At 69.2% G+C, this 109,778-nt stretch carries 105 protein-coding genes and 1 pseudogene; 42 read left to right on the forward strand and 64 right to left on the reverse strand.

All coding sequences use genetic code 11. From position 1 onward, the window contains the following. On the reverse strand, window positions 1–1,006 hold a 1,006-nt coding region (locus tag CQ034_RS14955), incomplete at its 3' end, for a LacI family DNA-binding transcriptional regulator (protein WP_105711664.1). A 57-nt stretch (window positions 1,007–1,063) separates the two neighbouring features. Between CQ034_RS14955 and CQ034_RS14960 the strand changes: the two genes are divergently transcribed. Further along, on the forward strand, window positions 1,064–1,909 hold the full coding sequence (locus tag CQ034_RS14960) for an NAD(P)-dependent oxidoreductase (RefSeq protein WP_105711665.1): 846 nt from the start codon (window positions 1,064–1,066) through the stop codon (window positions 1,907–1,909). 48 nt (window positions 1,910–1,957) lie between these two features. Here the strand turns inward: CQ034_RS14960 and CQ034_RS14965 are convergent, their stop codons facing one another. Further along, entirely contained in the window at window positions 1,958–2,986 is a 1,029-nt protein-coding gene (locus CQ034_RS14965; RefSeq protein ID WP_105711666.1) for a LacI family DNA-binding transcriptional regulator, read from the reverse strand. A 172-nt stretch (window positions 2,987–3,158) separates the two neighbouring features. Here CQ034_RS14965 and CQ034_RS14970 point away from each other — a divergent pair, with 172 nt between their 5' ends. The 4 genes from CQ034_RS14970 (at window position 3,159) to CQ034_RS14985 (ending at window position 8,204) form a co-directional block, all read left to right on the forward strand. Next, on the forward strand, window positions 3,159–4,457 hold the full coding sequence (locus tag CQ034_RS14970; protein ID WP_105711667.1) for a sugar ABC transporter substrate-binding protein: 1,299 nt from the start codon (window positions 3,159–3,161) through the stop codon (window positions 4,455–4,457). A gap of 80 nt (window positions 4,458–4,537) precedes the next feature. Then, a complete protein-coding gene (locus tag CQ034_RS14975; RefSeq protein WP_029264422.1) occupies window positions 4,538–5,443 on the forward strand; it encodes a carbohydrate ABC transporter permease in 906 nt (301 codons plus the stop codon). 5 nt (window positions 5,444–5,448) lie between these two features. Continuing rightward, window positions 5,449–6,339, forward strand: a complete 891-nt coding sequence (locus tag CQ034_RS14980; RefSeq protein ID WP_105711668.1) for a carbohydrate ABC transporter permease — start codon at window positions 5,449–5,451, stop codon at window positions 6,337–6,339. Next, entirely contained in the window at window positions 6,336–8,204 is a 1,869-nt protein-coding gene (locus tag CQ034_RS14985; RefSeq protein ID WP_219860800.1) for a beta-L-arabinofuranosidase domain-containing protein, read from the forward strand. The genes CQ034_RS14980 and CQ034_RS14985 overlap by 4 nt, the downstream gene beginning before the upstream one ends. Before the next feature lie 9 nt (window positions 8,205–8,213). On the opposite strand, the gene CQ034_RS14990 is transcribed toward CQ034_RS14985, so the two are convergent. From CQ034_RS14990 to CQ034_RS15020, 7 genes are all read right to left on the reverse strand, one after another. Next, window positions 8,214–9,251, reverse strand: a complete 1,038-nt coding sequence (locus CQ034_RS14990) for an ABC transporter permease (protein ID WP_105711670.1) — start codon at window positions 9,249–9,251, stop codon at window positions 8,214–8,216. Beyond that, a complete protein-coding gene (locus tag CQ034_RS14995) occupies window positions 9,248–10,321 on the reverse strand; it encodes an ABC transporter permease (protein WP_105711671.1) in 1,074 nt (357 codons plus the stop codon). Before CQ034_RS14995 ends, CQ034_RS14990 begins: the two co-directional genes overlap by 4 nt. Beyond that, window positions 10,318–11,925 carry a sugar ABC transporter ATP-binding protein gene (locus CQ034_RS15000; protein WP_105711672.1) on the reverse strand — a complete coding sequence of 536 codons (1,608 nt, stop codon included), beginning with the start codon at window positions 11,923–11,925 and terminating at the stop codon, window positions 10,318–10,320. Before CQ034_RS15000 ends, CQ034_RS14995 begins: the two co-directional genes overlap by 4 nt. 81 nt (window positions 11,926–12,006) lie before the next feature. Further along, complete coding sequence (locus CQ034_RS15005) at window positions 12,007–13,011, reverse strand: substrate-binding domain-containing protein (protein WP_105711673.1); 1,005 nt, start codon at window positions 13,009–13,011, stop codon at window positions 12,007–12,009. Window positions 13,012–13,190: 179 nt separating this feature from the next. Next, window positions 13,191–14,738, reverse strand: a complete 1,548-nt coding sequence (locus tag CQ034_RS15010; protein WP_105711674.1) for a sugar ABC transporter ATP-binding protein — start codon at window positions 14,736–14,738, stop codon at window positions 13,191–13,193. Continuing rightward, complete coding sequence (locus tag CQ034_RS15015) at window positions 14,735–15,754, reverse strand: LacI family DNA-binding transcriptional regulator (RefSeq protein WP_105711675.1); 1,020 nt, start codon at window positions 15,752–15,754, stop codon at window positions 14,735–14,737. The genes CQ034_RS15010 and CQ034_RS15015 overlap by 4 nt, the downstream gene beginning before the upstream one ends. Window positions 15,755–15,821: 67 nt before the next feature. Beyond that, window positions 15,822–17,081 (reverse strand): D-arabinono-1,4-lactone oxidase, encoded by a 1,260-nt coding sequence (locus CQ034_RS15020; RefSeq protein ID WP_105711676.1) that lies wholly within the window; start codon window positions 17,079–17,081, stop codon window positions 15,822–15,824. Between the two features lie 78 nt (window positions 17,082–17,159). Between CQ034_RS15020 and CQ034_RS15025 the strand changes: the two genes are divergently transcribed. The 5 genes from CQ034_RS15025 to CQ034_RS15045 all read left to right on the forward strand — a co-directional run bounded on the left by CQ034_RS15025 (window position 17,160) and on the right by CQ034_RS15045 (window position 23,084). Continuing rightward, the gene (locus CQ034_RS15025; protein WP_105711677.1) at window positions 17,160–18,206 is read left to right on the forward strand and encodes a LacI family DNA-binding transcriptional regulator; all 1,047 of its coding nucleotides are present in this window, start codon (window positions 17,160–17,162) and stop codon (window positions 18,204–18,206) included. A 95-nt stretch (window positions 18,207–18,301) separates the two neighbouring features. Further along, window positions 18,302–19,639, forward strand: coding sequence for a substrate-binding domain-containing protein (locus CQ034_RS15030; RefSeq protein ID WP_105711678.1), 1,338 nt, complete (start codon window positions 18,302–18,304; stop codon window positions 19,637–19,639). Continuing rightward, window positions 19,636–20,583, forward strand: a complete 948-nt coding sequence (locus CQ034_RS15035) for a carbohydrate ABC transporter permease (RefSeq protein ID WP_029264409.1) — start codon at window positions 19,636–19,638, stop codon at window positions 20,581–20,583. The genes CQ034_RS15030 and CQ034_RS15035 overlap by 4 nt, the downstream gene beginning before the upstream one ends. Further along, window positions 20,583–21,509: a carbohydrate ABC transporter permease gene (locus tag CQ034_RS15040; RefSeq protein ID WP_105711679.1), complete on the forward strand. Its 927-nt coding sequence runs from the start codon at window positions 20,583–20,585 to the stop codon at window positions 21,507–21,509. Before CQ034_RS15035 ends, CQ034_RS15040 begins: the two co-directional genes overlap by 1 nt. Before the next feature lie 39 nt (window positions 21,510–21,548). Next, complete coding sequence (locus CQ034_RS15045) at window positions 21,549–23,084, forward strand: alpha-N-arabinofuranosidase (RefSeq protein ID WP_105711680.1); 1,536 nt, start codon at window positions 21,549–21,551, stop codon at window positions 23,082–23,084. 36 nt (window positions 23,085–23,120) lie between these two features. Here the strand turns inward: CQ034_RS15045 and CQ034_RS15050 are convergent, their stop codons facing one another. Both CQ034_RS15050 and CQ034_RS15055 read right to left on the reverse strand, forming a co-directional pair. Next, a complete protein-coding gene (locus CQ034_RS15050) occupies window positions 23,121–24,125 on the reverse strand; it encodes a serine hydrolase (RefSeq protein ID WP_105711681.1) in 1,005 nt (334 codons plus the stop codon). A 46-nt stretch (window positions 24,126–24,171) separates the two neighbouring features. Beyond that, the gene (locus CQ034_RS15055; protein WP_105711682.1) at window positions 24,172–25,176 is read right to left on the reverse strand and encodes a LacI family DNA-binding transcriptional regulator; all 1,005 of its coding nucleotides are present in this window, start codon (window positions 25,174–25,176) and stop codon (window positions 24,172–24,174) included. Window positions 25,177–25,340: 164 nt separating this feature from the next. Between CQ034_RS15055 and CQ034_RS15060 the strand changes: the two genes are divergently transcribed. The 4 genes from CQ034_RS15060 to CQ034_RS15075 all read left to right on the forward strand — a co-directional run bounded on the left by CQ034_RS15060 (window position 25,341) and on the right by CQ034_RS15075 (window position 30,790). Beyond that, on the forward strand, window positions 25,341–26,636 hold the full coding sequence (locus tag CQ034_RS15060) for an extracellular solute-binding protein (RefSeq protein ID WP_105711683.1): 1,296 nt from the start codon (window positions 25,341–25,343) through the stop codon (window positions 26,634–26,636). After that, complete coding sequence (locus tag CQ034_RS15065) at window positions 26,617–27,555, forward strand: carbohydrate ABC transporter permease (protein WP_051662406.1); 939 nt, start codon at window positions 26,617–26,619, stop codon at window positions 27,553–27,555. The genes CQ034_RS15060 and CQ034_RS15065 overlap by 20 nt, the downstream gene beginning before the upstream one ends. After that, complete coding sequence (locus CQ034_RS15070) at window positions 27,552–28,442, forward strand: carbohydrate ABC transporter permease (protein WP_029264402.1); 891 nt, start codon at window positions 27,552–27,554, stop codon at window positions 28,440–28,442. Before CQ034_RS15065 ends, CQ034_RS15070 begins: the two co-directional genes overlap by 4 nt. Window positions 28,443–28,537: 95 nt before the next feature. Beyond that, on the forward strand, window positions 28,538–30,790 hold the full coding sequence (locus tag CQ034_RS15075) for a beta-glucosidase (protein WP_181156340.1): 2,253 nt from the start codon (window positions 28,538–28,540) through the stop codon (window positions 30,788–30,790). Window positions 30,791–30,796: 6 nt separating this feature from the next. Here the strand turns inward: CQ034_RS15075 and CQ034_RS15080 are convergent, their stop codons facing one another. The 3 genes from CQ034_RS15080 to CQ034_RS15090 form a co-directional block, all read right to left on the reverse strand. Beyond that, the gene (locus CQ034_RS15080; protein WP_029264400.1) at window positions 30,797–31,423 is read right to left on the reverse strand and encodes a DUF1684 domain-containing protein; all 627 of its coding nucleotides are present in this window, start codon (window positions 31,421–31,423) and stop codon (window positions 30,797–30,799) included. Window positions 31,424–31,432: 9 nt separating this feature from the next. After that, window positions 31,433–32,275, reverse strand: a complete 843-nt coding sequence (locus CQ034_RS15085; protein WP_105711685.1) for a hypothetical protein — start codon at window positions 32,273–32,275, stop codon at window positions 31,433–31,435. An 86-nt stretch (window positions 32,276–32,361) separates the two neighbouring features. Beyond that, the gene (locus tag CQ034_RS15090; protein ID WP_105711686.1) at window positions 32,362–33,012 is read right to left on the reverse strand and encodes an MIP/aquaporin family protein; all 651 of its coding nucleotides are present in this window, start codon (window positions 33,010–33,012) and stop codon (window positions 32,362–32,364) included. Window positions 33,013–33,274: 262 nt separating this feature from the next. On the opposite strand from CQ034_RS15090, the gene CQ034_RS15095 reads away from it, so the two are divergent. Both CQ034_RS15095 and CQ034_RS15100 read left to right on the forward strand, forming a co-directional pair. After that, window positions 33,275–34,666: an APC family permease gene (locus CQ034_RS15095; RefSeq protein WP_258134229.1), complete on the forward strand. Its 1,392-nt coding sequence runs from the start codon at window positions 33,275–33,277 to the stop codon at window positions 34,664–34,666. Next, a complete protein-coding gene (locus CQ034_RS15100; RefSeq protein WP_105711687.1) occupies window positions 34,653–34,859 on the forward strand; it encodes a multidrug transporter in 207 nt (68 codons plus the stop codon). Before CQ034_RS15095 ends, CQ034_RS15100 begins: the two co-directional genes overlap by 14 nt. A gap of 8 nt (window positions 34,860–34,867) precedes the next feature. On the opposite strand, the gene CQ034_RS15105 is transcribed toward CQ034_RS15100, so the two are convergent. The 3 genes from CQ034_RS15105 to CQ034_RS15115 all read right to left on the reverse strand — a co-directional run bounded on the left by CQ034_RS15105 (window position 34,868) and on the right by CQ034_RS15115 (window position 37,850). Beyond that, complete coding sequence (locus CQ034_RS15105) at window positions 34,868–35,446, reverse strand: isochorismatase family protein (protein WP_105711688.1); 579 nt, start codon at window positions 35,444–35,446, stop codon at window positions 34,868–34,870. Window positions 35,447–35,520: 74 nt separating this feature from the next. After that, window positions 35,521–36,537 carry a magnesium/cobalt transporter CorA gene (gene corA / locus CQ034_RS15110; protein ID WP_105711740.1) on the reverse strand — a complete coding sequence of 339 codons (1,017 nt, stop codon included), beginning with the start codon at window positions 36,535–36,537 and terminating at the stop codon, window positions 35,521–35,523. A 38-nt stretch (window positions 36,538–36,575) separates the two neighbouring features. Beyond that, window positions 36,576–37,850, reverse strand: coding sequence for a serine hydrolase (locus CQ034_RS15115; protein ID WP_105711689.1), 1,275 nt, complete (start codon window positions 37,848–37,850; stop codon window positions 36,576–36,578). 96 nt (window positions 37,851–37,946) lie between these two features. Here CQ034_RS15115 and CQ034_RS15120 point away from each other — a divergent pair, with 96 nt between their 5' ends. Then, window positions 37,947–38,258: a DUF2470 domain-containing protein gene (locus CQ034_RS15120; RefSeq protein WP_105711690.1), complete on the forward strand. Its 312-nt coding sequence runs from the start codon at window positions 37,947–37,949 to the stop codon at window positions 38,256–38,258. An 81-nt stretch (window positions 38,259–38,339) separates the two neighbouring features. Next, the gene (locus tag CQ034_RS15125) at window positions 38,340–38,987 is read left to right on the forward strand and encodes a heme oxygenase (biliverdin-producing) (RefSeq protein WP_029264391.1); all 648 of its coding nucleotides are present in this window, start codon (window positions 38,340–38,342) and stop codon (window positions 38,985–38,987) included. A 10-nt stretch (window positions 38,988–38,997) separates the two neighbouring features. Here the strand turns inward: CQ034_RS15125 and CQ034_RS15130 are convergent, their stop codons facing one another. Further along, window positions 38,998–40,383 (reverse strand): ATP-dependent RecD-like DNA helicase, encoded by a 1,386-nt coding sequence (locus CQ034_RS15130; RefSeq protein ID WP_181156341.1) that lies wholly within the window; start codon window positions 40,381–40,383, stop codon window positions 38,998–39,000. Between the two features lie 114 nt (window positions 40,384–40,497). Here CQ034_RS15130 and CQ034_RS15135 point away from each other — a divergent pair, with 114 nt between their 5' ends. Then, window positions 40,498–41,568 (forward strand): hypothetical protein, encoded by a 1,071-nt coding sequence (locus tag CQ034_RS15135; protein WP_105711692.1) that lies wholly within the window; start codon window positions 40,498–40,500, stop codon window positions 41,566–41,568. A gap of 9 nt (window positions 41,569–41,577) precedes the next feature. Here the strand turns inward: CQ034_RS15135 and CQ034_RS15140 are convergent, their stop codons facing one another. The 12 genes from CQ034_RS15140 to CQ034_RS15195 form a co-directional block, all read right to left on the reverse strand. Continuing rightward, window positions 41,578–42,480, reverse strand: a complete 903-nt coding sequence (locus CQ034_RS15140; protein ID WP_105711693.1) for a LysR family transcriptional regulator — start codon at window positions 42,478–42,480, stop codon at window positions 41,578–41,580. A gap of 24 nt (window positions 42,481–42,504) precedes the next feature. Continuing rightward, window positions 42,505–43,398 carry a carbohydrate ABC transporter permease gene (locus tag CQ034_RS15145; RefSeq protein WP_105711694.1) on the reverse strand — a complete coding sequence of 298 codons (894 nt, stop codon included), beginning with the start codon at window positions 43,396–43,398 and terminating at the stop codon, window positions 42,505–42,507. Further along, window positions 43,398–44,318, reverse strand: a complete 921-nt coding sequence (locus CQ034_RS15150; protein WP_374956820.1) for a carbohydrate ABC transporter permease — start codon at window positions 44,316–44,318, stop codon at window positions 43,398–43,400. The genes CQ034_RS15145 and CQ034_RS15150 overlap by 1 nt, the downstream gene beginning before the upstream one ends. 96 nt (window positions 44,319–44,414) lie before the next feature. Then, entirely contained in the window at window positions 44,415–47,402 is a 2,988-nt protein-coding gene (locus CQ034_RS15155; RefSeq protein WP_105711696.1) for a glycoside hydrolase family 2 TIM barrel-domain containing protein, read from the reverse strand. Beyond that, window positions 47,399–48,676, reverse strand: coding sequence for an enolase C-terminal domain-like protein (locus CQ034_RS15160; RefSeq protein WP_105711697.1), 1,278 nt, complete (start codon window positions 48,674–48,676; stop codon window positions 47,399–47,401). Before CQ034_RS15160 ends, CQ034_RS15155 begins: the two co-directional genes overlap by 4 nt. After that, on the reverse strand, window positions 48,673–50,217 hold the full coding sequence (locus CQ034_RS15165; RefSeq protein WP_258134230.1) for an alpha-N-arabinofuranosidase: 1,545 nt from the start codon (window positions 50,215–50,217) through the stop codon (window positions 48,673–48,675). The genes CQ034_RS15160 and CQ034_RS15165 overlap by 4 nt, the downstream gene beginning before the upstream one ends. Window positions 50,218–50,282: 65 nt before the next feature. Next, window positions 50,283–51,635, reverse strand: a complete 1,353-nt coding sequence (locus CQ034_RS15170; RefSeq protein ID WP_105711698.1) for an ABC transporter substrate-binding protein — start codon at window positions 51,633–51,635, stop codon at window positions 50,283–50,285. A gap of 53 nt (window positions 51,636–51,688) precedes the next feature. Further along, a complete protein-coding gene (locus CQ034_RS15175) occupies window positions 51,689–53,194 on the reverse strand; it encodes an aldehyde dehydrogenase (NADP(+)) (RefSeq protein WP_105711699.1) in 1,506 nt (501 codons plus the stop codon). Continuing rightward, the gene (gene kdgD / locus CQ034_RS15180; protein WP_105711700.1) at window positions 53,191–54,108 is read right to left on the reverse strand and encodes a 5-dehydro-4-deoxyglucarate dehydratase; all 918 of its coding nucleotides are present in this window, start codon (window positions 54,106–54,108) and stop codon (window positions 53,191–53,193) included. Before kdgD ends, CQ034_RS15175 begins: the two co-directional genes overlap by 4 nt. Before the next feature lie 107 nt (window positions 54,109–54,215). Beyond that, a complete protein-coding gene (locus CQ034_RS15185) occupies window positions 54,216–56,225 on the reverse strand; it encodes a cytochrome c oxidase assembly protein (protein ID WP_219860801.1) in 2,010 nt (669 codons plus the stop codon). 87 nt (window positions 56,226–56,312) lie between these two features. Continuing rightward, a complete protein-coding gene (locus tag CQ034_RS15190; RefSeq protein ID WP_017203554.1) occupies window positions 56,313–56,600 on the reverse strand; it encodes an HU family DNA-binding protein in 288 nt (95 codons plus the stop codon). A gap of 182 nt (window positions 56,601–56,782) precedes the next feature. Then, window positions 56,783–57,364 carry a TetR/AcrR family transcriptional regulator gene (locus CQ034_RS15195; protein ID WP_029264387.1) on the reverse strand — a complete coding sequence of 194 codons (582 nt, stop codon included), beginning with the start codon at window positions 57,362–57,364 and terminating at the stop codon, window positions 56,783–56,785. A 147-nt stretch (window positions 57,365–57,511) separates the two neighbouring features. On the opposite strand from CQ034_RS15195, the gene CQ034_RS15200 reads away from it, so the two are divergent. Further along, entirely contained in the window at window positions 57,512–58,339 is an 828-nt protein-coding gene (locus CQ034_RS15200) for an alpha/beta hydrolase (protein ID WP_105711701.1), read from the forward strand. Window positions 58,340–58,468: 129 nt separating this feature from the next. Here CQ034_RS15200 and CQ034_RS15205 read toward each other — a convergent pair whose 3' ends face one another. The 16 genes from CQ034_RS15205 to CQ034_RS15280 form a co-directional block, all read right to left on the reverse strand. Continuing rightward, window positions 58,469–59,062: an endonuclease domain-containing protein gene (locus CQ034_RS15205; protein WP_258134231.1), complete on the reverse strand. Its 594-nt coding sequence runs from the start codon at window positions 59,060–59,062 to the stop codon at window positions 58,469–58,471. A 488-nt stretch (window positions 59,063–59,550) separates the two neighbouring features. After that, window positions 59,551–59,856, reverse strand: a complete 306-nt coding sequence (gene rpsN / locus CQ034_RS15210) for a 30S ribosomal protein S14 (RefSeq protein ID WP_017829734.1) — start codon at window positions 59,854–59,856, stop codon at window positions 59,551–59,553. 3 nt (window positions 59,857–59,859) lie between these two features. Beyond that, window positions 59,860–60,030: a 50S ribosomal protein L33 gene (gene rpmG / locus CQ034_RS15215; RefSeq protein ID WP_017203558.1), complete on the reverse strand. Its 171-nt coding sequence runs from the start codon at window positions 60,028–60,030 to the stop codon at window positions 59,860–59,862. Beyond that, a complete protein-coding gene (rpmB, locus tag CQ034_RS15220) occupies window positions 60,030–60,266 on the reverse strand; it encodes a 50S ribosomal protein L28 (protein WP_017203559.1) in 237 nt (78 codons plus the stop codon). Before rpmB ends, rpmG begins: the two co-directional genes overlap by 1 nt. A 139-nt stretch (window positions 60,267–60,405) precedes the next feature. Beyond that, window positions 60,406–61,137 (reverse strand): DNA-3-methyladenine glycosylase, encoded by a 732-nt coding sequence (locus tag CQ034_RS15225; RefSeq protein ID WP_105711703.1) that lies wholly within the window; start codon window positions 61,135–61,137, stop codon window positions 60,406–60,408. Between the two features lies 1 nt (window position 61,138). Then, the gene (locus CQ034_RS15230; protein WP_258134232.1) at window positions 61,139–63,022 is read right to left on the reverse strand and encodes a hypothetical protein; all 1,884 of its coding nucleotides are present in this window, start codon (window positions 63,020–63,022) and stop codon (window positions 61,139–61,141) included. Further along, entirely contained in the window at window positions 63,012–63,824 is an 813-nt protein-coding gene (locus CQ034_RS15235) for a TIGR03943 family putative permease subunit (protein WP_081859923.1), read from the reverse strand. Before CQ034_RS15235 ends, CQ034_RS15230 begins: the two co-directional genes overlap by 11 nt. Continuing rightward, the gene (locus CQ034_RS15240; RefSeq protein WP_105711704.1) at window positions 63,817–64,857 is read right to left on the reverse strand and encodes a permease; all 1,041 of its coding nucleotides are present in this window, start codon (window positions 64,855–64,857) and stop codon (window positions 63,817–63,819) included. Before CQ034_RS15240 ends, CQ034_RS15235 begins: the two co-directional genes overlap by 8 nt. Then, the gene (locus CQ034_RS15245; protein WP_029264380.1) at window positions 64,854–65,270 is read right to left on the reverse strand and encodes a Fur family transcriptional regulator; all 417 of its coding nucleotides are present in this window, start codon (window positions 65,268–65,270) and stop codon (window positions 64,854–64,856) included. Before CQ034_RS15245 ends, CQ034_RS15240 begins: the two co-directional genes overlap by 4 nt. A 60-nt stretch (window positions 65,271–65,330) precedes the next feature. Next, window positions 65,331–66,191, reverse strand: coding sequence for a metal ABC transporter permease (locus CQ034_RS15250; RefSeq protein WP_029264379.1), 861 nt, complete (start codon window positions 66,189–66,191; stop codon window positions 65,331–65,333). Then, a complete protein-coding gene (locus CQ034_RS15255; RefSeq protein ID WP_105711705.1) occupies window positions 66,188–67,009 on the reverse strand; it encodes a metal ABC transporter ATP-binding protein in 822 nt (273 codons plus the stop codon). Before CQ034_RS15255 ends, CQ034_RS15250 begins: the two co-directional genes overlap by 4 nt. Then, window positions 67,006–68,004 carry a metal ABC transporter solute-binding protein, Zn/Mn family gene (locus CQ034_RS15260; protein WP_105711706.1) on the reverse strand — a complete coding sequence of 333 codons (999 nt, stop codon included), beginning with the start codon at window positions 68,002–68,004 and terminating at the stop codon, window positions 67,006–67,008. Before CQ034_RS15260 ends, CQ034_RS15255 begins: the two co-directional genes overlap by 4 nt. Window positions 68,005–68,080: 76 nt before the next feature. Then, on the reverse strand, window positions 68,081–69,433 hold the full coding sequence (locus tag CQ034_RS15265; protein ID WP_105711707.1) for a dihydrolipoamide acetyltransferase family protein: 1,353 nt from the start codon (window positions 69,431–69,433) through the stop codon (window positions 68,081–68,083). A 27-nt stretch (window positions 69,434–69,460) separates the two neighbouring features. Further along, window positions 69,461–70,441, reverse strand: a complete 981-nt coding sequence (locus CQ034_RS15270) for an alpha-ketoacid dehydrogenase subunit beta (RefSeq protein WP_105711708.1) — start codon at window positions 70,439–70,441, stop codon at window positions 69,461–69,463. Then, window positions 70,438–71,565 carry a thiamine pyrophosphate-dependent dehydrogenase E1 component subunit alpha gene (locus tag CQ034_RS15275; protein ID WP_105711709.1) on the reverse strand — a complete coding sequence of 376 codons (1,128 nt, stop codon included), beginning with the start codon at window positions 71,563–71,565 and terminating at the stop codon, window positions 70,438–70,440. Before CQ034_RS15275 ends, CQ034_RS15270 begins: the two co-directional genes overlap by 4 nt. A gap of 105 nt (window positions 71,566–71,670) precedes the next feature. Further along, window positions 71,671–72,738: a histidinol-phosphate transaminase gene (locus CQ034_RS15280; RefSeq protein WP_105711710.1), complete on the reverse strand. Its 1,068-nt coding sequence runs from the start codon at window positions 72,736–72,738 to the stop codon at window positions 71,671–71,673. 87 nt (window positions 72,739–72,825) lie between these two features. On the opposite strand from CQ034_RS15280, the gene CQ034_RS15285 reads away from it, so the two are divergent. The 3 genes from CQ034_RS15285 to CQ034_RS15295 are packed head-to-tail and all read left to right on the forward strand — an operon-like array spanning window position 72,826 to window position 73,851. After that, window positions 72,826–73,032 carry a ribbon-helix-helix protein, CopG family gene (locus CQ034_RS15285; protein WP_105711711.1) on the forward strand — a complete coding sequence of 69 codons (207 nt, stop codon included), beginning with the start codon at window positions 72,826–72,828 and terminating at the stop codon, window positions 73,030–73,032. Beyond that, window positions 73,029–73,412 carry a type II toxin-antitoxin system death-on-curing family toxin gene (locus tag CQ034_RS15290; protein WP_105711712.1) on the forward strand — a complete coding sequence of 128 codons (384 nt, stop codon included), beginning with the start codon at window positions 73,029–73,031 and terminating at the stop codon, window positions 73,410–73,412. The genes CQ034_RS15285 and CQ034_RS15290 overlap by 4 nt, the downstream gene beginning before the upstream one ends. A gap of 34 nt (window positions 73,413–73,446) precedes the next feature. Beyond that, entirely contained in the window at window positions 73,447–73,851 is a 405-nt protein-coding gene (locus CQ034_RS15295) for a phage holin family protein (protein ID WP_029264370.1), read from the forward strand. A gap of 171 nt (window positions 73,852–74,022) precedes the next feature. Here CQ034_RS15295 and CQ034_RS15300 read toward each other — a convergent pair whose 3' ends face one another. Then, window positions 74,023–75,309, reverse strand: a complete 1,287-nt coding sequence (locus tag CQ034_RS15300) for a hypothetical protein (RefSeq protein WP_105711713.1) — start codon at window positions 75,307–75,309, stop codon at window positions 74,023–74,025. Then, window positions 75,306–75,569 carry a hypothetical protein gene (locus tag CQ034_RS15305; RefSeq protein ID WP_105711714.1) on the reverse strand — a complete coding sequence of 88 codons (264 nt, stop codon included), beginning with the start codon at window positions 75,567–75,569 and terminating at the stop codon, window positions 75,306–75,308. The genes CQ034_RS15300 and CQ034_RS15305 overlap by 4 nt, the downstream gene beginning before the upstream one ends. A 148-nt stretch (window positions 75,570–75,717) precedes the next feature. On the opposite strand from CQ034_RS15305, the gene CQ034_RS15310 reads away from it, so the two are divergent. Next, window positions 75,718–76,257 (forward strand): low molecular weight protein-tyrosine-phosphatase, encoded by a 540-nt coding sequence (locus CQ034_RS15310; protein ID WP_029264367.1) that lies wholly within the window; start codon window positions 75,718–75,720, stop codon window positions 76,255–76,257. Then, window positions 76,254–77,636: an adenylosuccinate lyase gene (purB, locus tag CQ034_RS15315; RefSeq protein ID WP_051662409.1), complete on the forward strand. Its 1,383-nt coding sequence runs from the start codon at window positions 76,254–76,256 to the stop codon at window positions 77,634–77,636. The genes CQ034_RS15310 and purB overlap by 4 nt, the downstream gene beginning before the upstream one ends. A gap of 168 nt (window positions 77,637–77,804) precedes the next feature. Here purB and CQ034_RS15320 read toward each other — a convergent pair whose 3' ends face one another. The 3 genes from CQ034_RS15320 to CQ034_RS15330 form a co-directional block, all read right to left on the reverse strand. Continuing rightward, window positions 77,805–79,238, reverse strand: a complete 1,434-nt coding sequence (locus CQ034_RS15320; RefSeq protein ID WP_105711715.1) for an MDR family MFS transporter — start codon at window positions 79,236–79,238, stop codon at window positions 77,805–77,807. Between the two features lie 70 nt (window positions 79,239–79,308). After that, window positions 79,309–79,662, reverse strand: coding sequence for a hypothetical protein (locus CQ034_RS15325; RefSeq protein WP_029264364.1), 354 nt, complete (start codon window positions 79,660–79,662; stop codon window positions 79,309–79,311). After that, complete coding sequence (locus CQ034_RS15330; protein ID WP_105711716.1) at window positions 79,659–80,309, reverse strand: acyl-CoA synthetase; 651 nt, start codon at window positions 80,307–80,309, stop codon at window positions 79,659–79,661. The genes CQ034_RS15325 and CQ034_RS15330 overlap by 4 nt, the downstream gene beginning before the upstream one ends. Before the next feature lie 307 nt (window positions 80,310–80,616). On the opposite strand from CQ034_RS15330, the gene CQ034_RS15335 reads away from it, so the two are divergent. Beyond that, window positions 80,617–81,540 carry a hypothetical protein gene (locus tag CQ034_RS15335; RefSeq protein ID WP_105711717.1) on the forward strand — a complete coding sequence of 308 codons (924 nt, stop codon included), beginning with the start codon at window positions 80,617–80,619 and terminating at the stop codon, window positions 81,538–81,540. On the opposite strand, the gene CQ034_RS15340 is transcribed toward CQ034_RS15335, so the two are convergent. Then, the gene (locus tag CQ034_RS15340; RefSeq protein WP_105711718.1) at window positions 81,528–82,367 is read right to left on the reverse strand and encodes a sulfurtransferase; all 840 of its coding nucleotides are present in this window, start codon (window positions 82,365–82,367) and stop codon (window positions 81,528–81,530) included. The two genes, CQ034_RS15335 and CQ034_RS15340, sit on opposite strands and share 13 nt — an antisense overlap. Before the next feature lie 106 nt (window positions 82,368–82,473). Here CQ034_RS15340 and CQ034_RS15345 point away from each other — a divergent pair, with 106 nt between their 5' ends. Continuing rightward, complete coding sequence (locus tag CQ034_RS15345; protein ID WP_258134233.1) at window positions 82,474–83,400, forward strand: DMT family transporter; 927 nt, start codon at window positions 82,474–82,476, stop codon at window positions 83,398–83,400. On the opposite strand, the gene CQ034_RS15350 is transcribed toward CQ034_RS15345, so the two are convergent. Beyond that, a complete protein-coding gene (locus tag CQ034_RS15350) occupies window positions 83,390–84,409 on the reverse strand; it encodes a zinc-dependent alcohol dehydrogenase family protein (RefSeq protein WP_105711720.1) in 1,020 nt (339 codons plus the stop codon). The genes CQ034_RS15345 and CQ034_RS15350 overlap by 11 nt on opposite strands. Before the next feature lie 128 nt (window positions 84,410–84,537). On the opposite strand from CQ034_RS15350, the gene ribA reads away from it, so the two are divergent. The 3 genes from ribA to CQ034_RS15365 all read left to right on the forward strand — a co-directional run bounded on the left by ribA (window position 84,538) and on the right by CQ034_RS15365 (window position 86,157). Further along, window positions 84,538–85,197, forward strand: a complete 660-nt coding sequence (gene ribA / locus CQ034_RS15355) for a GTP cyclohydrolase II (RefSeq protein WP_105711721.1) — start codon at window positions 84,538–84,540, stop codon at window positions 85,195–85,197. A gap of 28 nt (window positions 85,198–85,225) precedes the next feature. Further along, window positions 85,226–85,699, forward strand: a complete 474-nt coding sequence (locus CQ034_RS15360) for a MarR family winged helix-turn-helix transcriptional regulator (RefSeq protein WP_105711722.1) — start codon at window positions 85,226–85,228, stop codon at window positions 85,697–85,699. A 104-nt stretch (window positions 85,700–85,803) separates the two neighbouring features. Further along, entirely contained in the window at window positions 85,804–86,157 is a 354-nt protein-coding gene (locus CQ034_RS15365) for a helix-turn-helix domain-containing protein (protein ID WP_105711723.1), read from the forward strand. Between the two features lies 1 nt (window position 86,158). Here CQ034_RS15365 and CQ034_RS15370 read toward each other — a convergent pair whose 3' ends face one another. The 4 genes from CQ034_RS15370 to CQ034_RS15385 all read right to left on the reverse strand — a co-directional run bounded on the left by CQ034_RS15370 (window position 86,159) and on the right by CQ034_RS15385 (window position 89,512). Continuing rightward, window positions 86,159–86,752 carry a ClpP family protease gene (locus tag CQ034_RS15370; protein WP_105711724.1) on the reverse strand — a complete coding sequence of 198 codons (594 nt, stop codon included), beginning with the start codon at window positions 86,750–86,752 and terminating at the stop codon, window positions 86,159–86,161. Beyond that, on the reverse strand, window positions 86,749–87,366 hold the full coding sequence (locus CQ034_RS15375) for a ClpP family protease (RefSeq protein ID WP_181156337.1): 618 nt from the start codon (window positions 87,364–87,366) through the stop codon (window positions 86,749–86,751). The genes CQ034_RS15370 and CQ034_RS15375 overlap by 4 nt, the downstream gene beginning before the upstream one ends. A gap of 87 nt (window positions 87,367–87,453) precedes the next feature. Next, on the reverse strand, window positions 87,454–88,161 hold the full coding sequence (locus CQ034_RS15380) for a response regulator transcription factor (protein ID WP_105711725.1): 708 nt from the start codon (window positions 88,159–88,161) through the stop codon (window positions 87,454–87,456). Between the two features lie 70 nt (window positions 88,162–88,231). Continuing rightward, on the reverse strand, window positions 88,232–89,512 hold the full coding sequence (locus tag CQ034_RS15385; protein ID WP_105711726.1) for a M23 family metallopeptidase: 1,281 nt from the start codon (window positions 89,510–89,512) through the stop codon (window positions 88,232–88,234). 206 nt (window positions 89,513–89,718) lie between these two features. On the opposite strand from CQ034_RS15385, the gene CQ034_RS15390 reads away from it, so the two are divergent. Next, window positions 89,719–90,204 (forward strand): acyl-CoA thioesterase, encoded by a 486-nt coding sequence (locus CQ034_RS15390; protein ID WP_105711745.1) that lies wholly within the window; start codon window positions 89,719–89,721, stop codon window positions 90,202–90,204. On the opposite strand, the gene CQ034_RS15395 is transcribed toward CQ034_RS15390, so the two are convergent. Next, the gene (locus CQ034_RS15395) at window positions 90,138–91,379 is read right to left on the reverse strand and encodes a PLP-dependent aspartate aminotransferase family protein (protein ID WP_258134234.1); all 1,242 of its coding nucleotides are present in this window, start codon (window positions 91,377–91,379) and stop codon (window positions 90,138–90,140) included. The two genes, CQ034_RS15390 and CQ034_RS15395, sit on opposite strands and share 67 nt — an antisense overlap. Before the next feature lie 112 nt (window positions 91,380–91,491). Between CQ034_RS15395 and CQ034_RS15400 the strand changes: the two genes are divergently transcribed. Then, window positions 91,492–91,959, forward strand: coding sequence for an Lrp/AsnC family transcriptional regulator (locus tag CQ034_RS15400; protein WP_181156339.1), 468 nt, complete (start codon window positions 91,492–91,494; stop codon window positions 91,957–91,959). Between the two features lie 64 nt (window positions 91,960–92,023). Continuing rightward, entirely contained in the window at window positions 92,024–93,733 is a 1,710-nt protein-coding gene (locus CQ034_RS15405) for an AMP-binding protein (RefSeq protein ID WP_105711727.1), read from the forward strand. A gap of 4 nt (window positions 93,734–93,737) precedes the next feature. Here the strand turns inward: CQ034_RS15405 and CQ034_RS15410 are convergent, their stop codons facing one another. Together CQ034_RS15410 and CQ034_RS15415 are read right to left on the reverse strand one after the other, a co-directional pair. Next, entirely contained in the window at window positions 93,738–94,154 is a 417-nt protein-coding gene (locus tag CQ034_RS15410) for a hypothetical protein (protein ID WP_146114858.1), read from the reverse strand. A gap of 137 nt (window positions 94,155–94,291) precedes the next feature. Then, window positions 94,292–95,764, reverse strand: a complete 1,473-nt coding sequence (locus tag CQ034_RS15415) for an MATE family efflux transporter (RefSeq protein ID WP_105711729.1) — start codon at window positions 95,762–95,764, stop codon at window positions 94,292–94,294. Between the two features lie 155 nt (window positions 95,765–95,919). On the opposite strand from CQ034_RS15415, the gene cycA reads away from it, so the two are divergent. Continuing rightward, window positions 95,920–97,395, forward strand: coding sequence for a D-serine/D-alanine/glycine transporter (gene cycA, locus CQ034_RS15420; protein WP_105711730.1), 1,476 nt, complete (start codon window positions 95,920–95,922; stop codon window positions 97,393–97,395). Window positions 97,396–97,411: 16 nt separating this feature from the next. On the opposite strand, the pseudogene CQ034_RS15425 reads toward cycA, so the two are convergent. From CQ034_RS15425 to CQ034_RS15440, 4 genes and pseudogenes are all read right to left on the reverse strand, one after another. Next, window positions 97,412–97,603, reverse strand: a pseudogene (locus tag CQ034_RS15425) (DUF2871 family protein); the annotation flags it as partial. Between the two features lie 441 nt (window positions 97,604–98,044). Then, window positions 98,045–98,668, reverse strand: a complete 624-nt coding sequence (locus CQ034_RS15430; RefSeq protein WP_105711731.1) for a response regulator transcription factor — start codon at window positions 98,666–98,668, stop codon at window positions 98,045–98,047. Then, window positions 98,665–99,975 (reverse strand): histidine kinase, encoded by a 1,311-nt coding sequence (locus CQ034_RS15435; RefSeq protein WP_105711732.1) that lies wholly within the window; start codon window positions 99,973–99,975, stop codon window positions 98,665–98,667. The genes CQ034_RS15430 and CQ034_RS15435 overlap by 4 nt, the downstream gene beginning before the upstream one ends. Continuing rightward, window positions 99,941–102,073 carry an MMPL family transporter gene (locus tag CQ034_RS15440; RefSeq protein ID WP_105711733.1) on the reverse strand — a complete coding sequence of 711 codons (2,133 nt, stop codon included), beginning with the start codon at window positions 102,071–102,073 and terminating at the stop codon, window positions 99,941–99,943. Before CQ034_RS15440 ends, CQ034_RS15435 begins: the two co-directional genes overlap by 35 nt. A 200-nt stretch (window positions 102,074–102,273) precedes the next feature. Between CQ034_RS15440 and CQ034_RS15445 the strand changes: the two genes are divergently transcribed. The 8 genes from CQ034_RS15445 to CQ034_RS15480 all read left to right on the forward strand — a co-directional run bounded on the left by CQ034_RS15445 (window position 102,274) and on the right by CQ034_RS15480 (window position 109,761). Further along, window positions 102,274–103,260, forward strand: a complete 987-nt coding sequence (locus CQ034_RS15445; protein ID WP_105711734.1) for an aldo/keto reductase — start codon at window positions 102,274–102,276, stop codon at window positions 103,258–103,260. A gap of 30 nt (window positions 103,261–103,290) precedes the next feature. Then, entirely contained in the window at window positions 103,291–103,944 is a 654-nt protein-coding gene (locus tag CQ034_RS15450) for a YigZ family protein (protein WP_105711735.1), read from the forward strand. A 78-nt stretch (window positions 103,945–104,022) separates the two neighbouring features. Next, window positions 104,023–104,943 (forward strand): J domain-containing protein, encoded by a 921-nt coding sequence (locus tag CQ034_RS15455; RefSeq protein WP_105711736.1) that lies wholly within the window; start codon window positions 104,023–104,025, stop codon window positions 104,941–104,943. A gap of 147 nt (window positions 104,944–105,090) precedes the next feature. Beyond that, entirely contained in the window at window positions 105,091–105,747 is a 657-nt protein-coding gene (locus tag CQ034_RS15460; protein WP_258134235.1) for a histidine phosphatase family protein, read from the forward strand. 44 nt (window positions 105,748–105,791) lie between these two features. Next, a complete protein-coding gene (locus CQ034_RS15465) occupies window positions 105,792–106,757 on the forward strand; it encodes a squalene cyclase (RefSeq protein WP_105711737.1) in 966 nt (321 codons plus the stop codon). Window positions 106,758–106,835: 78 nt separating this feature from the next. Next, window positions 106,836–107,258, forward strand: a complete 423-nt coding sequence (locus CQ034_RS15470) for a Fur family transcriptional regulator (RefSeq protein WP_029264333.1) — start codon at window positions 106,836–106,838, stop codon at window positions 107,256–107,258. Between the two features lie 66 nt (window positions 107,259–107,324). Further along, window positions 107,325–108,794, forward strand: a complete 1,470-nt coding sequence (locus tag CQ034_RS15475) for a catalase (protein ID WP_105711738.1) — start codon at window positions 107,325–107,327, stop codon at window positions 108,792–108,794. A gap of 166 nt (window positions 108,795–108,960) precedes the next feature. Then, the gene (locus CQ034_RS15480; protein WP_105711739.1) at window positions 108,961–109,761 is read left to right on the forward strand and encodes an alpha/beta fold hydrolase; all 801 of its coding nucleotides are present in this window, start codon (window positions 108,961–108,963) and stop codon (window positions 109,759–109,761) included. Window positions 109,762–109,778 lie beyond the last annotated feature (17 nt).

Raw genomic sequence — 109,778 nt, forward strand, 5'->3', positions numbered from 1 at the left:
GGGGCGGGGCGACGGAGGCGCGGGAGACCAGCACCGGCGCCACGGGGGCGAGAGCGGATGCCGCGGTCGCGGTTCCGCCGATCGCGGCGGCGACGGCCCGACGCGCGAGCTCCTCGAAGTCCTGCCGCACGGTGGTGAGCGGCGGCCAGTAGTACGCGGCATCCGGCGCATCGTCGAACCCGACCACGCTGACGTCGCCCGGAACCGTGAGCCCCGCCTCGTGCAGGGCGCTCAGCAGCCCGAGCGCCATCTGATCGTTCGCCGCGAACACCGCCGTGACCCCAGAGTCGCGAACCGCCTCGACCGCCGCGTACCCCGATCCGGCCGACCAGTCCCCCGCGATCACCGGCCCCGGCGTCAACCCGCGAGCGGCGAGCTCCGCGGCGAAACCCTCGGCGCGCGACTCCGCCTCGAGCCAGTCCGCAGGTCCCGCGAGATGCGCGATGCGGGTGTGTCCGGCATCGGCGAGCGCGGCGACCGCCAACCGTGCACCCGCCGCCTGATCCACCGAGAGTCCCGTCGTACCGAGGCCGGCGGAGTGCAGTGTCACGACCGGCACGTCGATGCGCAGCGCGGCGAGCGCCTCCAGCGTCTGGGCGTGGGGGGCGACGACGACGATCCCCTCCACCCCCTGCACGACGAGGTGGTCGACCGCCGCGACGACGGCTCCGACATCCGCCGCATCCGCGAAGGCCGCGCTCACCCAGTACCCGGCTTCGCGGGCCGAAGCCTCCAGCGCGGCGAGGCTGCGCGAGGGCCCGTACTGCAGCGCATCCGAGGCCAGAACCCCCAGGGTCCGCGAGCGCCGGGTGCCCAGCGCCCGGGCGGCGTTGTTCATGCGGTAGCCGAGCTCCGCCATCGCGGCGACCACGCGCTCCTTGGTGTCGGTGGCGACGTCGGGGTGGTCGTTCAGCACCCGCGACACGGTCTGCCGGGACACGCCTGCGCGGGCGGCGACGTCGCGGACGCCGATGGATCGGCTGCGGCCGCTGCTCGTGTCACTCACGCCGACGAGTGTACGACGCCCGGTCCACTCGGCCCGCCGCCGTGGCACTCTGGTGACATGCGCATCGCTCTCACCGGCTCCTCCGGCAAGCTCGGCCGCGTCGTCGCCCGCGAACTCCGCGCGAACGGCTACGACGTCATCGGCATGGACCTCACCGGCACCCGCGGCCCCGACTTCGTGCAGGTCGACCTGACCGACTACGGCCAGGTCGTCGACGCGTTCACGGCGGTCGGCGACAGGCACGACGGCATCGACGCGGTGGTGCACCTCGGGGCGATCCCGGCCCCCGGCATCCGCACCGACGTCGCGACCTTCCACAACAACATGCCGGCCACGTTCAACGTGTTCTGGGCCGCCGTGCGCCTCGGCATCCGACGCATCGTGTACGCCTCGAGCGAGACGGTGCTCGGGCTGCCGTTCGACGTGCCGCCGCCCTACGTGCCGGTCGACGAGGACTATCCCGCGCGCCCCGAATCCGTGTACTCGCTCGTGAAGACGCTCGAGGAGCAGCTCGCGACCGAGCTCGTGCGCTGGCACCCCGACCTGTCGATCACGGCCCTGCGGTTCTCGAACGTGATGGTCCCCGAGGACTACGCCGAGTTCCCCTCGTTCGACGCCGACGCCCTGCAGCGCAAGTGGAACCTGTGGGGCTACATCGACGCCCGCGACGGCGCCCAGGCGGTGCAGCGGGCGCTGGAGGTCGCAGCCCCCGGATTCGATCGGTTCATCATCGCGGCGGCCGACACCGTGATGTCGCGGCCCAACGACGAACTGCTCGCCGAAGTGTTCCCCGACGTGCCGAAGCGCCGCGAGTTCGGCCCGAACGAGACGCTGCTGTCGATCGACCGGGCGCGCCGCGTGCTCGGCTACGACCCGCAGCACTCCTGGCGCGACCACGTGTGACGCCGGCAGCGTCGGAGACGCCGAGCCTGCCGAAGGATCTCGAACGGGTCAGCGCCGGGCGATGGTCGACCCGCGGATCACCAGGCGCACGGGCAGATGGTGCGAGCCCTCACCGATGTCGACGCCGTCGATCGCGTCGAACACGCGCTGCGCCGCCTGACGCCCGAGCTGCTGCAGGTTCGCGTCGATGCTCGTCAGTTCCGGGCGGGCGTTGGTCGCCAGCACCTCCCAGTTGTCGTAGCCGATGACGGCGAGATCATCGGGCACCGAGCGCCCGAGATCCCGCGCCGAGTCGAGTACACCGCGCGCGATCTGGTCGGACCCGCAGAACACCGCATCGATGTCCGGGTGCCGCTGCAGCAGCAGCGCTCCGGCATCCCGACCCCAGTGCTCGGTCCATTCCGAGAGCATCGGATCGCCGACGAACTCAAGTCCGGCTTCGGCGAGCGCCGACCGGGCACCGGCGAGACGATCCTGCGCCGCGGCGTAGGAGGGCTCACCTGAGATGTGCGCGATGCGTCGGCGCCCGCACGAGAGCAGATGCTCGATCGCGAGGCGCCCTCCCGCATAGTTGTCGGGAGTGAGGGACAGGTCACGCGGATCGTCGGACGGCGCGTACGCGTACACGACCGGAACCGGGATGTCCTGCCCGAGCGAGGGACGCGGGTCGGTCTGCCGTCCGACGACGATGATGCCGTCGACGCGTCGGCTCAACAGCTCTTTCAGGTGATGCTGCTCGCGGATCGCGTCGCCGCGGGCGTCGCAGAGGAACACGTTGATGCGCCCCGCACCGAAGGCGTCTTCCGCCCCCATGAGGATCGGGATCATGAAGCGGCCTTCTAGGTCGCTGGTGAGCAGTCCCACCGTGCCGGTGCGTCCGGCGAGGAGCCCTCGGGCCATCGCATTCGGGGTGAACGCGAGCTCTGCGGCGGCGGCCACGACCCGGGCCTTGGTGGCCACTGCGACATCACCGCGGTCGTTGAGCGCCTTCGATGCCGTGGCGATCGAGACGCCGGCATGCCGTGCCACGTCGCTGAGCGTCGCCGCCTTGCCCGCCATGTCGCCACTGCTGACCATCTCGCCCCCTGAACGTTTCTGAAAGGTTATCGGAGCGATGCTTGACCGCCGCGCTTCATTCACGATATACCTTTCGAAAGCGGTTTCGGAGTTTTCGAAATTGCACCTCAGCTCGACACTGCCGTCGCTCGCCGACCGCATCCACTCACCGAAGAGTCCTGGAGGCAATCCCATGCACACCACCCGACGCCGTGCGTTCCGCCGCACGGCCACCATCCTCGCCGTCACCGGCCTGCTCGCCGTCCCACTGGCGGGCTGCGCAGCCGGCGACGACACCGCCGGCCCGACCGAGGAGATCCCCGCGGGAGGCGTCGACGACGGGTCGACGCTGACGCTCTGGACCCGCGCTCCCATCGAACGCCAGGCCAAACTGCTCGTCGATGCGTACAACGACTCGCACGAGAACCAGGTCGAGCTCACGGTCGTCCCCAACGACGACTACGTCGCCAAGGTCGGCGCCGCCGCCGGGTCCGGCGGACTCCCCGATCTCTTCGCGGCCGACATCGTCTACGTGCCCAACTGGGCGCAACAGGGCCTCTTCGCCGACCTCTCGACCCAGATCGACGGCCTCGACTTCAAGGACGAGATCAACCAGGGCCACCTCGACGCCGGCACCGTCGACGACAAGGAGTACGTGCTGCCGTTCGCGCTCGACCTCTCGATGCTGTTCTGGAACAAGGAGCTGTTCGCCGAGGCCGGCCTCGACCCCGAGAAGGCGCCGGCGACGCTCGAAGAGTTCTCCGAGGCCGCGCAGGCGGTGCAGGCTCTGAACAAGCCCGACACCTACGGCACCGCCACGGGCCTGAACTGCGGCGGCTGCCTGGTCTTCACCTGGTTCCCCTCGGTCTGGGCCTCCGGCGAAGAGGTCATGAGCGACGACGGCACCGAATCGCTGCTGAACGGCGACTCGGCTCAGGCTGTGTACGACACCTGGGCCGAGTTGGAAGAGGCGGGCGCGGTGCTTCCGAGCTCCACCGACGAGACCGGCCCGACCTGGACCGCGGCCTTCAGCGAGGGCAAGGTCGGCGTGATGCCGTTCCCGGCGACGCTCCTCCCCTCGCTGGAGTTCGACGCGGGCGTGGCCGGCATCCCGGGTGTCGACGGCGGCGTCTCGACGTTCGTCGGCGGCGACGGCATCGGCATCTCGAAGGACTCGAAGCAGTCCGCGCAGGCCTGGAACTTCCTCGACTGGATGATGTCCGAGGAGGCACAGGTCGAGGTGCTCGCCAAGGACGGCAACGCGGTCTCACGCGGCGACCTCGCCGACAACGAGTACGCGGCGGCCGACCCCCGCCTGGTCACGATCAACGAGGTCGCGGCGCAGGGCAGCACACCCGTGGCTCTGAACTTCCAGCAGGCGTTCAACGCGCCGGGCAGCCCGTGGCTCACGCTCGTGCGAAACCGGGTGCTGAACGGCGAGGACTCCGTCGACGCCGACAACGACGAGATCACCGCCATCCTCGGGCAGTGATCCTCCCGGCGGGCGGTGCCATGACGCGCCGCCCGCCGCTCCCCTCGACAAAGCGACAGCCTCCGACGAAAGAGAACCCGATGACCTCGACCGCACCCCCGCTGCGCCGCCGACGCGCGCGCACCGGATTCGGCGGCCCCGTGCAGGGGTGGCTGTACGCCGCCCCCACCGCGATCTTCGTGGCGCTGCTGTTCGTGGTCCCGCTGATCCTCGTGCTGCAGATGTCGGCATCCGACTGGCCGCTGCTCAGCGGGAACCAGGGGTTGAACTTTCCCGAGAACTACGTGGATGCCGTCAATCACCGTCTCTTCTGGGACAGCATCCGCTTCACCCTGCTGTACACGGTCATCACCACCGTGCTCCTGATCGGCCTGGGTCTCGGGCTCGCGCTGCTCGTGCAGGAGTCGACCCGCTGGAAGGGCCTCCTGCGCACGGCGTTCCTGATTCCGAGCGCCCTGGGCCTGGCATCCGCCTCGCTGCTCTTCTACGTGCTGTACTCCCCCATCGCCGGGCCCTTCGCCGGACTCATGAAGTCGTGGGGCATCACCTTCCTCGGCACCCCCGACGGCGCACTGTGGTCGACGATCTTCCTCATCGTGTGGCGCTTCGCCGGCTTCTACATGCTGCTGATGCTCGTGGGACTGCAGGGCATCCCCGACGACATCTACGAAGCCGCGCGCATCGACGGCTCGAGCCGCTGGCAAACCTTCCGCTACATCACGGTCCCCCTGCTGAAGCCGACGTTCGCGCTCACGACCGTGATGTGCGTGACCGGGTCGCTGCTCGCGTTCGAGCAGTTCTACATCCTCACCAAGGGCGGCCCCGACAACAGCACGATGACGGTCGTGCAGCTGATCTACAACGTGGCCTTCCAGGGGCAGAACAGCCTCGGCATCGCCGGCGCCCTCTCGGTGATCGTGCTCCTCGCGCTCATCGTCATCAACGTCTTCCAGTTGCGCGCCTTCCGGCGTCCGGATGAGAGCTGACCCGCATGTCTCAGACACTGACCCGCAGCATCGTCGCGCCGGGACACCAGCCCACCCCTCCGCGTTACCGCTCGAAGGCGGCTCGTATCGTCTACGGCATCCCGTACTGGGTGTTCACGACCGCCCTCGCGGTGATCTTCCTCTACCCGCTCATCTGGACCGGCGTCTCGTCGGTCAGCCCGATGGCGGGCACGAGCCAGACCGACGGCTGGGGGTTCGGCAACTATGCCGCCCTCGGCGAGTACCAGGCGGGCATCTGGGTCTACCTCGGCAACTCGCTGTTCGTCTCCGTGCTCACGGTCGCCCTGACCCTGTTCATCTCGCTGCTCGGCGGCTACGCCTTCGCCCGGTTCTCGTTCCCGGGTAAGAACGCGCTGTTCCTGCTGACCCTCGCGATCCTGATGGTGCCGTACGCGACCCTGCTCATCCCGCTGTACGTGATCCTCAACGCGGTCGGCCTGCAGAACTCGCTGGTGGGCGTCGCACTCGTGATCACCATGTTCCAGCTGCCGTTCTCGATGTTCATGATGCGCATCTCTTTCGAATCGATCCCGCGCGAGATGGACGAGGCGGCGATGGTCGACGGATGCTCCAGCTGGGGCGCCCTGTGGCGGGTGCTGCTCCCGGCGGTCAAGCCCGGACTCGTCACCGTCGGGCTGTTCGCGTTCCTCACGGCATGGAACGACTTCATGGCGCCGCTGATCCTCATCAACGACTCGAACCGCATGACACTGCCGCTCGCGGTCGCGAACCTCCGCGGGCAGGTGCAGGGTGTCGTCGACTACGGCGCCACCGAGGCGGGAGTCGTCGTGCTGGCGCTCCCCTGCATCGTGCTGTTCCTGATCCTCCAACGACACTACGTGCGCGGCTTCATGTCCGGCGCCTTCAAGGGATGACGATGTTCGACACCACTGCACCGGCTGCTCCGGTGGTTCCCACGCGCGGGCGCCTGCGCCCCCTCGGCCTCGACGACGTGCGCATCACGGGCGGATTCTGGGGCGAACGCCAGGCCGTCAACGGCACTGCGACCCTCGACCACATCGAATCGCGCCTGGAGTCGGAGGGCTGGCTGCCCAACTTCGATCTCGCCGCCGCGGGCACACTGCCCGAGGGGCGCCGCGGGCGGGAGTTCGCGGATTCCGAGATCTACAAGTACCTCGAGGCCCTCGCCTGGGAGATCGGACGGACGGATGCCGCGACCGATGCCCCGCTCGAGCAGCGTTTCCGCGCCGTGGTCTCGCGGGTGGCTGCCGCGCAGGAGACCGACGGCTATCTGAACACGCAGTTCGGGCGCCCGGGGCAGGGCGAGCGCTGGTCGGATCTGGAGTGGGGCCACGAGCTGTACTGCCTCGGACACCTCTTCCAGGCGGCGGTCGCCCGGCACCGCACCCGGCCGGATGCCGACGACGGACTCGTCGCGGTCGCCCGACGCGCGGCCGAGCTCGTCTGCGGCGAGTTCGGCGCCGACGGCCGCGACGCGATCTGCGGTCACGCCGAGGTCGAGGTCGGACTCGCCGAGCTGGGACGGGCGCTCGGGGAACAGCGCTTCATCGACCAAGCGGCCCTGTTCGTCGAACGGCACGGCCGCGGTTCGCTCGCCGAGATCGAATGGGGCCAGGAGTACTTCCAGGACGACGTGCCGGTGCGGGCGGCTGATGCCCTGCGCGGGCATGCCGTGCGCGCGAACTACCTGGCCTCCGGTGCCACCGACGTCGCGATCGAGCGCTCCGACGACGGGCTGCTCGACGCGTTGCGCGGGCAGTGGGACCGCACGGTCGAGCGCCGCACCTACGTGACCGGCGGCCAGGGCTCGCACCACCAGGACGAGGCGTTCGGCGCCGACTGGGAGCTGCCTTCGGATCGCGCGTACTCCGAGACCTGCGCCGGAGTCGGGTCGATCATGTTCTCGTGGCGGCTGCTGCTCGCGACCGGCGACGCCCGGCACGCCGACCTCATCGAGCGGACCCTCTTCAACGTCGTCGCGACGTCTCCCGCGCCGGACGGTCGGGCGTTCTACTACGCGAACACCCTGCACCAGCGGGTTCCGGGGGCACCGGCCGACCCGGAGGGAACGTCGAAGCGCGCCTCCTCGTCGTTGCGCGCGCCGTGGTTCGAGGTCTCCTGCTGCCCGCCCAACGTGGCGCGCACCTTCGCGAGCCTCGCGGCCTATGTCGCGACGGCCGACGACGAGGGCGTGCAGCTGCATCAGTACGCGCCGGCATCCGTACGCACCACGCTGCCCGACGGACGCGTGATCGCGCTCGACATCGCGACCGGATACCCGGCCGACGGCGGCATCCGCGTGACGATCGCGGACGACGCCGAGTTCACGCTCACCCTGCGGGTGCCGGCGTGGGCAGAGGGCGCGACGGTGCGGGTCGACGCCGACGACGAGAGCGCGCAGCATCCGGCTGCACCCGGCGTGGTCGAGGTGCGCCGCGCCTTCCGCGCCGGTGATGTCGTCGAGCTGACGCTGCCTCTCATGGCGCGCACGACGAGCCCCGATCCTCGCGTCGACGCCGTGCGCGGCTCGGTCGTGGTCGAGCGCGGCCCCGAGGTGCTGGCTCTGGAGTCTCTCGACTTCGGCGCCGATGTGGTCGACGCGGTGGTCGCCGGCGAGCCCGTCGAGTCCGGAGGTCAGGTGCGGATGCCGTTGCGGAACCGCGCCTCCGGCGAGGTCGCGGAGGCCCTGCTCGTCCCGTATCACGACTGGGCGCAGCGCGGTCCGTCCACGATGCGGGTCTGGATCCCGACGGCCTGACCCCCGGGACTACTCCCGCTTCCGAGTGACCGCGCGCTGCAGCAGCACGAAGACCAACAGGATGCCGCCGGTGATGATGGTCGTCATCTCCGGCGGGATGCCGCCGTCACGGGTGATCAGCACGTTCATCAGGCCGAGAACCAGCGCACCGATGACCGACCCGAGCACGTAGCCGTAGGCGCCGGTGAGCACCGTGCCGCCGATCACGGCCGCAGCGATCGCGTCGAGCTCCCACCCGATGCCGGTGATGTTCTGCGCCGTGCCGAGTCGTGCTGTGTAGAGCACGGCGGCGAGTCCGGCGAGCGAACCGCTGATCACGTAGACCAGCACCTTGGTCCGATGCACCGGCAGCCCCATCAGGAGCGCCGAGCTCTCGGACCCGCCGATCGCGTACACCGTGCGGCCGGTGCGGGTGCGGTGCAGGACGAAGAAGGCCACTGCGACGACGATCACCGCGATCACCACGGCCGGCGTGATGACGAGGTCGTTCACCTTGGGTCCGTCGACGATCTTGAGCTGCACGCCGATCCACCGGATCGGAGAGTCCTCGCCGAGGCGCTCCGGCTTGGTGCTCAGCAGCGAGGCGAGCCCGCGCCCGAGGAACATCATGGCCAGCGTCGCGATGAACGGCTGCACGTTGAAGTATCGGATCAGGACGCCGGACACCACGCCGAATGCCGCGCCGATCCCGATCATGGCGACGATCACGGCGAGCGCGTTCCAGCCCGCGTTCGAGAGCATCACCCCGGCCACCGAGGACAGCGCGATGATCGACCCGACCGACAGGTCGATGCCACCGGTGAGGATGACGAAGGTCAGTGCGACCGCCAACACGATCAGGTGCGCGTTGTTGATGAGCAGGTTCGAGAGCGTGTTCGCCTGCACGATGCGCCCGTAGGCGATCTCGCCGAACACGACCATGCCGACGAAGATGACCACCGAGGCGATGGTGGGGAGCACCGAGGGGTTCGCGGTGATCACGCGTCGGATCCGGTCGAGGAGCGTCTCGGTCTCGTTCAGGGCGGGAGCCGCCGTCGCCACGCTCATGCGGACACCTCCTCTTTCTGTGCGGCCGGTTCGACCGGTGCGGAGCGGCGCCTTCTGCGGAACCAGCTGCGCACGCGTTCGGACTGGAGCAGGCACAGCGCGACGATCACGATGGCCTTGAATGCCGGCGTCGCCGACGACGAGATGCCGAGGTAGAGGACGGTCTTATCGAGCGTCGCGATCAACAGCGCTCCGACGAAGGCGCCGCTCAGCGAGAACTTGCCCCCGGCGAGCGATGCCCCGCCGATGACGACGGCGAGGATGGCATCGAGCTCCAGCTGGTACCCGGTGCGGGAGATATCGACGGTCATGACGCTGCCGACCGACATGATGCCGGCGACACCGGCCAGCACGCCGCTGAGGATGTACGTCGTCAGCAGGAGGCCCTTGGGCTTGATGCCGGCCATGCGGCTCGCCCGCGGGTTGATGCCGATGGCCTCGATCATGAGGCCGAGGGCGCTGCGGCGCACGACCCAGCCGACGGCGAGCACCAGCAGCACCGCCAGGATGAACACGACCGGGATGCCGAGCACGAAGCCGTTCGAGATCCAGCGGAACGCATCGTTGGACGCCGTGGTGTTCTGACCGCCGGTGATCACCTTGGCGATGCCGCGCCCGGCGAGCATCAGCACGAGCGTGGCGATGAACGGCTGCAGCCCGACGTAGGCGACGAGCACCCCGTTGACCGCCCCGAGGATACCGGTGATCAGCAGCGCGAGGCCGACGGCGCCGAGTGCTCCCCCCACCCCGGCCGACGGGTCGGCGGCACTGAGGAACTCCATCGAGACGGCGCCCGCGACGGCCATGAGCGAGCCGACCGAGAGGTCGATGCCACCGGTGGCGATCACGAGGGACATCCCGATGGCGATCATCATGATGGGCGCCGCCTGGCGCAGGATGTCGATGACGTTGCCGACCAGGTTGCCGTTGTTCGGGTTGATCGACACAGCCAGATACGTCGGGTCCTTGAGCACGTTCAGGGCGAGCAGCGCGACGATGGCGACGATCCCCCAGAAGAAGGGCTTGTGGATCAGGTCGCGCCAGATGGTGGAGCCGGTTGCGGCGGTCATCGCGCTGCCTCCTTGTCAGTGGTGTGAGCGATGCTATCCGGCAGCGCGCCGTCGGTTTCGTCGAGGGTCTCGGCCGCCGCTTCCACGCCGTGCGCGGCGATCACGTCGACGACCACCTGGGCGGTGACGTCCGGTCCGTTCTGGATCTCGCCGATCTTGCGGTGGTCCTTCAGCACGACGATCCGCTCGGACAGCCGGACCACCTCTTCGAGCTCGGACGAGATGAAGACCACGGCGACGCCCTCTTCCGCGAGTTCGGCCACCGCCTCCTGGATCTCGGCCTTGGCGCCCACGTCGATGCCGCGGGTGGGCTCGTCGAGGATGAGGAGTTCGGGCCGCGTCGCCAGCCAGCGGCCGAGCAGCACCTTCTGCTGGTTGCCGCCCGAGAGGTTCTTGATCATCCGGTCGGGATCGGCGGGGCGCACGTTCAGCTGCGCGATGTACTTCTCGACGATCGCGTCCTGCTCCTTGCGGGGCATGGGCCGCGCCCAGCCGCGCTCGGCCTGCACGGCGAGGATGATGTTCTCGCGCACGGTCAGGTCTCCGACGATGCCCTCGTCGCGGCGGTTCTCGGTCGAGAACGCGATGCGCAGGGCGAGCGCTTCGGCGGGCGACTTCAGCTCGACGCGGTGACCGTGCAGCTCGATCGTCCCGCCGTCGGTGCGGTCTGCTCCGTAGAGCAGCCGGGCGAGTTCGGTGCGTCCGGAGCCGAGCAGGCCCGCGACGCCGATCACCTCGCCGGGGCGGATGTCGAGGTCGGTGGGCTCGACCGCGCCGCGACGCGTGATGCCGGATGCGGACAGCAGCGGCTTCTCCTCGGCGTCACGGGGTGCGCGTCGACGGTTGCCGCCGAGCGACTTCAGCGCGTCGAGGTCCTTGCCGATCATGGTCGAGATGAGCGCGTGCCGGTCGAGGTCACGGGTGAGGTACTCGCCTTCGTAACGGCCGTTGCGCAGCACGGTGAGGCGGTCGCTGATCGCATAGACCTGATCGAGGAAGTGCGAGACGAAGAGGATCGCGACCCCCTGGTCGCGCAGCGAGCGGATCACGGTGAAGAGGCCGTCGACCTCGGCGGCATCCAGGCTCGATGTGGGCTCGTCGAGGATGAGGACCTTGGCCTTGATCGCCATGGCCCGGCTGATCGCGACGAGCTGCTGCAGGGCGATCGAGAGGGTGGAGAGAGGTCGGCGGGTGTCGAGGTGTCCGAGTCCGAGCCGGCTGAGGGCCTCGGTGGCCGCGCGATGAGTGGCCGACCAGTTGATGCCGAACGGACCGCGGCGCTCGTGCCCGAGCATGACGTTCTCGCCGATGGAGAGGTTCGGCGCCAGATTGACCTCTTGGTACACGGTCGAGATGCCGGCGTCCTGGGCGTCTCCGGCTCCGGTGAAGCTGCGCTCCTGGCCGGTCACGACGATCGACCCGGAGTCGATGCGGTAGACGCCGGTGAGGGCCTTGATCAACGTCGACTTGCCGGCGCCGTTCTCCCCCATGAGGGCGTGCACCTCACCGGGGAACAGGCGGAAGTCGACCCCGTCGAGGGCTTTCACACCGGGGAATCCGATCGATATCCCGCGCATCTCGACGATGGGGAGTTCTTCGTTCATCACTGTCTCTCCGTCCGGGTGCCCGGGTGGCGCGCTGCGGGCGCCACCCGGGCGGGGTGCCGGATCACTCCGGCGTCGGGTTCAGTACTTGCGGTCCGCCAGCACGGCCTGCGCGGCTTCGGCGGAGTCGAACGCCTCGCTCGGGACGACGATGTACGACTCGACCTCGTCACCGGCGAGCGCCTTCTCGACGACCTCCATCGCGGTCTCGCCGAACAGCGGGTTGTACTCGTGCACGTAGCTGAGCTGACCGTCGGCGAGCGCCTGCATGGCGTTCTTGGTGCCGTCGATCGTGGCGATCTTCACGTCTTCGCCGACGACGAGGCCGGCTTCTTCGGCCGCCTGCGCGGCGCCGAGGCCCATCTCGTCGTTCTGCGCGAACACGAGCTGGATGTCGTTGTTCGCCGACTTGAGCATCGTCTCGAAGACGCTCTTGCCCTCTTCGGCCGACCAGTTCGCGGTCTGCGCGTCGAGCTTCGTCAGCGCGGCGTCACCGAGGCCCTCGTCGAAGCCCTCGTTGCGCTCGTTCACGACGCCGACGCCGGCCGGACCCTCGAGCACGACGTAGTTGCCGCCATCGGGGAAGGTGGCGGCCGCCCACGTGCCGACCTCCTTCGCGACCTCGACGTTGTCGGGGGCGATGCGGGTGACGTAGAGGCTGTCGTCGTCGGGCTCGATGCCACGGTCGAGCAGGATCACCGGGATCTCGGCCTCCTGCGCTCGCTTGAGGGAGTCCTCCCAGCCCGAGGCCTCGGTCGCCGACAGCAGGATCACGTCGACACCCTCGTCGACGAACGACGTGAACGCGTCGATCTGCGACTTCTGGTCGAGGTTGGTGGCGGGGGCGTACTTGAGCTCGTATCCGGCGTCCTCCGTGAAGGTGTCCTGGATGTTCTGCTCGTTGGCCTCGCGCCACGCGCCTTCGGGGCCGACGGCGACGAAACCGACCGTGGTCAGCTCGTCGGAGCCGCCATCGCCGCCGGCTTCTCCGTCGGTTCCTCCGGACGAGCAGGCGGCAAGGCCGATGGTGAGTGCGCCGGCTGCGACCAGACCGAGCGCGATGCGGATGCGCTTCTTCGCGGACATGTTCTCCTCCTTGAGATGCCGGTAGTCAGCCCGGCAATGGTGGACCTGACGTGGTCCCTTGCGTGAGTGCAGGACAGCGGCACTGCCTATCCTGCGGCGATGTTACCGGGAACAATTTCTGGAACACAAGGATTGTTCCAAAAATCAGGAATGTTCCAGCGGCGAGGTTCTGTTACCGATCACAATTCCGCGTCAGGACCGGGATCCGCGGCGATCATCTCCACCACAGTGTCGACCGTGACACCCGGCCCGTTACTGAGTTCGCCGATCTTCTCGCGGTCTTTCAGCACGATGATGCGGTCGCTCAGGCGCACGACCTCCTCCAGTTCCGAGGAGATGAAGACCACGGCCACCCCGTCGCCCGCGAGCTGACTGATCCGGCGCTGCACGTCGAGCTTGGCCGCGATGTCGATCCCCCGCGTCGGCTCGTCGAGGATGAGCACGTGCGGGCGCACGGCGAGCGCGCGCGCCAGCAGCACCTTCTGCTGCGTCCCCCCGGAGAGCAGCTTGACCGGTCTGTCGAGGTCGGCGGGAGACAGATGCAGCGCCTCGACATAGGTGTCGACGATCGCCGCCTCCTCGGCCGCCGACAGCGGCCGCGCCCAGCCGCGCAGCGCCTGCAGCGACAGGATCATGTTCTCCCGGGCGGTCAGATCACCGATGATGCCCTGCGTGCGTCTGCTCTCGGCCGACAGCGCGATGCGATGGCGCAGCGCGGCCGACGGACTGCGCAGTTCCACGCGTTCGCCGTCCACCCACAGTTCGCCGCTATCGGTCCGCGTCGTGCCGCTGAGGAGTGCCGCGAGCTCCGAGCGTCCGGATCCGCGGAGGCCGGCCAGACCGACGATCTCGCCCCGCTGCACCTCGAAGTCGGTCCGTTCGAACTCGCCCCGCCGCCCGACGTCCGTGGCGCGCATCGCGGGCTCTCCGTCCGAGGCGTAGTGATGCGCCTTGCGTTCCGAGCCGAGTGCCCGCAGCCCGTCGAGGTCCTTGCCGAGCATCTTCGAGATGAGGTCCGCCCGCTCGAGGTCCCGCGTGGCATACTCGCCGATCCGCCGACCACCGCGCAGCACCGTCATCCGGTCACTGATCGCGAAGGCCTGCTCGAGGAAGTGCGTGATGAAGAGGATGGCCACCCCGCGCTCCCGCAGACCGCGGATCACCCGCATGAGCGTGGCGACCTCCTCCTGGTCGAGGCTCGAGGTCGGCTCGTCGAGGACCAGGACCCTCGGGTCGTCCACGACGGCGCGGGCCAAGGCGACGAGCTGCTTCTGCGCCGGCGTCAGCATCGACAGCGGTGTCTTCGGATCGAGGTCGTCGAGCCCCAATCGCGCCAGGGCACCCGCGGCATCCGCTCGCGTGCGCTTCCAGTCGATGCCGAAGTACCCGCGACGCTCGCGGCCCAGCATGACGTTCTCGGCGACGCTGAGATTCGGGGCCAGCTGCGTCTCCTGGAACACCGTGGCGATGCCGGCGGCACGACTGTCGGCGACACCACCGAACCGGCGCGGTTCACCGTCGACGAAGACGGCTCCGGCATCGGGGGCGCGCGTACCCGTCAGCACCGAGACCAGGGTCGACTTACCGGCCGCGTTCTCTCCCATCACGGCATGCACCTCGCCGGGGAAGAGCCGAAAGTCGACATCGTCGAGCGCCCGCGCCCCCGGGAACTCGACCGTGATCCCCTGCAGCCGGACGAGCGGCTCCGGGGTGTGCTCGGCGCTCACCGCCCCTCCCGCGGGGCGGCCGACGAGGCGCGCGGCACCAGCTCGGTCGGGATCCGGGTCAGCGCCGGGATCTCGCGCCCCTCGATCGCGGCACGGAGCATCTCGACGACGGCAATGCCGAGAGCCCCGAAATCCTGGCGGACGGTCGTGAGGGGCGGAACGAAGTGGCGAGCGAGCGGCACGTCGTCGAAGCCGACGACGCTGATGTCGTTCGGCACATCGAAGCCCTTGTCGTGCAGGCCGTGGATGAGCCCGATCGCCATGTCGTCGTTGGCCGCGAACACGGCCGTGTAGTCGGGGAGCCGCTGCAGACCCCTCGCGAAGTCATAGGCGAAGTCGGCGGACCAGTCCCCCACGACGATCGGCCGTTCGCGGATGCCCCACGACTTGGCTCGGGAGTGGAACGCCCGCTCCCTGGCGCGCGCGTCCAGCCAGTCCAGCGGTCCGGAGATGTGCAGGATGTCGCGGTGTCCGAGCGCGACGAGGTGATCGACCACGAGGGTGGTCCCGGCGTGCTGGTCGATCGACACCGTGAGGAAGGTCGGGTCCGCATCGGCCTTGACGACGAGCATCGGCACGTTGATCGCGATCCTTCGCAGCGCGGCCACGGACGACGAGCGCGGAGCGATCACGCAGAGGGCATCGACGCCCTGCGTGACGAGGTGGTCCACCGCCTCCTGCGGGGTGAGCGTGTCACCTTCATGGAGCGCAATCGGCGTGACCGAGTAGCCGGCCGCGCGCGACGACATCTCCACCGCGCGCAGGATGCTCGTGGGGCCGTACGCCACCGCGCTCTCGACGATCACGCCGATGCGCTGCGTGCGCTGGGTGGCCAGCGCTCTGGCGACCAGGTTGGGGCGGTAGTCGAGCTCTTCGATCGCCTCGAGCACGCGCCGCCGGGTGTCGGGCTTGATGTTGGGGTGGTCGTTCAGCACCCGGGAGACGGTCATGTGCGACACCCCGGCGATCGTCGCGACCTGCCGGATGTTGGGCTTGTCCGAGCCGACGTTCACCATGCGCACCTCCGTCGGCTGCTCCGGTGAATGTTACCGAGAACAACCCAGGGGGTGCAACGACCTCCGCCTACAGTCCGAGGCGCTCCAGGTACGGGTTCACCAGGCGGCGCTCGGGGTCGTAGCGGACGGCGAGCGCGGCGAAGTCGTCCCATCGCGAGTACCGCGAGCGCGTCTCGGCACCGTCGAGCGTGAACACCTTGCCCCAGTGCGGGCGGGCGGACTCGGGCAGCGCAGCCTCGATCGTCGGGAGCAGGGCGCGAACCGCGGCCTCGTCGGGCTTCCAGGTGAAGTGCAGGCCGACGGCATCCGCCCCGTACGACGAGCTGAGCCACAGGTCGTCCGCGCGCACGGTGCGGATCTCGTTCACGAGCAGCAGCGGCGCGATCTGCCCGGCGAGCGTGCGCACGGCCTGGATCGCGGCGACCGCATCCGCCCGGGGCACGAGGTACTCGCTCTGTATCTCAGCGCCGGCCGACGGCGTGAACTCGAGCTTGAAGTGCGCCAGCCGCTCGAACCACGGTCCCGACACCCCGAGCTGCTCGGTGCACGCGACCGGGTCGACGCCGAGGATCGGATGCCGCTTGCTCACCGCCGGCACCGCGCCGAGCTTCTCGAACAGCGACTCCCGCGCGGCCTCGCGCGCCTCGGGCTGCCGCTGCTTGACCCAGATCTGGTCGACGAAGTCGGTGCGCTCCCAGGTCGAGAACAGGCTCACGCTGGTGCCGATGGAAGTCACGTCGTCGAAGTCGGCGAGCACGGCGTCCCAGTCCGGCCGCTCGAACACGTGCTGGGCGACCTCGTAGGTCGGCTCGACGTCGAGCGTCACGTCGAGCACGGCGCCGAGCGCGCCGAGGCTCACGACCGCACCGTCGAAGTCGGCGTCGCCGCGCTCGAGCGTGCGCGTCTCGCCTGAGGGCGTGAGAATCGTCAGGCCCCGGACCGCGCTCGCGAGCGAGCCGATCGCGTCACCCGAACCGTGCGTCCCGGTGGCGACCGCACCGGCGATCGAGATGTGCGGCAGCGAGGCGAGGTTGGCGAGCGCGAGCCCCTCGGCCTCGAGCAGCGGCGCGATGTCGCCGTAGCGGGCGGCGCCTGCGACCTTCACGGCCGTGCGGTTCGTGTTCACCTCGAACACCGCGGGCAGACAGTCGAGCGCGATGAGCACACCGTCGGTGTCGGCGATGTCGTTGAAGCAGTGCCGCGACCCGAGGAAGCGCACCGGTCCGCCCTGGCCGAGCAGAGCACCGAGCTCGTCGACCGTCCCCGGGTGCGCGATCGTCGAGGCCCGGTACGTGAGGTTGCCTGCCCAGTTGCGTTCGGTGGTCATGGCGCCATGATAGCCAGGGCGGCGCTGACTACATCGATGTACTGGGCCCGCTCCCGGCCTCGACGCTAGGCTGACCGGATGACAGCGCAGCCGCCGCCCCGCGCCACGATGAAGGACGTCGCGGCCCTCGCCGGGGTGTCGACGAAGACCGTCTCGAACGTGGTCACCGGCACGGTTCCCGTCAACGACAGCACACGGGCCAAGGTCGAGTCGGCGATGGCGCAGCTCGACTTCGTGCCCAACCTCAGCGCCAGGGGGCTGCGCAAGGGACGCTCCGGGATCATCGCCGTCGCCCTCCCCGACCTCGCCACCGCATTCTCGGCCGAGCTCGTGCACCGCATCGTCGAGGCCGCCCATGAGCGAGGTCTCGCCGTGCAGATCGAGGAGACGGCATCCGAGCCCGAGCGCGAGAAGGAGCTGGTGTCCCGCGCACGCGCGCACCTGGTCGACGGCCTCATCCTGAACCCGATCCGCCTCGAGGACAGCGTGCTGAAGTACGCCGACCGCCTGCCGCCGCTGGTGGTGATCGGCGAGGTCGAGCAGAACCGCGCCGACCACGTGCGCATCGACAGCAGGCAGGCCGCGGCCGATGCCACGCGTCACGTGCTCTCCCGCGGCGCGACCCGTGTCGCGGTGGTCGGCGCCGACGACGATCCGGCGATCGCCACCGCCACCAGCCGCCTGCGCCTCGAGGGGGTGCACGATGCGCTGCGCGAAGCGGGCATCCCCCGGGATCCCGCTCTCGAGATCAACCGCCTCCCGTGGTCGATGGGCGGTGGGGCGGAGGCCGTGCGCATGCTGCTCGACCGTCGCGTGTCCTTCGACGCGATCGTCGCGTTCACGGATTCGCTCGCGCTCGGGGCGCTGCACACGCTGCACGACAACGGCATCCGCGTGCCCGACGACGTGATCGTGACCGGCTTCGACGACGTCGAGTTCTCGCGGTACACCTCCCCGGCCCTGACCTCGGTGGCGTTCGATCGGCGGGCGTTCGCGATCGCGGCGCTCGGTCTGCTCGAATCGCGCATGGACGACCGGGCCGCTCCCCCGCGCGCCCTCACCCTCTCGCATCACCTGCTGGAGCGCGCGAGCACGCAGGGGCGCCCGCGCGGTTACCGCCCCTGACATCCGCCACTCCTGGGTCTCGATCTGATGCTTGCGCCGTCGATTACATCGATGTAATGATGAGGCGTCCCCCGCACAGTCACGAAGGAGTGACGATGACACCCCCACTCGATCTGTCCCGCAGGCAGTTCCTCACCGCCGCCTCGCTCGCCGCCGGCACGGCACTGCTCGCCGGTTGCGCGCCCGGCACGACCCCCGGCTCCGGCCCGCAGACGCTGCAGTTCTGGCACCTGCTCTCCGGCGGCGACGGCGTGACGATGTCGTCACTGCTAGATCAGGTCAACGGCGCGCAGTCCGCGTTCCGCATCCGCCCGACCGTGCTCGCCTGGGGCACCCCGTATTACACGAAGCTCGCGATGGCGGGCGCCGGCGGCCGCGCCCCCGACGTCGCCATCATGCACGCGACGCGCACGGTCGGCTGGGCGCCCGGCGGACTGCTCGACACCTGGGACCTCGACCGTCTCGCCGAGCTCGGCGTCGACAGCTCGACCTTCCCGAAGCCGATCTGGGAGAAGGGCTTCGTGGGCGACGACATGTACAGCGTCGCGCTCGACGCGCACCCCTTCGTGATGATGTTCAACACCGACGTGTGCGATGCCGCCGGGGTCCTCGACTCCGACGGAAAGCTGCAGGAGACGAGCTCGCCCGAGGAGTTCCTCGAGCAGCTGCGCACCGTGAGCGGCACCGCATCCGGACACGCCCTCTCGTACGGCTACCTCGGCGACGGCGCGCAGATGTGGCGCCTGTTCTACACCTTCTACTCGCAGCACGGCGGCGCCATGGAGCTGCCCGCCGGCGGGCCGGCCGTGATCGACAAAGACGTCGCGGTCGAATCGCTCACGCTCATGCAGACCTTGCTCGACGGCGAGATCGCGGCCGCCCAGAACGACTACGGCAGCGCCATCGCCGAGTTCGCCACCGGCAAGAGCGGCATGCTCTTCACCGGAGTCTGGGAGCTGCGCACCATGCAGGCCGCCGGCATCCCGTTCGACGCCACCATGATCCCGACGCTCTACGGCACCCCGGCTGTCTACGCCGACTCGCACTCCTTCGTCCTCCCGCACCAGTCCAGTGCCGACCCCGTGCGGCGCGATCTCACCTACGAGTTCGTCGCCGACATGCTGAAGAACTCCTTCGGCTGGGCCGAGGCCGGCCACATCCCCGCGTTCCTCCCCGTGACCGAATCCCCCGAGTACGCCGACCTCATCCCCCAGGCGAACTACGCCGAGGCGGCACAGCACGTCGTGTACGACCCGACCGCATGGTTCACCGGGTCGGGCTCCAACTTCCAGGCCGAGTTCGGTGCGGCCGTGCAGAACGTGCTGCTCTCGGGCGACGACCCGGCGGCCGCGATCGACCGCTTCGAGGCACGGGTGAACACCCTGCTCCGACAGCCGAACCCGGCAGACCCCGAAGGGACGTTCGGATCATGACCTCCGCCACCGACTCCACCCGCACGATCGTCACCGGGTCCCGCACCACCCCGCGCGGACGCCGCGCCGGCTCCCGCAACCGCGAGCAGCTCATCAGCTGGGTCTTCCTCGCACCGTTCCTCGTGGCCTTCGCCCTGTTCCTGGTCTGGCCGATCATCCACGGATTCATCCTCAGCTTCACCGACCAGTCCCTCACCGGGGCCGGCGGCTCGTTCATCGGATTCGCCAACTACGCCGAGGCGTTCGTCGACCCGAAGATGTGGCAGTCGATGGGCAACACCGTCTGGTTCACGCTGCTCTCCACGGTGCCCCTCGTCGTGATCGCCCTCGCGATGGCGGCCCTCGTCGACCGCGGCATCCCCGGCCAGTGGCTCTGGCGCCTGTCGTTCTTCATGCCGTTCCTGCTCGCCTCCACCGTGATCTCGCAGATCTGGGTCTGGATCTTCAACCCCCAGGTCGGCGCGGCCAACAACATCCTGGAGTTCTTCGGGCTCGAGCCGCTCGCGTGGCTGCAGAACCCCGAGACCAACATGCTGTCGATCGTGATCGCCACCGTCTGGTGGACGGTCGGCTTCAACTTCCTGCTCTACCTCGCGGCGATGCAGAACATCCCGCCGCAGCAGTACGAGGCCGCGTCCCTCGACGGCGCCGGCGCCTGGCGCCAGTTCTGGTCGATCACGCTCCCGCAGCTGGGACCGGCGACGGTGCTCATCCTGATCCTGCAGATCCTCGCCTCGCTCAAGCTGTTCGACCAGGCGTACCAGATGCTCGGCGGGGTCGCGAGCGACACCACGCGCTCGATCGTGCAGTACATCTACGAGGCCGGCTTCGTCAGTTACCGGTTCGGCTACTCGGCCGCCATCTCCTACGTCTTCTTCGCTCTCATCGTCATCCTCGGCGTCGCGCAGGCCCTGATCACGCGCCGCCGGAAGGAGCAGTTCTGATGTCCACCGCCACCGCATCCCCCCTCGCCCCCACCGCAACCGAGACGATCACGACGGCGTCGTCGCGTCGCCCCCGGCGCTCGCACCTGCCCGGCCAGAAGCCGTTCGGGCCGCTCCGCATCACCGCGTTCGTCGTGCTGCTGCTGCTCGCCATCGGCTGGCTGCTGCCGTTCCTCTGGGCGGTCGCGACCGCGTTCAAAACCGAGACGGATGCCGCATCCGGCGACCCCGGCTGGATCGGCGCGAGCGGACCCACCATCGAGGCGTTCACCGCGATCCTCTCGCAGGGCAACGTCTACACCTGGGCGCTGAACAGCCTGCTCACCTCCGTGGCGATCACCGTGATCACCCTGGCGATCTCGGCACTCGCGGCCTACGCCTTCTCGCGCCTGGACTTCACCGGCCGCAAGTGGCTGTTCGTGGTGATCATCGCCTCGATCGTCGTGCCGCCGCAGGTGCTGATCATCCCCCTGTTCTACGAGATGCTCGCGTTCAACATGGTCGACACCTACTGGGGTCTGATCCTGCCGCAGGTCGTGGCCCCCGCGATGGTGTTCATCCTCAAGCGGTTCTTCGACGCCATCCCGATCGAGCTGGAAGACGCGGCGCGCGTCGACGGCGCCGGCCGGTTCCGGATCTTCTGGTCGATCGTGCTGCCGCTCTCCCGTCCGATCATGGCCTCGGTCGCGATCTTCGTGTTCATCAGCGCATGGAACAACTTCCTCTGGCCGTTCCTCGTGATCAACGACACGACGCTGATGACGCTGCCGGTCGGACTCCAGACCGTGATCAGCGCCTACGGCGTGCAGTACGCCCAGGTCATGGCGCAGGCGGTGCTCGCGGCGCTGCCGCTCATCATCGTGTTCATGATCTTCCAGAAGCAGATCGTCAAGGGAGTCGCGACGAGCGGCTTCGGCGGTCAGTAGTCCCCCACCCGGCTCGAGAGCCAGAAATCTAGGAGAGCAATGTCTCAGGCCCGCATCACCATCGACCGCGACTTCACGATCGCCGACGTCCCCCGGAGGCTCTTCGGCTCGTTCGTCGAGCACATGGGGCGCTGCGTCTACACCGGCATCTACGAGCCGGGGCACCCGCAGGCCGACGAGCGCGGTTTCCGGCAGGACGTGCTGGCGCTCGTGAAGGAGATGGGACCCACCGTGGTCCGCTACCCCGGCGGCAACTTCGTCTCGGGCTACCGCTGGGAAGACGGCGTCGGCCCGGTCGAGGACCGGCCGGTGCGCATCGACGGCGCCTGGCACACGATCGAGACGAACGCCTTCGGCCTGCACGAGTTCATGGACTGGGCGAAGGAGGCGGATGTCGAGGTGATGGAGGCCGTCAACCTCGGCACCCGCGGCGTCGAGGAGGCGCGCGCGCTCGTCGAGTACGCGAACCACCCCGGCGGCACGTACTGGTCGGATCTGCGCCGCAAGAACGGTGCGGAGCAGCCCTTCGACATCAAGCTGTGGTGCCTGGGCAACGAGCTGGACGGCCCCTGGCAGATCGGCGGCAAGACCGCGACCGAGTACGGGCGGCTCGCCCAGGAGTCCGCCAAGGCGATGCGTCTGGTCGACCCGTCGATCGAGCTCGTCGCGGTCGGCTCGTCGGGGCGGACGATGCCGACGTTCGGCACCTGGGAGCACACGGTTCTCACCCACGCCTACGACGAGGTCGACTTCGTCTCGATGCACGCGTACTACCAGGAGCACGACGGCGACGCCGAGTCGTTCCTCGCCGAGTCCGTCGACATGGACGCGTTCATCGAGGGTGTCATCGCCACGATCGACGCGGTCAAAGCGTCCGGCAAGCACACGAAGCAGATCGACATCTCGTTCGACGAGTGGAACGTGTGGGACCAGGTGAAGTACAACGACGTCGAGGCGAAGGAGATCGAGAAGGCCGGATGGCGTCAGCATCCGCGACTCATCGAGGACACGTACTCGGTGACGGATGCCGTCGTGGTCGGCACCCTGCTCAACAGCCTGCTGCGGCACGGTGACCGCGTGAAGATCGCCAACCAGGCGCAGCTCGTGAACGTGATCGCCCCGATCCGCTCGGAGGAGAACGGTCCGGCCTGGCGGCAGACGAGCTTCTGGCCGTTCGAGCGGATGGCTCGGCTCGCGAAGGGCCGCATCCTGCGCCTCGCGGTGTCGGCTCCGCAGATCGAGACGAAGCGCTACGGCGGGGTCGACGCTGTCGACGCGGCGGCGACCTGGGACGAGGCGACCGGACGGGTGGTCGTGTTCGTCGCGAACCGCTCACTCGACGAGTCGAGCGATCTGACGATCGACCTGCACGGACTCGGCGATCTGCGCGTGGTCACCGCCGAGACCCTGACCATCCCGGAGGGCGGCGACCGTCACACCTCGAACCTCGAGACCACGCCCGACAGCGTGCACATGGTGCCGCTCGGGGCCGCCGAGGTCGTCGACGGCGCCGTGCGTGCGACGCTGCCGCCACTGTCGTGGTCGGTGATCGAGCTCGACGCCGCTCGGGCCTGAGACGTCCGGCGGGCTCGGCGCTCAGGGCAACCACTCTCAGGGCCAGTCGACGGCCTCCAGGACCGGCCAGGCGCCGTCCGAGGCGTTCGCGATGACGGTCCCCGTCACGCTCGATTCGGGGTCGTGCCAGGTGCGCGCCGAGACTCCGGCGTCGTACCCCTCGAGGATCACGGTGCCCGATTCCCATCCGCGCCAGAAGCCCCGCGCGTAGCGCATGTTCTCGTCCTCGACCTCGTTCAGCGGTTCGGTGAGCACGGCCAGCATCTGCGCGCTCACGATCCGGTGATCGAACAGCGCCGTCCAGAACGCGTGCAGATCGGCGGCCGTCGTGGCCGCGCCGCCGTCTCCGCTCCCGCGCACCGGCAGGTGGAGCACGTTCGTGCGGTCGTCGGTGTCGCCCAGGTACCCGAGAGCGAGATCCCCCGGCATGTCGTCGGTGCGGGGATATCCGCTCGACGCCATCCCGGCGGGAGCGAAGACGCGCTCCTGGACGAGCTCGTGGAACGGCGTCTTCGACGCGCGCTCCGCCACCAGCGCCAGCAGCACGAAACCGCTGTTGCAGTAGGCGAATCGCGAGCCCGGCGCGCTCACCTGCGGCCGGCCGTCGAGTACCGGCACGAACGCCTCGGTGTTGTCGAGCTCATGCAGGGGGCGGTCGATCACGTAGTCGGTGATCGAACCGCTCGACTCGTCGATGTAGTCGCCGATGCCCGACGTGTGGGACAGCAGGTGCTCGACCGTGACGGCGTCGTCGACGAGCGGGAGATCGTCGCCGAGGAAGGGCCTCACCAGGTCGTCGAGCGCGAGCGTCCCGTCATCGACGAGCGCTCCGATCGTGACCGCGGTGAAACCCTTCGCGATGCTGGCGACGCCGCACCGGCTCTCCGCCGCCATCGGCAGGCCGTGGGCGCGGTCCGCGAGCCCGTACCCGCGGGCGAACGGTTCTTCGCCGGGACGGTCGACGCGGATCACCCCGCTGAATCCATTGGCTTCGGCGGCCTCGTGCAGGGCCAGTGCGACAGCTGTTCTCGCAGTGGTCATGTGTCCGTACCCCTTCTCGTACTCGTCTTCGCTGACGGGTCTTCTCTTACTCGTTTCCGATCGCGGCGGTGGTCGCCCGCACGACCAGTCTGGTGGGTAGCGTGACGTGCATCTCCTCGACGGGCTGCCCGGCGAGGAGGGCGAAGACCATCTCGGCCGCCACCGACCCCAGGCGTCGCATCGGCTGCTGGATCGTGGTGAGAGGCAGGGCGCGGCGGGAGGCCTCCGGCACGTCGTCGAACCCCACCACCGAGAGGTCTTCCGGCACCCGGAGCCCGAGCTCGTGCGCGACCTCGATCACGGCGATGGCCGAGAGGTCGTTCGCGGCGAACACGGCCGTGGGCCGCGAAGGCCCGGCCAGCAGGATCCGCGCCGAATCCCTCGTGGCCTCGAGCTCGTAGCGACCGGAGCGGATCAGATCGGGATCGACCGGGATGCCGGCGTCGCTCAGCGCGCGTCGATACCCGGCATCGCGCAGACCCGCGGATCGCAGATCGGGGCGCCCGCCCAGGAAGCTGATGCGGCGGTGCCCGAGGTCGAGCAGGTGCCGGGTCGCCGTCAGCGCGCCGCCGAAGCTGTCCGACTCGACGGTCGGCAGGTCGGCGCGGCCGGTGTGCGGGTCGATCGCGACGACGGGGATCTCGGTCGACGCTCCGACGACCGTGGGGGTGACCATGATCGCGGCGTCGATGAGGGTGCCGGAGAGCCGGCTGAGTGACCGCCGCTCCCACCCTTCGCCCTGTCCGTGCCGCGAACCGCTGTACGCCAGCAGGTCGAAGGCGGTGTCGTGCACGGCCGCGCCGACGCCCTTGAGGATCTCGGCGCTGAACGGCTCGAAGTCGGCCAGGAGCACCCCGATCACGCCCGTGCGTCTAGCCCGCATGCTGCTCGCCACCAGGCTCGATTCGTAGCCCAGTTCCTGCACCACATCGAGCACGCGCCGGACCGTCGCATCCGCTATCCCGTAGCGTCCGTTCACCGCCTTCGACACGGTCGACACCGAGACGCCGGCGGCCTTCGCGACGTCGTGGATCGTGGTTCTCCCGCTCATGGTCGCCCAGCGTATCCGGGGAAGCCGCCCGGATGGAAACTGTTTTCGAAAACGTTTGACGGTCCTCACGAACGACAGCAGACTGCAACGCGACGCGGTCACACCCCCTGATGCCGCGGCGCCTGCAGAGACGCGGCGCAACTCTCGATGAGGAGAACCATCACATGAACAGCACACGGCGTTCCTTGATCTCCGCGGCCGCGATAGCCGCCGTCGGAGCTCTCGCACTCAGCGGGTGCACGGCCAGCACCCCCGACGGCGGAGGCGGCGGCGACGCCGCCATGACGCTCTGGCACAACTCCACCACCGGACCCGGCGTCGAGTTCTGGGAGCAGACCGTCGCCGACTTCGAGAAGGAGAACCCCGGGGTCACGATCGAGATCCAGTCGATCCAGAACGAAGACCTCGACGGCAAGCTCCAGACCGCGCTCAACTCCGGCGATGCTCCCGACATCTTCCTGCAGCGCGGCGGCGGCAAGATGGCGGCGATGGTCAAGGCCGGCCAACTCAAGGACCTGACCGACTCGATCAGCGGTGGTGCTGCGGAGGAGATCTCCGACGCCGCCTACTCGGCCAGCAGCCTGGACGACAAGATCTATGCGATGCCGGTGGCCGTGCTCCCCGGCGGACTCTTCTACAGCCGGGACCTGTTCGACGAGGCCGGCATCACCGAGAACCCCACCACGATGGACGAGCTCGAGGCCGCCACCGAGAAGCTCAAGGCCGCCGGCATCGACCCGGTCGCCCTCGGCGCGAAGGATGCCTGGCCCGCAGCCCACTGGTACTACTGGCTGGCGCTGCGCGAATGCAGTGCCGAGACGCTCGCCAAGGCCGCCGACGAGATGAACTTCGACGACGACTGCTGGGTGCGCGCGGGCGAAGACCTGCAGGCGTTCGCGGCCACCGAGCCGTTCAACTCCGGCTTCCTCACCACCACCGCCCAGCAGGGCGCGGGCAGCTCGGCCGGTCTCATCGCCAACCACCAGGCCGGCATGGAGCTCATGGGCGCGTGGAACCCCGGCGTCATCGGATCGCTCACGCCCGACCAGAAGCCGCTGCCCGACCTGTCGTGGTTCCCGTTCCCCGAGGTCGAGGGCGGCGACGGTGAGGCAGGGTCCATGATGGGCGGCGTCGACGGATACTCGTGCTCGGTGGATGCGCCCGACGCCTGCGTCGACTTCCTCAACTACCTCGGCACGTCCGACGTGCAGACCGCCTACTACAAGGCGTTCAACGCCCCGCCGGTGAACACGGTGGCGCAGGAGGCAGTGACCGAGCAGTATCTCAAGGACATCCTCGCGGCCTACAACGCGGCGCCGTACGCGACGCAGTGGCTCGACACGGTCTACGGACAGAACGTGGGCAACGCGCTCAACGTCGCCGTGGTCAACATGCTCGCCGGTCAAGGAACCCCGGAGGACATCGTCAAGGCCGTCCAGGATGCCGCAGCCAAGGCATAAGGCGGCCGCCCGGCTGGAAGTGATCCTTCTGGCCGGGCCCGCCCTCCTGGTGTTCCTCGCCTTCGTCATCTTCCCGGTGCTGATGGCGGGTTATTACGGATTCTTCAGCTGGCAGGGCTACGGTCCGCCCACCGACTTCGTCGGGCTGAAGAACTATCTGACGATCCTGCAGGATCCGCTGTTCCACGATGCACTGGCCCACAACGGGTTCATCCTCGTGTTCTCGCTCATCCTGCAGGGACCGGCGGCGATCCTCCTCGCGCTCCTGCTCAACCGGCGGATGCGCGGCCAGTCGCTGATCCGCGTGCTGATCTTCATCCCCTACGTGATCTCCGAGGTCGTGGTGGGCACGGGCTGGAGCCTGATGCTGCAGACCAGCGGCGCGTTCAACGACCTGCTGGAGAAGATGGGCCTCGGGTTCCTCGCGAACGACTGGCTCTCGAACCCGGACATCGCGATCTGGACGCTGATGGTGATCATCACCTGGAAGTACGTCGGGTTCGCGGTGATCCTGTTCCTCGCGGGGCTCCAGGGCATTCCGGAGGAGCTGCACGAGGCGGCCTCGATCGACGGCGCCTCGTACTGGCAGATCCAGTGGCGCATCACGCTGCCGCTGCTCGCGCCGACCCTGCGCATCTGGGCGTTCCTTTCGATCATCGGCTCGCTGCAGCTGTTCGACCTGGTCTACATCATCTGGGGGCAGTACATCGCCTCCACCGCCGGCACCTCGACCATGGCGACCTACATGGTCTCCGAGGGGCGCAACGCCGGCAACTTCGGGTACGGCAACGCGGTCGCGGTCGTCCTGTTCCTGATCTCGCTCGTCGTGGCGCTGATCTACCAGCGCGCGGTGCTGCGTCGCGACACGGACGGCGCCCTCACCGGCGCCCCTGCACGGAAGAAGAGGACGACGCGATGACCGCCACCTCGGTACTCGTCACCCAGCGACCCGGACGCGCCGGGCGCCCCGGACGCGCTCCGCGCCCGCGGCCGCCCTGGGCCAACCCGACCGTCTACTTCGTCGCGCTGATCGTCGTCGGGCTCATGCTCGCCCCGATCGCGTACATCATCATCGGCGGATTCCGCACGAACGCGCAGATCACGACCGACCCGTCGGGGATGCCGCAGCCGTGGGTGTTCTCCAACTACTTCGACGTCATCACCGGTGGCGTGTTCTGGCGGCAGGTGCTCAACTCCACCATCGTCGCCCTCGCCACCACGATCGGCGTCGTCGCGCTCGGACTGATGGCCGCGTACGTGCTCGCGCGCTACCGGTTCGCCGGCCGCGGAGTGCTCTACGCGTTCTTCGCCGCGGGGCTCATGTTCCCGCTGACGGTCGCGATCACCCCGCTGTACATCGTGGTGCGCAGCCTCGGGCTGATGAACTCGCTCGGCGGGGTCATCCTGCCGCAGATCGCCTTCGCCCTGCCGACGACGATCATCATCCTGGTCCCGTTCCTGCGCGCCATCCCCGACGAGATCCAGGAGGCGGCGTTCATCGACGGATGCAGCCGGATCGGCTTCTTCTGGCGCATGGTGCTGCCGCTCTCGATCCCTGGTGTGATCACCACCGGCATCCTCGCGTTCATCGGCAGCTGGAACGGATACCTCCTCCCGCTGTTCGTGCTCAACGATGCGGCGGCGTTCACCCTCCCGCTCGGCGTGCAGTCGTTCGCCTCGCAGTATTCGGTCGACACCGCGAAGGTCCTCGCCTTCACCTCGCTGTCGATGATCCCCGCCCTGATCTTCTTCAGCCTCTTCGAGCGCCGCATCGTCGGCGGACTGACCGGCGCGGTCAAGGGCTGACGATGTCGACGCAGACCCCACAGAAAGAGACGCACGTGCTCGCTCCCACATCCCGCCCCCGATTCTCCCCGCGCGTCGAGGGCCTCCTCGAGCAGATGACGCTCGAGGAGAAGCAGGCGCAGCTCGTCGGCTTCTGGGTGGATCAGGGAGACGAACTCGTCGCCCCGATGGCCGGCGAGAAGAAGACCTCCACCCGGTACGAGGATGCGACGGCGCACGGCATCGGCCACCTGACGCGCGTGTACGGCACGCGCCCGGTCGACCCGATCGAGCGCGCGCAGTGGCTCTGGGGCGAGCAGGCACGGCTGCAGCGCGAGACCCGACTGGGCATCCCGGCCCTCGTGCATGAGGAGTGCCTGACCGGCCTGGCTGCCTGGCAGGCGGCCACCTTCCCGACCCCGCTGGCGTGGGGCGCATCCTTCGATCCCGAGCTGGTCGAGCAGGTGGGGCGGGCGATCGGTTCGTCCATGCGGGCGCTCGGCATCCACCAGGGACTCGCTCCCGTGCTCGACGTCGTCCGCGATCCGCGCTGGGGCCGGGTGGACGAGTGCATCGCGGAGGATCCGCTGCTCGTGGGAACCGTCGGCACCGCGTACGTCCGCGGCATGCAGTCTGAGGGAGTGCACGCCACGCTCAAGCACTTCGTCGGATACTCGGCGTCGACCGCCGGCCGCAACCATGCGCCGGTGCACGCCGGGAGGCGCGAGATCGAGGACGTGCTGCTCCCGCCGTTCGAGATGGCCGTGCGCGAGGGCGGGGTGCGCAGCGTCATGAACTCGTACACCGACATCGACGGGGTGCCGGTGGCCGCCGATCCGTACTACCTCGACGAGGTGCTGCGCGGACGCTGGGGCTTCGACGGGGTGGTCGTGTCGGACTACTTCGCCGTGGACTTCCTGCAGAGCATGCATCACGTCGCGGCCGACTCGGCACAGGCCGCCGCGCTGGCGATCACCGCGGGGATCGACGTGGAGCTGCCCTCCCCCGACGCGTACACGACCCTCGCCACGCAGGTGCGCGACGGGTCGCTGGAGCAGAGCATCCTGGACCGGGCGGTCGGACGCGTCCTGACGCAGAAGGAGGAGCTGGGACTGCTGGATGCCGACTTCACGGTCGCGCCCGACGCGATCGTCCTGGATTCCCCCGAGCACCGCGCACTCGCCCGCCGACTCGCGGAGGAGTCGATCGTGCTGCTGAGCAACGACGGCGTACTGCCGCTGGATGCCTCCGGTGCGCCACGGATCGCGGTCATCGGACCGAACGCCGACAGCGCGGAGGCGCTCATGGGCTGCTACTCGTTCGTGAACCACGTGCTGGCGCATCACCCCGAGGTGCCCGCCGGAATTGCCCTGCCGAGCGTGCTCGACGGACTCCGTGCCGAGCTCCCCGCAGCCACGATCACCCATGTCGTCGGCGGCGAGGTCGAGGGCGAGGACCGCAGTGGATTCCCGGCCGCGGTCGCCGCCGCTGGCGAGGCCGACGTGGCGATCGTCGTGGTCGGCGACCGCGCTGGCCTGTTCGGACGCGGCACGGTCGGCGAAGGCAACGACGTCGACTCGCTGGAACTCCCCGGCGTGCAGCGCGCCCTGGTCGAGGCCGTCGTCGCGACCGGCACCCCGGTGGTCGTCGTCGCGCTCACCGGTCGCCCGTATGCCCTGGACTGGGCACTGCCGCATCGGGAGTCGGGCGCCGGACTGACCGCCGGCCTGGGGTCGGTGAACTCGCCTGCTCCGTCCGGCACTGCCGCCACCGAGAAGCGCTCGCTCCCGGCGGCCGTGCTGCAGGCGTTCTTCCCCGGCGAAGAAGGGGGCCCGGCCGTCGCGGCGGTGTTGAGCGGGGCCGTCGCCCCGTCGGGACGGCTCCCGGTGTCGCTGCCGCGGTCCGCGGGCGTGCAGCCCTATTCGTACCTGCATCCCGCGCTCGGTGGACGCACGGACGTGTCGAGCGTCGACCCCTCACCGGCACGACCGTTCGGATTCGGACTCGGCTACACGACCTTCGCACACGAGCAGCTGACGGCCGACGCGACGGTCGGTGCGGGCGCGGAGTTCCGAGTGTCTGTGCTCGTCCGTAACTCCGGCTCCCGCGCGGGCACCGACGTCGTGCAGCTGTATGCGCACGACGAGGTCGCGAGCGTGGCCCGCCCGGTCGCGCAGCTGATCGGGTTCCAGCGGGTCTCGCTGGAAGCGGGCGCGGAGCAGCGCGTGGAATTCACGGTTCCCACGGGGCGCCTCGCGTTCACGGGCGTCGACGGAATCCGGAGGGTGGAACCGGGGCGGATCCGGCTGTGGGTCGGGGGCGCCTGTGACGACGAGGAGACTTCGACCGCGATCGAGATCGTCGGCTGAGAGCTCTCAGTACATCTCCCCGACGGGGACCGGAACGTCGAGCACGTTGCCCGGCTGCGCGAGCGGGCACGCCCAGGCCGGGTCGTACGCGCAGGACGGGTTGTAGGCGAAGTTGAAGTCGAGCACGATCGTGCCGCCTGCGGCATCCGATCCCAGGTCGGCGCCCTTGATCGTGTCGATCAGGTAGCGACCGCCGCCGTACGTTCCGCCCTCGCGCCCGGCGAGCGCGTCGCGCACCGGGATGAACAGGCCGCCGCCGTAGGTGGTGAGTCGCCAGACGTCGAGCGATCCGGCATCGGGGATCTCGACCCGGCCGATGCGCTCGAACGGTACGACACCGTCGGTCCCCGTCGCGAAGTCGAAGCCTCCGGGGTCGGCGGGCAGGATCGGCAGCTCGAAGCGCCAGTCCGGATCGTAGGACGCGAGGGGCAGACCCTCGAACAGCGGCCGGTCCTCGGGCAGCAGCGGCGTCGCGGGGTGGTGGAGCATCAGCTCGTCGCGCTCCATCCGCCACAGCTCGTGAGCGTCTTCAGGCGAGTCGGCGAGACGCACGGCGTCGTACAGGGCGAAGACCCGTCGGCGCCAGTCGGCGACTTCGAGGGCGGTGCGGGCGCTCGTGCGGGTGCTCGTCATGCGTCCAGGCTACGGGCCGAGCAGCGGGTGCGAGGCGGATCCGGCGATCATCTCGGCGTACCCCTCTTCGTAGGTGGGGTAGTCGAGACGCCCGAGCAGCGAGTGGAGCAGCGACCCGTCGTACACGAACCCGCGCGGGCCGTCGGATGCCTCGTCGGGTGGAACAGCGACGCCCAGCTCCCCGGCGAGGAAGCGGACGACGTCGCCGAGAGGTGCCGGTCGTTCGTCGACCGCGTGCACCAGCCGCGGCGGGTCGTCGGTACGCAGCAGCAGGTCGAGCGTGCGCACGAGGTCGGTCTCGTGGATGCGGTTCGTGAGCCGGGAGTGGTCGACCGCCGCGCCCTCGCGGACCTTGCGCAGCAGGAACTCGCGACCGGGACCGTAGATCCCCGCCGGTCGCACGACCACGGCGTCGAACAGTTCGGCCGCCGCCCGCTCGCCGTCACGGAGCCCCCGCGAGCGCTCGGTCTCGGCCGCGGGCTCGTCCTGCTCGGTGAGAGGACGGTCGGCCTTGAAGGCACTCCCCTCGAAGATACCGGTCGACGACACGAACACGGTGCGGGCGGGCAGCGCCGGCAGGGCATCCCGAAGGTGTCCGAGTGCCGTGCGATAGGAGTGTTCCGCGGCGCCCGGCGGCAGTGTGATCACGACCGCATCGACCGCGGGCAGCGGGGCCGTGAGCGGCTGCGCGAGATCACCGCGGATGCCGACCACGCCGGCGGGCAGCTCCCCGTCACTCCGCCGCAGAGCGAAGACCTCAGCGCCGTCGTTGAGAAGTCGGGGTGCGAGGCGCGCGCCGAGCTTGCCGAATCCGACCAGGAGTGTGCGCCGCGGCGCCGGGGTGGTGTCCATCGGTTCCAGGCTCCCACAGGTCCCACACACGTAAGAAGCGCCGCACCCTCCGAAGAGGATGCGGCGCTTCGACCGAGCAACGGGAGTTACTCCGCGACGGCGATCTTCTTGGCGTCGTCCGTGTTGAGCACGCGGAACAGGATCGCGGCGATCACGGCGCCCACGACCGGGGCGGCGATGTAGAGCCACAGCGAGCTCCACGCGAAGTGACCGCTGACCGAGAGGCCGAGCGCGACGGCCGGGTTGAAACCGCCGCCCGAGATCGAGCCGACCGTGGCCGCACCGACGAACACGGTCGCACCGATCGCGAGACCGTAGAACGAGTTGCCCGCGGTGTCCTTCGACGTGGCCGTGTTGAGCACGACCCACACGAGGATCAGCGTGAACAGCGCCTCGACGAGGAACGCCGGGCCGACCTCGATGACCATGGCCTCTTCACCGGCCGGCCAGACCGACATGCTGACGAGTGCGGCCACCGCGCCACCGACGAACTGTGCGATGAGGTAGGCGATGAAGTCGGCGACGCTGAGGCCGCCGCGCAGGAACACACCGACCGAGACGGCCGGGTTGAGGTGGGCGCCCGAGATGTGACCCGTGGAGAACACGAGCACCATCAGGGTGAAGCCGATCGCGAGTGGCGTCAGCGGACTGTCGCTGTTCACCGCCGCGATGATCGCGAGAACGAAGAGGAAGGTGGCGACCGCTTCTGCGAGCGCCTTGCGTGCCGTACCAGTCATGAGAGAGCCCTTTGCTTGGGAATTCAGGAGAGGGGAAGTCACCCGTTTGCCCGCGCACCCTGGCCGACGCACCCCTCGTGCGGCACCGACGCTATCGCTGCGCGCACCGGAATATCGGGAAGCCGCGCGGTATTGCTGTGAATTCCCTGAACTCAGGTGCGTGCCCCGATCGCGGCGACATCCACAGCGTCCGGATGCCGGAATCACGCCGGTGATGTCAACCCCGTGGCCCGCGCTCCCCCCTTCCCCGTAGCGTGCGAGGATGACCACCGAGACTGCCTCCGGCGCCGAGGCCCCCACGCGGCTGAGACGAGCGATCACCGGCCCGCTGCTGTTCGCCTTCATCCTCGGAGATGTGCTCGGTGCGGGCATCTACGCGCTGATGGGCGTGCTCTCCGAGAAGGTGGGCGGCATGCTGTGGGCGCCGCTGCTCCTCGCGCTGCTGCTCGCCATGCTCACCGCCGGCTCCTACGCCGAGCTGGTCACCAAGTACCCTCGCGCCGGCGGGGCCGCGGTCTTCGCCGAGCGCGCGTTCCACAGCCCGCTCGTCTCGTTCCTCGTGGGCTTCAGCATGCTCGCGGCGGGCGTGACCAGCGCGGCAGGACTCGCCATCGCGTTCGCGGGCGACTACCTGGGCACCTTCCTCGACCTGCCGACCATCCCGGTGGCCATCGCCTTCCTCGCCCTGGTCGGCCTGCTGAACGCCCGCGGCATCCGCGAATCCCTGGGGGCCAACCTCGTGATGACGGCGATCGAGCTCAGTGGACTCGTGATCGTCATCGCCGTGGTCGCGATCTTCCTCGGCGGCGGAGGCGGTGACGTGTCACGCGTGACCCAGGCGCCCGAGGGCACGAGCGTCGCCATGGCCGTGCTCTCCGGAGCCGTCATCGCGTACTACTCGTTCGTCGGCTTCGAGACCTCCGCCAACATGATCGAGGAGGTGAAGGATCCGCGGCGCACCTACCCGCGTGCCCTGTTCGGAGCACTCATCACCGCCGGCGCCGTCTACGTCCTCGTCGGCCTCGCGAGCTCGATCGCCCTCCCGCCCGCCGAGCTGCAGGAGTCCAGCGGCCCGCTGCTCGCCGTGGTCGAAGCCACCGGCGTCAGCATCCCCTCCTGGCTGTTCAGCCTCATCGCCCTCGTCGCCGTCGCGAACGGCGCCCTGCTGACCATGATCATGGTCAGCCGCCTGACCTACGGCATGGCCGAGCAGGGCCTGCTGCCGCCGGTGCTCGGCCGCGTGCTGCCGAAGCGGAAGACGCCGTGGGTCGCGATCCTCACCACCACGCTCGTCGCGATGGGGCTGACCCTCGTCGGCGATCTGGCCACGCTCGCCGAGACCGTGGTCCTGCTGCTCCTGGTCGTCTTCCTCAGCGTGAACATCTCGGTGCTGGTCCTCCGGCGCGATCACGTCGAGCACGATCACTTCCGGGTCTGGACGTTCGTCCCCGTGCTCGGCATCGCCTCGTGCATCCTGCTGCTCACCCAGCAGCGCCCGGTCGTCTGGCTCTTCGGTGCGATCCTGCTCGCCGTCGGCGGTGTCCTGTACCTGCTCACCCGCTGGAACCGGAAGCGCACCGGTGGCGCACCGCTCGGGACCGGCCCGAAACCTGACACCGCAACCGACCCGAAGGAGAACCATGAGCACGCCTGAGAACAACGCCGATGAGATGACGAGCGCCGAGAAGCGACACGATCAGCTCACCGCCGCGCCGGACGCCACCGAGGCCGATGCCGCCCCGCGCATCGAGGTCAGCGAGCACGACGGCAACACCCGGATCGACATCGCCCCCGACGCTCCGGTGCGTCCGGGCCCTGGTCCGGGGGTCGAGGCCGACGAGGACTGAGCCGCGGTTCAGACCCCGGCGGTCGCGCCGATCCGCTCCTGTGTGCTCGTGACGGTCGCGAACCCGCGGGCCGAGAGGATGCTCTCGGTGCGGCGCATGAGGTCCTCCCCCGACACGGCGGCGAGCGCACCGTGCGCCGGGATGGCGGAGGTGGTCGTCGCATCCGTCACGAACTCGACCTCGAAGCCGAGGTCGGCGGCGATACGGGCGGTCGTCTCGCAGCACTGCTCGGTACGGATACCGCAGACCACCACGCGTCCGATGCCGGCGCGCCGCAGTCGCTCCTCGAGGTCGGTCGAGCCGAACGCGTTGACGGTCGTCTTCGTGAGGGCGTCCTCGGACTCCCGAGGCTCGAGTTCCTCGATCACCCGCACGAATCCGTTGGCGGGATCGAACACGCCTCCGGTGCCCGGTTCGGAGTGGGTGATCCACACGACCGGGTCGCCGACTTCGCGGGCGTGCGCGACGAGGAGTGCGACGTTGTCGAGCGCTGCCGGGTTCGCGGTCGCCGCCCAGTCGTCGGCGCGCTGGCGGAACGACTCCTGCGCATCGATGACCAGCAGGGCGGTGTCGGGAGAAGTCGTCATGGACTCATCGTGATCGCCGCCGAGGCGCCGGGCAAGATCCGATCCGGCCAACGACCGCACGGTTCCGGACAGCGTCAGAGCCAGCCCTTGCGCTTGAACACCGCGTACAGGGCGAAGCCCAGCACGACCATCATGCCGATGGCCATCGGATAGCCGAGCAGCCAGTGCAGCTCGGGCATGTGATCGAAGTTCATGCCGTAGATCGTGCCGACCAGCGTCGGCGCGAAGAGGATCGCCGCCCAGCCCGAGATCTTCTTGACCTCGTCGTTCTGACGGATGCTGAGCTCCGTCATCCGCCGCATCTCCTCGTTCTGCCGACGGGCCACGATCGTCGACTCGACGGTGAGGGCGTTGTCGAGCACGGTGCGGAAGGTCGTCGCACGGTCGCTCACCCGGAGCGTGTGATCGAGCACGTCGCGCAGGTAGCTGCGCAGTTCCTCCCCCACGAGGCACTTGTCCGAGCCGCGCAGCAGCGCCTCGAGCATCCCGGAGAGCGGCTGCGTCGCGCGCTGGAAATCGATGACCTCCCTGCCGAGCTCGTAGATGCGCTGCGTGGCATCCACGTCTGCCTCGAAGAGCTGGCTCTCGATCTCGTCGATGTCGTTCTCGAGCCCTGCGAGGACCGGCGCGTACTCGTCGACCACCTCGTCGAGGATGGCGTACAGCACGGCTTCGGGACCATGGGCGAGCAGCGCCGGGTCGTTCTCCAGCCGGTGCCGCACGCGTCCGAGGTCCGGCGATTCGGCATGCCGGATCGTCACGACGAAATCAGGGCCGACCAGCACATGCACCTCGCCGAACTCGACTTCCTCGGCCTCGTCGAGGTAGCGAGCCGGGCGCAGCACCATGAACAGCACATCGCCGTAGCGCTCCAGCTTGGCGCGCTGGTGTCCCGACAGCGCGTCCTCGACGACGAGGGCGTGGATGCCGAATTCGTCGGCGACTTCGCGGATCTCTTCCTCGCTGGGCCGGTACAGCCCGATCCAGCTCATCCCGCCGCGTTCCCGCATGCGCTCGAACGTCTCGCTCAGGCTCTGCGGATTCTCGGTGCGCACACCGTCCACGTAGATCGCGTTGTCGATGATCGCCATCGTCGCCCTTCCCTTCCGCACCGAGGTCGGGCCGGTGATCACTCCGCAGGCGGCACGCAGGCGAGCGCGGACTTCGAGATCGACTCGTGGTAGGTCTCCGCCGTGAAGGGAAGCCCGAACTCCGGCGCTGTCTGACCGGAGGCCGGTGCGGCCTTCGACGCGATCGCCGCGAGCTCCCAGGACAGCTGCTGGGCGAACCGCGAGCCTCCGGTCGAGTCGTTCAGCACGACCGCGACAGTGAAGCCGGTTGCGGGATCCGAGTAGGCCGAAGTCGCATAGCCGGGAACCCAGCCGTGCTGGCCGACCATCGACCCAGCGAGATAGGCGCCCCCGGCGGCCTGGTACCAGGAAGGGCCCTTCTCGCTGACCGGGAGTGGGGCTCCGAAGCGATCGGGCTTCTCCTTCGTGCGCAGCGCCTGCTGCGCCTCCGCCTGGACGTAGCGGCCGAGATCAGTGATGTTCGAGACCACGCCGGAGTCGGTGTAGCCGGAGCTCGCCGAGAGCGTGGTGATGTCGACCGGGGCGGCGCAGTTGAAGCCGCCCTCGACGGCCGACAGGTAGTGCCCGTTCATCGGGGTGTCGCCCGGCGCGGCCGGCGTCGAGCCGGGGAGCAAGGTGGCGGAGAGCTCGAGCGGCTCGGTGACGTACTCCGCGATCAGCTCGGATGCCGACATGCCCGTGGCGCGCTCGAGCGCGACGCCGAGCAGCAGGTACCCCGCATCGGAGTCGCGGAAGGCCGTCGCCGGTGCCAGCCGCTCGCGGCCCAGCCCGTAGCCCGCGAGCTCCAGCGGAGACCAGATCCGCTCCGGGGTGTTCATCAGCGCACCCTTGATCGTCGGCTCGGACGATCCGGCGCCGCTCGTGCCGTTGCACAGGTCGAGGAGCGTGACGTCCTTCATGTCGGCGACGCCCGAGACGTACTTGGGCACCTTGGCGTCGAGTTTGACGGTCCCCTCGTCGGCGAGGGCGTAGAGCACATCGCACGTCATGAGGCGGGTCACGTCCGCGACGCGGAACGTCATGTCGGTGGACAGTTCACCGCCGTCGCGGCCCTGTGTGCCCGATGCGGTGACCCAGCTGCCGCTCCACGGGACCCAGACGCCCACGATCGCCCCGGAGGCGCCGGACGCGGTCAGCGCGTTGTCGACCGCCGCCTGCATCGCGTCGACCGTCGCATCGGGCAGAGCGCCGTCGACCTGAGCCGGTGGTGTGTACGTGAAGGAGCCTTCGGAGGAGCATCCGGTGAGGACGAGAGCGAGCACGGCCGCACTGGCCGCTGCGGCGCGCCAACGGCGCGACGAGAGAAGCTGCATGTAGAACCCCCGAGGATGTGTCTCCCGAGTCTAGAACGCGGATCCTGAAAGACGGCATCGAGCCGGGCGATCGTGCGCGCGCGTAAGGTGAGAATCGTGCCCCACCTCTTCGATGCCGACGTGATCATCGCCGTTCTCCGCCACATGAACGGCGACCACACCGACGACAATCTGCTCATCGCCCGCGCCTTCGCCGAGACCGACGCCGAGATCAGCGAGTCCGTCATGACGGGCTTCGACGGCGATGGTGGAGTGTGGGAGATCACCGCCGGCGGCGCCGCGTCCGAGCTGCGCGTGCCGTGGCCCGGAGGACCGATCGCCGACCGCCCGTCTGTGCGTCGCGAGGTCGTGGCGCTCTACGACGAGGCCTGCGCCCGCCTCGGTGTCGAGCCTCGCCCGCACGCCTGATCGCCGCGGAGGCGGGTCTCCGGACGACTTCCCACAACTCCGGGCTTTCCTCTGAGGTAAGGCTCCCCTTACACTGAGGTCATGCCCGAGATCCTCTCCTTCTCCGCCGCCCTGCGCGAGCGCTCGTCCGGATCCCACTCCCGCAGCGAGACCGCCGGCTTCATGTCCGACCTCCTGAAGGGCGAGGGCTCCCGCGAGGACTACATCTCGCTCGTCGCTCAGCACTACTTCATCTACGAAGCACTCGAGAGCGCCGGCGACCGCATGCGCCAGGACCCGATCGCCTCGGTCTTCATCAGCGACAAGCTCACCCGCCTTCCCGCGCTCGAGGCCGACCTGGAGTTCCTCCTCGGGGCCGACTGGCGCGAGCAGATCGTGCCGCTGCCGACCACGCAGCGCTACGTCGACCGCATCCGTCAGGTCGGGGCGACCTGGGCCGGCGGCTTCGTGGCACATCACTACACGCGGTACCTCGGCGACCTCTCCGGCGGGATCTTCATCGGCCGCGTGATGGCCCGTCGCTTCGGCTTCGAGACCAACGGCATCGGCTTCTACCTGTTCGACGACATCGCCGACCCGTCGGCCTTCAAGGACGTGTACCGCGAGCAGCTGGATGCGGCACCGTGGGACGACGCCGAGCGCGAGCGGGTGATCGACGAGGTGCTCCTCGCCTACCGCTTCAACACCGAGCTCTTCGAAGACCTCGACCGGGCGCGCGCCGCGGCCTGAGGCGCCGGCGTCAGCTCTTCGGCAGCTCCGGTGTCGACGCCGCGAGCCAGGCGTCGCGCATGAACCGACGCACATCCTCGTCCACCCGGATGTCGCGGGGTCGCAGCGGGCGCGAGAGATAGAGCCCCTCGAGCGAGGTCAGCCGGCTCAGCGCCACGTACGTCTGCCCCGGCGCGAACGCCCCGGAGCCGAGGTCGATGATCGCGCGCTCGTAGGTCTTGCCCTGCGACTTGTGGATCGTGACCGCCCAGGCGAGCCGCAACGGGAACTGGGTGAACTCGGCCACCACGTCGCGCGACAGCTTCTTGGTGTTCTGGTCGTACGCGTAGCGGAACCGTTCCCAGACGGCAGGCTCTACGTCGACCTCCTCGCCGTCGATGTCCACGCGCACCGCGCTGCCGATGATGCGCACGACCGTCCCGATGGTGCCGTTGACCCAGCGGGGCGGCTCCCCGGACATCGCCGTGTCGTTGCGCAGGAACATCACCTGCGCGCCGACCTTGAGCTTCAGCTCGCTCTCGGCCGGCAGCGACGCCTCGCCGCGTCCGAAGTCGCCGCTGACCTCGGCGCGTGCGGTCTGCTCCTTGCCGGGCAGCGCAGCAAGATGCCTGCTGTTGATGCTGTTCACGATGTCGTTGCGCGTGGCGAGGGTGATCATCGGCACCTCGCCCGGCTCCGGATCCGGCGGCGTGCGCGCGCCCTGCGTGTTCAGGACCCCGGCGATCTCGGCGGTCACCCGCCCGTAGCGCACGGCGTTGAGCATCGCCTTGAACCCGTCGTCGGACTGCCGGTGGATCTGCACCAGCTCGCGCACGTGCAGCTCGGCGCGGGTGTCGACCTCGAACAGGCCGCCCTGATCGGAGATCCCGGACCCACCGGCCCACACCTTGGCGTCGAAGAACCAGAACGAGCGGTAGTGGTCCTGCACGTAGCGCGCCTCGTCACCACGAGGGGGGACGGGCGCCAGCTGGTACGGGTCGCCGAACATGACGACCTGCACGCCGCCGAACGGTTCGCCCCTGCGGCCTCTGGCCTGGCGCAGGGAGCGGTCGATCGCATCCATCAGGTCGGCGTTGACCATCGAGATCTCGTCGATCACGAGCGTCTCGATGGCGTTGAGGATGCGCCGCGTCGCATCGTTCTGATCGATGTCGGCATCACCGATCAGGCCGATCGGCAACCGGAAGAGCGAATGGATGGTCTGGCCCTCGACGTTGAGCGCCGCAACACCCGTCGGCGCGCAGATGGCGATCTGCTTCTTGGTGTTCCAGGCGAAGTGCTGCAACAGCGTCGACTTGCCGGTGCCGGCACGCCCGGTGATGAAGACGTGCTCGCCGGTGTCCTCGATGAGCCGGAACAGCTCTTGCTGCTCCTCGGACAGGGCGGGAAGGGACACGGCACTCACAGGGGAAGCAGACGGAAACGGGGCGCCACCCATGCTACGTCCCGGCATCCGCCCGGGGCCGCCGACGCTCGGCGTCCCCCCAGGACGCCCTCCTAGACTGACGCCATGGGACGGGCCGGCACGCGCGCGCCCCGGCGATCGCGCCTGGGCGTCGATCTGGCGATGCTGGCCGTCGTCGGGCTCATGCTGGTCGCCGCGCTCGGTGCCGGCGGAGCGACGCTGTACCAGCAGTTCTACGGTCCGTCCGCCTTCGTGGTCCGCTATCTCGACCTGCTCTCCGCCGGTCGGGCCGCCGACGCTCTCCGCATTCCCGGCGTCGCGATCGACCGCGAGACCCTCGAGAAGGCGGGCATCGACCCGTCGGCTTCCGAGGCGATGCTCCGCCGGTCGGCACTCGCACCGCTGACCGATGTGAAGGTCGAGTCGGAGAAGCCCGCAGCGGGCGGCACCGCGGTCACCGTGAGCTACCAGGCGAGCGGCCACTCCGGCACGAGCACGTTCCTGATCGAGCAGGACGGCTGGGCGGGCGTGACCCCCAACTGGCGCTTCACCACCAGCCCACTCGCCGTGATCGACCTCACCGTGCGGGGCGCCGACCAGTTCGCGGTGAACGGCTTCGAGGTCGACCGTCGCCAGGTGTCGGCCCTCGGGCCCGAGGCGGGCGCGCTCGATCCCCTGCCGCTTCTGGTGTTCACCCCCGGGCTCTACTCGGTCACGGTCGACACCCCGATCGCGACCGCATCCGGACACGGCGTGCTGGCCGACACGCCCCTGGCCGTCACGCCGCTCGACGTGCAGACCGAACCGACCGAGGAGTTCGTCAAGGTCGTGCAGCAGCAGGTCGAGCAGTTCCTCACCGAGTGCACGACGCAGGAGGTGCTGCAGCCGACCGCCTGCCCGTTCGGACTGCGGGTCACGAACCGGATCACCGCCCCGCCGAAGTGGTCCATCGCGAGCCAGCCTCAGGTCACGGTGATCCCCGACGAGGGCCACTGGCAGATCCCGACCACCGAGGCCGTGGCGCACATCGACGTCGAGATCCAGTCGCTGTTCGACGGGTCGATCGCACCGCTCTCCGAAGACGTGCCGTTCCAGCTCAACGGCACGATCGTGATCCTGCCGAACGGCTCGGCGTCGATCCGGGTCGGTTCTCCCGAAGACACCGCAGCCGACTGAGGCTTTGGCTCAGCCGGTTCCCAGTACGTCGCGCATGGCCGAGATCGCCCGCGCGAGCGCGGGGTTGCTCGAGTCACGGCGCCAGACGGCATCCACCGCCGCGGTGTAGGCGGCGGGCTGACCCTCGGCCGCCGCCAGATCGCGGTAGACGACCCCGGCGTACTCCATGCGCGCAGCCGAACGCGGCACGATCGCCAGTCCGAAGCCGGCGGCGACGAGCGCGATAACACTGTGGATCTGCGCGGCTCGCTGCACCACCCGCACGCTGCGGTCGGCGAAGATGCCCTCCAGCTTTCGGACGAAGTACTCCGAGTCCGGGCGGGCGTACCCGATGATCGACTCGCGGGCGACCTCGTCGACCGAGATCTCGCCGGCACCATCGGCCAGCGGATGCCCCTCGGGAATCGCCACCACCATCGATTCCTCGTGGATGCGGAGCGTCTCGAAGATGTCGGGGTCGGCGAGCGGACGGATCAGTCCGATGTCGTACCGGTAGGCCGCGAGCTCGGCGAGCTGGTCACGACTGACGTGCTCGTGCAGCACCACGTCGACGTCCGGCAGGCGCTCCTGCCAGACGGTCAGGATGTCGCCGAGCACCGCGAGCGACGCCCCCGACGTGAACCCGACGACCAGCCGACCGCGATCTCCGCGCGCCACGCCCTGCATCAGCGAGCGGCTGCTGTCGGCGAGATCGAGGAGCTGCTTGGCCCGCTCGACGAAGGCCTCGCCCTCGACGGTCAGAGACACCTTGCGATTGGTGCGGACGAACAGCTGCACGCCCAGATCGGTCTCGAGGTTCTGGATCTGGCGGCTCAGCGGGGGCTGCGTCATGCGCAGCTCCCGCGCGGCATTGCCGAAATGCAGATGCTCGGCGACGGCGACGAAGGCGCGCAATTGCTCGAAGCTGAACATCGCCCGATCCTATCCCGGCGCGCGCTACTGCTTGACGCTTCCGGCGCTCAGCCCACCCCGCCAGTACCGCTGCAGGGCGAGGAACACGATCATGATCGGGATGAGTGCCAGCAGCGACCCGGTGATGACGAGGTTGAAGATGGGGCTCGCGCCCACACCGACCGCCTGCGCGTTCCACTGCTGCAGACCGATCGGCAGCGGGAACAGCTCGGGATCGCTGAGCATGATCAGCGGGAGGAAGTAGTTGTTCCAGGTCGACACGACCGAGAACAGCAGCACCGTGACGACACCCGGCGCGAGGATGCGCAGCGAGATCGTGAAGAAGGTGCGGGCCTCGCTCGAACCGTCCATGCGGGCGGCCTCGAGCAGCTCGGTCGGGATCGCCTCCTGCGTGTACACCCAGATCAGGTAGAGCCCGAACGGCGAGGCGAGGGACGGGATGATGATCGCCCAGACGGTGTTCGTCAACCCCAGCTCGCTGAACATGAGGAACGTCGGCACGGCGAGCGCGGTGCCCGGGATGGCGACCGCACCGAGGATGACCGCGAAGATGCCCTTCTTGCCCGGGAACCGGTACTTCGCCAGGCCGTACCCGCCCATGGCGCTGAGCAGTGTGGCACCACCGGCGCCGACCACGACGTAGAGCAGCGTGTTGCGCAGCCACTGCACGTAGATGCCGTCGTCGTAGGTGAGCACCTGCGCGATGTTGTCGAAGAGCGCGAACGGGCCCGAGAACCAGAGGCCGAACGACGAGAACAGTTCGGACTGCGTCTTCGTGGCGTTGATGAGCAGCCAGACGAGCGGCAGCAGCGCGTAGAGGGCGAAGAGCGACATAGCGATCGTCAGCGCGACCGAACGACGCGGCTTGCGACTGAGCGACGCGCGGGGCGACCGGGATCGGAGAGAGGAGGCGGGCATCAGACGTCCTTCCGGCTTCCGCGCAGCTGCACGATGTAGGCGATCACGGCGGTGAGCAGGCCCATGATGATCGCGATCGTGGCCGCGTAGTTCTGCTGCTGACCGAGGAAGGCGAGGTTGTAGGCGTACATGTTGGGTGTGTAGAAGGTGGGGATCAGGTTCGGCACGATCGTTTTGAGGATGTTCGGCTCGTTGAACAGCTGGAAGCTGCCGATGATCGAGAAGATCGTGGCGATGACGAGCGACCCGCGGATGGCGGGGAGCTTGATGGCCGTGACGATGCGGAACTGTCCTGCTCCGTCGATCTCCGCGGCCTCGAACAGCTCGTGCGGGATCGCCTTGAGCGCGGCGAAGAAGATGAGCATGTTGTAGCCGATGAACTGCCAGGTGACGATGTTGCCGATCGACAGGAGCATCCATTCGGGGGCGAACGGGGTAATCAGGTCGAACCCGACGGCGTTGTTGATGTTGCCGACGAGGCCGAAGCGCTCGCCGTACATGAAGCCCCACATCAGCACCGCCACGACCGCGGGCACCGCGTACGGGAGGAAGATCGCCAGGCGGAAGAAGCTCGCACCGTGCAGACGCGCACTGTCGATCGCGAGGGCGGCGACGAGCGCCAGGATCAGCATCACCGGCACCTGCACCACGAGGAACAGCAGCACGCGACCGACGCCCTCGAGGAACTGCGGGTCGGTGAACGCGGCGACGAAGTTGTCGACACCCACGAAGATCGTGCCACCCACCAGCTTCGTCTGGAACATGCTGAGGATGATCGAGTAGACCACCGGAGCCAGCATGACCAGCGCGAAGACGATGAGGAACGGGGCGAGGAAGCCGTATCCCGCCCGGATCTGGGCACGCTCCGTCCCGGATCCTCTTCTTCGTCGCGTCACGCTCGGCGTCATCGTCGTGGACATCCGCATCCCTTCGTCGGGTCCTGGCTCAGTCAGCCTAGAAAGACCGACTGATATCTGTAAAGCATCTATTTGGCATTGAACAATGCCCCAGAGGTATCAATCCACGATGAACGTGACACCCAGCTCGCGCTCCTGCGGATGCAGCCAGTAGGGCGGCAGGGTGTCGGGACCGCAGGATGCCGTGCCCAGCCCGGCCTGCGCGACATCGAGCGTGATCCAGGTGCGGTCCGAAGGCTCCAGTTGCACGGCATGCGTCGCCCGCTCGAGGTCGGCGGTGCGCCAGGGCCGGACGGTGAACCCGAGGGACTCGTCGGCCTCGATGCGCAGGCGCGGACTGCGACCGGTGATCTCCGACCCGCTGATCTCCGCCCAGCGCACATCCTGTCGTGCACCGTTCTCCTGGGGATGCGCGTACGGCGTCTGGAACGCCGCGACGGACGTCTCATGCGCACCCACGCGCACGGCCTGACGGGAGTCGGGATACGACTCCCCCGGTCCGAGTCCGAACCAGCGGACGCGGTCGTCGAGGCCGTCGAGCGCGAACGTGATGCCCAGTCGCGGCAGGGTCACCACAGGCCCGGGAGCTGCGACTCCGAGGGTCGTCGGTTCGATCCCCGCACGGAACTGCCCGTGGGGGCGGATGCGCACCCGCAGATGCACCGCGTCGCCCACCGCCGTCCACACCCAGGTGGTGGCGAATCCGGAATCGACGCCCGCCGCGCCCGTGACCGTCTCCACGCGGATCGCTCCATCGTCTTCTACGACCTCGACGGTGCGATGCAGCATCCGATCGAAGCCGAGTTCGAGCCATCGAGCACCCTGACCCTCGACATGGCTGTCGTTGTCGGTCAGTGCCCGCCAGATGTCGAGCACCGGCGTCGTGACCGCGCGCCCGCCGAGGGAGACCAGTCGGCCCCGGTCATCGATCTCGGCCGGGCCGAGGCGCCATCCGTCGCCTGCGGCGACCGCAGGGGTCGCGCTGCGCAGAGTGCGCGTGCGCTCGGCGAGCAGGCGCTGCCCGGTTCCGACGACATGACCGGCGGGCACGACGTCGGCATCGGCCCGGCGCACGACGTCGATCGTGAGCCACGCCTGCTGGCCGTCGGCGAGCGCCGGTGCGTCGAGGATCGGGAGCGCGATGTCGGCATCCGCCCTCGGCCCGATCTCGGGCAGCGCCAGCATGCCCGATGCGACCTGATCTCCGTCGACCTCGACCCGCCAGGCGAGCTCGAACCCGTCGAGCGAGACGTGGTCGTGACGGTTCTCGACGCGCACCGCGTCGGAACCCACCGTCAGACGCACGGGCGAGATCACCGCGGCGTACTCCGTGAGTCCCGGCGAAGGAGTGCGATCGGCGAAGACCAACCCGTCGATGATGTACGTGCTGTCGTGCAGGGCCTCATCGAAGTCGCCGCCGTACGCGACGAACTCGCGACCGCGGGCATCGACCTGCGTGATGCCCTGGTCCATCCACTCCCACACGAAACCGCCGAGCAATCGCGGGTACCGATCGAACAGCCGCTCGTAGTCGATGAGCGCGCCCGGGCCGTTGCCCATCGCGTGGGCGTACTCGCAGAGCAGGAAGGGCTGTCGGCGGCGGCGAGCATCCGCCGCCACGTCCGGGGTCCCGGGTTCGACTCCTGCACCGATCAGCGCCACCTCGTCGGGCGCGGCGTACATGCGGCTGTACACGTCGACATAGCTGCTGTTCTGGTCGCCCTCGTAGTGCACAGGGCGGTCATCGCCCGCATGCAGCAGATCGGCCATGGCCTGCAGGTTGTCGCCGGCACCGGCCTCGTTGCCCAGCGACCACATGATCACGCTCGGGTGGTTGCGGTCACGCGCCAGCATGCGCTCGGCGCGATCGAGCATCGCCGCACGCCAGCGGGGATCGGCGGGCGGATTCTGCACCCATCCGGCATGCACGAAGCCGTGCGTCTCGACATCGCACTCGTCGATCACGTAGAGACCGTGCTCGTCGCACAGATCGAGGAACCGCGGGTCGGGCGGATAGTGGCTCGTGCGCACCGCGTTGATGTTGTGCGTCTTGAGCAGCTCGATGTCGCGCAGCATCGTGGCGACGTCGAGCGTGCGCCCGGTGTCGGGGTGCCACTCGTGCCGGTTCACGCCGCGCAGGCGGATGGGGCTGCCGTTGACCAGCAGTTCGCCGTCGACGATCTTGAGCGTGCGGAATCCGATGCGCACCCGCAGCGTCTCGCCCGGGCTCGCGATCTCGGCGTCGTACAGGCGCGGCGTCTCGGCCGTCCACGGCTCGACCGACGAGATCACGATGGGTTCGCCGGCCGTACCGCTCACGGCGAGTTCGGGGATGCGCACCGTGGCAGGCACGTCGGTTTCGACGAGCAGGCGGGCCTCTCCCGTCGTCGCGTCGTAGTCGGCTCGGATGCGGTGCTCGTCGATGCCCCCGACCGGGCGCGTGCGCAGCGACACCGAACGGAAGATGCCCGACACCCACCACATGTCCTGGTCTTCGAGGTAGGTGGCCGCCGACCACTGCAGCACCCGCACCGCGACGGTGTTCTCGCCGGCCCGGATCAGTGCGGTCACATCGAACTCGGTCGCCAGTCGGCTGCCGGTGCCCCAGCCGACGGCGACGCCGTTGACCCAGACCGAGAACGAGGAGTCGACACCCTCGAAGCGCAGCACGGCATGCTCGCCCTCGGCGAGACCCGGATACTCGAATCGACGCCGATACTCACCGACCGGGTTCTCGTTCGGCACGGCGGGCGGATCGACGGGGAACGGATAGCGGATGTTCGTGTACGCAGGAGCCCCGTAGCGCCACTCGCCGCGCGGCAGCAGCGCGCCGTCGGCGTCGCGCAGACCGGCGATCTGCCAGCTCGACGGAACCGCGATCTCGTCCCAGTTCGCGTCGTCGAGCGCTTCCGCCCCGAACGACGGCGTCAGATCATGCAGCCCCTCGCCCAGGCGGAAGCGCCACGGGCCGTCGAGGGAGAGCACCGGTGCATCCGTCGGGGCGATCTGGGCAGCGACCCGACGACCCTCGCCGGGCTCGACCGCGGCGACGAAAGCCGCGGTCTCGATGTCGTGCACGAACGTCATCGTGCGTCCTCCTCGAACCAGCGCGGCAACCGACTGTCGAAGTCGGGCTGGAACTGCCGGATGTATCCGGTGTCGTCGCGGCGACGGATCGTCGTCTCGACGTACGCCTCGTGCAGTCGCTGCAGGCGGGACTCGTCGATCTCGACGCCCAGCCCCGGCCGATCGGGCACCGTGATCGCGCCTTTCCGGATCGTGAGGTGCGAGGTGTCGGCGACGACATCGTCTTCGGCGCGCTTCCACGGCCAGTGCGTGTCGAGCGCGTAGTCGAGCTTCTCGACCGAGGCGCCCAGGTGCAGCATCGCGGCGAGACTGATGCCGAGGTGGCTGTTCGAATGCATCGAGATGCCCACGTTCATCGCCGCGCACGTCGCCGCGAGCTGCATCGACGGCCGGAAGCCGCCCCAGTAGTGGTGGTCGATCAGCACGACCTGCACGGCGTCACGACGGAAGCCCTCGTTGATGTGCCCCTGCTCGACCACGCACATGTTCGTGGCCAGCGGGAGCGACGTCTGCTGCGCGACCTCGGCCATCGCGGGGATACCCGGGGTCGGGTCTTCGTAGTACTCCAGCGCGTGCTCGAGGCGGGAGGCGATGCGCACCGCCGTGCGCACATCCCACGTGCCGTTCGGGTCGACGCGCAGCGGCACCTCGGGGAACGCCTCATGCAGGCGTTCGATGGCCTCCGCCTCCTGGTCGGGCGGGAACACCCCGCCTTTGAGCTTCAGCGAACGGAAGCCCCATGTGTCGATCATGCGCTGCGCCTGCGCGACGATCGCCTCGGCGTCGAGGGCGGCGCCCCACGCGTCGGGCTGCGCACCCGGATGCCGGTCCCACTTGTAGAAGAGATAGCCGCTGTAGTCGACAGCGTCGCGCTGCCTGCCGCCGAGCAGCGCCCACACCGGCACACCCGCGATCTGCCCCTGCAGGTCATGGAAGGCCGTGTCGAACGGAGCGACGATCGTGGCCAGCAGCTTGCGGGTCATCCCGGTCGGAGCATCCGGATCGCCGGCCCCGAGCGCCGCGGCCAACACCGGGAAGAGGCGGCCGACCCGGTAGGGCGTGGCGCCGATGACGGCCTCACCCGCGCGGCGAAGCAGCGCGAGGATGTCGGCGTCGCCATAGGTCTCACCGAGACCGGTCAGGCCGGTGTCGGTGCGCACCTCGACGATCGAGCGCAGCACGAGCGGCTCGTGCACGCCCGCGGCGTTGAGCAGGGGCGGGTCGGCGAAGGCGACCGGGGTGATGCGGACGTCGGTGATGACGGGGACGGTCATGCGTTCTCTTCCTGGGTTTCGGTGCGGGCGCCGGCTTCGATGGCGCGCACGAGACGGAGGTGGTTCCACGAGAGGGGCGGCAGCTGCACGGTCGCACTGCCCGGCTCGACGGCAAGCGCGCGCGGCGCCACCGGCTGCGCATCGGCCGTGTTCGTCGTGCGACGGTCACCGTCGTCGGGAGCGGTCAGGGTGGTCGCCGACTCCACGACGAACCCATCGGTGTCGAGCGCGACGTCGACGGCATCCGTCTGCGAACGGTTCACGACGAACACCTCGATGCGGTCGTCGTCGAACGTGGCGGTGGCGTCGAGCTGCAGCACGTCTCCGTAGGTGGGCGTGGTCAGCGTCGCCGCCTCCACTCCCACCGTCAGCACCGACCCGTGCGCGTGGGCGGCGGTGATCGCGAACGGGTAGAAGATCGTCTGCCGCCAGGCGGCACCGCCCGGCTCGCTGCGGATGGGCGCGATCACGTTGACGAGCTGGGCCTGGTTGGCGATCGAGACCCGGTCGGCGTGACGAAGCAGCGAGTTCAGCAGCGATCCCACGACGACCGCGTCGGTCACCGTGTACTCGTCTTCGATGATGCGCGGGTGAAAGCGCCACGGCCCCGTGAGCAGCGGTTCCTTGTCGACCTGGTTGAAGCGCGTGGTGTTCCACACGTTCCACTCGTCGACGCTGATGCCGATGTGCTTGGTCAGACCCAGCTCCTGCTCGACGCCGGCGACGATCATCGCGACCTCGTCGATGAAGCGGTCGAGTCGGGCGCTCGACGCGAGGAAGTCCGACACGTCGTCGAGTTCTTCGTAGTACGCGTGCAGAGAGATGTGGTCGACGAGATCGCCGGTGTGACGCAGCACCGTGCGCTCCCACTCGCCGAACGTCGCCATCTCGGCCGACGAACTGCCCGCGGCGACGAGCTCGACACCGGGATCGATGAAGCGCATCAGGCGGGCGGTCTCGGCGGCGAGGCGGCCGTACTCGTCGGCGGTCTTGTGGCCGATCTGCCACTCGCCGTCCATCTCGTTGCCGAGGCACCACACGTCGAAGCCGAACGCGGCATCCGCACCGTTCCTGCGCCGTTCGGCGACGCGCGCCGTCGGTTCATCGAGGTTGCAGTACTCCAACAGCTCGGCGGCTTCGGCGGCGCCGCGCGTGCCGAGGTTGACCGCCATCATGACCTCGAGGCCCATCTCCGTCGCCCACCCGGTGAACTCGTGCAGACCCACGGCGTTCGATTCGAGGCTCCGCCACGCGGCATCCACCCGCACCGGGCGATTCTCCACCGGCCCGACGCCGTCTTCCCAGCGGTACCCCGAGACGAAGTTGCCGCCCGGATAGCGCACGCACGTGGCACCGAGCTCGCGCACGAGCGCGCCGACATCGCGGCGGAACCCGGCCGCATCGGCCGTCGGATGCTCCGGCTCATGGATGCCCGTATAGACCGAGCGCCCCATGTGCTCGACGAAGGTGCCGAACAAACGACGCGAGACCGGGGCGACGGTCTCGTCGGAGCGAAGGCGGAGAGTTGCGACCTGCTGCACGATGGTGATGCCTTTCACGACGATGGCAGGGCCATCCCCCGAGTGGTGGATGGCCCTGCCGACGGTCAGTCTGCGTTGACCGTGTAACCCTGCTCGTTGCCGTACTTGACGTTGGCGGCCTGCCACGCCTCCAGTCCGGCGTTGATGTCGGTGTGGTTGACGTACGCCGGGCCGACGGTGTCGGAGAAGATGCTGCTCGCGTACGACTGCCACGGGAGGAACTGCCAGCCCTCTGCGACGTTCTTTGACGAGTCGAGAAGCACCTCGTTGATCTGCTGGCCACCGAAGTACTCCGGGGTCGCGCCGAGGAAGGCATCCGACTCGAGGTCGGCGACGGTGCTGGGGAATCCGCCGGACTCCATGAAGATCGCGACGCTCTCGGGGTCGTGGCTCAGCCAGCGCACGAACGCGGCGGCCAGCGCCTTGTTCTCGCTCTGGTTCATCACCACGTGCGAGCTTCCGCCCATCTCCGAGGTGGTCGGGTCATCGCCGTACGTCGGCATCGGGGCGACCCGCCACGAGCCGGAGCCTTCGGCGACGCTGTTCGTGAGAACACCGGCCATCCATGCACCCGACACGATGCTCGCGATCGAGCCGTCGCCCAGGGCGACGTACCATTCGTCGCTCCACGTCGCGGTCTTGGTGTCGAGCAGGTTCTCCTCGAGGAGCGGGTTCCACACCGAGGTCCAGCGCTGCGCCCCCTCGTCGTCGAGCGCGATCGTCACGTCGGTCTCGTCGACGGTGAACGGGTGGCCGCCGGCCTGGCGGATCATCGAGGTCGTGAACGAGGGCTCGCCGAAGTCTCCGGCGAGGTACTTCGACGGGTCGGCCGCCTGCAGCTTCGCCGCCTGCTCGTGGAACTCGTCCCACGTGGTCGGCACGGTCAGCCCGTACTGGTCGTACACGTCCTTGTTGTAGAAGAGCGCCATGGGGCCGGCATCCTGCGGAAGGCCCCAGATGCCGTCGTACAGCGCGACGGAATCCCACGTCGACTCGGTGAAGTCGTCTTCGAGCTCGTCGAAGCCGAGCGACGTGAGGTCCTGCACCGACTCGCCCAGCACGAACTGCGGGAGGATGTGGTACTCCAGCTGCGAGACGTCGGGGGCGCCTCGACCGGCCGTCACCGCGTTCTGCAGCTTGAGGTTGTGCGCCCCGCCGCCACCGGTGTCGACGTACTTGACGGTCACGTTCGGGTACGCGGCCTCGAAGGCCTCGACCTGTGCGGGCGCAGAGGGGCTCCAGCCCCAGTACGTGATCTCGCCGCCCGCTTCGAGAGCGGCGTCGAGGTCTTCCGGAGTGAGGCTCTGGTCGCTCGCGCCTTCGCCGGACGAGCATCCGGCGAGGGCGAGCCCTGCGATCACGAGGGTGGCGAGCGCGGTCGTCGCGCGCGCCTTCCTTCGGGTAGCTCTGTGCGTCATTGCATTTCCCTTCTCATGGTTCCATCGCCCCGGCCGTCGGCCCGGGCGATCTGTTAGTCCCGGCGTCCGACCCGCTGCAGCAGGCCCGCCGGTACGTTCTGGTACGAGACCGGGCGCCGGAAGCGCTCGATCGCGAGCGCGCCGACACTCGTCGTTCGCGGTTCGGATGTCGCGGGGTACGGTCCGCCGTGCACCATCGCCCCGGCGACTTCGACACCCGTCGGCCACCCGTTGAAGACGATGCGTCCGACGATGCGCTCGAGGGCCGAGACGACGCGACCCGCGTCGGTGATCTCCGCGTCGGCCGCATGCACCGTGCCCGTGAGCTGTCCGTCGAGTCGGCGGAGTGCGGCGAGCACATCGTCGACCGAGTCGTAGCGCACGATGACCGAGCTCGCCCCGAAGACCTCTTCGCTGAGCGGACCCTCGTGGTCGAAGGCGTCGAGGGCGACGTCGTAGACGACCGGTGCGGGCGCGTTCGCCCCCTCACCCGTGCGGCCTTCCGCGAGCAGGGTCGCGCTCTCGGCCTGGCGACGGATGCCGTCGGCGAATGCCGCAGCGATGCCCGAGGTCAGCATCGTCTGACCGGCCGCATCATCGATGCGCTCGGCGACACGGCCGAGGAAACGGTCGGCGTCGTTCGGCACGAAGAGCACACCCGGCTGCGTGCAGAACTGGCCGGAACCGAGGGTCAGCGAGTCGACGAAGCCGTCGGCGGTCTCTGCGGTCGCCGCTCCCGGAAGCACAACGACGGGGTTGATGCTGCTCATCTCGGCGTACACCGGGATCGGCACGGGGCGCCGGTCGGCGATGGCGCGCAGCGCCAGCCCGGCGCGGCGCGAACCGGTGAACCCAACCGCATCGACGAGGGGATTCGCGACGAGCGCGCCCGCCAGCTCACGGTCGATCGTGAGCGCCGAGTAGACGCCACCGGGGAGGCCAGCTTCCTTGACCGCGGCGCTGATGGCCCGAGAGACGAGGCGAGTCGTACCGAGGTGCGCCTCGTGGTTCTTGACGATGACGGGGCATCCGGCGGCCAGAGCGGATGCCGTGTCGCCACCCGCGTTCGAGAACGCCAGGGGGAAGTTGCTCGATCCGAACACCACGACCGTGCCGATCGGCACCGACCGGAGCACCAACTCGGGCCGCGGCGGCGTGCGCTCGGGTAGCGCGTCGTCGACGTGCAGCGCGTCGTCGGTGAGAGTCGAGCCGAGGAAGCGGAGCTGCCCGGTGGTGCGCCCCAGCTCGCTGCGCAGGCGACCGAGCGGCAGACCGGATTCGAGGTGGGCTCGCTCGACGAGCTCATCGCCCACGGCCTCGAGCTGCGCGGCGATGCACTCGAGCAGCGCGCGACGCTCGGCAGCGGTCGTGGCCCGGTAGACCTCGCCCGCCTCGCGAGCGCGATCCACGGCATCCTGCACCTGCTCGGCCGTGGCGAGGGCGAAGATGGGCTCCAGAGCCCGGCCCGTGGCGGGGTCGACCGACTGGATCTGCCCGGCGCCCTGCACGACCTCGTCACCGGCGATGAACGATCCGGCGGTCGCCTGCACTGTGGTCATGCGTTGGCCCGCAGCACGATCTCGGCGAGGTCGGCGCGCTCCGCGTCGGTGAGGTTGCTGAGCGGGGGACGCACGGGGCCGCCCTGGCGGCCGACGGCGTCGAGCCCCGCCTTGACGATCGAGACGGCGTAGCCCTTGCCGCGGTCGCGGATGCGAGTGTAGGGGAGCACGACGTCGCGCAGTTTGGCGCGCACGGCGGAGTGGTCGCGGGCGCGCACATCGGCGTAGAAGCCCAGGGCGAACTCGGGCACGAAGTTGAACATCGCCGATGAGTACGTCGTGACACCCAGCTCGAGCAGCGGCAGCGCGAAGGTCTCGGCGGTGGGAAGCCCCCCGATGTACAGCAGGCGGTCGCCGGCGGCGTCGATCACGCGCGCGAGCGCTTCGAGGTCGCCGATGCCGTCTTTGTAGCCGATGAAGTTGGGGAAGTTCTCGGCCAGGCGAGCGACCGTCTCGGGCGCCGGGATCATGTTCGCGCGGGCGTAGACGATGACGGGAAGGCGCGTCGCCGAGAGCACCGCGGCGATGTGCTCGTATGCTCCGGCGTCGGAGACCTCGGTCAGGTAGGGCGGGAACAGCAGGATGCCGGCGGCTCCGGCCTCTTCGGCGATGGCGCACAGTTCGATCGCCTCGCGGGTCGAGCGACCGGCGGGGGCGAGGATCGGCACGGCTCCGGCGGATGCTTCGACGGCCGTCTTCACGACCCGGGCGACCTCGGCGGTCGAGAGCGAGAAGAACTCCCCCGTGCCGCCGGCGGCGAAGAGCCCGGCCACCGGGTGCCCACTCAGCCACGCGAGGTGGTCGCGGTACGCCTTCTCGTCGAACTCCAGAGCGCTGTCGAAGGTGGTCACCGGGAATGAGAGGAGCCCGCCGCCCAGCTGCTGGGCCAATTCTGCGGGGCTGTACTGGCTCACTGTGGAGACCTCTTTCGTCGTGGCAAGTCGTGTGAACCTCCACCGTAAGAAGACGCAGTGATACTTGTAAAGTATCGTTATTGCATTACGCGATACCCTGTCGGCATCTAAGACGTGCGTTCGGCCTCACGTCGGTCACGTTCGGCGAGCGCGGCGAGCCTTGCGTTGTACTCCTCGAGCTCCGCGTCACCCGTGCGGTCCGCGTGCCGGTCCGCCCGACGCTGCAGCTTGGTGTCGCTGCGGCTCCACTGGATGGCGACCGTGATCGCGAGGATCAGCGTCGGGATCTCCCCGATCGACCACGCGATGCCGCCACCGACGTACTGGTCCTGCAGCGGGTCCACACCCCAGTCGCGACCCATCGCCCCGAACCAGTCGGCGACCATCAGCCCCTCCTGCATCATGATCGCGATGCCGAAGAACGCGTGCATCGCCATGACGGCGATCAGCGTGATCAGGCGTCCGGGATACGGCAGACGGTACGGAACCGGGTCCGCGCCGATGAGGCTCATGACGAACAGGTAGCCCGAGATCAGGAAGTGGATGACCATCCACTCGTGCCCGAGGTGCTCGAACATCGACCAGCGCACGAGATCGGTGAAGTAGAAGGCCCACAGCGACAGGATGAAGATCGCCGCCGCGACGAACGGATGCGTGACCACGCGGGCGAACGGCGAGTGCACGGCCCACATGATCCACTCGCGGCCGCCACGGGTGCCGTCGTCGCGCTTGTGGATGGCACGCAGCGCGAGGGTGATCGGGGCCCCGGAGACGAGCAACAGCGGGATCGCCATCGACAGCATCATGTGGCCCATCATGTGGATGCTGAACAGGTACTCCTGGTACGCGTTGATCGGCCCGCCGGTGACCCAGACGAGCAGCAGCGCCCCCAGCACCCAGAAGACCGTGCGATGGATCGGCCAGCGGTCACCACGCCGATGCAGGCGCCACACGCCGGCCAGGTAGAAGAACAGTCCGAGGCCCGCGGCGATGAGCCAGAGCACGTCGATGTCCCACGCCGTGAACCAGCGCTCGAGGGTGAGCTCCGGCGGCAGCGTCGCTCCGGTCAGGATCTGGGCGGGCGTCTGCAGGAAGGCGGCGGTCTCGCCGGTGGGAGGGGGTGTGCGGGCCAGCGCGGCCGCGGCGCCGGAGGCGAGGCCCATCAGCGCGACCTCGCACAGCACGAGCAGCCAGAACCAGCCGGCGGCACGGGCTCCGGCGAGCTTCGGGATGAGGCGCGCGCGGTACCAGGCGCCGAGCAGGCCCATGCCACCCAGCAGTGCGACCTTGGCGAGCACGATCCAGCCGTAGGGCGTGGTCCACAGCGCGTTCCAGTCGCCGACGGCGACGATCGATCGCGTGACCCCCGACACGGCGACCACGGCGAAGGCGGCGATCGCGAGCGACGAGTAGCGCCCGACGAGCCTCGCGGTGTCGACGTCGGCACGTCCGCGCAGCAGGATCAGCAGCAGAAGTCCGCCGAGCCAGACGGCGGCGCCGATCGTGTGCAGCAGGATCGAGTTGACCGCCATGTTGTGCCCGGCGAGATCGCCCGCGTGACCCTGCGTCGCGAGTGGGAGGAAGGATGCCGCGGCCAGCAGCGCCGTGATGAGCGTGGGCGTCCATGAACGCCAGGCGAACGCGAGCACCGTGATGATCGCACCGAAGAGCGTCGTGATGAGCCAGGACTGGCCGAGCGGCAGTTCCAGCAGGAAGCGGCCCAGCTGCGTACCGAACTCGCGCTCGATGCTGAGCTTCGGGTTGAAGGCGGCCATGAAGGCGAGGAACCCGGCGAGGCCCGCCGAGATCGTGAACACGGCGGCGCCGACCGAGGCGATGTTCAGCGCGGCGTCGAACGAGCGGTCCCCCGCGCGCAACCCGAACAGGGCCAGTACCAGGGAGCCGAGCATCACCGCACCGGACATGTTCATCACGAGCTTGGCGATCGGCGTGCCCCAGAGCACGAAGGGACCAGGGTCCTGCAGGAGCGGGGGCTTAGCGCCGCCGCCGACGAGGAGCGCGAGCGTCAGGGCGACCAGTGCCGCGACGAGGAGGATGACGATCCCGGCGATGCGATACGCCGAGATCCGACTCGTCGACTCACTGCGGGAACTCACCCCTCCAGCCTAGGCGCGCCCGGAGGGAGGAAAGCACGAAGGCCGCCCCCGTCGGAACGGGAGCGGCCTTCGATGAGGTGCGGTCGATTACTTGACGGCAGCCTTGAGCTTGGAGCCAGCGGTCACCTTGACGCGCTTGCCGGCCGGGATCTTGATCTCGGCGCCGGTCTGCGGGTTGCGGCCCGTGCGAGCAGCGGTGTCGACCTGCTCGAAGGAGATCCAGCCCGGGATGGAGACCTTGCTGCCCTTGGCAACAGCGTCGGAGACCGTGGCGAACAGCGAGTCGAGGACACCGGAGACGGTGGCCTGGCTCTGGCCCGTGGCGCTTGCGATGCTCGCGACGAGCTCGGTCTTGGTGATGGACTTGTCAGCCATGTCATCCTCCAGCGACGAGATCCCGTCGCATCGTTGTGGGTATCGGAGCGGATGCTCCTGGTCTAGTGACCGCCTCGAATGTATCAACCACCACCCGCATTTCCGCGTCATTTCGCGGGTTTTGGGCAATTACTGGGCGTGTCGCACCACTTTGGCCACTCCAGTCACAGATTCGAGGGTCGTCAGCGAGCGCGGTGCGCGTCGATCACGGCCCGGGCGGTGCGCTCGAACGCCGGGCTGACACGGCCTTCGCCGTCGAGATATCCGCCGACGAGCGCGGCATCGCGCAGCAGCACGAGGGAGGCTGCGACCTCCTCGGGACGCTCGAGATCGGCCGCCTCGGCGACCTGCTGCAGCGTGGAGCGGAACCACTCCCGGTGCTCGTCGATGAGCTGCCGCACGGCCCCACCGGCATCCGGATACTCCGCGGCCGCGTTGATGAAGGGGCAGCCCCGCGTATGGTGTTCGCGGATGTCGGCGGCGATGCCCTGGACGACCGCATCCAGCAGCGCGTCAGGATCGGAGACGGTCGCTCCCGCCTCCGTGAACATCGCGCGGAGCATCTCGTCCTCGTGGCCGAGATAGGCGAGCACGAGGTTCTCCTTGCCGCCGAACTGCTTGTAGAGGGTGGCGCGGGTGACCCCGGCCTCCTCGATCACACGGTCGACGCCGACCGCGTGGATGCCCTGTTCGTAGAAGAGGCGGGTGGCGGCATCGATCAGCCGTGCGCGGGCGGGGCTGGGGCGCTTCGTCGTGGTGTCCATGATCTTCCTCTCATCGTGTCATCCGAACCCCGGCATCCGAATCCGTTTTCCCGGTTTGGGGAATAGGTTGTGGTAGATAGAACGTTCGGTCTACTATCAGCGTAACGCACTTCCGATCAGCGGGAGCCGAACAGAGAGAAGAAGATCATGAACACCACCGACAAGACCCCCATCGTCCTCATCCACGGGCTGTGGATGACCCCGACCAGCTGGAACACCTGGGCCGAGCGCTTCCGCGCGAAGGGCCACGAGGTCATCGTCCCGGGATGGCCCGGCATCGACGACCGCTCGGTCGAGGACATCCGCCGCGACCCGTCCGCCCTGAAGGGCATCGGACTGAAACAGATCGTCGACCACTACGAGCGCATCATCCGCTCGCTGCCCGTGAAGCCGATCGTCATGGGCCACTCCTTCGGCGGCGTCATCACGCAGATGCTGGCCGACCGCGGCGTCGGCGCCGCGTACGTGGGCGTCGCCCCCGGACAGACCGCGGGCATCACCACCCTGCCGCTGTCGACGCTGTGGACCGGCACCCCGATCCTCGCGAACCCCTTCGGCCGCAACGGCGCCAAACCGCTGTCGAAGCGCCACTTCCACTTCACGTTCGGCAACGACCTGAGCCGCGCCGAATCCGACCGCCTCTGGGAGGAATCGGCCGTGAACTCCTACAACCGGGTCTTCTTCGAGGGCGTCGCATCCGCGTTCAACGAGAAGGGCGGCGTCACGCACGTCGACTACGCGCGCACCGACCGGGCCCCGCTGTATGTGATCACGGGTGAGATCGACCACGTCGTGCCGCCGGCGATCGGTCGTGCGATCGTGCAGAAGTACCGCTCCACCGGCAGCCCCGCCGTCGTCGAGTACAAGGAGTACCCCGGGCGCACCCACCGCCTGGTCAGCCAGGACGGCTGGGAAGAGATCGCCGATGAGGCCCTCACCTGGGCCGTCGCGCACACCACCGCACCCGTCGCGTGACGCCGGCTTGTTCGGTGCCCGCCGACACCCCCGCGTGGGGCGGAGATCTCGCCGATGGGCGGAGGATAACGGCGCATTCTTCCGCCCAACGCGGAGTTCTCCGCCCGGCGGCGTGCGCGAGAGTCCACCTCAACGCGCGAGATGGAGGCGCTGAGCGATCGCGGTCAGGATTGCACCCTGCACAGAAGCCCAGTGGTTCATGAGCTGGTCGTAGCCGATCCGGATCACGTGGTAACCGCGGATCATGAGTTCGGCATCGTGAGCGATGTCGCTCGTGCGCTGCACCCCCACATGATGGCCGCCGTCGATCTGCACGACGAGTCGTTCTCCGATCAGGAAGTCGACGCGATGCCCGACGATCCACACCTGCGGCGTGATCGGCAGGTCCAGCCAGGCCATTCGCGTCCGAAAGATGGTCTCGGTCCCCGCATCCGCGAACGGCCGAGCATCAGTGAGCAGTCGTCTCGCCGCCGGCGGGAGGGCCATCCGCTCGAGGGATTCGGCGTCGAACATCCGCGCCCGCATCGCGGACTCCCAGGTCGCGAGCGCATCTTCATGCGACTGACAGCGGGCCACGAGAATGAGAGCATTCTCGATCGAGTCTTCGAGCAGTTCCGGATCTCGGGGGATGGCCGGTCTACTCCAGTGCACGACGCCCCTGACGGCATTCGCATGACCGGAGTTCACCGGAGCCGCCACGTGCGGCTCGGATGCCGACGACACCCACAGCCCCTTCCGCTCGGCAAGGGTGATGCAACTGAGAACGACGCCGCGCCTTGCTGCCGCGATGAGCATCGCATCAGCACCCGGAAGAGCCACCCAGCCACGGCACACCGAGCTCACGAGGCCCGCCCGGACCGCCTGTCGGAGCATATGCTCCGTCACCCCGCAACGGCGCAGCGCGGCAACACGGGCGATCCCCTTCCGCGCCCTGAGCACGCCGACGACATCCATCCGTCGATGATGCCGCGCAACCCGGCATCCACTCTTCGCCATTCCCGCGCTTTGTGTACGCAGCCGGGCGCATGAGCGCGGTGCAGTGTTAGTCGTCAGGCGAAGAACTCGGTCATGGGCGGAGGAATCTGCGACGAGCTCCCGCCCATGACCGAGAAGTCCGCCCCACGCGAGGGCATCACCACGCAGGACAGGACGCCCGGGCACGCAGAAGGGGCGAGGATCCGAAGATCCTCGCCCCTCCTGTCAGCTGAGACTTACCAGCTCGACTTGGTGACACCGGGCAGCTCGCCACGGTGTGCCATGTCACGGAAGCGGACACGCGAGATGCCGAACTTCGTGAGGACACCGCGGGGGCGGCCGTCGATGACGTCGCGCGAACGCACGCGAGCCGGCGACGCGTTGCGCGGCAGCTTCTGCAGGCCGACGCGTGCGGCCTCGCGGGCCTCGTCGGTGGCGTTCGGGTCGACCAGGGTCTTCTTCAGCTCGGCGCGACGCTCGGCGTAACGCTCGACGATGACCTTGCGCTGCTCGTTGCGAGCGATCTTGCTCTTCTTAGCCATTGATCAACGCTCCTCTCGGAATTCGACGTGCTGACGGATGACCGGGTCGTACTTCTTGAGCACGAGGCGGTCGGGGGTGTTGCGTCGGTTCTTCTTCGTCACGTACGTGTAACCCGTACCTGCCGTCGAACGCAGCTTGATGATCGGACGAACGTCCTGAGCCTTCTTGGCCATTAGAGCTTCACACCCTTCGCCTGGAGGTCCTTGACCACGTTCTCGATGCCGCGGACGTCGATCACCTTGATGCCCTTGGCGGACACGTTGAGCGTGATCTTACGACCGAGCGACGGAACGAAATACGTCTTCTTCTGCACGTTCGGGTCGAAGCGGCGCTTCGTCCGGCGGTGCGAGTGCGAGACATTGTGTCCGAAGCCGGGAACAGCTCCGGTCACCTGGCACACTGCTGCCATGATGTGACTCCTTCTATACCGTGAGACCGGACGGCCTCACCCAAGATCCCTTGTCTGCACGCAACCTCGACCCGCCGATCTCTCGGCCGCAGAAGGGGAAGCACGCGAACTGCGCACAGGAGTGTGCGCAGACAAAGAGTCAGTTTAGCACGGGCGGAGTGCCGTCGAGCGCCGCGGCCTCGGCCGCGCCCCGCCCCCAGCGGAAGGGCGACACGGTGGGGTCGCCATCGATCCAGAAGCGCCAGGGGAACGCGTGCGTGCCGGCGACTCCGGCGACGCCGACCCGCGGGCCGCGCACCACGTCGTCCCGCGGCACGCCCAGCCACAGCTCGGCGCGTGCCCCGTGCTGTTTCTCCCCCGTGACGGCGTCGATCCCGTCGTGCAGCGGATGCCGCAACCCGACGGCCTGACCGAGACGCCCCGGCCCGCGGGCGAGGTCGCGAAGGGCGATCCGCCCGAGAGGCAGTGCCACACCGCGCCGACGAGCGGCGGCATCCGCTCCGGCCACGATCTCGCCCGCGCGCAGCAGCACGCCGTCGCCCTGTCCCTCGGGCCCGCACACGACGTTGACGCAGGAGTGGATGCCGTGACTCAGGTACACGTACAGGTGCCCCGGCTCGCCCCACATCGTGGCGTTGCGGGCGGTCGGCCCCATCCGCGCATGTGATCCGGGATCCGCGATTTCGCCGGTGCCCCGACCGTGGTACGCCTCGACCTCGGTGATACGCAGCCGCACCTCGACCGGGTCTGTGGCTTCGGGCCCGACGACGAACGTGCGCAGTTCCGCGCCGAGCAGTCGCGGCGCGACGTCGACGGCAGAGCCGCCCAGATCGGCGCGAACGGCACGGCGCAGGGCATCGCGCGTCGACATGTCAGAACCGCGGTGCCGTCTGGCACCAGGAGACGTCGAAACCGGTGAGGGCCACCATCTCCTTGCCCGACTCCATGTCGATCAGGTGCGTCTCGACGTTCTCGGGCAGCGGGAGCCGCATCCCGTCGTACGGGTTGTTCGCCAGGTCGGGGGCGATGGCCACCGCCGCGTACTGGCCGCTCGGAGATGCGCACGCCTGCAGGATCGAATCCGCCGAGCTCACCTCGACCAGAGGGGTGGCCTTCCCGTCATCGTCGACACGGATCACGGCCTGTCCGATCGGCAGCCCCGCCTCGTCGCGCGAGACCACATGCCGGAGCGTGCCACCGGGGAACGGGGTGATCGAGGTGGCCGTGCCGTAGTCGGGATCGGATGCCGCGAGCGGCTCCTCGGATCCGTCGGCGAGGTCGAGCTCGACCGCTGTGCCGTCGATCCGCTCGACGATCGCCGTGTACGTGCCACGGGAGATGCCCTGGATGGTCGCCGCGAGTCCGAGGGACTGCACCCCCGCGTCGGTCGAGCGGTCGACGAGGGAGAGCGCACCGTCGAAGTCGATGAACAGCACGGCGGCGCTGTCGGGCACGAACTGCCAGACGAAAACGCTCGCCTCCTTGCCCGCGACCTCGATGATCTGAGGGTCGTCCTTGCCGTTCAGCGACTGGGTGACCAGCACGCTCGCCCGACCTTCGTCGTCGCTCAGCTTGCGGTCGGAGTAGCTGTAGCCGACGAGGCCGCCGCGCTCGGAGACCTGGATCGCGCCCACGTCGCCCTCACCGGGAAGCTTCAGCTCACGCTGGTTCTTCCCATCACGATCCATCACGAGCAGCCGGGACCCTTCGCCCTCCTCGACCGCGACGACGAGCTGGTTCGAGGTCGCCCGGAAGTCGTTGATCTTGTCGTGCTCGTAGACTGCGACGCCGTCGCCCTTGAGGTCGGTGAGGAAGATCTTGTCCTTGCCGTCGACATCGCGGCGCAGGATGAAGATGTGGGATGCCGGGGTCTCGAAGCTCGTCGTCAACGTGGTCGCAGGACCCCCGCCGGCACCGGTGACATCGGCGACACGCACCGTGTACTTCGTGGAGTCGTCGAGCGGAACGGTGAAGCGCACACCGACGCCCCGGCCGGAGGCATCGACGGTGAACGGCACGGCCGGCTCGACGGTGACCTGCTCGGGATCGATGTCCGAGAGCGCCTGGTTCGCCGTGAGGATGACCCGGCTCCCGGACGATTCGATCGCCTGCGCGGTGTCGACCTGCACCTCGCTGATCCGTGGCCCCTGCAGGAGGCTCACGATCCCGAACGCGGTGCCGACGAGCACCAGGATGCCGAGGACCGCGCCGATCGTGAGGAGGAAGCGGCGCGACGTCGCGGGGGTGCGGGCAGGTTCGCGTGCGGACGGCTCGCGAGAATCGGCCGGATCGAACGCCGCATCGCGCGGCTCAGCCTCAGCCTCGGCTTCGGCCTCGGTGTCGGCGGCGGCATCGGGAGCGTCAGGGTCCGCGACGAAAGGGGCCGCACCCACGACGACGGGCTCCGTGGGGAGAGGGACGGAGGGAAGCGCCGTCGCCTCGGCGTCTTCCCGCGCAGCGGCCTCGAAGGCGGCCATCTTGCGGGCGGCGGCTTCCTGCTCCGCGACCTCGCGATCGCCCGCCTCACGGACGGCGGCTTCGCGGGCAGCAGCTTCCCGGGCGGCGGCCTCACGAGCAGCAGTCCCGCCCGCATCGGCACGCGGCTCCTCGGCGCTCGGCTCGGGCTCATGGTGCGTCGCGAGCGCGCGCTCGATCCGTTCCGCCTCGGCCGCCTCGGCTGCCTCTCTGGCCGCGCGCATCTCCGCACGAGTCTGCGGAACGGCGGGCACCTCGGGGCGATCGTCGTCAGTACTCATACGGATCCCCCGGCTCGTCGATCGCGACGACATCGGTCGGCTCGATACGGAGCTTTCCGTCGGCATCCGCGCGCACGGTCCCGGTGATCTCGACCCACTGTCCGGTCGCGTAGTCATCCGGATCGACGTCGACCGGGAGTGCCGCGGTCTGCGCGTCGATCACGCAGTGCGTGATGACCAGTCGGGTGAGGTTCACGCCGTCATCGCCCGAGGAATCGGGTGTCACGAAGCCCGTGAGGGTCACCGGTGCGCCGTCATAGGCGGCGGTGTTCGTGGCCGCGGCGAAGACGCTCGCCCAGTCCCCCACGCCGAACGTGGAGGTGTCGGCGACGCCGAGCGCCACGGTGTCCGACCCCGCGAACAGCGCGCTCTGCTCGCCCGCGCGCGACATCGCCAGCTCGACCGACAGCGAGGCAGGCGGCAGCACGAGTGCGGCCGCGACGACGCCCGTGGCGATCACTCCGCCCGCGACGGCACCGACACCCGCAAGAGAACGTCGAGGCGACGCGGGGTGCGAGCCGTGATCGGCATCATCCGAGCCCTCCGCGACCACCGGAGCGGGCCCGTGATCGTGCCCGTGATCGCCCTCCTCGCCGAGCGGGAGCGTGCACGACCAGATCGCGCCGGCCAGTGTCACGACCGCGGCGGTGCACGCGAACCACACCGACTCGGGGCTGATGTAGAGGTTGAGACGCCCGGTGAGGCCGAGGCCGAGCGTGACGACCGAGATCACGGCGGCGAGCCCCACACCCAGCCAGCGGGTGCCGAGCGCGCGGGCGCGGATGGCGGTCTGCTCAGACAAGGACGTTCACCCCGATCCCGATGGCGAAGGCCGAGGCGAGCACGATGCCCACGATGCCCACGAGGGTGCGCGTCGTGAACGTGGTGCGCATGAGCGCGAGCATCTTGACGTCGACGAGCGGACCGACCAGCAGGAAGGCGACGATCGCACCGGACGAGAACGTCGAGGCGAACGACAGCGCGAAGAAGGCGTCGACGTTCGAGCAGATGGCGACGGTCATCGCGAGGATCATCATCGCGACGATCGACAGCACCGGGTTCGACCCGATGGCCAGCAGCCATTCCCGCGGGATGAGCACCTGCACGGCTCCGGCGAGCGCCGAGCCGATCACCAGCGCGGGCATCACGGCGCGCAGCTCGACGAGGAACTGCGTCAGGCTGCGGCGCACCGGCGTGCCCGGTTCGTGCGTCACGCGGTCGCAGGTGTCGACGAAGCGCTGCGTGAGCATGCCGTCGGGGTCGGGGTGGCGGCTGTAGATCCAGCCGATCAGGTTCGCGATCAGGTAGCCGCCGACGAGGCGGGCGACCAGGATGCCGCCGTCCCAGCCGAACGCCGCGTGCGTGGTGAGGATCACGATCGGGTTCACGATCGGCGCCGCGATGAGGAAGGTCATCGCCTCGGCCGGAGCGAGCCCGCGCATCATCAGCCCGCGCGCGAAGGGCACGTTGCCGCACTCGCAGACCGGGATCAGCATGCCGAGCAGCGACAGCACGGCACGACGGGCCCAGGCGCGCCGAGGCAGCCAGCGGTGGATGACATCGGGCGGCAGCCACACCTGCACCACGATCGACAGCAGCACACCGAGGATCACGAACGGCAGCGCCTCGATCAGCACGCTCAGCGCGAGGGTGAGGCCGTCCTGCGCGCGGGTGGGGAGGGCTGCGGGGAAGAGCGTGGGCACGAAGGCGTCGATCAGGAACAGCGCCGCGATGATGACGACGCCGAGACCGACTCCGATCCAGGCCGAGCGCGCGGACGGCGCCGGGCGATGCGTGTGACCGTGACGGGTCGCCGTACCTGCCGAGGGGCTCACGCGTTCGCAGCCCTTTCGGCGTCTCGCTTGTTCGTGCACGGTGTGCACAGCCCGAAGATGTCGACCACGTGTGCGGCATCCGTGAATCCGTGCAGCGCCGCGGTGCGGTGCGCCCACTGCTCGACGTCCTTGGCCTCGATCTCGACCGTCAGGCCGCAGGACCGGCAGATGAGGTGGTGGTGGTGACCCTGCGTCGTGCAGGCGCGGTACAGCGCCTCACCCTCGGGGCTCTGCAGCGAATCGGCGTCACCGGAAGCGGCGAGGCCGGCGAGCGCGCGGTACACGGTGGCGAGGCCGATGCCGGTGTTGTCGTCACGCAGCGAGGCGTGCAGATTCTGCGCACTCACGAAACCGCGCGCGTCCGCGAGTGCTTCGCGCACGCGTTCGCGCTGCCAGGTGTTCCGCTGAGCCATGAGACGAGTCTAGGCCGCAGGGGTTGGCGAGGGCTGGGAGTGGACGCGCCCGCGCATGACTCAGGCCCGGACGCGCTTCACCCGAGCCCGTGTCTTCTGCACGATCCAGCACACGACGTAGATGGTGAACGACAGGGTCGTGATGTACGGGCTCACGGGCAGCGTGCCGGCGAGGGCGAGCAGGATGCCGCCGACGGCCGAGACGAATCCGAACAGGGCGGACAGCAGTGGCACCGCGATGGGGCCGGCCGTGACCCGCATCGCGGCGGCGGCGGGTGTGACCAGCAGCGCCATCACCAGCAGCGCACCGATGATGTGCACGCTCACCGCGACGATGAGGCCGAGCAGCACCATGAACAGCAGGCTCACGGCACGGGTCGGCACTCCGCGCGCAGCAGCCGATTCCGGGTCGAGCGAGTCGAAGCGCAGCGGGTTCCACATCACGAGCAGCCCCAGCAGCACGACCATGCTGATGCCGATGAGCCAGCCGAGGTCGGGGCTCGACACCGACACGATCTGGCCGGTGAGCAGGCTGAACCGGTTGGCGCTGCGGCCGTCGTAGAGGGAGAGGAACAGGATGCCGAGGCCCAGGCCGAACGGCATCAGCACCCCGACGATCGAGTTGCGGTCCCTGGCCTTGGCGCCGAGGATGCCGATCAGGATCGCCGCGATCAGGGCGCCGGCCAACGACCCGAACACCACACTGCCGCCGAACAGCAGGGCGGCGGCGGCACCCGCGAACGACAACTCGCTCACGCCGTGCACCGCGAACGCGAGGTCGCGCTGCATCACGAAGACGCCGATCAGTCCGCCGACGATGCCGAGGACGGCACCCGCGATGATCGAGTTCGACAGCAGGGCGACAAGCTCGCCGTAGTCCTGGAACGAGAAGACGTCGCTCCAGTCGACCAGGGGCCTCATGCCGCTCCTCCGTGCTCGTGGTCGCCGTGGTCGTGGTGCGGCTCGGCATCCGGAACACCGACGACGACCAGCCGGTCGCCCGCGCGGAGCACGAACACCGGGGTGCCGTAGAGGTCGCTGAGCACGCGGGTCTGCAGCACCTCGTCGGGAGTGCCCAGGAGGAACCGGCCGCCCGCGATGTAGAGGATGCGGTCGACACGGCCGAGGATCGGGTTGATGTCGTGCGTGACGAACAGCACTGCGGCCTCGCGCTCGCGGCGCTGGCGGTCGATGATGTCGGTCACGGCCAGCTGGTTGGCCAGGTCGAGGTTCGACAGTGGCTCGTCGCACAGCAGCAGCGCCGGCTCGTCGGCGAGGGCCTGACCGACCCGCAGCCGCTGCTGCTCGCCACCCGAGAGCAGGCCGACGCGACGATCGGCGAAGTGCGAGGCCCCGACCGCGTCGAGCAGCCGGTCGACCTTGGCGCGGTCGCCGCGATGCGGGATCGGGAACCCGAACCGGCTTCCGCTGACGCCGAGGCCCACCAGGTCGCGGGCTCGCATGCTGGTGTCGGGGGCGAGGTTGCGCTGCTGCGGGATGTAGCCGATGCGGGAGTTCCCGCGGTGCACGGGCTCCCCCGCGACACGGATGGACCCCGAGGAAAGCGGCTGCAGACCGAGGATGCTGCGCAGCAGCGTGGTCTTGCCCGACCCGGACGGGCCGAGCACCGCGATGAACTCACCGGGCTGCACCGTCAGGTCGAGCCCTGACCAGAGTTCGCGATCCCCGCGCTGGAGTGCGGCGTCGGTGATCTCGAGGACCGGAGCGCCCCCACTCACGGCTGGACGGCGGCGGCGAGGCTCTTGATCGCGTCACTCATCCACTCAGAGTACGACGATCCGTCCTCGAGCAGCTCCGTGAAGGCGACGACGGGGATGCCCGCATCCTTTGCGGCCGCCTCCACCCGCTCGGTCTCCGCTCCTCCGGTCTGCGCGTTGGTCAGCAAGGCCGTGGCCTGCCCGTCTTCGATCACCTTCAGCGCCTCGAGCAGCACGGCGGGAGCCACATCGGTACCTTCCTCGACCGACTCGGCGAACCCTTCGGGGGTGACGTCGGTCAGGCCGGCCGCGGCGGCGAGGTAGCCGGGCAGCGGCTCGGTCATGAAGACCGTGGCCCCTGCGGCATCCGTCTTGATGGTCTCGAGGTCGGCCTCGAAGCCCTCCAGGTCGGCGACGATCTCGTCGGCGTTGGCCGCGAATTCCTTCGCGCCGTCGGGGTCGAGCTCGGCCAGCTCGTCGGAGATCGCCTCGACGACATGGATCATCGTGTGCGGGTCGAACCAGACGTGCTCGTTGAAGCCCTCGATGTGGTTGTGCCCCTCGTGACCCTCTTCGCCCTCGGCGTGATCGTGGTCGTGGGACTCTTCGTCGGCGTGGTCGTGCTCGGCCTCGTCGTGCCCCTCGTTGCCGGGGAAATCGTGCGAGAACTCGACCGCCGTGACGACGTGCGGGTCCTTCGCGTCCTGCAGCAGGGTGTCGACGAAGGCGTCGTAGCCGCCGCCGTTCTCGATCACCAGGTCGGCCTTCTGCACCGTGAGGCGATCGCGCGCGGTCGCCTCGTAGGAGTGCGGGTCCTGCGAGGCCGAGGTGATGAGCGACTCGACCTCGACGCGGTCGCCGCCGATCTGCGCGGCGATGTCCCCGTAGACGTTGGTGCTCGCGACGACCGTGATGGTGCCGTCGTCGCCCTCTCCCGCTGCCGGGGTGGTGGAGCATCCGGCCAGCGCGAGAGCGGCGACGGATACGAGGGCGAGGACGACGACGGGCTTCTTCATGCCTTCACTCTAAACGCTAATGAGAACCATTATCAAGTTGAGCGGGATGCCGCGTCCAGGCCTCGACGCCGCGGGCTCACTCCACCAGCAGCGCGGGCTCCTCGAGCACGGAGGCGACGTCGGCGATGAAGCGGCTCATGCCGTCGCCGTCGATCACGCGGTGGTCGAACGATCCGGCGACCGTGGTCACCCAGCGCGGGCGCACCTCGCCGTCGACGACCCACGGCTTCTGGCTGATGGTGCCCATCGCCACGATGCCGGCCTCGCCGGGGTTGATGATCGGGGTGCCGGCATCCATCCCGAACACACCGATGTTGGTGATCGTGATCGTGCCGCCCTGCTGATCGGCCGGCGGCGTCTTGCCCTCACGGGCCGTGAGCGTCAGGCGGTTCAGCGCCCGCGCCAGGTCTTTCATGCTCAGGTCCTGCGCGTCCTTGATGTTCGGCACGAGCAGGCCGCGGGGGGTGGCGGCGGCGATGCCGAGGTTCACGTAGTGGCGCACGGCGATCTCGGCACCGGCATCCGTCTCGATCCAGGCGGCGTTCACCATCGGCGTGCGACGAGCCGCCCAGATCACGGCCCTGGCCACGATGAGCAGCGGCGAGACCTTGATGTCGGCGTAGTCGGGCGAGGCCTTGAGCCGCTTCACGAGTTCCATCGTGCGGCTCGCGTCGACCTCTTTCCACACCGTCACGTGCGGAGCCGAGTACGCGCTCTGCACCATGGCAGAGGAGGTGGCCTTGCGCACACCCTTGACCGGGATCGACTCGGTGCGGTCGTCGCCGGCGGCGGAGGGACGGGTCGCGGTGAGGCCCCGCGCGAGTCCGGCCGGAGCGGCCTGGGGCGCGGGCACGGTCTCTTCACGGACGTCGCCCCACTCGGGCGTCTCGATGTTGCGGAAGACACTCGCCTGCGAGGCGTGCTTGACCACGTCGTCCCGGGTGACCTCGCCGTCGGCACCGGTCGCGGCGACCGCGGTGAGGTCGACGCCGAGATCGCGCGCGAGCTTGCGGATCGGGGGCTTGGCGATCACGCCCACCGAGGAGCGGACCGGGCGCTCGGCCGGGCGCTTGCGGCGCGAGGTGGCACCACCGCCCGTCCCGTAGCCGACGAGCACCGAGCCGCCGCCCTCCTCCGGCGCGGGGGCCTCGGCCGTCGCGACGACGCCGGGGCCGGCATCGTCACGGGCATCCGTCACGAAGGTGATGATCGGCGCACCGACCTCGACCGTCGCCCCCTCGGCGACGAGCAGCTCGCCGACGACGCCCGCGTGCGGAGACGGCAGCTCGACGAGCGACTTGGCCGTCTCGATCTCGCAGATGACGTCGTTGATCGCGACCGTGTCGCCCGGGGCGACCTTCCAGGCGACGATCTCCGCCTCGGTCAGGCCCTCCCCGACGTCGGGGAGGTTGAAGTTCTGCGTGCTCATGACGAGTCCTTTCGGCCGAGCGGGCGGTCAGTAGGCCAGGGAGCGGTCGACGGCTTCGAGGATGCGGTCGGCATCCGGGAGATACACGCCCTCGAGCTTCGCCGGCGGGAACGGGGTGTCGTAGCCGGAGACGCGAAGCACCGGCGCCTCGAGCGCGTAGAAGGCGCGCTCCATGACGGTGGCCGCGATCTCGCCGCCGATGCTGGCGAAGCCCTGGGCCTCCTGCGCGTAGACCATGCGCCCGGTCTTGCGGATCGAGTCCAGGATGGGCTCGTAGTCGACCGGCGACAGCGAGCGCACGTCGACGACCTCGCAGCTCGTGCCCTCGGCTTCGGCGAGCGCGGCGGCCTGCAACAGCGTGGTGACCATCGCACCGTGACCGACGAGCGTCACGTCACTGCCGGTCCGCACGACGCGCGAGGAATGCAGCGGAACGGCGGAGGCGCCGAGCTCGACCTCGCCCTTCTGCCAGTACCGGCTCTTCGGCTCCATGAAGATCACGGGGTCGTTCGAGGCGATCGCCTCCTGGATCATCCAGTAGGCGTCGTTGGGCGTCGAGGGCGAGACTACGCGCAGGCCCGGAGTGTGCGCGAAGTACGCCTCCGGGCTCTCCTGGTGGTGCTCGACCGCGCCGATGTGCCCGCCATAAGGGATGCGGATCACGATCGGCATGCTGAGCGCGCCCTCGTGCCGGTTGGTGAGCTTCGCGAGCTGCGTGGTGATCTGGTCGAACGCCGGGAACACGAAACCGTCGAACTGGATCTCGATGACGGGACGGTAGCCGACCATCGCCATGCCGATCGCGGTGCCGACGATCCCGGACTCGGCGAGCGGGGTGTCGAGCACCCGACGGTCGCCGAAATCGCGCTGCAGATGCTCGGTCACACGGAAGACGCCCCCGAGCTTGCCGATGTCCTCGCCCATGAGCAGGACCTTCGGGTCGTTCTCCATCGCCCTGCGCATCCCCGCGTTCAGCGCCTTGCTGAGCGGCATCGTCTCGAGGGTCATCGGGCTTCTCCTTCGAACGACGCCTCGTACTGCGCGTGCCAGGCCTTCTGCTGGTCGATCAGCGGATGCGGTTCGCTGTACACGTGGTCGAACATCTTGCCGACGCTGGGGGGTCCGAGCTCGACACTGCGGGCGCGAAGGTCTTCCGCGGCATCCGCCGCCTCGGCCTCGACATCGGCGAACAGCTGCGCGGATGCACCGCGGTTCTCGAGGAACGCGCGCATCCGGACTATCGGGTCACGACCGGCCCAGTACTGCTCCTCGTCGCTGCCGCGGTATTTCGTCGGGTCGTCGCTCGTGGTGTGCGCGCCGAGGCGGTAGGTGACGGCCTCGATCGCCTGCGGGCCCTTGCCGCTGCGGGCCTCGTCGAGTGCCACCCGCGAGACGGCGTAGCTGGCGAGCACGTCGTTGCCGTCGACGCGGACGCTCGGGATGCCGTAACCGGCGCTGCGCTGCACGAGCGGGACGCGCGACTGCGTCGACACCGGCACGGAGATCGCCCAGTGGTTGTTCTGCAGGAAGAAGACGGTCGGCGCCTGGTAGCTCGCGGCGAAGACCATCGCCTCGTGCACGTCGCCCTGGCTGGAGGCCCCGTCGCCGTAGTAGGTGATGACGGCTTCGTCGCGGTCGATCTCACCCGTGCCGGTGCGCCCGTCGAAGACGAGCCCCATCCCGTAGCCGGCGGCGTGCAGCACCTGCGAGCCGAGCACGAGCGTGTAGAGCCGCGTGTTGCCGTTCTTCGGGTCGGTCGGGTCCCACCCGCCGTGGGAGACGCCGCGCATCAGCTTGATGATGTCGACGGGGTCGACGCCGCGGATGCGGGTGACGGCGTGCTCGCGGTACGACGGGAAGATCGTGTCCTGCGCGCGGGCCGCACGACCGGAACCGACCTGCGCCGCCTCCTGTCCGCGGCTCGGCGGCCACAGGGCGAGCTGGCCCTGCCGCTGCAGGTTCGTCGCCTGGGTGTCGATCGCGCGGATGACGACCATGTCACGGTAGAACTGCTCGAGCTCCGCATCGCTGATCGCCTCGATCAGGGGGAGATACCGCTCGGCGGCGGCGGACGGCGCGAACCGTCCGGTCTCGTCCAGAACGCTCACAAGGGGGGTCTCGGGGGTGGTCACGCTCTCACGCTACCCGCGTCGGCATGCCCGGTCACGCATACCTAGGACGCCCTCGTAACTGCCCGGAAGCCGGAGAAAACCGCGGAAAGCCGCGGCGAGCGCGGATCAGCGAACTGCGGCGGCGACCTCGAGCACGCGGTCGAGGGAGGCTTCCTCGCCGACGGAGATGCGGATGCCGTCGCCCGAGAAGGGACGCACGATGAGGTCGTTCTCGACGAACGCGGCAGCCACCTCGTCGGTGCGCTCGCCTGCCGGCAGCCACACGAAGTTCGACTGGGAGTCGGGGACGTCCCAGCCCTGCGCGCGGAGACCTTCCACGAGACGGGTGCGCCGCTCGACGATGATGGCGACGCGCTCGAGGAGTTCGGGCTCGGCATCGAGGCTCGCGATGGCGGCGTTCTCAGCAGCGGAGGTGACCGAGAGCGGGATGCCGGTGGTGCGTGCGGCGTCCAGCACCTTCTCGTGGCCGATCGCGTACCCGATGCGGAGGCCGGCGAGACCGTAGGCCTTCGAGAAGGTGCGCAGCACCACGACATTCGGGTGCTGGTCGAACACGCGCTCGGCGAGACCGTCGACGGCATCCGGTGCGGTCACGAACTCGGCGTACGCCTCGTCGAGGATGATCAGGATGTCGCTCGGCACGCGCTCGACGAAGGCCGCGAACTCGGCCGAGGTGATGATCGGTCCGGTCGGGTTGTTCGGGGTGCACAGGATGATCGCGCGGGTGTGCTCGGTCACCGCATCCGCCATCGCGTCGAGGTCGTGGCGGGAGTCGGCGGTGAGCGGCACCTGGACCCCGGTCGCACCGGCGACGAGCGGCAGGCTCGGGTACGCCTCGAAGGAGCGCCAGGCGTAGATGACCTCGTCGCCGACGGAGGCGGTCGCGAGGATCAGCTGGTGCAGGATCGAGACGCTGCCGGAGGCGACGTGCACCTGCTCGGGGTCGACGCCGTAACGCGCACCCAGGCGCTCGCGCAGACGACCGGCGGTCGCGTCGGGGTAACGGTTGATCGGGGTGGTGCGCTGCAGCGCCTCGAGCACCGACGGGAGCGGGTCGAACGGGTTCTCGTTGCTGGAGAGCTTGAACGCGTCGGGCCCCGCCTGCTTGCCCTGCCGGTACGGCGCGAGAGCGGCGATGGCGGGTCGGATACGGGGCAGGATCGGCTCGGTCACGCGTCGAGTCTACGAGGGAGCGGCACAGGTCAGGATGGCGCGGCAGGCACCCTGTCGGGCGGAGAAGCGCAGTGGTACCATTTTGGTATGGCGATGACGGTGCGGCTCCCGGAAGAACTCGATGCACAGCTCGAGGCGATCGCGCGTGCGCGGCACATGTCGAAGCACGCGGTGATCATCGAGGCGGCGACGCGATTCGCGAATGACACGAGCCGCTCGGCTCTCGTGGATTCCGCCGTCGACTTCGTGCTCGACAATGACAAGGCCCTGCTCGAGCGCCTCGAAGACGCATGACCGAGTACCTCACTCTGGCGGACGGCCTTCAGATCGTCGAACGACTCGGCTTCCATGTCCGCGACGCCGGACTGCTCGCTTCGGCTCTCGCTCGACCCTCCGCGTCGCTCTTCGGCGACGACGCATACGCGACCATCGACCGAAAAGCTGCTGCTCTCCTCGAATCCTTGGCGCGCAATCATCCGCTCTTCGACGGGAACAAGCGGACAGCGTGGACGAGCCTCGTCGCGTTCCTGTGGATCAACGGATGGAAGCACCGCTTCACCACCGACGACGCATTCGACCTCGTCGTCGGAGTGGCCTCCGGTGCGATCGATCTCGACGAGTCTGAGCGACGTATCCGCGCGAACCGCATTCCCGTGAGCACCGCTCGCAGCTGACTCTCGCCGGCGTCCGTGCGACACTGGTCGGACTATGCGCTTCATCATCCGCGTCGTCGTCAACGCCTTCGCCATCTGGGTCGTCACGCTGATCCCCGCCCTCCAGGTCACGATCAGGGCGTTCCCGCCCGGCGAGACCCTGCAGGTGGTGCTGACGTTGCTGGCGGTGGCCGCGATCTTCGCCATCGTCAACACGATCATCGGCACGGTCGTGAAGATCGTCGCGTTCCCGCTCTACATCATCACGTTCGGCCTGATCGGCTTCCTGATCAACGGATTCCTGCTGTGGCTGACCGCCTGGATCACGAGCGGCTTCGGCTGGGGCCTGACGGTCGGCGACTTCTGGTGGGGCGTGCTCGCCGCGCTCATCATCTCGGTGATCAACGGCATCTTCGGCTTCATCCTGCGCCCGCAGAAGAAGGCCGCCCGCCGCGACTGAGCCCGGCGATCACGCCGGAACGTCGAGGCGAAGCGGACTGATCTCGGCGAGGAATCCGAAGTCGCGGTCGCCGTGCAGGAGCGGGATGTCACGGCGAATGGCTATGGCGGCGATCAGGCAGTCGATCATGCTGCGGATCGGGTGGCCGTTGGCCGCCGAGGCTCATCGCGGTCACTGTTTCACCCGCTCGGCATGGAACTCGGTGCGTTCAATCTCGACGGCATCGCCGAGCTCCCGCCAGTACGCGTCGAGCGCCTCGGCACGCGGATCGGACGAGTCGTCCACCATCTGTGCAGTCTCGATGTAGGCCTCGAGCGCGTGCGGCTGCAGCGACAGGTCGTACAGGCCGTCCTGCGGGTCGACTTCGCGTGTCGCGGTGAAACTGTCGGGAGAACCGGTGCCCGTGGCCGATCCTCCCGCAGCGAGCTTCGCGACGACGTCGTCGGAGTGCGAGAGCTGGATGAGAGTCTGGCCGTCACCGAGCGACGACTCCTGCGGGCTTCCCGCCGTCAGCTGCATCGCGACGTCGTAGTCGCTCTCCATCGCGAGGTGCGCCGCGATCATCCCGCCCTGCGAATAGCCCACGATGTCCACCCGGTCTCCGGGCTCTGCGCCCGCGGCGGCCAGCGCGTCGACGGTCGCCTGATACGACGCCGACCGCTGCCCCTGATAGAGCTCCAGGTTCGACTTCATGTCCCACGGATCCTCTTCGCCGCCCTCCCAGGGGACGGAGTTCTGCGTCCCTTTGACGTAGGTCACGTAGCGGGTCGCACCGTCGGCCATGGTGTACTTCTCGACCGCCACCTGCGCACTCGACGACGGCAGGCGCTTCAGTGCACCGGCCACGCCCTTCGGCGCACCGGCCGGGGTCGATGTGGCGGTCGGAGTCACCCGCACGGGATCTGCGGCCCCCGTGAGCCGGGCTCCCGACGGCACCTTCCCGAGCGTGGACGTGAGGCCGGCGAACGCCCCGGCCAGGAGCAGTGACGGCAGCAGTCCGAAGACGCCCATCGGTTCGGGCACGCCTCCGTGACGTCGCCCCGCCCAGTCGGCAACCAGCCAGTCGGCCATCACTCCGACGCGCGCGTCGCCGTCGAGGAGTCGATGGATACGCGCCCGAAGGGCACTCGCGCCCGCGCGATCCCCCAGGGCGAGAGCTCCGGCCTCCGCCCGAAGCTCCACCACCTCGAACGCGTCCGCCATCAGGAGGGTGCCCGCGCAGGCATCCTCGAGTTCGGCACGCAGCTCTCCGACACGCTCCCCGCTGCGATGCAGCGCACCGATATCGACCTGCGGGGCGGCCTCCGGCGCAGAGGCCAGGAGCGCACCGGCGCGGGCGATCGCGGCCCGAGCCTCCTCGCACTGCGTCGCCACCGTCTGCATCCGGTAACCGACATCGCGCAGCTGCTGGGTGTCGACGGCGATCACCCCGCCGTGCCCGATCTCCAGGCCGCTCATTCCGCTCCTCCGGCGTTCAGCTCCCACTGACGCACGTGGAGATGCCCGATCTCGGCGCCGCAGTCTTCACGCAGTCGCGCCAGCCGCTCATGCAGGGCGCGGAACCCCTCGGACTCCCAATCCGACGCATCGACGAGCGACACCAGCACGGCTCCCGCGTCTTCGAGCAGCGAGATCGCCGAACCGATCTCGCGACTGGTCAGCATCCAGACCCAGCTGGCCTCGGAGGCGATGGCATGATTCTGCGCGATGGAGTACATGGCCCTCAGCCTCTGCGTTCGACGGGTCCGGGCCCGACCGGATTCTCGCGGTCAGTGGAGAGAGGAAACCCGGATCTGGGTGTGCAGAGAGGGCGCGCCTGAGCACCCCGCGCTGTGCAGGATCGTCGGAGGCGGGCAGAATGTATCTGTGACATCCCCGGATCCCTTCCGCGTGATCTTCGTCTGCACGGGGAACATCTGCCGCTCTCCCATGGCCGAGGTCGTCTTCCGCGACCTCGCCGAGCGGCAGGGACTCGGCTCGCGTATCGTCTCGCGCAGCGCCGGCACCGGCGACTGGCATCTGGGCGAGCGCGCCGACGACCGCACGATCGACTCCCTCGCCCGGCGCGGATACGACGGCTCTCGGCATCGGGCGCGCCAGTTCACCGCCGCGGCTTTCGCCGACAACGACCTCGTGGTCGCGCTCGACCGCACCCACGAGCGCATCCTTCGAGAGTGGGCGCACGACGAGGACGAAGAGGGCAAGGTCACGCTGCTCCTCGCGTTCGACCCGGACGCCTCCACCCACGACGTCCCCGACCCGTACTACGCGGGGGCGGCGATGTTCGATTCGGTGCTCGGTATGATTGAGGCGGCGACTCGGGGCCTGTTCCGCCAGCTCGAACCCGCTCTTCGTCTCCCCCGCTCGCCCCGAACCTTCGGGGCCTCATCAGGAGGACTCCCCTGACTTTCCAGCCTTCGCTCCCGCCGCAGCCCCTGAGCCCTCTCGACGGTCGCTACCGCGGCGCCGTCACCGGGCTCGCCGACTTCCTCTCCGAGGCGGGGCTCAACCGCGCACGAGTCGAGGTCGAGGTGGAGTGGCTGATCGCCCTCACCGACCGCTCGCTGTTCGAGACGACCCCGCTGTCGGATGCCGACAAGGAACGCCTGCGTGCGCTGTACCGCGACTTCGGGCAGGCCGAGATCGACTGGCTCGCCGAGAAGGAAGCCGTCACCCAGCACGACGTGAAGGCCATCGAGTACCTCGTGCGCGACCGCCTCTCGACGCTCGGACTCGACGCCATCGCCGAGCTCACGCACTTCGCCGCCACCAGCGAGGACATCAACTCCGCCTCCTACGCGCTCACCGTGAAGCGCGCCGTGGAGGAGGTCTGGCTGCCGGCCCTGGACACCGTGATCGCGAAGCTCCGCGAGCTCGCGGTCGAGCACGCGGATGCCGCGATGCTCTCCCGCACGCACGGCCAGCCCGCGACCCCATCGACCATGGGCAAGGAGATCGCGGTCTTCGCGTGGCGCCTCGAGCGCGTGCGCGGCCAGATCGCGGCATCCGAGTACCTTGCCAAGTTCTCGGGCGCGACCGGCACCTGGTCAGCGCACCTGGCGGCCGACCCCGACGCCGACTGGCCGACCATCGCCCGCGAGTACATCGAGGGCCTCGGACTCGGCTTCAACATCCTCACCACCCAGATCGAGTCGCACGACTGGCAGGTCGAGCTCTACGACCGCGTGCGTCACGCCGGCGGCATCCTGCACAACCTCGCCACCGACATCTGGACCTACATCTCGCTCGGCTACTTCGCGCAGATCCCGGTCGCCGGGGCCACCGGTTCGTCGACGATGCCGCACAAGATCAACCCGATCCGCTTCGAGAACGCCGAGGCGAACCTCGAGATCTCGGGTGCCCTGCTCGCCTCGCTCGGTCAGACCCTCGTCACCAGCCGCCTGCAGCGCGACCTCACCGACTCCACCACGCAGCGCAACATCGGCGTCGCGTTCGGGCACTCGCTGCTCGCCCTCGACAACCTGCGCCGCGGCCTCAATGCGATCTCGCTCTCGCGCGACGTGCTGCTGGCCGACCTCGACGTGAACTGGGAGGTGCTCGCCGAGGCCATCCAGACCGTCATCCGTGCCGAGGTCGTCGCCGGTCGGTCCACGATCACCGACCCGTACGCGCTGCTCAAGGAGCTGACGCGCGGCCACCGGGTGGGCGCCGCCGACCTCGCCGAGTTCGTGCAGGGGCTCGAGATCGGCGATGCCGCGAAGCAGCGCCTCCTCGCGCTGACTCCGGCCACGTACACCGGCATCGCCGAGCGCCTCGCCCGCTAACACGCGCACCCGCACCCGGTCCCGCCACGCAGGATCGCCGAGTGCACGGCTTGTTGCCGAGTACACCGCCGATTCACGCAGGGTTCCCGTGCAGTCGACACGATCCCGTGCACTCGGCGACGGATGGCGGGAGCGGGCGCGGGGGAGCGGGAACGGACGCGCAGCGGGCTAGGAGGCGGGTTCCCCGGAGTGGTCCTCGACCTTGTCCTTCGGCATGAAAGCGGCGGCGAGCAGCGTGAGCAGAGCGGTCACGGCGACCGCGACGAACACCCACACCGACGCGTGGATGATCGTGTCGGGGTCATCGGGGCCGGCGCCCTGCGCGATGGCCGCGTTCGAGATCGCCCCGAACACCGCAACTCCCACGGCGCTGCCCGCTGAGCGCGCGAACGCATTCATGCCCGTCACGGCTCCGCGCTCGCCCCACCCCACGGAGGACTGCGCGGCGATCAGGGTCGGCGCGGCGCTCCACCCGAGCCCGAACCCGAGGACGAACGCGATCAGCGACAGCACCCAGGGGTTCGGCCAGGCCGACACCGAGGCGAGGACGATCGCCGCGACCGAGGCGATGCTCATCCCGATGAGTGTGGTGCGACGGAACCCGATGCGCAGATACAGGCGCCCCACGTTCGCTGCGGCGATCGGCCACCCGAGCGTCAACGCCGCGACCGCCAGACCCGACAGCAGTGGCGCGATGCCCAGCGAGCCCTCGAGGTAGGCAGGCGCGAAGCTGGTGACGCCGATCATCAACGCACCCACCCCGAGCGAGACGAGGGTGGTGGTCAGGATCAGCGGCCTGGCTGCGAGCCGGAGGTCGACGATGGGCTCCGCGACGCGGCGTTCGACCATCGCGAAGAGCACGAGAGCCACGATGCCGATCCCGAAACACAGGGCGCTCTGGACGGAGATCCACGCCCAGGCGTTGCCGCCCTCCAGCATCCCGAGGATCAGACCGGTCAACCCGACCGTGAGCAGCACGGCTCCCGCGTAGTCGATCCGGTGCCGTTCGGTCTGCTTCTGCTCCTTGTACTTGAGCTGCAGCATCCAGGCCGCGATCAGACACAGCGGGATGTTGACCCAGAAGATCCAGCGCCACGCGTCGAGCTGAGCGAAGACGCCGCCGAGCGCCGGTCCGACGACCGAGGAGATCGCCCAGACGCTCGCGATGTAGCCCTGCACCTTCGCACGCTCGGCGACCGTGTAGATGTCTCCGACGATCGTCATGGCCATCGGCGCGACCGCCCCCGCGCCGAGCCCCTGGATGATGCGGAAGACGATCAGCGCGGGCATGCTCCACGCGAAGCCGCAGAGGATCGAGCCGAGGAGGAACAGGGCGATGCCGAGCAGGATGATCGGCTTGCGGCCGACCGTGTCGGCGAACCGGGAGTAGATGGGGACGCTCACGGCCTGCGCCAGCAGATACACCGAGAACAACCACGGGAACTGCTGATAGCTACCGAGATCGCGGACGATGCTGGGCACCGCGGTGGCGAGGATCGTGGCGTCGATCGCGATGAGCCCGGTCGCGAGCATCAACGCGCCGAGGATGGGGCCTCTCGGCGACCGGAGTCCGATGGAGGCGCGGTCGACGGAGGCAGTCACTTCAGGGACAAGCCCCGTGGCGCCGGGACTATTCCGACGAGTGCCGCGAAAGGCGCGGCTCCCTCGCCCGTCACGAGGACGACGTGCGGCCGGGCTCGTCGCCCTCCGCCTCGCCCTCGGGCTCCGGGTCGTACAGCACCGGACGGTCGATGGTCTTGGTGACGTCGGCGGGGTCGACCGCGAGGATCAGCATCGCCAGGATCAGCAGAGTGACGATGAACGCCCCTCCGCCGACGACGAGCCCGAGCGCGATCGGCGTGAGCCCGTCGTAGGTGCCGTTCGCGATCGCCGTGTTCACACGCGTGGTGAAAGCGCCGGTGGAGACGAGCGTGACAACCATGGCGAACACGCCGCAGCCCAGCGCGATCAGCAGCAGGTGCAGCGGGCGCAGGATGTCCCGACGGGTGGGCTTCTCGTCGCTCATCGCTCTCCTCCGTGCTCCGCAGGGGCGGTGCTGTCGTTCGATTCGGTGGCCGCGGCGGCGGCATCCACCCGCTTCGGGGTGAGCCCGGCGATGCCGAGGAAGACCGCGACGATCGCCGCGTAGCCGCCGAACATGCCGACACCGAGGATGATGCCGGACAGGACGAACGTGCCGGCCTTCTCGATCGTGTACTCCTGCAGGAATCCGGCCGGGATCAGCAGCAGGACGATGCCCAGCAGCACGCCCAGCGCGCCGACGGTAATCGCGTCGCGCGAGAGCGGATCAGCAGTACGACGCGAGCGGATGCCGGCGAGGATCTCGATGCCGCCGCTCACGATCGCCCAGGAGGACACGACGATGAAGAACAGGTCGTCGGATCGCCAGGCCGGGATGCCGCTCACGCCACCGGCGACGACGCCGAGCGCGGCGAGCAGGATGTACGACCAGCGCGAGCCTGGCGGGAGCACCAGCCAGGCCCCGAGCAGCTGCACGAGCGCGGTGGTGAAGACGAAGCCGCTGAAGACCGAGAGGCCGACAGGGGCGGAGTGGTCCGACGAGAACGTGATCATCAATGCGGCGACGGCGGCGAACAGCGCGCGCAGCAATTGCACGTGGCGCATGGTGAATGCGCGAGCAGGGGCAGACATGACGGTCCAGAGTCCTCCGGGGTGTTCCTCCCAGTCTACGCGGGGGCGCGGAGCGGCAGCGCCCGCGGCCACGCACGGAGGAGGTTTCGTGAAGCCCGGCGGATCTCCCCAGATCGATTGCCGGGCTTCACGACGTACGCAGCAAGGGGGGCATCACTGCGTCAGGCCGGTCTTCGCAGGGTCGGGCACCCTGCCTGCGATGACGGCCAAGTGACCCCACATGCCCACCCGGTCCCCCTGAGATGTGCGCGTGCGGTCGTATGCTCACTTTAGGGCGGTGGTCTTCACATACCGGACGGGGGCTGTGATGAGTTACGAGTATGACGAACGCAGGTCCGTATCCGATGCCTTCGCGGCGGCTCTGCGCGACGCGATCAATGCGAGGCACGTGACGCTGTCGTGGCTGCACCAGCAGCTCAACATGCGCGGAAACCGTGTCTCGATGGCCACGCTGAGCTATTGGCGCTCGGGCGCGCGACGCCCGGAAGGTGCGCAGTCGCTCGCCGCACTCGTCGACATCGAGGATCTCCTCTGCCTCGACGCCGGAGCACTGCGTCGACACCTCGGCCCCACGAACCGGACCGGTCCCCTCGGACCGAACCGGTTCCCCCTCGACGAGGAGGAACTGGAACGTGCTGTCATGGTCGCCTTCGACGCGCTGGGCGCCTCGTACCCCGACACCTCACGCGAGCTGACGACCCACTCCGTGACCGACGTCGACGCCGACGGCAACGTCGCGTACAGCATCACCCGCAGCATCGTGCAGTCCACGATCGGCACGATCACGGCCATCCCGTTCCTCGAGATCTCGCCGGGAGTCAGCACGCCGGCACCGATCCTGAGCGCGGTGTCCGGCGGACGCATCACCGCCCGGTACTCGCACCCCGCCGGCGAGGTGCACGGGGTGCTCTTCGAGCTCGACGTGCCCCTGACCGCACCGGACACGGCGATGGTCGAGTGGTCGGTGACGTATCCGCCCGACTACCCGCCGATGCGGGACACCGGTCACGCCCTGGCGCAGAAGGCCAGAGAGCTGCTGGTGTGGACCCGGTTCCACCCGGATGCCGTGCCGGACTGGTGCGAGGAGCGGGTCGAGACCCCGGAGGGCGTCACCGTGACCGCGGTGCCGCTCACCCGCGGGACGTCGGTGCACCTGGTGCGGCGCGCGTTCGGTCCCGGCGCGCTCGGGCTGCACTGGGGGTACGGCCCCCGCGAGGATCAGCCGGGCTGATCGCCCGTGGCGACCGGGAGACCGGGAGTGTTGGACCACTGGCTCCACGAGCCGGGGAAGACTCGGGCGTCGATGCCGACCTCGTGCAGGACGAGCGCGGTGTGGGCGGCCGTGACGCCGGACCCGCAGTAGGCGGCGACCGGCGTGCCGGGTGTCACCCCGATCTCGGCGAAGGACACGAGGATCGTCTCGCGGTCGAGGATCCGGCCCGCCGCATCGAAGTGCACGGATTCGGGGAGGTTCCGCGCGCCGGGGATGTGTCCGGCGACCGGGTCGTACGGCTCCGACTCGCCGCGGTACCGGTCGGCCGCTCGCGCGTCGATCAGCACGCCCGACTCCGGGAATGCGGCGGTCTCGTCGATCGACAGCGCGTCGCCGCCGATCTCGTCGAGCACGACATCGCCCGGCTCGGGCACCACATCGTCGGTCGCGACCTCGAACCCCTCGGCCTGCCAGCCCCGGATGCCGCCGTCGAGCACGCGCACATCGACCCCACCCTGGCGCAGCAGCCACCAGGCGCGCGCCGCCGAGATGCCCGTGAAGTCGTCGTAGGCCACGACGGTGTCGCCCGCACGGACGCCCCAGCGACGAGCCGCGGCCTGGAGGGTGGCCGTCGACGGCAGCGGATGCCGCCCCTCCGACGGTTCGCCGTGGGTGGCGAGCTCCGTGTCGAGCGCGGCGAAAACGGCACCGGGGATGTGGCCCGTCAGGTAGTCGTCATGCCCGGCGTCGGGCCGATCGAGCCGCCACCGCACGTCGATCACACGCACCGGCGCGCCTCGGCTCAGCAGGTCATTCAGCTCGGATGCACTCACGAAGTCGCTCATCCTGCGAGGCTACCGAGTCTGCGGCAGCATCCGGTTCGGGGCCGTCTTATCCCGTCACGATCCGCGCGACTATGCTCGATCCGGCAACGTCGAGGAAGGGGCAGCGATGCCCTCTCGTCTTCGGTGGATGCGGCTCCGCCCGCAGGAGGCCGCACTCATCGCGATCACCGCGGTGTGGGGCGGCACGTTCCTGCTCGTGCACTGGGCGATGGAGCACTCGGGGCCCTGGTTCTTCGTCGGCATCCGGTTCCTGATCGCGGGACTGATCAGCGTCGTGATCTTCCGCCGCGTGCTGCGCGGCATCCGCTGGCGTGATGTCGGCGCCGGCGTCGCGATCGGCGTCATGATCTACCTCGGCTACGGGCTGCAGACGCTCGGGCTGCAGACCATCGACAGCAGCACCTCGGCCTTCATCACCGCGATGTACGTGCCGCTGGTTCCGTTCGCGCAGTGGGCCGTGTTCCGAAAGCGACCGCCGGCCATGGCCTTCGCGGGTGCCGGGCTGGCGTTCGTGGGGCTGCTGCTGATCGCCGGGCCCGACGCCTTCGCGCTCACCCTCGGCATGGGCGAGATCGCGACCATGATCAGCACTCTGCCCATCGCGGCCGAGATCATCCTGATCAGCCTGTTCGCCGGGAAGATCGACCTCGGCCGCATCACCGTCATCCAGCTGCTGACCGCCGGAGTGCTGGGGCTGCTCACGATGCCGGTGGTGGGTGAGGGAGTGCCGGAGTTCTCATGGATCTGGGTCGGCTGCGCGGTGGGGCTGGGTGCGGCGAGCTGCCTGATCCAGCTGACCATGAACTGGGCGCAGAAGTCGGTCTCCCCCACCCGCGCGACCATCATCTACGCCGGCGAGCCGGTTTGGGCGGGGGTCATCGGGCGTATCGCCGGCGAGCGCCTGCCCGTGACCGCGCTCATCGGCGGAGCGCTCGTCGTGCTCGGGGTCCTCGCGAGCGAGCTGAAGCTCGTGCGGCGGCGAGCCGAGAGCGGCGGCTCGCCGCCGCCGCCGCTCGACGACGTCAGACCGTGAGCAGCACCTTGGTGGCGCGACGCTCGTCCATGGCGCGATATCCCTCGGCGGCATCCTCGAGTGGGAGGGTGAGGTCGAACACCTTGCCGGGGTCGATCTTGCGGTCCCAGATGAGCTGGATCAGCTCGGGCAGGAAGCGCCGCACCGGAGCGGGGCCACCGTGCAGGTGCACGCCGGAGAAGAACAGCTCTTCACCGGGCAGTGCCACGTCGTGCGAGACGCCGACGTAGCCGACGTGGCCGCCGGGGCGGGTCGAACGGATCGCCTGCATCATCGACTCCTGCGTGCCGACCGCCTCGATCACCGAGTGCGCGCCGAGCCCGTTCGTGAGCTCCTTGATGCGCGCCACCCCCTCGTCCCCGCGCTCCTCCACGATGTCGGTGGCGCCGAACTCGCGCGCCAGTGCCTGCCGGTCGGCGTGCCGGCTCATCGCGATGATGCGCTCGGCCCCGAGTTCGCGGGCGGCGAGGATGCCGAGCAGCCCCACTGCTCCGTCACCGACGACCGCGACGGTCTTGCCGGGTCCGGCCTCGGCGGCGACCGCCGCGAACCAGCCCGTGCCGAGCACGTCTGATGCCGCGAGCAGCGAGGGGATCAGGTCGGCGTCAGGCTGCCCGGGCGTGACGACGAGCGTGCCGTCGGCGTGCGGGATGAGCGAGTACTCGGCCTGCGTGCCGTACTTCCCCATCGGGACGACGTGCACGCAGCGGGACTGGTAGCCCGCCTGGCAGATCTCGCAGGTGTTGTCCGAGGCCATGAACGAGCCGACCACGAAGTCGCCGACCTTCAGGGTCTGCACCTCGGTGCCGATCTCCTCGACGACGCCGACGTACTCGTGCCCCATCGGGGTGTGATCGACGTCGTCGTCGCCGCGGTACGGCCACAGGTCCGACCCGCAGATGCAGGTCGCGGCGAGCCGGATGACGGCATCCGTCGGCCGGGTGATCGTCGGCTTCTCGCGCTCCTCGACCCGGACGTCGCCGGGGGCGTACATGACTACTCCACGCATTCGTGCTGCTCCTTCTGTCGTGTGAATCCAGTCAACGCCGATTCCGGCACGGGTGGGAGGCTCTCTCATGGCACCCCTCGGATCACGGCGGACGGGAATAGTTCGACGGGCCGCGCGTTGCACCCGACATGATTGAAACTTCAACCGTCGCTCCGGTCGCCACGGAACGCACCCGCGTCCGCGTGCCGCTGCGCTTCGGGGACGGCTTCTCAACCACCGCCGACGTCGTCACCTTCGACGGCCTGATCGACGGCCGCGAGCACCTGCTGTTCGGCCTCGGCGACTGGCGCGCGGCGCTCGAGCGCGCAGCCGACGGAGGCGCTGCCCCCCTCGTGCGCCCGCACAGCGAGTGCCTGACCGGTGACGTCTTCGGCTCGGAGCGCTGCGACTGCGGCCCCCAGCTGCGCGAGGCCGTCGGGCGCATCGCCGACGAGGGCGGATTCCTGCTGTATCTGCGCCAGGAGGGTCGCGGCATCGGCCTGTACGCCAAGCTCGACGCCTACGCGCTGCAGGATGCCGGACTCGACACGTATGAGGCGAACGTCGCCCTGGGCCACGGCGAGGACGAGCGCGACTACACCGTCGCCGCGCAGATGCTGAACGCGGTCGGCGTCGACGGCATCCGCCTGCTGAGCAACAACCCCGACAAGGCCGTGCAGCTCGAGACCCTCGGCATCCGCGTCACCGAGCGCGTGCCCACCGAGGTGCACCTGTCGGAGGCGAACACCCGCTACCTGCAGGCCAAGCGGGACCACACCGCCCACACGCTCGACCTGTCGGCGGCGTGACACCGACGTGACACTCGAGGAGGGCACCATGACCGCGGCAGGACAGCATCCGCGTCGACTCGACGACGGAGAGATGGCGACATGGCTTCCCGTCATCCGGTTCGTCCAGCTGCTGCCGCAGGTGCTCGATCGCACCTTGAAGGAAGAGGTCGGGCTCAATCACGCCCGCTACGCCATCCTCGTCACGCTGGCCGGGCAGGGCGAAGGCACCGTGACGATGACGGAACTCGCGCGCATCGCCGGCCTCAGCCGCTCACGCCTGAGCCACGCCCTCGACTCGCTCGAGGAGCGCGGCTGGGTGGAGCGCACCTCGTGCAGCTCCGACAAGCGCACGCTCTCGGCCACCCTGACCGCCGAAGGCCGCGAGATGCTGCGCACGGCCGCTCCGGTGCACGTCGAGCAGGTGCGGGAACTGGTGCTCGATCCACTCACGGCGGAGGAGCGCGCGCAGCTCGAAGCGATCCTCAGCAAGCTCCTGCCCGGCGTGACCGCGGCGCTGTAGCCCGATCACCCGCGGCGAGGTGCGCGAGTTCCTCTCCTGAGCGCACGGTTCTGCTCTGAGCAGAACCGCTCGAACCCGCCGGATGCCGCGGTTTATCGTGAGGCATGGCCGACCTGATCTCGTTCCCGCGCACCCCTCGCCCCGATCGCCCGAAGTCGGGCGGCCCCGAGCCGCTGTGGCGTCAGATGCTGGGCGACCAGCTGCGTCGCCGCCGCCACGACCGCGAAGAGACCCTCACCGAGACCGCGGAGAAGGCGGGCGTCTCGCCCCAGTACCTCTCCGAGGTCGAGCGGGGGCTGAAAGAGCCGTCGAGCGAGATGATCGCCGCCATCGCCGGCGCACTCGACACGAGCCTGATCGACCTCACGAGCGCCGTGGCCGATGACCTGCGCTCGGCCGCGGTGCCGGCATCCGCTGCCGTCTCGGTGTCGCGCGGCGCGTTCGCCCTCGCCGCCTGACTCACACCCCCCGCGGACCCAGCACCGTGTCGATGAGCCCGTAGTCCAGGGCCGCGGATGCCGTGAACACCCGGTCGCGGTCGGTGTCGGCGCGGAGCTCCGCAACCGTGCGCCCGCTGTGCCTCGCGAGGATCTCCTCCATGTCTGACCGCACCCGCACCACCTCGTCGGCCGCGAGGATCAAGTCCGGGATCGCGCCGCGCGACTGGCCGGCGGGCTGATGCAGCACGATGCGGGCATGCGCGAGCGCGGCGCGCTGGCCCGATGCTCCGGCGGCGACGAGCAGCGCGGCCGGACCGATCGCCTGACCGACGCACGTCGTCGCGATGGCCGGACGGATGTGCTGCATGGTGTCGTAGATCGCCAGGGCCGCGCCGGGGTCGCCGCCCTCGCTGTTGATGTAGAACTGGATGCCGCTCTCCGGACTGTCCGCGTCGAGGTGCAGCAGCTGCGCGATGAGGGCGTTCGCGACACCGGCATCGATGCCCGTTCCGAGATAGATGACGCGTTCTGCGAGCAGGTGGGAGTAGACGTCCATGATGCGCTCCCCCCGCGGATGCTGCGCGATGACGTTGGGGATCGAGTAGGTGCTCATGCGGTCACCCCCAGTCCGACGCGCGCGCGTTGCCGCGGCATCACCTCGGCGATCGAGGCCACGATCCCGTCGATGAAGCCGTACTCCTGCGCCTGGGTCGCGGTGTACCAGCGGTCGTGCAGCGAGTCCTCGAAGATGCGCTCGAGGGGTTGGCCCGTGTCGGCCGAGATGAGGCCCAGGACCGTGTCGCGCGTGTGCCGCAGGTCGTCGGCCTGCGTCTCGATCTCGCCCGCGGACCCGCCGATGCCCGCCGAGCCCTGATGCATGAGGATGCGCGCGTGCGGCAGGGCCCGCCGCTTGCCCGGGGTGCCCGCGGAGAGCAGGAACTGCCCCGCGCTGCAGGCGAGCCCGAGGGCGAGGGTCGCCACGTCGTTGGGGATGAGCCGCATGATGTCGCGGACCGCGAGCATCGACGGCACCGAGCCGCCGGGCGAGTGGATCCAGAGGGCGATGTCGGCGGCGGGATCCTCCGCCGACAGGGCGAGCAGCTGCGTCATCAGCAGCGTGCCGTTGTCGTCGTCGAGCGCACCGTCGAGCACGAGCACGCGCTCGTGGAACAGTGCGCGCCGGGCCTCAGGGCCGAACTGCGGGATGGAGGGGTTGTCTTCGCTCATGCCCCCAGCATCCGTCGCCACTTCGCGCTACGGGCCGGATTCTGCCGTGAGCGGCTCTGCCCTGAGCGGATGCCGGGTGGACGACCTTCAACACCTCGGCCTGCGAACTCCGCCTTTTCCGCCGACCTCGTCGCCCGCGCCCCTGAGCCGGTACCCCTGGCGCCGGATCGTGTCGATGAGCGCAGGAGCGCCGAGTTTTCGTCGCAGCGTGCAGATGGTGACCTTCACCACCTGGCTGAACGGGTCTGTGTGGATGTCCCATGCCTTCTCGAGCAGTTCCTCGGAACTCACGATCCTCCCGCCGGCGCCCATGATCGTCTCGAGCACTGCGCGTTCTTTCAACGTCAACTCGATCGCATGCCCGAAACGCGTCACCTCCTGGGCGAACAGGTCGAATCGAAGCTCGCCGCACACGAGCGTCGGCGGAATCCTCGTCACCGGGCGTCTGCCGAGCGCCCTGACGCGTGCGAGCAGCTCCTCATGGTTGAAGGGTTTGGCGAGGTAGTCGTCCGCTCCGAGCACGAGGCCCTCGACCTTGGCCTTCGAACTGCCGCGCTGACTGATCATGAGCGTCCGCACCTCCGGCGCGCCGGTGATCAGGGTTGTGCACGATCGCTCCCCCGGCAGAGGCGGGAGTGCCCGCTCGAGGATCAACACGTCGTACGTCGTGGAGGCCAGAAGGAGCTCGGCCGACCGGCTGTCAGACACCGTGTCCACCGCCATGCAGTTGCGGATGAGAGTGTTCTGCATCCGATGCGCCGTCTGCACGTTCGGTTCGGCTATGAGGACCCGCATCTGGCCTCCACTTCGTATCTCCGTTCACGTCAGCCAGGAACCCGACCGGCTAACATGCTAGCTCCCTGCCCTAGTCGCAGGTCGGGACCATCGACTCGGTCGTCCCGATGTCGATGAAGCCATCGCTAATCCACTCACCGGTCGGAAGCCTGTCCCAGAGGTCCGTGGACTCCCCCGTGTATCCGGTCAGTTCGTCACCGCGTGCGGTGCAGACGATCTGCACCGTCTCGCCGATCTCGACCGTGCCGACGACGGGCGCATCGAGCCGAGGACCGCTGCGAAGGTTCACACTCGCGTTCGGGGCCTGCACCGTGCCCGTCGACAGTGCGGGATCCTCGTCCGCAGGCGGGTTCTCCGCGTCCGCAGGCGGGTTCTCCTCACCGGCAGGCGGGTTCTCCTCATCGGCAGGCGGGTTCTCCTCGCCGGGTGTGGTGCGTCCGTCGTTCAGAAGCTGTCCACCGACATCGACCCGCCAGCCGTCTTGTTCAGCCCAGCCCTCATAGTTCTCCGCGCCCGCGTGGAACACCCATCCCCCGATCTCGACACCATCCAGCGAGACGGGCTCGTCGCCCTTCAATAGGGAGAAGTGCACATGGGGCCCCGTGGTGTGTCCCCCGCACGGCAGCTCGTTCCCGATCTTCCCGATCGGAGTGCCGGCCTTGATCGGTGCACCATCCGGCATCTGCGTGACATCGACCATGTGGTAGTACGTCGTGCTGTAGCCGTTGTCGTGGACGATCTTCACGAGAGCACTGCTCGCGCTGACGCAGCTCTTGTAGATGACGCCGTCGCGGGGAGCGAGCACATCGCCCTCACCGCCGAAATCGACTGAGTTGCGCGCACCATCGCCGTTTCCGTCGTCCGTGTGGGGGCCACCGCCGAGATACCAGCTGTCCCCCGTTCGCCAGGGAAGGCTGAGCCCGGGTTTGACGGCGCCTTCGATGCCGCCTGCGGCGTGACCCTGAGCCTCGGCGAGGGTCTTGGCTTCACTGCGCGGGACGACATCGTCAGGGGCCTTCTGGGCGAGCGAGGCGAACGCGGCCGATCCTTCGAGTTCGACCTTCCAGTCACCATCGACCTTCTGGGCGACGAACAGCGTCATGCGCGGGTCCCCCGCCTCGAGAGTGGTGCCCGAGCCGAACGCCCACGTGTCTCCCGCGGTGTAGTCGCGAGGCTCCACGATCGGTTCATCCGCGATCTCACCGGGAGCCGCCGTGAGCGACTGCTGCACCGCAGCCCGCAGGTCAGGGCCGCGAGCCTCTTCCTGAGGGAGCGATTGTGTCGCGGGTGCGGTGAATGAGGCGGCGAGCGCGCCCACCGCGACGAGTCGCGCGATTCCGTTGCCGAACATGTTCGTTCCTTCCTTTCGTACCCCGGCGGATCATCCGCCGAGATGGTCACCGTACGAAACCGAAGGTTTGCATGCAGTAAACGACGCAGACCGGCGGGCATCGCTCTCGGCATCCGCTCCTCCCTCCTCGCCGGGACGCGCGACCGTGCTCTCCAGGAAAACCAGCCGTAACACCGCCGACTCACTGCCCGCCTACCCTCATGCTCATGGCGAAGCAGAAGACACCCGCGAACGAGAAGCCACCGGCGTGGTCGGAAGACGGACTCAACTTCCGCACCCGCAAGTGGGTGCGCCCCGAAGATCTCAACGCGAACGGCTCGCTGTTCGGCGGGAGCCTGCTGAAGTGGATCGACGAGGAGGCGGCGATCTACGCGATCGTGCAGCTGGGCAACTACCGCGCGGTCACCAAGCACATCTCGGAGATCAACTTCGAGGCGTCGGCGGTGCAGGGCGACCTGATCGAGATCGGCCTGCAGGCCACGCATTTCGGCACGACGTCATTGACGATGCGCGCGGTCGCCCGCAACATGATCACGCGCAGGCGCATCCTCACGATCGAGAAGATCGTGTTCGTCAGCCTCGACGACGACGGAGTGCCGACCCCGCACGGCTACCGCGAGATCACCTACGACCGCGACCGGATGCCGACCGAGCGCATCGCAACGGGCACGATCCGGCTTCCCTCACTCTGAGCGGCGACGGCCGCGAACGCCTGAGACAGATCGGCGATCAGATCGTCGACGTCTTCGAGGCCGATCGACAGACGCAGCACATCGGCGGCAGGACGTGCCTCGGGCGGCACCGGGCGGTGCGTGAGCGCGGCCGGATGCTGGATCAGCGAGTCGACCCCGCCGAGCGAGACCGCATGCGTGAACAGCGTCGTCGCCGTCGTGACGGCGGATGCCGCGGCGAACCCGCCCCGCATCCGCATCGCGATCATCGCGCCCGTGCCGCGCATCTGCCGCTCGAGGATGCCGCGCGGGTCTCCGTCGAGCCCCGGATAGAAGACCTCGGCGACCTCGGGACGATCGATCAACCACTGCACCACCCGCCGCGCACTCTCCTGCTGGTGCCGCACCCGCACCGGCAGGGTGGTGAGACCGCGGTGCAGCAGGTACGCCCCGAGCGGATGCAGGAGCCCCCCGGTCACCGCCCGCACGCGGCGCAGCGCCTCCGCGGTCTCTTCGCTGCAGGCGACGACTCCGGCGATGACATCGCCGTGGCCGCCGAGGTATTTGGTCGCGCTGTGCAGTGACATCGCGGCGCCCAGGTCGATCGGGTTCTGCAGGATCGGGGTCGCGAACGTGTTGTCGACCACCACCGGCACGGAACCCGCCTGGCGCACCACGTCAGCGATGTCGGCGATGTCGAGCGTGGGGTTCGCGGGTGTCTCGACGACCACGAGCCCGGTGTCGGACCGCATGGACGCGGCCACCTCGTCGGGGTGGCAGTACGTCGTCTCGACGCCGAGCAGACCGGACCCGAGCAGGTGGTCGGTGCCACCGTAGAGCGGACGCACCGCGACGACGTGGCGCGCGCCGGTCGCGCCGGTGTGCGCGAGGATCACGGCCGTCATCGCGGCCATGCCCGAGGCGAAGGCCACCGCGGCCTCGGCATGCTCGAGCTCGGCGAGCGCCTCTTCGAAGCGGGCGACGGTCGGGTTCCACAGCCGCGCGTAGACCATGCTGCCGTCGGCGGGCGGCCGGCCTCCCGTGGCCATGGCCTCGTAGGAGTCGCCTCCGCGCTCGATGTCGGGCAGCGGGTTCGTGGTCGACAGGTCGATCGGCAGCGCGTGGACCCCGAGACCCTCGAGATCGGAGCGCCCGCTGTGGACGGCGACGGTGTCGGGATGCAGCGGTGCAGTCATGCCTCCACGTTGCCGGAATCACGAGGAATCCGCAGGAACTCGACAGAGGCCGCCAGAAAATTGCCTCTGGACGCTATTCTGTGCAGCATCCGGCATCCGAAAGGCGAGCACCTTGGCGAAAGCGCAACTCGACGAGATCGACCTCGAACTGCTGGCGGTCCTCACCCGTGATGCCGAGACGACCAACAAGGCCCTGGCGCATCGGCTCGGCCTCGCCGAGTCGACGTGTGCGCACCGCGTGCGGGCGCTGCGCGAGCGGGGCGTGATCCGCGACACCCGCATCCGCATCGACGGGGCGGCCCTCGGCTTCCCCCTGCAGGCGATCATCAAGGTGCGCCTCGCCAATCACACCGGCGCCAAGGTGACGGCGCTGTTCGACGCACTCGCGAGCGTCCCGCGGGTGCTGCAGGTCTTCCATGTGGCAGGAGTCGACGACTTCCTGGTGCACGTGGCGGTCGAAGACGCGACCGCCCTCCGCGACATCGTGCTGGAGCACATCACGGTGCACCCGGTCGTGCGCGGCACCGAGACCCAACTCGTGTTCGAACTGCGCGACGGTCCGGGCGTGCTGCCGCGGTGACCCCGGGATCCGGATGACCTGCGCGAAGATGGAATGCACATCCGCACCGGAGCAAGGGAGCACCATGAGCCGCAGCGCCACCGCCGCCACGCACGCCATTCGCGAGATGCGGGACTTCCTCTTCACGAACGCCACCGACTACGCCGCAGCCCGCGCGGGGTTCGCCTGGCCCGAGGTCGACGAGTTCAACTTCGCGCTCGAGTGGTTCGACGTGATCGCGGCGGGGAGTCCGGATCGCCCTGCGGTGCAGATCGTCGAGGCCGACCTGAGCCTGCGCACCTGGACCTACGGCGAGCTCTCGACGCGCTCCGATCAGGTCGCGGCCTGGCTCACCGGTCTCGGCATCCGCCGCGGCGACCACGTGATCGTGATGCTCAACAACACGATCGAGCTGTGGGAGGTGATGCTGGCGATCACGAAGATCGGCGCCGTGTCGATCCCGACCTCGACCCTGCTCTCCGCCTCCGATCTCGCATACCGCGTCGAACACGGTCGAGCCGGCGCGGTCGTCACCCTCGGCCCGCTCGCCGATCGGCTCGCGGACATCGCCCCCGGCATCCTCCGCATCGGCGTCGGCGACGGCATCCCGGCGGAGTGGGCGCGCTTCACCGACTCGACCGACGCGCCGACCGCCTTCGAACCCGATGGGCCGACCGCCGCGACCGACACCGCGCTGCTCTACTTCACCTCGGGCACCACGAACCGGCCGAAGCTCGTGCAGCACACCCACGTCTCCTACCCGGTCGGGCACCTTTCGACCATGTGGTGGCTCGGCGTGCGCCCCGACGACGTGCACCTCAACATCTCGTCCCCCGGCTGGGCGAAGCACGCCTGGTCGAGCTTCTACTCCCCGTTCCTGGCCGAGGCGACCGTGTTCGTCTACAACTACGACCGCTTCGACGCGAACACCCTCATGCAGGTCATGGACACCCATCACGTGTCGACGTTCTGCGCGCCGCCTACCGTGTGGCGGATGTTGATCCAGGCCGACCTCGCGCGTCTCACCCACCCGCCGCGCGAACTCGTCGGAGCGGGCGAGCCGTTGAACCCCGAGGTCATCGACCGCGTGCGCGAGGCCTGGGGCGGCACGATCCGCGACGGGTTCGGACAGACCGAGATGACGGCCTGCATCGGCAACTCCCCCGGCCAGCCCGTCAAGGTCGGGTCGATGGGACGCCCGCTGCCCGGCTACCCCGTCGTACTGCTCGATCCGGTCACCGGAGAGATCGTCGAGGGCGAGGGCGAGATCGCGCTCGATCTGTCGCAGCCGCCGCTCGGACTCATGGCCGGCTACTACGACGACCCCGACAAGACGGCCGAGTCACGGGTGGGCGGGTTCCATCACACCGGCGACATCGCGGTGCGCGACGACGACGGCTACCTGACCTACATCGGTCGCTCGGACGACGTGTTCAAGGCCTCCGACTACAAGATCTCGCCCTTCGAACTCGAGTCCGTGCTGCTCGAGCACGACCTGGTGATCGAGGCGGCCGTGATCCCGAGCCCCGATCCGACGCGTCTGGCCGTGCCGAAGGCGTACGTCTGCCTGACCCCGGATGCCACCGACGGCACGGAAGACGCCGCCCGGGCGATCTTCACCTACGCGCACGAGCGACTGTCGTCGCACCTGTGGGTGCGGATCATCGAGTTCGTCCCCGAGCTGCCGAAGACGATCTCCGGGAAGATCCGCCGCGTCGAGCTGCGTGCGCGGGAAGCGGCACGGGTCGGATCCGGCGACGAGACCGGACAGCACCGCGACCGCGATTACCGCTGAGCACTCAGGACACGACGGGGATCGACGCCGTCGCGGCGGACTTCGTCGCGAGCGTCGGCTTCGACACCGTGGCGGGCTTGACCGTAGACGCGGCGCGCGGCAGTGCATCAGCCGCCGCCTCGTCGGTCCGCCCGGCTCCGGCCGCATTCACGATGGCCCGCACGACTCCGCCGATGACGAGCATCGCCACGAGCGAGGAGCACGCCAGTATCAGCGGCAACCACTGCTGTGCGAACGACGCGGTGAAACTCATCAGCGCGCCCACGATCCACACGCCGACCGCACCCCCGACGAGCCCTCCAGAGCTCCGGATGACCGCGACCGCAGCGACGATCGCACAGGCACCGGCGATGGCCGCACCCACGTACCCGATCGGCACCATCACCTCGGCCAAATCGTTGGCCACTCTCATTGTCGTCATGACGACCCCCCGGTCCAGCGGAAACTCCGCTACCTCGACACTAGAAGTGTGTCGCGGAAAGGCCATCCGTCTCAAGTCCCATCCGCATCATCCTGCAGACGGAGATCTCGCGGCGCCGATTCGGACGGGACGAGAGTTCAGCGGCGGCTCGTCCACCGCAGACGACGGGGGCGGACGACGCGCAACGGCTGGGTGACGACGGCATCCACGACCATCGAGCCGTCGGTCGGTCCGACGATCGCGATCGCCGAGGTCTCGGTGGCCTCGGCCGGTGCGACCGGAAGCCGTCCGAGCTCGCGGTGTGCCCGCACGTAGGCCGGGACCAGCAGCACGATGGCGCCCACCCAGGCGAGCGGGTTGCTCAGCGCGACGCCGTCGAACCCGATCCACGCGCCCAGCACGATGGCCGCGCCCACACGCATCACCAGCTCGATCACCCCGGTCACGGTGGGCACGAGTGTGTGGCCGAGTCCCTGCAGCGCGCCGCGCAGCACGAACAGCATGCCCAGCGCCCAGTAGCCGCAGCCGTTGATGATGAGCATCCGGTGAGCCATGTCGACGACGTCGTCCGACCCCGCACCGATGAACAGCCGCACCATGGGCGCGCCGAACGCGATCAGCAGGCCACCGAGCACCACACCGGCGGCGACCGCCATCCAGGTCGCCTCGACGACTCCGCGACGGATGCGGTCGGGGCGGCGGCCGCCGTGGTTCTGCGCGGCGTACATCGAGACCGCGAGGCCCAGCGACGACAGCAGCGCGACCGCGAGGCTGTCGACCCGGGAACCGGTCGTGTAAGCGGCGACGGCGTCGGCCCCGAGGGTGTTCAGCGCGACCTGCACCGTGAGTGTGCCGATCGCGATGATCGACGCCTGGAAGCCCATGGGCAGGCCGAGGCGCAGGTGCTCGGCGATGTCGTCCCCGGTGATCCGCCAGTCGGCACGACGCAGGTGCAGCATCGGCAGGCGCCGGCGGACGAACTCGAGGCAGAGCGCCACTGAGACGGCCTGTGCGACCACGGTCGCGAGAGCGGCACCGCCCACGCCCCATTCGAGAGGACCGACCATCAGCACGACGAGCCCGACGTTCAGCGCGCACGAGACGGTGAGGAACACCAGCGGCGTCTTGGAGTCGCCGATCGCGCGGATGATCGCGGAGAGGTAGTTGAAGAACATCGTCGCACCGGCACCGAGGAAGCTGATCTGCGTGAAAATCGTGGCTTCGGCCATCAGCTCCGGAGGCGTCTGCAGCAGGGTGAGGATCGGGCCGGCGAGGAGGGGGGCTGCGACCGTCAGGATCACGCTCGTGATGGCACTGAGGAACACACCCGTGGCCACCGAGCGGCGCACGGCCGCATCGTCCCGCGCACCGAAGGCCTGCGCGATGGGGATCGCGAATCCGCTCGTCAGACCCCAGGCGAAACCGAGCAGGAGGAACAGCAGGCTGCCGGTGGCGCCCACCGCCGCGAGGGAGGTGACGCCGAGGTGCCGTCCGACGACGATCGCGTCGGCGAACTGGTACAGCTGCTGCACCACGTTGCCGAGGAGCAGCGGGATGGAGAAGGCGAGGATGACGCGCCACGGGCGGCCCGTGGTGAGGGAGGTGGCCATGAAGGAGCGGCTCGCAGAACTGGGGGATGGATCAGGGCTCGAACAAGCCTATCGAATCGATTCGGCGGAGCGGTATCCCCGATCTCGATTCGGTTGCTCGGGGAGGGGAAAGGTACCGTCGGAGCCGAACTGTCGACGGAGACCGGAGGACGAGAGTGACGAAGCAGCACCCGGGGGGAACCGGAAGCACGCACGATGCCGATGCCGACGGGGAGGAGCAGCACCTGCGGCGAGCGCTGAGCAACCGCCACATCCAGCTGCTCGCGATCGGTGGAGCGATCGGAACCGGCCTGTTCATGGGCAGCGGCAAGACGATCTCGGTGGCGGGACCATCGGTGATCTTCGTCTACATGATCATCGGCTTCATGCTGTTCTTCGTCATGCGGGCGATGGGCGAACTGCTGCTGTCGAACCTCAAGTACAAGTCGTTCAGCGACTTCGCGAGCGACCTGCTCGGGCCGTGGGCAGGATTCTTCACCGGGTGGACCTACTGGTTCTGCTGGGTGGTCACCGGCGTCGCCGACGTGATCGCGATCGCGGGCTACACGGATGCGCTCATCCCCGGCGTCCCGCTGTGGATCCCGGGCGTCCTCGTGATCGTGATCCTGCTCGCCCTGAACCTGCCGACCGTCGCCGCGTTCGGCGAGATGGAGTTCTGGTTCGCGCTGATCAAGATCGTCGCGATCGTCGCCCTCATCGTCACCGGCCTGGTGATGATCTTCACCGGCTTCCAGCACGACGCGGGGACCGCCAGCTTCTCGAACCTGTGGGATCACGGCGGCATGTTCCCGCACGGCTTCATGGGCTTCGTCGCGGGATTCCAGATCGCGGTGTTCGCGTTCGTCGGCGTCGAGCTGGTCGGCACCGCGGCCGCCGAGACCAAGGACCCGAAGCGCAATCTGCCGAAGGCGATCAACGCGATCCCGATCCGCATCCTGCTGTTCTACGTGGGCGCACTCATCGTGCTGATGGCGGTGACCCCGTGGACGGAGTACGTCGCCGGCGAGAGCCCGTTCATCGCGATGTTCGCCCTCGCCGGGCTCGGCATCGCGGCGACGGTCGTGAACCTGGTCGTGCTGACCTCGGCGATGTCGAGCGCCAACTCCGGCATCTACTCGACCTCGCGCATGGTGTTCGGCCTCGCGCAGGACGGCGACGCCCCGCGGATCTTCGGCCGACTCTCGCGCCGCCGCGTGCCGCAGAACGCCCTGTTCCTCTCGTGCATCCTGCTGCTCTCCGGCGTCGTGCTGCTCTACGCGGGCAAGGACATCGGCACGGCCTTCGACATGGTGACCACGGTCTCGGCGCTGTGCTTCATGTTCGTGTGGACGATCTTCCTGTGCAGCTACCTCGTGTACCGGCGCACCCGCAAGGACAAGGTCGCCGCGTCGACGTTCCGGATGCCGGGCGGGGTGTTCATGGTCTACGTGGTGCTCGCGTTCTTCGTGTTCGTCCTGTGGGCGCTGACCACGCAGCCCGACACGCTGACCGCGCTGCTGGTCACACCGATCTGGTTCGTGCTCCTGTTCGTGGCGTGGCTGTTCGTGCGGAGGTCGCCGCACCACCTGGCCCGGCACGCCGCGCACATCGCGCACATGCGCGACGACTCGGTCGAGGCGGACACGGACTGAGCTCCGGCCGCCTCGGTCAGGCGGCGACGGCGGAACCGACGGCTACGGCGGACGCGGCGGGCTTCGCGACGAACAGGCGCTTGCGCAGGGCGAGGAACAGCAGCACCATCCCGGCACTGAGCAGGATGTGCCCGAGGCCCGCGATGCCGGCGATCATCGCGGAGGACTCCTGGCCGAGCACCGTGAGCGAGCCGTGCCAGACCATCATGGTCTGATTCCAGCCTCGGCGCAGTGGCCTCGGCAGGGATCCATCGAACGGTTGAGATGCGCGGCGCTCGACGTGACCACCAGGCGCGCAGAGGGCCGACACTGCTATCAGCGCCGGCCCTCAGAGCAAACGATTCCCTTACTTGAATCGGTCATCCTGCTGACTGCGAGAGCCAACCAGCCGCCGGAGGGCGGCACCGACAAACCACAGCAGCGCTGCGACGATCACCACAGATCCGAGAAGGGTGGGGATGGAGAATCCGACGACCATCTGCTCAGCTCCTACGAGTGAATTTGGAACGACCCGCCCCTGTAGCTGAAAGTGGCGTCCGCAGTAACATGACACATTCTATTCCCCCAGGCAGATCTCCGCCGGTGCTCGATAGCACCACGATGTGGGATCTCCGCCCGCTGCGGCCGTCCTAGGACTGAGGACGACGGCTCAGAGGAGCCCGGTGTCGCGGGCGATCGCGATGGCGCGGGCACGGCTGTCGGCGCCGAGCTTCTCGAACACGTGCACGAGGTGCGTCTTCACGGTGGCCTCGGTGACGAACAGGGTCTTCGCGATCTCGCGGTTCGATGCGCCGGTATCGAGCAGCCGGAGTACGTCGAGCTCGCGGTCGGTGAGCCGCACCCGCGGCGCGCGCATGACCTGCACGACCCGCTCGCTGAGCTCGGGGGTGAGCACGAGTCCGCCGGAAGCGGCCTGGCGGATCGCCCGCACGATGTCGTCCGGCGCGACATCCTTGAGCAGGTACCCCGCCGCTCCCGCCTCGATCGCACCGAGGATCTCGGCGTCGCGGTCGAACGTCGTCAGGATCAGCACGGCGGGTGCCGGATGCTGGGCACGAAGCGCGGCGGTCGTCTGCACGCCGTCCATGCCCGCGCCGAGCCGCAGATCGCAGAGCACGACGTCAGGATGCAGGTGCCGGGCGAGAACCACGGCCTCCTCTCCGGAAGCCGCCTCGCCGATCACCTCGACGTCGTCGCGGTTATCGAACAGCGAGCGCACCCCGGCCCGGACGATGGGGTGATCGTCGACGAGCAGCACACGCACGGCGGTCATGCCTCACCCTCCGTTCCACGCCTCACCGATGCGGCACCGCCGAGCGGGACGTGCGCAGAGAGCGCGGTGCCGTCGCCCGGGGCGCTCTCCACATCGAGCCCTCCGCCGAGTTCCCGCAGCCGTGCCCGCATCGAGCGCAGTCCGTAGCCGCCACCCTGGCCGCCGACGCCGCCCTGCGCGTCCCAGTGCCTCGCGTCGAACCCGATCCCGTCGTCGACGATGTCGAGCCGCACCGCATCGCCGGCATCGGCCAGGGTCACCACCACGCGCGACGCGGATGCGTGGGAGCGGACGTTCGCGAGGGCCGACTGCGCCGTCCGCAGCAGGGCGACCTCGGCGTCGATGCCGAGCGCCGGTAGGTCGTCGTCGTCGTGCAGGGTCGCCTCGATCCCGGTCTCCTCGCCCAGGCGCTCCAGCATCCGGGCGAGCGCGTCGCCGAGGGCCGTGGATTCGAGTTCGGCCGGCATCAGCGCGTTCACGATGCGTCGCGCATCCGCCAACCCCTCCGCGGCGAGCGCCCCGATCTGCTCGAGGGCACGGGTGCGCTGCGCGGGATCGTCCGCCTCCAGGGCCGAGCGCGCCAGCATCCCGATCGACGACACGCTCTGGGCCACGGTGTCGTGGATGTCGCGCGACACCCGGGTGCGCTCCTCACTCGCGCCGGACTCGCGCTGGGTGCGGGCGAGCTCGTCCTGGAGCGCCGACATCTCCTCCTGGGTCGCGACGAGCGAGGCGATCAGTCGACGGCGCTCCCGTCCGTCGCGGACGAGCTCGAGGTACCCGCGCGAGATCCCCAGCGCGAAGACGCCGCCCACGAGGGGCCCGATCACGTTCGCGTAGGTCGTGGTGCCGGTGTGCAGCAGCGGGGCGGTCACCACGACCGCGAGGATCGCCGCGCTGAGCAGCAACGCCCACCGCAGTCGCATCACGAATCCGGCCAGCAGCCACAGCGGGAAGGCGAGCCACACGAACTCCGGCGAGACGACGACCGCGCCGAGCCAGATGAGCGTCAGCCCGAGCAGCCACCAGGTCGCCAGACGACGATCCGAGATGCGCTCGCTGAGCAGCAGCCCGCCGCCGTACCAGCCGAGGAACACGAGCGAGAGGGCGAGGACCCACGGCAGCGGAACCCCGTCGACGGCCGCACGCCACGCGCCGATCACGAGCAGCACGACCGTGATCACGGCCTGCCCGATCCGGATCGACCCGACCAGGCTCGCCCAGGTACGTGGTGCGCGGAAGCCGGCCGCCCGCTCGTCACGGGCGGTGCGCTCAGCTCGCGTCGGGAGAGGTGGCGACTGCGGCATCCTCGTATTCTCCCCCGTGCGGCCGATCTGCACTCCGATCGGCGCGGGATCCGCCCCTCCCGACCTTCCCCGGCCACCACATCCGCTCCCCGACGATCGCGAACAGCGCGGGGACCACCAGGGTGCGCACGACGAAGGTGTCGACGAGCACCCCGATCCCGACGATGAGTCCGATCTGTCCGAGCGTGACCAGGGGCAGCAGCCCGAGCGCGGCGAACACGGCCGCGAGCACGACGCCGGCGCTGGTGATCACGCCGCCCGTCGCCGTGAGCGCACGCACCATCCCCTGCCGCGTGCCGACCGTCAGCGCCTCGACGCGCGCCCGATGGACCAGGAAGATCGTGTAGTCGATGCCGAGCGCCACCAGGAACAGGAACGACAGCAGCGGGACCTGCAGGTCGAGCGCGTCCCATCCGAACACCACCCGGCTCAGCCAGGTGCCTGCGCCGATCGCCGCGACCGCGCTGAGGATGTTCACCGCGAGCAGCAGCACGGGCGCCACCAGGGAACGCAACAGCACGATGAGCACGAGCAGACTGACCGCGAGCACGAGCGGGACGATCAACAGCAGGTCGCGTTGATTGCCCTCGCGGGCGTCGAGATCCGCCGCGACCGGGCCACCCACCACGGCGTCGGCATCCGGCACCGTGACCGCGGCCTCGCGCACGGCGCTCACCAGATCGAGGCTCTCGGTGGTTCCCGGAGCCGGTTCACCGACGACGAGCAGCCGCGTGAGGGCTCCGTCGGCGCTCTCCCCCGTCGCGGACACCCGGAGCACACCCGGCACGTCTTCGACGGCCTCGGTCAGCGCCTCGGTCTCAGCCGTGTCGCCGATCACGATCATCGGCTGCGCCTCGCCCGCGGGGAAGTGCTCGCCGAGCACGGTGAGCCCTGCCGCCGACTCGGACTCGACGCGGAACTTCTCGACCTGCGTGAGACCGACGGACACGCCGGCGAGGCCTCCGGCGAGGACGCCGAGCAGCGCGAGCCCACCGACCAGCGGCACCCAGGGGCGCCGGGAGACGCGTTCGGCGACGGCGCCCCACACTCGACCGGTCGCGGCGCCACCGCCCACGCGCGGGGCGAACGGCCAGAAGAGGCGGCGGCCGCACACGGCGAGAGCCGGCGGAAGCACCAGCAGCACCGCGGCGAGCGCGATCAGCAGGCCCACCGCCGAAGCGATCCCGAGTCCGCGGGTGCCGGGAATCACCGCGAGGGCGAGCGTCGAGAGGGCGAGGACCACGGTGACGTTCGAGGCGACGATCGCGGGCACGGTCGCACGCCAGGCGGCGACCAGTGCGCGCCGGTGGTCGGTGTCGAGCGCGAGCTCTTCGCGGTAGCGCGAGATGAGGAGCAGGGCATAGTTCGTCCCGGCGCCGAAGACGAGGACGCTCACGATCCCGGAGTCGAACTGCAGGCCGAGCCCCGCCCCGATAGCCGCCGTCGCCTTGTTCGCCAGCTGGTCGGCGAGCGCGACCACCACGAGCGGGATCATCCAGAGCACGGGCGAGCGGTAGGTGACGATGAGCAGGAGCGCGACGATCCCGAGCGTCACCATCAGCAGCGTGAAGTCGGCACCATCGAACGCGGAGGCGACGTCCACCCCGAACGCGGGGCCACCGGTGACCTGCACCGTCACACCGTCGATCGGATGCTGCGCCACCGTGTCGCGCAGGCCGTGCACGGCGTCCGCGGCGGCATCGTCCTTGTTCTCGTCCAGCGTCAGCGTCGCCTGGACGACCGCGGCCTCCCCGTCGTCGCTGACGATCGGACCGTGTGGATCGTGCCCGGTCTCTGCTCCGACGTCGGCCGCGAGGGAGCCGAGTGCCGCGAGGTCTGCGTCGCCGAGCTGTCCGCCGTCGTCTCGAGCCGCGACCAGCAGCACGGTGTGCTCGTCCGCGTCGGGGAACTGCTCGGCGAGGGCCGCCGCTCGAGCGGACTCCGAGTCCGGAGGGGCGACGTCGCTGCCGGCGGGCAGAGACGCGCGACCAAGGGCACCGAGGAGGGCGGTGAACGCCACCACCGCGATCAGCAGGGAGATCCACCCGCCGCGTCGAGAGGTGAGCCACAGAGGGAGGGAGCGGAGGGTGCGGAGCATGGATCCAGTCCAGCCGCGACGGCGCCGAGGAGGATCGGGCAGGAGGGTGAGACGCGTCTCCATCGTTCGATGGATGCCCGCGCCGCCGGAGGGTCGCGGTCAGAGGGGTTCCGTCAGGCCCTCCCTCGTCGCGACCACCGGGCGTAGCGTCGGTTCCACAGTCGCGGATCGCACCCGCGGCGAAGACGAAAGGGCAGCTCATGCACACACGCACTCTCGGACAGGGCCTCCAGGTCTCGGCGGTCGGACTCGGCTGCATGGGGATGTCGCAGAGCTACGGCCCGAACCCCGGCAGCCGCGAAGACATGATCGCCGTGCTCCGGTCGGCGGTCGACCACGGCGTGGACTTCTACGACACCGCCGAGGTGTACGGCCCGTACGTGAACGAGGAGCTCGTCGGCGAGGCCCTCGAGCCGATCCGCGACAGGGTCGTCATCGCGACCAAGTTCGGGTGGGACATCCAGGAGGGGAAGAGTGTCGGGCTGAACAGCCGACCCGACCAGATCCGCCGGGTGGCCGAGGCATCGCTGCGGAGTCTGCGGACCGATGTGATCGACCTCTTCTACCAGCATCGCGTCGACCCCGACGTGCCGATCGAAGACGTGGCCGGCACCGTGGGCGAGCTGATCGCCGAGGGCAAGGTGCGCCACTTCGGGCTCTCCGAGGCTTCGGCCGACACCATCCGCCGCGCCCATGCCGTGCACCCGGTCACGGTGCTCCAGAGCGAATACTCGCTGTGGACCCGCGAGCCGGAGGCGGAGGTCCTACCGGTGCTCGCCGAGCTCGGCATCGGGTTCGTGCCCTTCAGCCCGCTCGGCAAGGGATTCCTGACCGGCACGGTCGACACCGCGGCGGACTTCGCAGCCGGTGACATCCGCGCCACCATCCCGCGCTTCACGGCCGAGAACCGGGCGGCGAACCAGGCGCTCGTGGCGCACGTCGCCGAGCTGGCCGCGACGAAGGAGGCCACCCCGGGCCAGATCGCCCTCGCCTGGCTGCTCGCCCAGCAGCCGTGGATCGTGCCGATCCCTGGCACCCGGCGCACCGCGCGCATCGCGGAGAACGCGGGCAGCACCGCCGTCGCGCTCTCCGCCGACGAGGTCGCCGACTTGTCGACCCTGGCCACGCGCATCGGTGTGGCCGGCGACCGCTACAACCCGCAGCAGATGGCGTTCGTCGACCGGTGAGCCGCCGTCGGCCTCGGTATCGTGAGGCGGGTGACCCCCGCCCGCAGCTACCCCGCGACCATCGCGGCCGCGGTCGAGCACGAGACGGTCATCCGCAAGTCGCGCTTCCTCACCCGCGTCGAACCCGTCTCGTCGGTCGAGCAGGCCGAAGCGGTGATCGCCGGCATCCGCAAGCGGGCCTGGGACGCGAACCACAACTGCACCGCGATGATCACCGGTCTGCTCGGTGATCAGGCGCGATCGTCGGATGACGGAGAGCCCTCGGGCACCGCGGGCATCCCGATGCTGGAGGTGCTGCGGCGCCGGGAGCTGACCGACGTGGTCGCGGTGGTGACACGGTACTTCGGCGGTGTGAAGCTCGGAGCGGGCGGTCTCGTGCGCGCTTACTCCTCGGCGGTGTCCGAGACGCTCGACCTGGCGACCCTGGTGCGGCGTGCGGCGCTCCGACAGGTGACGCTCGAGGTGCCGCATGCGGATGCCGGGCGCTACGACAACCTGCTGCGCGACTGGGCGGGGCATCACGGTGCGACGCTGGGCGAGCCGACCTACGCGGCGATTGCCACGCTCGAGCTGTGGGCGCCCGAGGCGGAGCTTCCGAGGCTCACCGATGACCTGGCCGCAGCATCCGCCGGTGCGGTCGTCCCCGTGCTGGGCGTCGAGCGCATCGTCGACGTCCCCGACTGAACCATCGAGGCCGGCGGGATCGGCGAAACCACAAGGATCGGCGGATATCCTGGATGCCGCGGTCGCGGAGGGAGAGCGATGTTCGACAGTCCGCTCTCGGCTTCGGCCTACGAGATCCTCGAGGTCGACCCCGGCGTCGACGACGTCGAGCTGCGCCGCGCCTACCGTCTGCGCCTGCGTCAGACCCACCCCGACACCGGTGGCGACGCGGCGATCTTCATCCAGGTGCAGCGCGCCTGGGAGCTGATCGGCACCGCCGAGGGTCGCGCCGCCTACGACCGCCGGACCGGTGTGACCCACGAGGCGGGCTCCGAGTGGAGCGGGTGGCGTCCGCCGCCGACCCGCACCGACACGCGCCCGCGGGCCCGGTCGTACGGCCACCCCGGCGGCTGGCGCCGCGAGCGCTATCTCGACCTCATCCGCGAATGGGCGGGGCGCGGCGTCGAGGTGCCCGATCCCTACGACCCCGCGCTCGTGCGCTCGGCGCCGCGTGACCTGCGCCGGCTCCTCGCCGACGCCCTGGCGGAGGAGGCCACCGCCCGCACGGTGTCCGACCTGGGCATGGGCTACACGGTGTGGCACGACGTCGCCGCCGGAGCCGATGCCGACGACAAGCTCGACCACGTGGTGCTGGGCCCCTCGGGCCTGTACGGCGTGATGTCGGAGGACTTCGGCGGGGTCGTCGGCTTCCGTCGCGGCGAGATCACGGGACCGAGCCTCGGCACCCGCGCGCCCGTGACCGCCGCGCTCGGGCGGATGCGCACGGTGGCCAAGGCCGCCCGCGTGAAGTTCGGCGGTGCGATCATCGTGCTCCCCGACGACGACCTCTCCCAGGCGGTCACCCCGCTCGGCACGACCCGCGGCGTCCCGGTCGTGGTGGTTCGGCGCAGCGCGCTCGCGATGGTGCTGCGTCAGGGCGTTCCACAGGCGCGGGCCATCGGCGGCAACGAGCTGTTCGACGTGCGCACCCGACTGCAGCAGACCGTCCGCTTCGTCTGACCCGGTGGCCGGCCCCGCCCCGACCCGTCCAGCCCCGACGATTCGCCGAGTCCAGGACGATCCGCCGAGAGGTCCGAGGGGATTCCTCGGCGAATCGTCACCCCATCGGCGAATCATCCGAGGGCCGGCGGGGGTTACGGTGTCGTTGTGCCTGCACGCGAACCGATACTCGAACACCCCATCTCCGAAGCACCGGCCGGAAAGCTGGTGCTCCTGCGCCACGGCGAGACCGAATGGTCGCGGACCGGGAGGCACACGGGGCTCACCGACATCCCCCTCACGGCGCGCGGCGAGGATCTGGCCCGTCGCGCGGGTGCGCTCGTGGCGGACTACGACTTCTCGCTCGTTCTGACGTCTCCGCTCGTGCGGGCGCAGCGCACCGCGGAGCTCGCGGGCCTGCACGCCGAGATCGATCCGCTGCTCGTCGAGTGGGACTACGGCGGATACGAGGGTCGCACCACGAAGGACATCCGTGCGGAGCTCGGCTACGGCTGGAGCACCTTCACCCACGGCGTGATCCCCGGGCGCACCCCCGGCGAGACCGTGGAAGAGGTCGCCGCGCGGGCGTCGCGGGTGCTCACGCGGGTGCTGCCGGCGATGTCGCAGGGAGACGTCGCGCTGGTCGCGCACGGCCACTTCCTGCGCATCCTGACGGCGGTGTACCTGCGGCTCGCTCCGCGCTTCGGCGCCCAGATCAGCCTGGATGCCGGATCGGTGTCGGTGCTCGGCTTCGCGCGCGAGCAGCCCGCCATCCTGTCGTGGAACTACGGCCCGGAGCTGCCTTCGGCACCCGCCGAATCCTGACGCGACGGGTATGCGCGCGCCGCACCGAGGAGTAGCGTGCCCGCATGGCGATCACGACGGAGACGATGCAGTGGCTGCTCGACGGTGACCCTGCGCTGCGCTGGCAGGTGGAGCGCGACCTGCTGCGGGAGCCCGAGCAGGTGTGGCAGGCGACGCGCGCCCGGGTGGCGACCGAAGGATTCGGCGCCGCTCTCCTCGCTCGACAGGACGACGACGGCCAGTGGGCCGGCGGCGCCTTCTTCCCGGCGGGCTTCTTCGGCAGCCCGGAGGCCGAGGAGCCGGGGCAGCCGTGGACGGCCACGACCTGGTCGCTGAACGATCTGCGCGAGTGGGGCGTGGATGCCGCCGTGCTCGGCGACACCGCGGAGCGGCTGGCGCGGAACAGCCGGTGGGAGTACGACGACCTGCCCTATTGGGGCGGCGAGGTCGACGTGTGCATCAACGCCTACACGCTGGCGAACGGCGCCTGGCTGGGGGCGGACGTGGCCGCCCTCGCCCGATGGTTCCCCGCTCACCGCCTCGACGACGGCGGGTGGAACTGCGAGGCGGAGGAGGGCGACTCGGTGCGGTCGTCGTTCCACTCCACGCTCAACGCCCTGCGCGGGATGCTCGCCTACGAGCGACTCACCGGCGACACGTCGTTGCGCGAGGCGCGGCACTCGGGCGAGGAGTATCTGCTGCGGCGTCGGCTGCTGTACCGCGACTCGACCGGCGAGCAGGTCGGCCCGTTCGTGGGGCGCTTCGTGTATCCGAGTCGTCACCGGTACAGCGCGCTGACGGCCCTGGACCACTTCCGCGAGGTGTCACTCGTCGAGGGCGGCGCACCCGACGACCGGATCGCGGATGCCGTCGAGCTGGTCCGCGCCGCGCGACGGGCGGACGGCACGTGGACGCAGACCACTCCGCTCGCCGGGCGCACCTGGTTCCCGGTCGATGCCGGGGAGGGTCATCCCTCCCGCTGGCTGACACTCCTCGGCACCCGCGTGCTCGACTGGGCCGGACGCGCCTGAGTCGAGGCCGCACCCCGCGGCGCAGCATCCTGATATGCGTTCTTTTGAGTTATTCAAATAACGGGGTACACTCGAGGCATGGAGACAGAACTCGACTCGGCGCTTCGCGTTGCCGGGCTTCGGGCGACCGCGGGCCGCGTCGCCGTTCTCGAGGCTCTCGACTCCATGGCCCATACGGATGCGGAGCGGGTCTACCGCGCCGTGTCCGAAGTGCTGCCGACCACGTCGATCCAGTCGGTGCACAACATCCTCGCGGACCTGACGACGGCGGGCCTCATCCGCCGGATCGAACCGGCAGGTTCCGCGGCGCTCTATGAGCGGCGCATCGACGACAACCACCACCACGTCGTCTGCACCTCCTGCGGTGCGGTCGGCGATGTGGACTGCGTCGTCGGCGAAGCGCCGTGTCTCACCCCGTCCTCGACGGGCGGATTCACCGTCCAGACCGCCGAGGTCACCTTCTGGGGCCTCTGCCCCAGCTGCCAGAACGCCGCGCAATAGCCGACCGCCCACCGCCCATCCACGGATGGGGGTATTCGTCGCGCCTGCACGGAGAAGGAGAGAACCATGACGAAACCTGCTGATTCGCACCGTCCGTCCACCACCACGCAGGCCGGAGCCCCGATCGTGAGCGACGAGCATTCGCTGACGGTCGGCCCCGACGGACCCACGGTCCTGCACGACCACTACCTGGTCGAGAAGCTCGCGGCGTTCAACCGCGAGCGCGTGCCGGAGCGCAACCCGCACGCGAAGGGCGGCGGCGCCTTCGGCGAATTCGTCGTCACGGAAGACGTGTCGGCGTACACCCGCGCCGCGGTCTTCCAGAAGGGCGCGAAGAGTGAGGCGCTCATCCGCTTCTCGACGGTCGCCGGCGAGCAGGGTTCGCCCGACACCTGGCGCGACGTGCGCGGGTTCTCGCTGCGTCTGTACACGGAAGAGGGCAACCTCGACATCGTCGGCAACAACACCCCGACATTCTTCCTGCGCGACGCGATCAAGTTCCCGGACTTCATCCACTCCCAGAAGCGCCTCGGCGACTCGGGTCTGCGCGACCCCGACATGCAGTGGGACTTCTGGACGCTCTCTCCCGAGACCGCGCACCAGGTCACCTACCTCATGGGCGACCGCGGCCTCCCGCGCAGCTGGCGGCACATGAACGGTTACGGCTCGCACACCTTCTCGTGGGTGAACGAAGCCGGTGAGCTCTTCTGGATGCGCTACCACTTCGTCTCGAACCAGGGCGTCGAGGCGATGGGCGCCGAGGAGGCGCAGCAGCTCGCCGGATCCGACGCCGACTTCTACCGCCGCGACCTGTTCGACTCGATCGCCCGCGGCGACCACCCCTCCTGGGATCTGTACGTGCAGATCATGCCGTACGGCGAGGCGAAGGACTACCGGTTCAACCCGTTCGACCTCACCAAGACCATCTCGCTCAAGGACTACCCGCGCATCAAGGTCGGCACGCTGACCCTGAACCGGAATCCGGAGAACTTCTTCACGCAGATCGAGCAGGCCGGCTTCTCGCCCAGCAACCTGGTGCCCGGCACCGGGCTCTCGCCGGACAAGATGCTGTTGGGCCGCATCTTCGCGTACCCCGATGCCCAGCGTCACCGCATCGGTCCGAACTACAACCAGCTGCCCGTGAACCAGCCGCACGCGGCCGAGGCGCGCAACTACCAGCACGAAGGTTCGATGCGGTACCAGCACAACGACGCCGCACACCGCACCTACCACCCGAACTCGTTCGGCGCAGCCGGGGGCCCCGAGGCGGATCCGACCGTGGCGCTCGAGGCGAACTGGGAGGCCGACGGCCAGCTCGTGCGCTCGGCGGCCACGCTGCACGCCGAGGACGACGACTTCGGCCAGGCGGGCACGCTCTACCGTGAGGTCTTCGACGGCGAGCAGCGAGCGCGGTTCCTCGAGACCCTCACCGGGCAGGGCCGCTCCATCACCATCGACGACATCCGCGAGCGGTTCTTCCAGTACTGGACGAACGTGGATGCCGAGCTCGGCGCAGCCCTGCGGGATCGGGTCTGATCCGCGCCATCCGCTGAGACCCCGTCTTCGCGCCGAGACCCCCTCCTGCCCACGTCGGCAGGAGGGGGTCTCGGCGTTACAGCGGGGTCTCGGGGTTGGAGGCCGGGTCTCGGCGCAGGGGCGCGGGAGCAGCACCCCTGACGCGGAACAGGGCCAAGATGGAAGGGTGGCCACCCCCCTCTCCGACCTGACCAGCATGCCCGACCCGCAGCACGTGTACGCCGCCGACGGCACACGCCTGGCGACGTACACCTGGGGCGATCCGGATGCTCCCGTCGTCGTGATCGTGCACGGATTCGCGTCGAGCGCCCGCGACAACTGGGCCCTCACCGGCTGGGTGCGCGAGCTCGACCGCGCCGGCTACCGGGTGCTCGCGCTCGATCAGCGTGGGCATGGGCGCAGCGAGAAGCCGCACGATCCGGAGGGGTACCGCATCCGGACACTGGTGACCGATGTCGAGACCGTGATGGACACGTACCTCGTGGACGACGCGTTCTACGTCGGCTACTCGCTCGGAGCCCGCGTGGGCTGGGAAGTGGTGCGCGAGCTGCCCCACCGCATCGGCCGGGCGGTGCTCGGCGGAGTGCCGGACGGCATCCCCCTGGCCCGCCTCGACCTGGACCAGGTGCGGGCGTACATCGCCGACGGCACCCCGGTCGCCGACCCCACGACGCAGAACTACATCGCGCTGACGGAGCGGGTACCCGGCAACGACCTGCAGGCACTGGTCGCGCTCGCGGAAGGGATGCGGTCGTCAGGGATGATCGACCCCGATCCATCGGATGCGCCGACGCGCCCGATCCTGTTCGCCACGGGTTCGAAGGATGCCATCATCGAGGGTTCACGGGCACTGGCGTCCGCGGCCCCCGACGGTCGCTTCTTCGAGATCCCGAACCGGAACCACTTCAACGCTCCGGGATCGCGGGACTTCAAAGAAGCGGCGCTGGCGTTCCTCTCCGAGGCGTAGCCGCCCGCCCGCTCGCC

The organism is Microbacterium sp. MYb45, assembly GCF_002979655.1.
Lineage (GTDB): Bacteria > Actinomycetota > Actinomycetes > Actinomycetales > Microbacteriaceae > Microbacterium.

Bases quoted from the DNA above. Each gene is read 5' to 3' on its own strand.
- CQ034_RS15270 (WP_105711708.1), bottom strand. From the start codon at position 70,441: ATGACCCTCGAGACGATGCCGCTCAGCAAGGCGCTGAACGCGGGGATG.
- rpmG (WP_017203558.1), bottom strand. From the start codon at position 60,030: ATGGCCAAGAAGGCTCAGGACGTTCGTCCGATCATCAAGCTGCGTTCG.
- CQ034_RS15410 (WP_146114858.1), bottom strand. From the start codon at position 94,154: ATGACGACAATGAGAGTGGCCAACGATTTGGCCGAGGTGATGGTGCCG.
- CQ034_RS15465 (WP_105711737.1), top strand. From the start codon at position 105,792: ATGGCGATCACGACGGAGACGATGCAGTGGCTGCTCGACGGTGACCCT.
- CQ034_RS15170 (WP_105711698.1), bottom strand. From the start codon at position 51,635: ATGACGCACAGAGCTACCCGAAGGAAGGCGCGCGCGACGACCGCGCTC.
- CQ034_RS15390 (WP_105711745.1), top strand. From the start codon at position 89,719: ATGGCGAAGCAGAAGACACCCGCGAACGAGAAGCCACCGGCGTGGTCG.
- CQ034_RS15300 (WP_105711713.1), bottom strand. From the start codon at position 75,309: ATGAGCGGCCTGGAGATCGGGCACGGCGGGGTGATCGCCGTCGACACC.
- CQ034_RS15445 (WP_105711734.1), top strand. From the start codon at position 102,274: ATGCACACACGCACTCTCGGACAGGGCCTCCAGGTCTCGGCGGTCGGA.
- CQ034_RS15430 (WP_105711731.1), bottom strand. From the start codon at position 98,668: ATGACCGCCGTGCGTGTGCTGCTCGTCGACGATCACCCCATCGTCCGG.
- CQ034_RS15265 (WP_105711707.1), bottom strand. From the start codon at position 69,433: ATGAGCACGCAGAACTTCAACCTCCCCGACGTCGGGGAGGGCCTGACC.
- rpsN (WP_017829734.1), bottom strand. From the start codon at position 59,856: ATGGCTAAGAAGAGCAAGATCGCTCGCAACGAGCAGCGCAAGGTCATC.
- CQ034_RS15015 (WP_105711675.1), bottom strand. From the start codon at position 15,754: ATGGTGAACGTCGGCTCGGACAAGCCCAACATCCGGCAGGTCGCGACG.
- CQ034_RS15035 (WP_029264409.1), top strand. From the start codon at position 19,636: ATGACCTCCGCCACCGACTCCACCCGCACGATCGTCACCGGGTCCCGC.
- CQ034_RS15085 (WP_105711685.1), bottom strand. From the start codon at position 32,275: ATGGACACCACCCCGGCGCCGCGGCGCACACTCCTGGTCGGATTCGGC.
- CQ034_RS15105 (WP_105711688.1), bottom strand. From the start codon at position 35,446: ATGACGACTTCTCCCGACACCGCCCTGCTGGTCATCGATGCGCAGGAG.
- CQ034_RS15045 (WP_105711680.1), top strand. From the start codon at position 21,549: ATGTCTCAGGCCCGCATCACCATCGACCGCGACTTCACGATCGCCGAC.
- CQ034_RS15050 (WP_105711681.1), bottom strand. From the start codon at position 24,125: ATGACCACTGCGAGAACAGCTGTCGCACTGGCCCTGCACGAGGCCGCC.
- CQ034_RS15160 (WP_105711697.1), bottom strand. From the start codon at position 48,676: ATGACCGTCCCCGTCATCACCGACGTCCGCATCACCCCGGTCGCCTTC.
- CQ034_RS15345 (WP_258134233.1), top strand. From the start codon at position 82,474: ATGCCCTCTCGTCTTCGGTGGATGCGGCTCCGCCCGCAGGAGGCCGCA.
- CQ034_RS15115 (WP_105711689.1), bottom strand. From the start codon at position 37,850: ATGCAGCTTCTCTCGTCGCGCCGTTGGCGCGCCGCAGCGGCCAGTGCG.
- CQ034_RS15100 (WP_105711687.1), top strand. From the start codon at position 34,653: ATGAGCACGCCTGAGAACAACGCCGATGAGATGACGAGCGCCGAGAAG.
- CQ034_RS14960 (WP_105711665.1), top strand. From the start codon at position 1,064: ATGCGCATCGCTCTCACCGGCTCCTCCGGCAAGCTCGGCCGCGTCGTC.
- CQ034_RS15195 (WP_029264387.1), bottom strand. From the start codon at position 57,364: ATGGACACCACGACGAAGCGCCCCAGCCCCGCCCGCGCACGGCTGATC.
- CQ034_RS15080 (WP_029264400.1), bottom strand. From the start codon at position 31,423: ATGACGAGCACCCGCACGAGCGCCCGCACCGCCCTCGAAGTCGCCGAC.
- CQ034_RS15325 (WP_029264364.1), bottom strand. From the start codon at position 79,662: ATGAGCGACGAGAAGCCCACCCGTCGGGACATCCTGCGCCCGCTGCAC.
- CQ034_RS15365 (WP_105711723.1), top strand. From the start codon at position 85,804: ATGGCCGACCTGATCTCGTTCCCGCGCACCCCTCGCCCCGATCGCCCG.
- CQ034_RS15405 (WP_105711727.1), top strand. From the start codon at position 92,024: ATGAGCCGCAGCGCCACCGCCGCCACGCACGCCATTCGCGAGATGCGG.
- CQ034_RS15350 (WP_105711720.1), bottom strand. From the start codon at position 84,409: ATGCGTGGAGTAGTCATGTACGCCCCCGGCGACGTCCGGGTCGAGGAG.
- CQ034_RS15230 (WP_258134232.1), bottom strand. From the start codon at position 63,022: ATGAGTACTGACGACGATCGCCCCGAGGTGCCCGCCGTTCCGCAGACT.
- CQ034_RS15135 (WP_105711692.1), top strand. From the start codon at position 40,498: ATGGGACGGGCCGGCACGCGCGCGCCCCGGCGATCGCGCCTGGGCGTC.
- CQ034_RS15200 (WP_105711701.1), top strand. From the start codon at position 57,512: ATGAACACCACCGACAAGACCCCCATCGTCCTCATCCACGGGCTGTGG.
- CQ034_RS15065 (WP_051662406.1), top strand. From the start codon at position 26,617: ATGCCGCAGCCAAGGCATAAGGCGGCCGCCCGGCTGGAAGTGATCCTT.
- CQ034_RS14980 (WP_105711668.1), top strand. From the start codon at position 5,449: ATGTCTCAGACACTGACCCGCAGCATCGTCGCGCCGGGACACCAGCCC.
- CQ034_RS15055 (WP_105711682.1), bottom strand. From the start codon at position 25,176: ATGAGCGGGAGAACCACGATCCACGACGTCGCGAAGGCCGCCGGCGTC.
- CQ034_RS15380 (WP_105711725.1), bottom strand. From the start codon at position 88,161: ATGCGGGTCCTCATAGCCGAACCGAACGTGCAGACGGCGCATCGGATG.
- CQ034_RS15340 (WP_105711718.1), bottom strand. From the start codon at position 82,367: ATGAGCGACTTCGTGAGTGCATCCGAGCTGAATGACCTGCTGAGCCGA.
- CQ034_RS14975 (WP_029264422.1), top strand. From the start codon at position 4,538: ATGACCTCGACCGCACCCCCGCTGCGCCGCCGACGCGCGCGCACCGGA.
- CQ034_RS15250 (WP_029264379.1), bottom strand. From the start codon at position 66,191: ATGAGGCCCCTGGTCGACTGGAGCGACGTCTTCTCGTTCCAGGACTAC.
- CQ034_RS15295 (WP_029264370.1), top strand. From the start codon at position 73,447: ATGCGCTTCATCATCCGCGTCGTCGTCAACGCCTTCGCCATCTGGGTC.
- CQ034_RS15070 (WP_029264402.1), top strand. From the start codon at position 27,552: ATGACCGCCACCTCGGTACTCGTCACCCAGCGACCCGGACGCGCCGGG.
- CQ034_RS15125 (WP_029264391.1), top strand. From the start codon at position 38,340: ATGCCCGAGATCCTCTCCTTCTCCGCCGCCCTGCGCGAGCGCTCGTCC.
- CQ034_RS15335 (WP_105711717.1), top strand. From the start codon at position 80,617: ATGAGTTACGAGTATGACGAACGCAGGTCCGTATCCGATGCCTTCGCG.
- CQ034_RS15290 (WP_105711712.1), top strand. From the start codon at position 73,029: ATGACCGAGTACCTCACTCTGGCGGACGGCCTTCAGATCGTCGAACGA.
- CQ034_RS15415 (WP_105711729.1), bottom strand. From the start codon at position 95,764: ATGGCCACCTCCCTCACCACGGGCCGCCCGTGGCGCGTCATCCTCGCC.
- CQ034_RS15095 (WP_258134229.1), top strand. From the start codon at position 33,275: ATGACCACCGAGACTGCCTCCGGCGCCGAGGCCCCCACGCGGCTGAGA.
- CQ034_RS15190 (WP_017203554.1), bottom strand. From the start codon at position 56,600: ATGGCTGACAAGTCCATCACCAAGACCGAGCTCGTCGCGAGCATCGCA.
- CQ034_RS15375 (WP_181156337.1), bottom strand. From the start codon at position 87,366: ATGAGCGAAGACAACCCCTCCATCCCGCAGTTCGGCCCTGAGGCCCGG.
- CQ034_RS15020 (WP_105711676.1), bottom strand. From the start codon at position 17,081: ATGACCACCGAACGCAACTGGGCAGGCAACCTCACGTACCGGGCCTCG.
- CQ034_RS14970 (WP_105711667.1), top strand. From the start codon at position 3,159: ATGCACACCACCCGACGCCGTGCGTTCCGCCGCACGGCCACCATCCTC.
- CQ034_RS15145 (WP_105711694.1), bottom strand. From the start codon at position 43,398: ATGCCCGCCTCCTCTCTCCGATCCCGGTCGCCCCGCGCGTCGCTCAGT.
- CQ034_RS15090 (WP_105711686.1), bottom strand. From the start codon at position 33,012: ATGACTGGTACGGCACGCAAGGCGCTCGCAGAAGCGGTCGCCACCTTC.
- CQ034_RS15005 (WP_105711673.1), bottom strand. From the start codon at position 13,011: ATGTCCGCGAAGAAGCGCATCCGCATCGCGCTCGGTCTGGTCGCAGCC.
- CQ034_RS15060 (WP_105711683.1), top strand. From the start codon at position 25,341: ATGAACAGCACACGGCGTTCCTTGATCTCCGCGGCCGCGATAGCCGCC.
- CQ034_RS15000 (WP_105711672.1), bottom strand. From the start codon at position 11,925: ATGAACGAAGAACTCCCCATCGTCGAGATGCGCGGGATATCGATCGGA.
- CQ034_RS15285 (WP_105711711.1), top strand. From the start codon at position 72,826: ATGGCGATGACGGTGCGGCTCCCGGAAGAACTCGATGCACAGCTCGAG.
- CQ034_RS14995 (WP_105711671.1), bottom strand. From the start codon at position 10,321: ATGACCGCCGCAACCGGCTCCACCATCTGGCGCGACCTGATCCACAAG.
- CQ034_RS15475 (WP_105711738.1), top strand. From the start codon at position 107,325: ATGACGAAACCTGCTGATTCGCACCGTCCGTCCACCACCACGCAGGCC.
- CQ034_RS15030 (WP_105711678.1), top strand. From the start codon at position 18,302: ATGACACCCCCACTCGATCTGTCCCGCAGGCAGTTCCTCACCGCCGCC.
- CQ034_RS15455 (WP_105711736.1), top strand. From the start codon at position 104,023: ATGTTCGACAGTCCGCTCTCGGCTTCGGCCTACGAGATCCTCGAGGTC.
- CQ034_RS15395 (WP_258134234.1), bottom strand. From the start codon at position 91,379: ATGACTGCACCGCTGCATCCCGACACCGTCGCCGTCCACAGCGGGCGC.
- CQ034_RS15435 (WP_105711732.1), bottom strand. From the start codon at position 99,975: ATGCCGCAGTCGCCACCTCTCCCGACGCGAGCTGAGCGCACCGCCCGT.
- CQ034_RS15025 (WP_105711677.1), top strand. From the start codon at position 17,160: ATGACAGCGCAGCCGCCGCCCCGCGCCACGATGAAGGACGTCGCGGCC.
- CQ034_RS15370 (WP_105711724.1), bottom strand. From the start codon at position 86,752: ATGAGCACCTACTCGATCCCCAACGTCATCGCGCAGCATCCGCGGGGG.
- rpmB (WP_017203559.1), bottom strand. From the start codon at position 60,266: ATGGCAGCAGTGTGCCAGGTGACCGGAGCTGTTCCCGGCTTCGGACAC.
- CQ034_RS14990 (WP_105711670.1), bottom strand. From the start codon at position 9,251: ATGAGCGTGGCGACGGCGGCTCCCGCCCTGAACGAGACCGAGACGCTC.
- CQ034_RS15155 (WP_105711696.1), bottom strand. From the start codon at position 47,402: ATGACGTTCGTGCACGACATCGAGACCGCGGCTTTCGTCGCCGCGGTC.
- CQ034_RS15040 (WP_105711679.1), top strand. From the start codon at position 20,583: ATGTCCACCGCCACCGCATCCCCCCTCGCCCCCACCGCAACCGAGACG.
- ribA (WP_105711721.1), top strand. From the start codon at position 84,538: ATGATTGAAACTTCAACCGTCGCTCCGGTCGCCACGGAACGCACCCGC.
- corA (WP_105711740.1), bottom strand. From the start codon at position 36,537: ATGGCGATCATCGACAACGCGATCTACGTGGACGGTGTGCGCACCGAG.
- CQ034_RS15330 (WP_105711716.1), bottom strand. From the start codon at position 80,309: ATGTCTGCCCCTGCTCGCGCATTCACCATGCGCCACGTGCAATTGCTG.
- CQ034_RS14965 (WP_105711666.1), bottom strand. From the start codon at position 2,986: ATGGTCAGCAGTGGCGACATGGCGGGCAAGGCGGCGACGCTCAGCGAC.
- CQ034_RS15075 (WP_181156340.1), top strand. From the start codon at position 28,538: ATGACGCTCGAGGAGAAGCAGGCGCAGCTCGTCGGCTTCTGGGTGGAT.
- CQ034_RS15440 (WP_105711733.1), bottom strand. From the start codon at position 102,073: ATGCTCCGCACCCTCCGCTCCCTCCCTCTGTGGCTCACCTCTCGACGC.
- CQ034_RS15360 (WP_105711722.1), top strand. From the start codon at position 85,226: ATGACCGCGGCAGGACAGCATCCGCGTCGACTCGACGACGGAGAGATG.
- CQ034_RS15225 (WP_105711703.1), bottom strand. From the start codon at position 61,137: ATGTCGACGCGCGATGCCCTGCGCCGTGCCGTTCGCGCCGATCTGGGC.
- CQ034_RS15245 (WP_029264380.1), bottom strand. From the start codon at position 65,270: ATGGCTCAGCGGAACACCTGGCAGCGCGAACGCGTGCGCGAAGCACTC.
- CQ034_RS15470 (WP_029264333.1), top strand. From the start codon at position 106,836: ATGGAGACAGAACTCGACTCGGCGCTTCGCGTTGCCGGGCTTCGGGCG.
- CQ034_RS15385 (WP_105711726.1), bottom strand. From the start codon at position 89,512: ATGTTCGGCAACGGAATCGCGCGACTCGTCGCGGTGGGCGCGCTCGCC.
- CQ034_RS14985 (WP_219860800.1), top strand. From the start codon at position 6,336: ATGACGATGTTCGACACCACTGCACCGGCTGCTCCGGTGGTTCCCACG.
- CQ034_RS15175 (WP_105711699.1), bottom strand. From the start codon at position 53,194: ATGACCACAGTGCAGGCGACCGCCGGATCGTTCATCGCCGGTGACGAG.
- CQ034_RS15260 (WP_105711706.1), bottom strand. From the start codon at position 68,004: ATGAAGAAGCCCGTCGTCGTCCTCGCCCTCGTATCCGTCGCCGCTCTC.
- CQ034_RS15305 (WP_105711714.1), bottom strand. From the start codon at position 75,569: ATGTACTCCATCGCGCAGAATCATGCCATCGCCTCCGAGGCCAGCTGG.
- CQ034_RS15150 (WP_374956820.1), bottom strand. From the start codon at position 44,318: ATGTCCACGACGATGACGCCGAGCGTGACGCGACGAAGAAGAGGATCC.
- CQ034_RS15140 (WP_105711693.1), bottom strand. From the start codon at position 42,480: ATGTTCAGCTTCGAGCAATTGCGCGCCTTCGTCGCCGTCGCCGAGCAT.